The sequence below is a fragment of the Castellaniella sp. genome (assembly GCF_049651205.1).
GTDB lineage: Bacteria > Pseudomonadota > Gammaproteobacteria > Burkholderiales > Burkholderiaceae_B > Castellaniella.
This window is the reverse complement of record NZ_JBASBR010000013.1, coordinates 54,738-165,941: the sequence shown is the minus strand read 5'-3', so window position 1 is coordinate 165,941 and position 111,204 is coordinate 54,738. Positions and strand designations below refer to the sequence as shown.

117 protein-coding genes, 1 tRNA gene, 2 pseudogenes and 1 riboswitch (1 of these 121 cut by a window edge) are annotated in these 111,204 nt (G+C 59.1%); of the genes and pseudogenes, 64 read left to right on the top strand and 56 right to left on the bottom strand.

Annotated features, from left to right (window positions below):
* From WA928_RS10005 to WA928_RS09895, 23 genes and pseudogenes are all read left to right on the top strand, one after another.
* Positions 1-121 (top strand): annotated as a pseudogene (locus tag WA928_RS10005) (elongation factor Tu); the annotation flags it as partial.
* Between the two features lie 55 nt (positions 122-176).
* Entirely contained in the window at positions 177-488 is a 312-nt protein-coding gene (rpsJ, locus tag WA928_RS10000) for a 30S ribosomal protein S10 (protein ID WP_350382575.1), read from the top strand.
* A gap of 285 nt (positions 489-773) precedes the next feature.
* Positions 774-1,544, top strand: a complete 771-nt coding sequence (locus WA928_RS09995) for an aspartate/glutamate racemase family protein (protein WP_424302872.1) — start codon at positions 774-776, stop codon at positions 1,542-1,544.
* Complete coding sequence (gene hydA, locus WA928_RS09990) at positions 1,541-2,947, top strand: dihydropyrimidinase (protein WP_424302869.1); 1,407 nt, start codon at positions 1,541-1,543, stop codon at positions 2,945-2,947. Before WA928_RS09995 ends, hydA begins: the two co-directional genes overlap by 4 nt.
* A gap of 69 nt (positions 2,948-3,016) precedes the next feature.
* Positions 3,017-4,018, top strand: coding sequence for a TRAP transporter substrate-binding protein (locus WA928_RS09985; protein ID WP_424302866.1), 1,002 nt, complete (start codon positions 3,017-3,019; stop codon positions 4,016-4,018).
* Entirely contained in the window at positions 4,015-4,572 is a 558-nt protein-coding gene (locus WA928_RS09980) for a TRAP transporter small permease (protein WP_424302863.1), read from the top strand. Before WA928_RS09985 ends, WA928_RS09980 begins: the two co-directional genes overlap by 4 nt.
* On the top strand, positions 4,569-5,849 hold the full coding sequence (locus WA928_RS09975) for a TRAP transporter large permease (protein WP_424302860.1): 1,281 nt from the start codon (positions 4,569-4,571) through the stop codon (positions 5,847-5,849). The genes WA928_RS09980 and WA928_RS09975 overlap by 4 nt, the downstream gene beginning before the upstream one ends.
* Positions 5,850-5,876: 27 nt before the next feature.
* The gene (locus WA928_RS09970; protein ID WP_424302857.1) at positions 5,877-6,884 is read left to right on the top strand and encodes an NAD-dependent epimerase/dehydratase family protein; all 1,008 of its coding nucleotides are present in this window, start codon (positions 5,877-5,879) and stop codon (positions 6,882-6,884) included.
* Between the two features lie 267 nt (positions 6,885-7,151).
* Complete coding sequence (gene rplC / locus WA928_RS09965) at positions 7,152-7,841, top strand: 50S ribosomal protein L3 (protein ID WP_424302854.1); 690 nt, start codon at positions 7,152-7,154, stop codon at positions 7,839-7,841.
* Between the two features lie 2 nt (positions 7,842-7,843).
* On the top strand, positions 7,844-8,467 hold the full coding sequence (gene rplD / locus WA928_RS09960; protein ID WP_350382583.1) for a 50S ribosomal protein L4: 624 nt from the start codon (positions 7,844-7,846) through the stop codon (positions 8,465-8,467).
* The gene (rplW, locus tag WA928_RS09955) at positions 8,464-8,760 is read left to right on the top strand and encodes a 50S ribosomal protein L23 (RefSeq protein ID WP_350382584.1); all 297 of its coding nucleotides are present in this window, start codon (positions 8,464-8,466) and stop codon (positions 8,758-8,760) included. Before rplD ends, rplW begins: the two co-directional genes overlap by 4 nt.
* Complete coding sequence (gene rplB / locus WA928_RS09950) at positions 8,761-9,588, top strand: 50S ribosomal protein L2 (RefSeq protein WP_350382586.1); 828 nt, start codon at positions 8,761-8,763, stop codon at positions 9,586-9,588. It abuts the gene before it with no gap.
* A gap of 12 nt (positions 9,589-9,600) precedes the next feature.
* On the top strand, positions 9,601-9,876 hold the full coding sequence (gene rpsS / locus WA928_RS09945; RefSeq protein ID WP_066454635.1) for a 30S ribosomal protein S19: 276 nt from the start codon (positions 9,601-9,603) through the stop codon (positions 9,874-9,876).
* A 3-nt stretch (positions 9,877-9,879) separates the two neighbouring features.
* Positions 9,880-10,209, top strand: coding sequence for a 50S ribosomal protein L22 (rplV, locus tag WA928_RS09940; protein ID WP_350382588.1), 330 nt, complete (start codon positions 9,880-9,882; stop codon positions 10,207-10,209).
* A gap of 9 nt (positions 10,210-10,218) precedes the next feature.
* Entirely contained in the window at positions 10,219-11,001 is a 783-nt protein-coding gene (rpsC, locus tag WA928_RS09935; RefSeq protein WP_350382590.1) for a 30S ribosomal protein S3, read from the top strand.
* A gap of 3 nt (positions 11,002-11,004) precedes the next feature.
* A complete protein-coding gene (gene rplP / locus WA928_RS09930) occupies positions 11,005-11,421 on the top strand; it encodes a 50S ribosomal protein L16 (RefSeq protein WP_417275731.1) in 417 nt (138 codons plus the stop codon).
* An 11-nt stretch (positions 11,422-11,432) separates the two neighbouring features.
* Complete coding sequence (gene rpmC / locus WA928_RS09925) at positions 11,433-11,624, top strand: 50S ribosomal protein L29 (protein WP_066454649.1); 192 nt, start codon at positions 11,433-11,435, stop codon at positions 11,622-11,624.
* 1 nt (position 11,625) lies between these two features.
* Positions 11,626-11,907: a 30S ribosomal protein S17 gene (gene rpsQ, locus WA928_RS09920; protein WP_417275732.1), complete on the top strand. Its 282-nt coding sequence runs from the start codon at positions 11,626-11,628 to the stop codon at positions 11,905-11,907.
* A 154-nt stretch (positions 11,908-12,061) separates the two neighbouring features.
* On the top strand, positions 12,062-13,036 hold the full coding sequence (locus tag WA928_RS09915; protein WP_424302849.1) for a Bug family tripartite tricarboxylate transporter substrate binding protein: 975 nt from the start codon (positions 12,062-12,064) through the stop codon (positions 13,034-13,036).
* 45 nt (positions 13,037-13,081) lie between these two features.
* Positions 13,082-13,540, top strand: a complete 459-nt coding sequence (locus WA928_RS09910; protein WP_424302846.1) for a tripartite tricarboxylate transporter TctB family protein — start codon at positions 13,082-13,084, stop codon at positions 13,538-13,540.
* 11 nt (positions 13,541-13,551) lie between these two features.
* A complete protein-coding gene (locus WA928_RS09905) occupies positions 13,552-15,054 on the top strand; it encodes a tripartite tricarboxylate transporter permease (protein WP_417275735.1) in 1,503 nt (500 codons plus the stop codon).
* 49 nt (positions 15,055-15,103) lie between these two features.
* Positions 15,104-16,909, top strand: a complete 1,806-nt coding sequence (gene ggt, locus WA928_RS09900) for a gamma-glutamyltransferase (RefSeq protein WP_417275736.1) — start codon at positions 15,104-15,106, stop codon at positions 16,907-16,909.
* A 165-nt stretch (positions 16,910-17,074) separates the two neighbouring features.
* A complete protein-coding gene (locus tag WA928_RS09895) occupies positions 17,075-17,488 on the top strand; it encodes a ribonucleotide reductase subunit alpha (protein WP_417275737.1) in 414 nt (137 codons plus the stop codon).
* 12 nt (positions 17,489-17,500) lie between these two features.
* Here the strand turns inward: WA928_RS09895 and WA928_RS09890 are convergent, their stop codons facing one another.
* The 5 genes from WA928_RS09890 to WA928_RS09870 all read right to left on the bottom strand — a co-directional run bounded on the left by WA928_RS09890 (position 17,501) and on the right by WA928_RS09870 (position 22,742).
* The gene (locus WA928_RS09890; RefSeq protein ID WP_417275738.1) at positions 17,501-19,174 is read right to left on the bottom strand and encodes an AMP-binding protein; all 1,674 of its coding nucleotides are present in this window, start codon (positions 19,172-19,174) and stop codon (positions 17,501-17,503) included.
* A 29-nt stretch (positions 19,175-19,203) separates the two neighbouring features.
* On the bottom strand, positions 19,204-19,815 hold the full coding sequence (locus tag WA928_RS09885; RefSeq protein WP_417275739.1) for a chalcone isomerase family protein: 612 nt from the start codon (positions 19,813-19,815) through the stop codon (positions 19,204-19,206).
* On the bottom strand, positions 19,812-20,339 hold the full coding sequence (locus tag WA928_RS09880; RefSeq protein WP_350382603.1) for a DUF4442 domain-containing protein: 528 nt from the start codon (positions 20,337-20,339) through the stop codon (positions 19,812-19,814). Before WA928_RS09880 ends, WA928_RS09885 begins: the two co-directional genes overlap by 4 nt.
* A 72-nt stretch (positions 20,340-20,411) precedes the next feature.
* Positions 20,412-21,764 (bottom strand): OmpP1/FadL family transporter, encoded by a 1,353-nt coding sequence (locus tag WA928_RS09875; RefSeq protein ID WP_424302840.1) that lies wholly within the window; start codon positions 21,762-21,764, stop codon positions 20,412-20,414.
* A 192-nt stretch (positions 21,765-21,956) separates the two neighbouring features.
* Positions 21,957-22,742, bottom strand: a complete 786-nt coding sequence (locus tag WA928_RS09870; RefSeq protein WP_417275741.1) for a TetR/AcrR family transcriptional regulator — start codon at positions 22,740-22,742, stop codon at positions 21,957-21,959.
* 168 nt (positions 22,743-22,910) lie between these two features.
* Here WA928_RS09870 and WA928_RS09865 point away from each other — a divergent pair, with 168 nt between their 5' ends.
* From WA928_RS09865 to dsbD, 21 genes are all read left to right on the top strand, one after another.
* Positions 22,911-24,806, top strand: a complete 1,896-nt coding sequence (locus WA928_RS09865; RefSeq protein ID WP_424302836.1) for an EAL domain-containing protein — start codon at positions 22,911-22,913, stop codon at positions 24,804-24,806.
* Positions 24,807-25,123: 317 nt separating this feature from the next.
* Positions 25,124-25,492: a 50S ribosomal protein L14 gene (gene rplN, locus WA928_RS09860; RefSeq protein WP_350382609.1), complete on the top strand. Its 369-nt coding sequence runs from the start codon at positions 25,124-25,126 to the stop codon at positions 25,490-25,492.
* Between the two features lie 10 nt (positions 25,493-25,502).
* Positions 25,503-25,823, top strand: a complete 321-nt coding sequence (gene rplX, locus WA928_RS09855) for a 50S ribosomal protein L24 (RefSeq protein ID WP_424302833.1) — start codon at positions 25,503-25,505, stop codon at positions 25,821-25,823.
* Positions 25,824-25,835: 12 nt separating this feature from the next.
* Positions 25,836-26,375 (top strand): 50S ribosomal protein L5, encoded by a 540-nt coding sequence (gene rplE, locus WA928_RS09850; RefSeq protein WP_424302830.1) that lies wholly within the window; start codon positions 25,836-25,838, stop codon positions 26,373-26,375.
* A gap of 9 nt (positions 26,376-26,384) precedes the next feature.
* Positions 26,385-26,690, top strand: coding sequence for a 30S ribosomal protein S14 (gene rpsN, locus WA928_RS09845; RefSeq protein WP_350382614.1), 306 nt, complete (start codon positions 26,385-26,387; stop codon positions 26,688-26,690).
* Positions 26,691-26,701: 11 nt separating this feature from the next.
* Positions 26,702-27,097: a 30S ribosomal protein S8 gene (gene rpsH / locus WA928_RS09840; RefSeq protein ID WP_350382616.1), complete on the top strand. Its 396-nt coding sequence runs from the start codon at positions 26,702-26,704 to the stop codon at positions 27,095-27,097.
* 14 nt (positions 27,098-27,111) lie between these two features.
* On the top strand, positions 27,112-27,645 hold the full coding sequence (rplF, locus tag WA928_RS09835; RefSeq protein ID WP_350382618.1) for a 50S ribosomal protein L6: 534 nt from the start codon (positions 27,112-27,114) through the stop codon (positions 27,643-27,645).
* A gap of 21 nt (positions 27,646-27,666) precedes the next feature.
* Complete coding sequence (rplR, locus tag WA928_RS09830) at positions 27,667-28,032, top strand: 50S ribosomal protein L18 (RefSeq protein WP_417275742.1); 366 nt, start codon at positions 27,667-27,669, stop codon at positions 28,030-28,032.
* 9 nt (positions 28,033-28,041) lie between these two features.
* Positions 28,042-28,563: a 30S ribosomal protein S5 gene (gene rpsE, locus WA928_RS09825; protein WP_350382622.1), complete on the top strand. Its 522-nt coding sequence runs from the start codon at positions 28,042-28,044 to the stop codon at positions 28,561-28,563.
* A 3-nt stretch (positions 28,564-28,566) separates the two neighbouring features.
* Entirely contained in the window at positions 28,567-28,752 is a 186-nt protein-coding gene (gene rpmD, locus WA928_RS09820; protein ID WP_066454712.1) for a 50S ribosomal protein L30, read from the top strand.
* Between the two features lie 14 nt (positions 28,753-28,766).
* Complete coding sequence (gene rplO, locus WA928_RS09815) at positions 28,767-29,207, top strand: 50S ribosomal protein L15 (protein WP_350382623.1); 441 nt, start codon at positions 28,767-28,769, stop codon at positions 29,205-29,207.
* A gap of 9 nt (positions 29,208-29,216) precedes the next feature.
* Positions 29,217-30,539 (top strand): preprotein translocase subunit SecY, encoded by a 1,323-nt coding sequence (gene secY, locus WA928_RS09810; RefSeq protein WP_424302824.1) that lies wholly within the window; start codon positions 29,217-29,219, stop codon positions 30,537-30,539.
* Positions 30,540-30,545: 6 nt separating this feature from the next.
* Positions 30,546-30,764, top strand: a complete 219-nt coding sequence (infA, locus tag WA928_RS09805; RefSeq protein WP_298014710.1) for a translation initiation factor IF-1 — start codon at positions 30,546-30,548, stop codon at positions 30,762-30,764.
* A 28-nt stretch (positions 30,765-30,792) separates the two neighbouring features.
* A complete protein-coding gene (gene rpmJ / locus WA928_RS09800; protein ID WP_003805360.1) occupies positions 30,793-30,906 on the top strand; it encodes a 50S ribosomal protein L36 in 114 nt (37 codons plus the stop codon).
* Positions 30,907-30,939: 33 nt separating this feature from the next.
* Positions 30,940-31,305 carry a 30S ribosomal protein S13 gene (rpsM, locus tag WA928_RS09795; RefSeq protein ID WP_350382626.1) on the top strand — a complete coding sequence of 122 codons (366 nt, stop codon included), beginning with the start codon at positions 30,940-30,942 and terminating at the stop codon, positions 31,303-31,305.
* Positions 31,306-31,317: 12 nt separating this feature from the next.
* Positions 31,318-31,716, top strand: a complete 399-nt coding sequence (gene rpsK, locus WA928_RS09790; RefSeq protein ID WP_350382627.1) for a 30S ribosomal protein S11 — start codon at positions 31,318-31,320, stop codon at positions 31,714-31,716.
* A 10-nt stretch (positions 31,717-31,726) separates the two neighbouring features.
* On the top strand, positions 31,727-32,350 hold the full coding sequence (gene rpsD, locus WA928_RS09785) for a 30S ribosomal protein S4 (RefSeq protein ID WP_424302819.1): 624 nt from the start codon (positions 31,727-31,729) through the stop codon (positions 32,348-32,350).
* 181 nt (positions 32,351-32,531) lie between these two features.
* Positions 32,532-33,530: a DNA-directed RNA polymerase subunit alpha gene (locus WA928_RS09780; protein ID WP_350382630.1), complete on the top strand. Its 999-nt coding sequence runs from the start codon at positions 32,532-32,534 to the stop codon at positions 33,528-33,530.
* 137 nt (positions 33,531-33,667) lie between these two features.
* Complete coding sequence (gene rplQ / locus WA928_RS09775; protein WP_350382631.1) at positions 33,668-34,048, top strand: 50S ribosomal protein L17; 381 nt, start codon at positions 33,668-33,670, stop codon at positions 34,046-34,048.
* 112 nt (positions 34,049-34,160) lie between these two features.
* Positions 34,161-34,568 carry a divalent-cation tolerance protein CutA gene (cutA, locus tag WA928_RS09770; protein ID WP_417275744.1) on the top strand — a complete coding sequence of 136 codons (408 nt, stop codon included), beginning with the start codon at positions 34,161-34,163 and terminating at the stop codon, positions 34,566-34,568.
* A gap of 76 nt (positions 34,569-34,644) precedes the next feature.
* Positions 34,645-36,654, top strand: coding sequence for a protein-disulfide reductase DsbD (dsbD, locus tag WA928_RS09765; RefSeq protein WP_424302814.1), 2,010 nt, complete (start codon positions 34,645-34,647; stop codon positions 36,652-36,654).
* Between the two features lie 130 nt (positions 36,655-36,784).
* On the opposite strand, the pseudogene tatC reads toward dsbD, so the two are convergent.
* From tatC to WA928_RS09635, 26 genes and pseudogenes are all read right to left on the bottom strand, one after another.
* Positions 36,785-37,567 (bottom strand): annotated as a pseudogene (tatC, locus tag WA928_RS09760) (twin-arginine translocase subunit TatC); the annotation flags it as partial.
* Positions 37,560-37,928 carry a Sec-independent protein translocase protein TatB gene (tatB, locus tag WA928_RS09755; protein ID WP_417275746.1) on the bottom strand — a complete coding sequence of 123 codons (369 nt, stop codon included), beginning with the start codon at positions 37,926-37,928 and terminating at the stop codon, positions 37,560-37,562. The gene tatB and the pseudogene tatC, both read right to left, overlap by 8 nt.
* A 24-nt stretch (positions 37,929-37,952) precedes the next feature.
* Complete coding sequence (tatA, locus tag WA928_RS09750) at positions 37,953-38,186, bottom strand: Sec-independent protein translocase subunit TatA (RefSeq protein ID WP_350382635.1); 234 nt, start codon at positions 38,184-38,186, stop codon at positions 37,953-37,955.
* Between the two features lie 9 nt (positions 38,187-38,195).
* Complete coding sequence (locus WA928_RS09745) at positions 38,196-38,564, bottom strand: histidine triad nucleotide-binding protein (RefSeq protein ID WP_417275747.1); 369 nt, start codon at positions 38,562-38,564, stop codon at positions 38,196-38,198.
* 222 nt (positions 38,565-38,786) lie between these two features.
* Complete coding sequence (locus WA928_RS09740; RefSeq protein WP_350382638.1) at positions 38,787-39,143, bottom strand: phosphoribosyl-ATP diphosphatase; 357 nt, start codon at positions 39,141-39,143, stop codon at positions 38,787-38,789.
* A 3-nt stretch (positions 39,144-39,146) separates the two neighbouring features.
* Positions 39,147-39,587 (bottom strand): phosphoribosyl-AMP cyclohydrolase, encoded by a 441-nt coding sequence (gene hisI / locus WA928_RS09735; protein ID WP_424302809.1) that lies wholly within the window; start codon positions 39,585-39,587, stop codon positions 39,147-39,149.
* Positions 39,584-40,372 carry an imidazole glycerol phosphate synthase subunit HisF gene (gene hisF, locus WA928_RS09730; protein WP_424302806.1) on the bottom strand — a complete coding sequence of 263 codons (789 nt, stop codon included), beginning with the start codon at positions 40,370-40,372 and terminating at the stop codon, positions 39,584-39,586. Before hisF ends, hisI begins: the two co-directional genes overlap by 4 nt.
* The gene (gene hisA, locus WA928_RS09725) at positions 40,369-41,139 is read right to left on the bottom strand and encodes a 1-(5-phosphoribosyl)-5-[(5-phosphoribosylamino)methylideneamino]imidazole-4-carboxamide isomerase (protein ID WP_424302803.1); all 771 of its coding nucleotides are present in this window, start codon (positions 41,137-41,139) and stop codon (positions 40,369-40,371) included. Before hisA ends, hisF begins: the two co-directional genes overlap by 4 nt.
* A 46-nt stretch (positions 41,140-41,185) precedes the next feature.
* Entirely contained in the window at positions 41,186-41,839 is a 654-nt protein-coding gene (hisH, locus tag WA928_RS09720; RefSeq protein WP_424302800.1) for an imidazole glycerol phosphate synthase subunit HisH, read from the bottom strand.
* 57 nt (positions 41,840-41,896) lie between these two features.
* Entirely contained in the window at positions 41,897-42,484 is a 588-nt protein-coding gene (gene hisB, locus WA928_RS09715) for an imidazoleglycerol-phosphate dehydratase HisB (protein ID WP_350382647.1), read from the bottom strand.
* A 39-nt stretch (positions 42,485-42,523) separates the two neighbouring features.
* Complete coding sequence (hisD, locus tag WA928_RS09710) at positions 42,524-43,831, bottom strand: histidinol dehydrogenase (protein ID WP_424302796.1); 1,308 nt, start codon at positions 43,829-43,831, stop codon at positions 42,524-42,526.
* A gap of 107 nt (positions 43,832-43,938) precedes the next feature.
* Positions 43,939-44,604 (bottom strand): ATP phosphoribosyltransferase, encoded by a 666-nt coding sequence (gene hisG / locus WA928_RS09705; RefSeq protein WP_350382650.1) that lies wholly within the window; start codon positions 44,602-44,604, stop codon positions 43,939-43,941.
* 7 nt (positions 44,605-44,611) lie between these two features.
* On the bottom strand, positions 44,612-45,865 hold the full coding sequence (gene murA, locus WA928_RS09700; protein ID WP_424302792.1) for a UDP-N-acetylglucosamine 1-carboxyvinyltransferase: 1,254 nt from the start codon (positions 45,863-45,865) through the stop codon (positions 44,612-44,614).
* A complete protein-coding gene (locus tag WA928_RS09695) occupies positions 45,858-46,109 on the bottom strand; it encodes a BolA family protein (RefSeq protein ID WP_417275754.1) in 252 nt (83 codons plus the stop codon). The genes murA and WA928_RS09695 overlap by 8 nt, the downstream gene beginning before the upstream one ends.
* Before the next feature lie 4 nt (positions 46,110-46,113).
* Positions 46,114-46,905, bottom strand: a complete 792-nt coding sequence (locus WA928_RS09690; protein ID WP_424302788.1) for an ABC transporter permease — start codon at positions 46,903-46,905, stop codon at positions 46,114-46,116.
* On the bottom strand, positions 46,902-47,693 hold the full coding sequence (locus WA928_RS09685) for an ABC transporter ATP-binding protein (RefSeq protein WP_424302785.1): 792 nt from the start codon (positions 47,691-47,693) through the stop codon (positions 46,902-46,904). Before WA928_RS09685 ends, WA928_RS09690 begins: the two co-directional genes overlap by 4 nt.
* 358 nt (positions 47,694-48,051) lie before the next feature.
* On the bottom strand, positions 48,052-48,702 hold the full coding sequence (locus WA928_RS09680; RefSeq protein WP_424302782.1) for an MlaC/ttg2D family ABC transporter substrate-binding protein: 651 nt from the start codon (positions 48,700-48,702) through the stop codon (positions 48,052-48,054).
* Between the two features lie 93 nt (positions 48,703-48,795).
* Positions 48,796-49,638 carry an MlaA family lipoprotein gene (locus tag WA928_RS09675; protein ID WP_424302779.1) on the bottom strand — a complete coding sequence of 281 codons (843 nt, stop codon included), beginning with the start codon at positions 49,636-49,638 and terminating at the stop codon, positions 48,796-48,798.
* A 99-nt stretch (positions 49,639-49,737) separates the two neighbouring features.
* Positions 49,738-50,241 (bottom strand): outer membrane lipid asymmetry maintenance protein MlaD, encoded by a 504-nt coding sequence (mlaD, locus tag WA928_RS09670; RefSeq protein WP_424302776.1) that lies wholly within the window; start codon positions 50,239-50,241, stop codon positions 49,738-49,740.
* Positions 50,242-50,253: 12 nt separating this feature from the next.
* Positions 50,254-51,039 carry a lipid asymmetry maintenance ABC transporter permease subunit MlaE gene (gene mlaE, locus WA928_RS09665; RefSeq protein ID WP_417275760.1) on the bottom strand — a complete coding sequence of 262 codons (786 nt, stop codon included), beginning with the start codon at positions 51,037-51,039 and terminating at the stop codon, positions 50,254-50,256.
* A complete protein-coding gene (locus tag WA928_RS09660; RefSeq protein ID WP_424302773.1) occupies positions 51,036-51,857 on the bottom strand; it encodes an ABC transporter ATP-binding protein in 822 nt (273 codons plus the stop codon). Before WA928_RS09660 ends, mlaE begins: the two co-directional genes overlap by 4 nt.
* A 102-nt stretch (positions 51,858-51,959) precedes the next feature.
* Positions 51,960-53,423 (bottom strand): glutamate synthase subunit beta, encoded by a 1,464-nt coding sequence (locus WA928_RS09655; RefSeq protein WP_417275762.1) that lies wholly within the window; start codon positions 53,421-53,423, stop codon positions 51,960-51,962.
* A 14-nt stretch (positions 53,424-53,437) separates the two neighbouring features.
* Positions 53,438-58,135, bottom strand: coding sequence for a glutamate synthase-related protein (locus tag WA928_RS09650; protein ID WP_424302769.1), 4,698 nt, complete (start codon positions 58,133-58,135; stop codon positions 53,438-53,440).
* A 289-nt stretch (positions 58,136-58,424) separates the two neighbouring features.
* On the bottom strand, positions 58,425-59,210 hold the full coding sequence (locus WA928_RS09645) for an ABC transporter ATP-binding protein (protein ID WP_424302766.1): 786 nt from the start codon (positions 59,208-59,210) through the stop codon (positions 58,425-58,427).
* A 19-nt stretch (positions 59,211-59,229) separates the two neighbouring features.
* Complete coding sequence (locus tag WA928_RS09640) at positions 59,230-60,285, bottom strand: FecCD family ABC transporter permease (protein WP_424302763.1); 1,056 nt, start codon at positions 60,283-60,285, stop codon at positions 59,230-59,232.
* Complete coding sequence (locus tag WA928_RS09635; protein ID WP_424302760.1) at positions 60,282-61,049, bottom strand: hypothetical protein; 768 nt, start codon at positions 61,047-61,049, stop codon at positions 60,282-60,284. The genes WA928_RS09640 and WA928_RS09635 overlap by 4 nt, the downstream gene beginning before the upstream one ends.
* Before the next feature lie 298 nt (positions 61,050-61,347).
* Between WA928_RS09635 and WA928_RS09630 the strand changes: the two genes are divergently transcribed.
* The gene (locus tag WA928_RS09630) at positions 61,348-63,771 is read left to right on the top strand and encodes a 3-hydroxyacyl-CoA dehydrogenase/enoyl-CoA hydratase family protein (protein WP_424302757.1); all 2,424 of its coding nucleotides are present in this window, start codon (positions 61,348-61,350) and stop codon (positions 63,769-63,771) included.
* Between the two features lie 11 nt (positions 63,772-63,782).
* Entirely contained in the window at positions 63,783-64,979 is a 1,197-nt protein-coding gene (locus WA928_RS09625; RefSeq protein WP_424302754.1) for an acetyl-CoA C-acyltransferase, read from the top strand.
* 55 nt (positions 64,980-65,034) lie between these two features.
* On the opposite strand, the gene WA928_RS09620 is transcribed toward WA928_RS09625, so the two are convergent.
* From WA928_RS09620 to WA928_RS09600, 5 genes are all read right to left on the bottom strand, one after another.
* Entirely contained in the window at positions 65,035-65,889 is an 855-nt protein-coding gene (locus WA928_RS09620; protein WP_424302751.1) for an ABC transporter permease, read from the bottom strand.
* Positions 65,890-65,909: 20 nt separating this feature from the next.
* Positions 65,910-66,740, bottom strand: a complete 831-nt coding sequence (locus WA928_RS09615) for an ABC transporter ATP-binding protein (RefSeq protein ID WP_424302748.1) — start codon at positions 66,738-66,740, stop codon at positions 65,910-65,912.
* Positions 66,737-67,771 carry an ABC transporter substrate-binding protein gene (locus tag WA928_RS09610; RefSeq protein ID WP_424302745.1) on the bottom strand — a complete coding sequence of 345 codons (1,035 nt, stop codon included), beginning with the start codon at positions 67,769-67,771 and terminating at the stop codon, positions 66,737-66,739. The genes WA928_RS09615 and WA928_RS09610 overlap by 4 nt, the downstream gene beginning before the upstream one ends.
* A gap of 62 nt (positions 67,772-67,833) precedes the next feature.
* Positions 67,834-68,859 carry a Nif3-like dinuclear metal center hexameric protein gene (locus WA928_RS09605; protein WP_424302742.1) on the bottom strand — a complete coding sequence of 342 codons (1,026 nt, stop codon included), beginning with the start codon at positions 68,857-68,859 and terminating at the stop codon, positions 67,834-67,836.
* Between the two features lie 171 nt (positions 68,860-69,030).
* Positions 69,031-69,378, bottom strand: a complete 348-nt coding sequence (locus tag WA928_RS09600; protein WP_424302739.1) for a DUF2294 domain-containing protein — start codon at positions 69,376-69,378, stop codon at positions 69,031-69,033.
* A gap of 253 nt (positions 69,379-69,631) precedes the next feature.
* Between WA928_RS09600 and pgi the strand changes: the two genes are divergently transcribed.
* Entirely contained in the window at positions 69,632-71,215 is a 1,584-nt protein-coding gene (gene pgi / locus WA928_RS09595; RefSeq protein ID WP_424302736.1) for a glucose-6-phosphate isomerase, read from the top strand.
* On the opposite strand, the gene WA928_RS09590 is transcribed toward pgi, so the two are convergent.
* Complete coding sequence (locus tag WA928_RS09590) at positions 71,180-72,502, bottom strand: alanine/glycine:cation symporter family protein (protein WP_424302733.1); 1,323 nt, start codon at positions 72,500-72,502, stop codon at positions 71,180-71,182. The two genes, pgi and WA928_RS09590, sit on opposite strands and share 36 nt — an antisense overlap.
* Positions 72,503-72,830: 328 nt before the next feature.
* Here WA928_RS09590 and WA928_RS09585 point away from each other — a divergent pair, with 328 nt between their 5' ends.
* Together WA928_RS09585 and hemE are read left to right on the top strand one after the other, a co-directional pair.
* The gene (locus tag WA928_RS09585) at positions 72,831-73,676 is read left to right on the top strand and encodes a helix-turn-helix domain-containing protein (protein WP_424302730.1); all 846 of its coding nucleotides are present in this window, start codon (positions 72,831-72,833) and stop codon (positions 73,674-73,676) included.
* A 1-nt stretch (position 73,677) separates the two neighbouring features.
* Positions 73,678-74,745 (top strand): uroporphyrinogen decarboxylase, encoded by a 1,068-nt coding sequence (gene hemE, locus WA928_RS09580; RefSeq protein ID WP_350382687.1) that lies wholly within the window; start codon positions 73,678-73,680, stop codon positions 74,743-74,745.
* Positions 74,746-74,980: 235 nt separating this feature from the next.
* Here hemE and WA928_RS09575 read toward each other — a convergent pair whose 3' ends face one another.
* Entirely contained in the window at positions 74,981-75,160 is a 180-nt protein-coding gene (locus WA928_RS09575; protein WP_424302726.1) for a hypothetical protein, read from the bottom strand.
* Between WA928_RS09575 and WA928_RS09570 the strand changes: the two genes are divergently transcribed.
* The gene (locus tag WA928_RS09570; RefSeq protein WP_424302723.1) at positions 75,159-77,222 is read left to right on the top strand and encodes a primosomal protein N'; all 2,064 of its coding nucleotides are present in this window, start codon (positions 75,159-75,161) and stop codon (positions 77,220-77,222) included. The two genes, WA928_RS09575 and WA928_RS09570, sit on opposite strands and share 2 nt — an antisense overlap.
* Before the next feature lie 3 nt (positions 77,223-77,225).
* Positions 77,226-79,388, top strand: a complete 2,163-nt coding sequence (locus tag WA928_RS09565) for a UvrD-helicase domain-containing protein (protein ID WP_424302720.1) — start codon at positions 77,226-77,228, stop codon at positions 79,386-79,388.
* Between the two features lie 71 nt (positions 79,389-79,459).
* On the opposite strand, the gene WA928_RS09560 is transcribed toward WA928_RS09565, so the two are convergent.
* The 4 genes from WA928_RS09560 to WA928_RS09545 form a co-directional block, all read right to left on the bottom strand.
* Entirely contained in the window at positions 79,460-79,687 is a 228-nt protein-coding gene (locus WA928_RS09560) for a hypothetical protein (protein ID WP_424302718.1), read from the bottom strand.
* 139 nt (positions 79,688-79,826) lie between these two features.
* Positions 79,827-80,564 carry an enoyl-CoA hydratase/isomerase family protein gene (locus tag WA928_RS09555; protein WP_424302881.1) on the bottom strand — a complete coding sequence of 246 codons (738 nt, stop codon included), beginning with the start codon at positions 80,562-80,564 and terminating at the stop codon, positions 79,827-79,829.
* A complete protein-coding gene (locus WA928_RS09550; RefSeq protein WP_424302716.1) occupies positions 80,555-81,532 on the bottom strand; it encodes an NAD(P)H-dependent flavin oxidoreductase in 978 nt (325 codons plus the stop codon). The genes WA928_RS09555 and WA928_RS09550 overlap by 10 nt, the downstream gene beginning before the upstream one ends.
* Positions 81,533-81,684: 152 nt before the next feature.
* Positions 81,685-82,635, bottom strand: coding sequence for a c-type cytochrome (locus WA928_RS09545; protein WP_424302713.1), 951 nt, complete (start codon positions 82,633-82,635; stop codon positions 81,685-81,687).
* A gap of 200 nt (positions 82,636-82,835) precedes the next feature.
* Between WA928_RS09545 and WA928_RS09540 the strand changes: the two genes are divergently transcribed.
* Positions 82,836-82,910, top strand: a tRNA-Arg gene (locus WA928_RS09540).
* A 9-nt stretch (positions 82,911-82,919) separates the two neighbouring features.
* Here WA928_RS09540 and WA928_RS09535 read toward each other — a convergent pair.
* Both WA928_RS09535 and WA928_RS09530 read right to left on the bottom strand, forming a co-directional pair.
* Positions 82,920-84,263: a type II toxin-antitoxin system HipA family toxin gene (locus tag WA928_RS09535; RefSeq protein ID WP_424302710.1), complete on the bottom strand. Its 1,344-nt coding sequence runs from the start codon at positions 84,261-84,263 to the stop codon at positions 82,920-82,922.
* A 3-nt stretch (positions 84,264-84,266) separates the two neighbouring features.
* Positions 84,267-84,509, bottom strand: a complete 243-nt coding sequence (locus WA928_RS09530) for an XRE family transcriptional regulator (protein ID WP_424302707.1) — start codon at positions 84,507-84,509, stop codon at positions 84,267-84,269.
* Positions 84,510-85,044: 535 nt separating this feature from the next.
* Between WA928_RS09530 and WA928_RS09525 the strand changes: the two genes are divergently transcribed.
* Positions 85,045-86,058 carry a zinc-binding alcohol dehydrogenase family protein gene (locus tag WA928_RS09525; protein WP_424302704.1) on the top strand — a complete coding sequence of 338 codons (1,014 nt, stop codon included), beginning with the start codon at positions 85,045-85,047 and terminating at the stop codon, positions 86,056-86,058.
* A gap of 76 nt (positions 86,059-86,134) precedes the next feature.
* On the opposite strand, the gene gshA is transcribed toward WA928_RS09525, so the two are convergent.
* Complete coding sequence (gshA, locus tag WA928_RS09520) at positions 86,135-87,700, bottom strand: glutamate--cysteine ligase (protein WP_424302701.1); 1,566 nt, start codon at positions 87,698-87,700, stop codon at positions 86,135-86,137.
* Positions 87,701-87,797: 97 nt separating this feature from the next.
* Entirely contained in the window at positions 87,798-88,025 is a 228-nt protein-coding gene (locus WA928_RS09515) for a LuxR C-terminal-related transcriptional regulator (protein ID WP_417275782.1), read from the bottom strand.
* A gap of 300 nt (positions 88,026-88,325) precedes the next feature.
* A riboswitch (SAM riboswitch) is annotated at positions 88,326-88,404 on the top strand.
* On the opposite strand from WA928_RS09515, the gene metX reads away from it, so the two are divergent.
* The 4 genes from metX (at position 88,394) to WA928_RS09495 (ending at position 92,722) form a co-directional block, all read left to right on the top strand.
* Positions 88,394-89,644, top strand: a complete 1,251-nt coding sequence (metX, locus tag WA928_RS09510; protein WP_424302697.1) for a homoserine O-succinyltransferase MetX — start codon at positions 88,394-88,396, stop codon at positions 89,642-89,644. It overlaps the preceding riboswitch by 11 nt.
* Complete coding sequence (metW, locus tag WA928_RS09505; protein WP_417275784.1) at positions 89,641-90,303, top strand: methionine biosynthesis protein MetW; 663 nt, start codon at positions 89,641-89,643, stop codon at positions 90,301-90,303. The genes metX and metW overlap by 4 nt, the downstream gene beginning before the upstream one ends.
* On the top strand, positions 90,300-91,547 hold the full coding sequence (locus WA928_RS09500; protein ID WP_417275785.1) for a muropeptide transporter: 1,248 nt from the start codon (positions 90,300-90,302) through the stop codon (positions 91,545-91,547). The genes metW and WA928_RS09500 overlap by 4 nt, the downstream gene beginning before the upstream one ends.
* 164 nt (positions 91,548-91,711) lie before the next feature.
* Positions 91,712-92,722 (top strand): bile acid:sodium symporter family protein, encoded by a 1,011-nt coding sequence (locus tag WA928_RS09495; RefSeq protein WP_417275786.1) that lies wholly within the window; start codon positions 91,712-91,714, stop codon positions 92,720-92,722.
* A gap of 153 nt (positions 92,723-92,875) precedes the next feature.
* Here the strand turns inward: WA928_RS09495 and WA928_RS09490 are convergent, their stop codons facing one another.
* Both WA928_RS09490 and WA928_RS09485 read right to left on the bottom strand, forming a co-directional pair.
* Entirely contained in the window at positions 92,876-93,079 is a 204-nt protein-coding gene (locus tag WA928_RS09490) for a hypothetical protein (protein ID WP_417275787.1), read from the bottom strand.
* A gap of 77 nt (positions 93,080-93,156) precedes the next feature.
* Positions 93,157-93,954 carry an exodeoxyribonuclease III gene (locus tag WA928_RS09485; RefSeq protein ID WP_417275788.1) on the bottom strand — a complete coding sequence of 266 codons (798 nt, stop codon included), beginning with the start codon at positions 93,952-93,954 and terminating at the stop codon, positions 93,157-93,159.
* Between the two features lie 148 nt (positions 93,955-94,102).
* On the opposite strand from WA928_RS09485, the gene pyrE reads away from it, so the two are divergent.
* Positions 94,103-94,774 (top strand): orotate phosphoribosyltransferase, encoded by a 672-nt coding sequence (gene pyrE, locus WA928_RS09480; protein ID WP_417275789.1) that lies wholly within the window; start codon positions 94,103-94,105, stop codon positions 94,772-94,774.
* 60 nt (positions 94,775-94,834) lie between these two features.
* Here pyrE and WA928_RS09475 read toward each other — a convergent pair whose 3' ends face one another.
* The 4 genes from WA928_RS09475 to gatC form a co-directional block, all read right to left on the bottom strand.
* Entirely contained in the window at positions 94,835-96,163 is a 1,329-nt protein-coding gene (locus tag WA928_RS09475; protein WP_417275790.1) for an aspartate aminotransferase family protein, read from the bottom strand.
* Positions 96,164-96,502: 339 nt separating this feature from the next.
* Positions 96,503-97,960, bottom strand: a complete 1,458-nt coding sequence (gatB, locus tag WA928_RS09470; protein WP_417275791.1) for an Asp-tRNA(Asn)/Glu-tRNA(Gln) amidotransferase subunit GatB — start codon at positions 97,958-97,960, stop codon at positions 96,503-96,505.
* Positions 97,960-99,483 (bottom strand): Asp-tRNA(Asn)/Glu-tRNA(Gln) amidotransferase subunit GatA, encoded by a 1,524-nt coding sequence (gene gatA, locus WA928_RS09465; protein WP_350382724.1) that lies wholly within the window; start codon positions 99,481-99,483, stop codon positions 97,960-97,962. Before gatA ends, gatB begins: the two co-directional genes overlap by 1 nt.
* A gap of 3 nt (positions 99,484-99,486) precedes the next feature.
* Entirely contained in the window at positions 99,487-99,795 is a 309-nt protein-coding gene (gene gatC, locus WA928_RS09460; protein WP_350382725.1) for an Asp-tRNA(Asn)/Glu-tRNA(Gln) amidotransferase subunit GatC, read from the bottom strand.
* A gap of 251 nt (positions 99,796-100,046) precedes the next feature.
* Here gatC and WA928_RS09455 point away from each other — a divergent pair, with 251 nt between their 5' ends.
* From WA928_RS09455 to rodA, 5 genes are read left to right on the top strand one after another with little or no spacing between them, the layout of a single operon-like run.
* Positions 100,047-101,090, top strand: coding sequence for a rod shape-determining protein (locus WA928_RS09455; RefSeq protein WP_417275793.1), 1,044 nt, complete (start codon positions 100,047-100,049; stop codon positions 101,088-101,090).
* 27 nt (positions 101,091-101,117) lie between these two features.
* Complete coding sequence (gene mreC / locus WA928_RS09450) at positions 101,118-102,002, top strand: rod shape-determining protein MreC (protein ID WP_424302688.1); 885 nt, start codon at positions 101,118-101,120, stop codon at positions 102,000-102,002.
* A complete protein-coding gene (gene mreD, locus WA928_RS09445) occupies positions 101,983-102,549 on the top strand; it encodes a rod shape-determining protein MreD (protein WP_417275795.1) in 567 nt (188 codons plus the stop codon). Before mreC ends, mreD begins: the two co-directional genes overlap by 20 nt.
* 9 nt (positions 102,550-102,558) lie before the next feature.
* Positions 102,559-104,622, top strand: a complete 2,064-nt coding sequence (gene mrdA, locus WA928_RS09440; RefSeq protein ID WP_424302684.1) for a penicillin-binding protein 2 — start codon at positions 102,559-102,561, stop codon at positions 104,620-104,622.
* Positions 104,619-105,773 (top strand): rod shape-determining protein RodA, encoded by a 1,155-nt coding sequence (rodA, locus tag WA928_RS09435; protein ID WP_417275797.1) that lies wholly within the window; start codon positions 104,619-104,621, stop codon positions 105,771-105,773. Before mrdA ends, rodA begins: the two co-directional genes overlap by 4 nt.
* Before the next feature lie 33 nt (positions 105,774-105,806).
* On the opposite strand, the gene mutY is transcribed toward rodA, so the two are convergent.
* From mutY to WA928_RS09420, 3 genes are read right to left on the bottom strand one after another with little or no spacing between them, the layout of a single operon-like run.
* Positions 105,807-106,946 (bottom strand): A/G-specific adenine glycosylase, encoded by a 1,140-nt coding sequence (mutY, locus tag WA928_RS09430; RefSeq protein ID WP_424302680.1) that lies wholly within the window; start codon positions 106,944-106,946, stop codon positions 105,807-105,809.
* Positions 106,946-107,854, bottom strand: coding sequence for a cell division protein FtsX (locus WA928_RS09425; RefSeq protein WP_417275799.1), 909 nt, complete (start codon positions 107,852-107,854; stop codon positions 106,946-106,948). Before WA928_RS09425 ends, mutY begins: the two co-directional genes overlap by 1 nt.
* The gene (locus WA928_RS09420) at positions 107,851-108,522 is read right to left on the bottom strand and encodes a cell division ATP-binding protein FtsE (RefSeq protein ID WP_350382736.1); all 672 of its coding nucleotides are present in this window, start codon (positions 108,520-108,522) and stop codon (positions 107,851-107,853) included. Before WA928_RS09420 ends, WA928_RS09425 begins: the two co-directional genes overlap by 4 nt.
* Positions 108,523-108,721: 199 nt before the next feature.
* On the opposite strand from WA928_RS09420, the gene WA928_RS09415 reads away from it, so the two are divergent.
* A complete protein-coding gene (locus WA928_RS09415) occupies positions 108,722-109,351 on the top strand; it encodes an OmpA family protein (RefSeq protein ID WP_350382844.1) in 630 nt (209 codons plus the stop codon).
* A gap of 109 nt (positions 109,352-109,460) precedes the next feature.
* Here WA928_RS09415 and thiC read toward each other — a convergent pair whose 3' ends face one another.
* On the bottom strand, positions 109,461-111,204 hold the 3' portion of the coding sequence (gene thiC / locus WA928_RS09410) for a phosphomethylpyrimidine synthase ThiC (RefSeq protein ID WP_424302675.1). 170 nt of this gene lie beyond the right edge of the window; 1,744 of the gene's 1,914 nt are visible here — the last part of the coding sequence; its start codon lies beyond the right edge, outside the window — the gene reads right to left on this strand; the stop codon is at positions 109,461-109,463.

Genomic DNA, 111,204 nt, shown 5'->3' with positions numbered 1-111,204 from the left:
CAACGTCTCCATGAAGGTCAGCCTGATTGCGCCGATCGCCATGGAAGAAGGTCTGCGTTTTGCCATCCGCGAAGGTGGCCGTACCGTGGGCGCCGGCGTCGTTGCCAAAATCATCAAGTAATTGATGGTCTGGCGGGGGCTGTGCCCCCGCCTGGATTCGTTCTTTAGGGATACCCATGAAAAGCCAGAAAATCCGCATCCGCCTGAAGGCGTATGACTACAAGCTGATCGACCAATCGGCTGCCGAGATCGTCGAGACCGCCAAGCGCACCGGCGCTGTGGTTCGTGGCCCCGTGCCTTTGCCCACGCGGATTCGTCGCTACGACGTATTGCGTTCGCCGCACGTCAACAAAACCTCGCGCGACCAGTTCGAAATGCGCACACACCAACGTCTGATGGATATCGTTGATCCTACCGACAAGACCGTCGACGCATTGATGCGCCTCGATCTGCCGGCTGGTGTTGATGTCGAGATTGCGTTGCAGTAATACAAACGCGCTTGCTTGTGTAAGCGGTTCGTTTTGCGAAAAAGAGCTTCCTTCGGGAAGCTCTTTTTTTATTCTGCGTAGATGATCTGCCAGATCGGCCAAGCTGATATGAGCAGAGCTCAAGGTGCTGAGTTTCTTTAATGCGTACATATATGTACACAAATTTATAAACATCATTGTCCACTTAGGTGTTAATCCTGATGTTAAAAGAATCGTGGACACGGCTATTCTGTTCACGTGAACTGATAGGGCGGCATTTGCCTGATGCATCAACAAGGAACACCTGTGAAAATCCTCCTGCTCAATCCCAATATTTCCAATAGCGTCACGCAGCTTATCCAGCACGAAGCACAACGCGCAGCCTTGCCGGATACCGAGATCACCGCCGAGACGGTAGATATGGGGGTTGCTTACATAGAAACCCCGGCAGAATCCGTCGTGGCAGCCTATGCAAGCTTTGTACATCTCGCGCAATGCCATACCGCCTACGACGGCATCGTTATCGCCGCGTATGGTGATCCCGGTGTGGCTCAGGCCAAAGAGCTGTTTCCCATCCCCGTGGTGGGGCTGACAGAGTCAGCGCTGGCCAGCGCCTTTCTGCTTGGTGGGCGCTTCGGGATTGTCGGTATCTCCAAAAGAATCGGCTACTGGTATCAGCAGACCCTCGAAGCCCTGGGCATGTCGCATCGCTTCATTGGGTACCAGGGCTTGGGCCGTGCGTTCTCGGATGTGGGCGCCGTGCAAGACGAGGCCCGCGTCGCGTTGTTGCAGATGTGCCTTCAACAAGTGGATGCCGGGGCCGACACCATCATCCTGGCCGGTGCACCCCTTGCCGGCCTGGCACGACAGATCGAAAGTCAGGTGCCTGTCCCGCTGGTAGACGGCGTGGGCAGTGCCGTGCGTATGCTTGAAACCCTGGTTCGCAGCAATTACCAGCCGCGCCGTGCCGGCCCGCTGGCACCGCCGCCGGCCAAACCCAACCAGCACATAAGCCCGGCCCTGGCTGCCCTGTTCGCCGGCCAGCCCAATGCCAACGCAGGCGGGGCGCGTTCATGAGCCAGCATTTTGATCTGCTCGTCATCAACGCCAAAATCGTCACTGCATCCGACAAATTTCAGGCTGATATTGGTGTCATCGATGGCAAGATTGCCGCATTGGGAAAAAACCTCGGGACAGCCACGCAAATCGTTGATGCCAGCGGGCTGCTGGCCTTGCCAGGCGGCGTGGATGCCCATTGCCACCTTGATCAGCCACAGGATTTCGGATTACGCATGGCCGACGACTTCCTCAGTGGATCGCGATCTGCCGCTTGTGGTGGCACCACCACCATCATCCCCTTTGCCGCGCAGATCAAGGGGCAGTCCTTGCAAGCTGCCGTCACCGACTATCACCAGCGCGCACAAGACAAGTCCTGCATCGACTACGCGTTTCACATGATTGTGTCGGACCCCACCCCAGAGGTGCTGAAGACCGAACTCCCGCGCCTTATCCGGGAGGGCTATACCTCATTCAAGGTCTACATGACCTACGATGATCTCAAGCTCAATGATCGCCAGATTCTGGATGTGCTGGATGTCGCGCGCCAGGAAGGTGCGCTGGTGATGGTGCATGCCGAGAACTCCGACTGCATCGGCTGGCTTACCGACCGCCTGGTTTCCGAGGGCAAGACCACTCCTCAGTACCATGGGGTGTCCCGCCCGCAGGCCGTCGAGCGTGAGGCGACGCATCGGGCCATCACGTTTTCCGAGCTGGTCGATGTGCCGATCCTGATCGTGCATGTATCCGGGCGTGAAGCCATCGAACAGATCCGCTGGGCACATGGCAGGGGGCAGCGCATCTATGCCGAAACCTGCCCTCAGTATCTTTATCTCACCGAAGACGATCTCGGCCATGGCGACTACGACGGTGCCAAGTGCATCTGCAGCCCACCCCCCCGCGACCGTGCCAACCAGCAGGTGGTTTGGGATGGCCTGCAGCACAACGTCTTTGCCGTGTTCTCATCCGATCATGCACCCTTTGGTTACGACGATCCGCACGGCAAAAAGCTGCGGGGCGTCGAGCAAAAATTTCACCATATTCCCAACGGCATCCCGGGCCTCGAGACGCGGTTGCCCTTGCTGTTTTCAGGTGGCGTCAAGGAGGGGCGCATCAGCATTCATCAGTTTGTAGCGGTCACATCCACTCAACCTGCCAAGTTGTATGGGCTGTATCCCCGCAAGGGTTCGCTCATGGTGGGGTCTGATGCAGATATCGCGTTGTGGGATCCCGATCGGGAGGTCACCATCCACAACCAGATGCTGCATCACAACGTCGACTACACGCCCTACGAGGGCCAAACCGTCACAGGCTGGCCGGTCATGACCTTCTCACGCGGAAGGCTGGTAGCCAAAAATTTCGAATTCCTGGGCCAGGCCGGTACCGGGGAATTCATGTCATGCGGTAAACCAATGCTGCTGTAACTCATGCCACCAAAGGCGGGTTGCAGCACCCAGAGATCACTGCAAAGTGAACCACAGAGGAGACGGAACATGAACATGCGTATCACCCTTAAATCCACCTTGCTCGCCTGCGTTGTGGGCGGCGCCATCTCACTCAGCCAGGTTGCCATGGCTGCCCAAAACTTGCGGATTGCCAGCAATTTCCCCGCTGAGCATTCGGTTTCCAAAGCGATGGAGATCTTCAAGACCGAAGTCGAGAAAAACACAACGGACTCGCTGAAGATCAGCCTGTTTCCCAACATGATGCTCGGCGGTGCAACCGAGAACATCGATCAGACGCGCTCTGGCACGATCTTTGGCACGCTGCTGTCGGTGGCGTACATGTCCCGCATCGTCCCGGAGTTCGAGGCAGTCAGTCTGCCGTTTGTCTTCAATACGCACGAATCCGCCTGGAAGGTTGCCGATGGCAAGGTGGGGCAGATACTGAACGACAAAATGGCAGCCAAAGGCTTTAAAGGGTTGGGCTTTGGCGAGCTTGGCTTTCGTAACGTCACCAACAATGTACGGCCCATCGCAACGCTGGCCGACTTCAAAGACCTGAAAATCCGGCTGCAGCCCAACGAGGTGCATATCAATGCTTTCCGGGCGCTGGGCGCAAACCCGGTGGCCATGGATATCAGCGAGGTGTATTCCGCACTGCAGCAGGGTGTGCTGGACGGCCAGGAAAACCCGTATGACAGCATCGCCACCCGGCGTTTCAACGAGGTGCAAAAGTACATTTCCGATTCCCGTCACCTGTTCGATTTCATGGTCTTTGTGGTCAATAAGCAAGCCTTCGACAAGCTCAGCCCCGAAGACCAGAAAGTCGTTAGCGAGGCAGCAAAAAAAGCGATTCAGTGGCAACGCAATGCCTCGGCTACCGAGGCAGACAAATGGCGTGACACTTTGATCAAACGTGGCATGCAGTACACCGAAGTCTCCGACGAGGCCCGGGCCAAGATGCGCGAAGCAACCGCGTCCGTGGTGCAGACCGTCCGTAAAAACGTTGGCGACGAAATCGTTGATGCCATGTTTGCCGAGGCAGGCAAGTGAACCAGCCCCAAGAACCGGGTAGCGACCAGCCACAGGAAGACATTGCGCTTCCTGTGCGCTGGCCGGGCAGCCCGCTGCAGACGGTCGTCAGATACCTCGATCAGTTGTCTGTGGCGGGTATTGTCCTCACAATGGCTGGCATGACCATCATCGTCACTTTGCAAGTGGTCTGGCGGCATATTCTCAACTCATCGATTGACTCGGCCGACGAGCTCTCCAGATTGCTGTTTGTCTGGGCGATGTTCCTGGCGATTCCGCAAGGCATCAAGTATGGGGTTCACGTGGGCATCGATCTGCTGGTCAGCGCACTGAGCCCAAGTGTCAAAGAGATCCTGTTCCGGTTGATGTCGCTGGCAGCTGCCGTGCTGATGGCCGCGGTAGCCATCGCTGCCTGGGATGCCACCCTCGGGAAATGGCAGGCGCTTATGCCCACTTTGCCCATCAGTGCAGCGGTTTTCTATATCGCTGTCCTCGTCTGTGCCGTGCACAGTGTTCTGCACCTGATTCTCTTCACCTGGGGTGGCTCGAGAATCTGGGGAGGTCAATCGCTATGATTATCGTGGTCCTGATCCTGTTTGTGATCTTTGCCTTCCTGGGCATGCCACTGGCCTTTGCCCTGGGGTTTGCCTCTTTGGGGGCGCTGTTTTCGGCCGATTTTCCCATCACGATGCTGGCAGAACGCATGCTGTATTCGGTTAACAGCTTCCCGCTGATGGCCATCCCGCTGTTTATTCTGGCGGGCGAGTTCATGGTGAAGGCAGGCATGATGGAGCGCCTGGTCAGCTTTGCCAACAGTCTGGTTGGCCGCATGCATGGTGGCCTTGCCAATGTCACTATCGTGGCGGGCACGATTCTTGCGGCGGTCAGCGGTGCGGCCGTAGCCAGTGCCAGCGCCTTAGGCAGCGCCCTGGTGCCTTCTCTGCGCAAGTACTACCCGGATACATACTCCTGCGCGATCATCGCTTCGGCGTCCAACCTCGGCCCGGTTATTCCACCCTCCAATGCCATGATTGTGTACGCCTTGATGGCTGGCTCCACCGTATCGGTGGGGGGCATGTTCATCGCCGGCGTCGTCCCAGGCATCCTCTTATGTATCGGCTTTATCGCGATTGCCTCGTATTTGTCCTGGAAACGCAAGTATCCTCTCACCGGAGAAGCATTCGACGGACGCAGGGCCTGGACCGAGTTTCGCCGTGCCTATGCCATTCTGTTTATGCCCATCCTTGTGCTGGGCGGCATCATCGGGGGCTTGTTTACCGCCACCGAGGGCGCGGCTGTGGCAGTGGTGTACTCTGCCGCCATTGGCTTTTTGGCCACCCGCAAGCTCAAGTGGCGGGATTTGCCCGGGTGCATGTTTCGGGCCGCGGTCATCTCTGCCATGGTGGCGGCACTGATTGCCTTCGCGGCAACCGTTACCTTCCTGTTTGCCGTCAATCGGGTTCCGCAGGATATGGCGCTCTGGGTGCAGTCCATCACCGACAGCCCGATGGTGTTTTTGCTGCTTACCATGGTAATTCTCATCGTGGTCGGGATGTTCCTGGAGTCAAACGCAGCGTACATCATGCTGGTTCCTCTGTTTGCGCCTATCGCACAAGCATTTGGCATCGATCCCTTGTGGTTTGGCCTGCTGTTTGTGCTTAACCTGGTGATCGGCATGATGACGCCGCCGGTGGGTGTGCTTTATTTTGTGGTGTGTGGCATCACAAAAATGCCCATGGGCCCGGTGGTCAAAGAGTGCGTTCCCTTTGTTGCCTGGCAGTTTGCTGTTCTGATCCTGTGCATGGTGTTTCCGGCCATCGTCACGTGGTTGCCACGGCTTCTCGGGTACTGATCTCTCTGCCACTTTGGTTAAACATTGATGCCACACGCCCATGCCCAACAAGAAATCATGCCAACCATCCTGATTACCGGCGGCGCCGGTTTCATTGGCCTGAATATCACCGAGCACTTGCTAGGGCGCGGCATCGATGTGGTTTGCTACAGCTTGGCAGCACCACCCCAGCCCTTTATCCGTGCGGTAGAGGGCTTGCGGGGCCATCTGTCCATTGTGGAAGGTGATGTCTGTGACCCGGTTGCACTTAAAGTCGCCCTGCAACAATTCCAGGTGGGGGCACTGATCCACGGTGCGGCCATCACTGCGGACATCCACCGCGAGCGCACCGATCCGGCCCGGATCTTTGCAGTCAATCTGGGCGGCACACTCAATGTCCTGGAGATGGCAATCCAATGCGCGCTTGCTCAAGTGATTGTGCTGGGCTCGGGGGCGGTGTTTGGTGCGGCATCGCCAACAGATGAATTTCTGGATGAAACCCGGCATATACCCGTGCCGGACAGCCATTACGGGATCAGCAAGTATGCCGCCGAGCGGCTGTCGGTTCGCTATCGAAGTACGCGCCAGCTTTGTACAAGCGTTGTTCGGCTGGGCACATGCTTTGGTCGCTGGGAGTACGCCACTGGTGTGCGTGACACGCTCAGCATCCCCCTGGGGCTGACACAAATGGCAGAAACCGGCGGCCATGCCGTTTTGGGTCCGCAACTGCCGGTCGATTGGGTATACGCTGACGATGTCGCTATTGGCGTGGCGAAGATGCTGGCCACCACCCCAAAAGATCCGGTCTATCATTTGTCGGCAGGCCGACGCTGGGATGCCCTGGCCTGGTGCAAGCTGCTGGCACAGGCGTTTCCAGGTTTTACCTACGAGATCAGTGACGATCCAGAAAAGATCAATATTGGCCGCAGCGCACCCACGCCCCGGCCGCCGTTTGCCATTGGCCGGATGGAAGCCGAATTCGGCTTCCGGCCCGCGTTCACCGGTTCTGCCGCATTCGAGCACTACATCCGCTGGCGCGCGCGCTGTGCGATCTAATGCACGCCTTCGGTAATCTCTGATCAGAGCCCAGCAGGTTCCGGTTTCGGGCAGGCCATCTCCCTGATATTACAGTGTGTCTGTTTTGCACAGAGGCTCTTCCTTCGTGGTTTTGTTCGTGCTAGAATGCTTAGCTTCGCCATCCATCTATATGGGTGGCGTTCGTTGCATGCATTTTGTGCAGCGGCGCAGCTTAGCGGTTGCACTCAAGCCCCGGCCAATCGAAGTCGGGATTTACGCTTAAGGGTTCATACCCCGGAGAAAACAATGTCGAACACGACACCTACCCCCGCGGCCTGGCGCCTTGGGCTTGTGGGACGCAAGGTCGGCATGACCCGCATTTTTACCGAGGAAGGCGATTCCATCCCGGTAACTGTGCTGGACGTGTCCAACAATCGCGTTGCCCAAGTCAAGACGCCCGAAGTCGACGGCTATGCGGCGGTTCAGCTGGCCTATGGTGCCCGCCGTGCCTCTCGCATTACCAAGGCCCAGTCGGGTCACTTTGCAAAAGCCGGCATCGAAGCCGGCTCTGCGCTCAAAGAATTCCGTCTTGATCCTGCCCGTGCCGCCGAATTCACGGCTGGCGCAGTGGTTTCCGTCGAGTCCGTCTTCGAAGTCGGCCAACAAGTCGACGTCACCGGCACCTCCATCGGTAAGGGTTTTGCCGGCACCATCAAGCGCCACAACTTCGGTTCGCAGCGCGCCTCGCACGGTAACTCACGCTCGCACCGCGTGCCCGGCTCCATCGGTCAGGCACAAGATCCGGGCCGTGTCTTCCCGGGCAAGAAAATGGCTGGTCACCTGGGTGATGTCACCTGCACAGTCCAAAATCTGGACGTCGTGCGTGTCGACGTCGAACGCGGTCTGTTGCTGGTTCGGGGCGCTGTCCCGGGTCATAAAAACGCCGATATCGTCGTGCGTCCGGCCGTCAAGGCCGCGCCCAAAAAAGGAGCCTAATCATGGAACTCAAGCTCCTGAACGATCAGGGTCAATCCTCGGCCACCGTGGCCGGCGCCGATGACATCTTCGGTCGCGAATTCAACGAAGCGCTGGTGCACCAGATTGTCGTGGCCTACCAGGCCAACGCACGCATGGGTAACCGCGCCCAGAAAAACCGCGAGACGGTTAAGCACTCCACCAAGAAGCCCTGGCGTCAAAAAGGAACTGGTCGTGCCCGCTCCGGTATGACTTCCTCGCCGATCTGGCGTGGGGGTGGTCGTGCATTCCCCAACTCGCCCGAAGAGAACTTCAGCCATAAGGTCAACAAGAAAATGTACCGCGCCGGTTTGCGTGCCATTTTCTCCCAACTGGTCCGCGAAGACCGTCTGGCCGTGGTTGAATCCTTCTCTCTCGAGGCCCCCAAGACCAAGCTTGCTTCCAGCAAACTCAAGGATCTGGGGATCACCGAGTCCGTCCTGATCATCACTGATGCCATGGACGAAAACGTCTATCTCGCGACGCGCAACCTGCCCCATGTGGCAGTGATCGAAACGCGCTACGCCGATCCGCTGTCCCTGGTGCACTACAAGAAAGTGTTGGTCACCAAGGCTGCGATCGCCCAACTCGAGGAGTTGCTGGGATGAATGCCGAACGTCTGATGCAAATCATTCTGGCACCCGTGGTTACTGAAAAGTCCACGATGGTTGCCGAAAAAAACAACCAGGTCGCTTTCCGCGTCGTGGCTGATGCCACCAAGCCCGAAATCAAGGCTGCCGTCGAACTCCTGTTCAAGGTCGAAGTTGATTCCGTGCAGGTTGCCAACCGCAAGGGCAAAGAAAAGCGTTTCGGCCGTTTCATTGGTCGTCGTCGCAACGAGCGCAAGGCCTATGTGTCCCTTAAGGCAGGCCAGGAAATCGACTTTACGGAGGTGAACTAAATGCCGCTGATTAAAGTCAAACCGACATCCGCCGGCCGCCGGGGCATGGTCAAGGTTGTGCACCCCGAGCTGCACAAAGGCCCGGCCTATGCACCCCTGCTTGAATCCCAATCCCGCGGTTCCGGCCGTAACAACAATGGCCACATCACTGTGCGCCATCGGGGTGGTGGTCACAAGCAGCACTACCGCATGGTTGATTTCCGTCGCAACAAAGATGGCATCGTCGCCCGCGTCGAGCGCCTCGAATACGACCCCAACCGTACGGCTCACCTGGCACTGCTGTGCTACGCCGACGGCGAGCGTCGTTACATCATTGCGCCCCGTGGTCTGCAGGTTGGTGCAACGGTCGTATCCGGCAGCGATGCCCCGATCCGTTCGGGCAACACCTTGCCGATCCGTGCCATTCCTGTGGGTTCCACCATCCACTGCATCGAGATGCAGCCTGGCAAGGGTGCCCAGATCGCGCGTTCCGCAGGTGCTTCGGCTGTCCTGCTGGCCCGCGAAGGCGTGTACGCCCAGGTTCGTCTGCGCTCCGGTGAAGTTCGCCGCGTGCACATCGACTGCCGTGCCACCATTGGTGAAGTCGGCAACAGCGACCACAGCTTGCGACAAATCGGTAAAGCCGGTGCTGTCCGCTGGCGCGGTGTGCGTCCTACCGTTCGTGGCGTCGCCATGAACCCGGTGGATCACCCGCATGGTGGTGGTGAAGGCCGCACCGGCGAAGGCCGCGAACCCGTCAGCCCGTGGGGTACTCCCGCCAAGGGCTACCGGACCCGTCGTAACAAGCGCACAGACAATATGATTGTCTCGCGCCGCAAGCGCAAATAAGGGGCGAACACAATGTCACGTTCGATCAAGAAAGGCCCATTCGTCGATGCGCATCTGATCAAAAAGGTCGATGCCGCCGTCGGGGGCAAGGAAAAGAAGCCGATCAAGACCTGGTCGCGTCGTTCCACCATTTTGCCCGAGTTCATCGGGTTGACCATTGCCGTGCATAACGGTCGTCAGCATGTGCCCGTTTACATCAACGAGAACATGGTCGGCCATAAACTCGGCGAATTTGCCCTGACGCGTACCTTCAAGGGTCACGCGGCAGACAAAAAGGCCAAGAGGTAAGCCATGGAAACCACCGCAGTCATTCGCGGCGTCCATATTTCCGCCCAAAAGACCCGCCTGGTGGCGGATCTGATCCGCGGAAAGTCCGTGGCGCACGCCCTCAATATCCTGAATTTCAGCCCCAAGAAGGCCGCAGGCATCCTCAAGAAGGCGCTTGAATCGGCCATCGCCAATGCTGAGCACAACGACGGTGCCGACATCGACGAGCTGAAAATCACCACCATTTATGTCGACAAAGCTCAGTCGATGAAGCGTTTCTCTGCCCGTGCAAAGGGGCGTGGTAACCGCATCGAGAAACAGACCTGCCACATCGTGGTTAAGGTCGGGGCCTAAGGAGTCGCAATGGGACAGAAAATCCACCCAACCGGTTTCCGCCTGGCGGTCAACCACAACTGGACTTCCCGCTGGTACGCCAACGACAAGGTCTACGGCAGCATGCTGGCCGAAGATATCCGTGTCCGCGAGTACCTCAAGAAGAAACTTAAAAGCGCTTCTGTCGGTCGCGTCATCATCGAGCGTCCTGCCAAGAATGCCCGCATTACCATTTATTCGGCACGTCCGGGTGTGGTGATCGGCCGTCGCGGCGAAGACATCGAAACACTGAAGTCCGATCTGCAGCGCCTGATGGGCGTGCCTGTGCACGTCAACATCGAGGAAATCCGCAAGCCCGAAACCGATGCCCAGCTGGTTGCCGATTCTATCGCCCAACAGCTCGAAAAGCGCATCATGTTCCGCCGGGCCATGAAGCGTGCGATGCAAAACGCCATGCGTCTGGGTGCCCAGGGCATCAAGATCATGTCGTCGGGCCGCCTCAACGGCATCGAAATCGCCCGCACCGAATGGTACCGCGAAGGCCGTGTGCCCCTGCACACACTGCGCGCACACATCGACTACGGCACGTCCGAAGCCCAAACCACGTACGGCATCATTGGTATCAAGGTCTGGGTCTACAAGGGCGATATGCTGCCCAACGGCGACTTCCCCGTTGAAACCGCCGCCCCGCGCGACGAAGAGCGCCGGCCCCGCCGCGCACCGCGTAGCGACCGTCCTGGCCGCCCCGGTGGCCGTGGCCGTGGTCCGCGCCGTGACGCCGCTTCGGCAGCGCCCGCGTCTGAAGGAGAATAAACCATGCTGTCACCCTCTCGCAGGAAATACCGCAAAGAGCAAAAAGGCCGCAACACGGGCCTGGCGACGCGCGGTACCAATGTTTCTTTTGGCGAATACGGCCTTAAGTCCACCGATCGCGGCCGCCTGACAGCTCGCCAGATCGAGGCTGCTCGTCGTGCCATTAACCGTCACATCAAGCGCGGCGGTCGTATCTGGATCCGGATCTTCCCGGACAAGCCCATCTCGCAAAAGCCCGCCGAAGTCCGGATGGGTAAAGGCAAGGGCAATCCAGAGTACTGGGTCGCTGAAATTCAACCTGGCAAGGTGCTGTACGAAATGGAAGGCGTGTCCGAAGACGTGGCACGCGAAGCATTCCGTCTGGCCGCCGCCAAGCTGCCCCTGCGCACGACCTTCGTGTCGCGTCGTGTGGGCGCCTAAGGGGTATACATATGAAAGCCAGTGAACTGCGCGAAAAAGACGCCGCCGGGCTCCAGACCGAGCTCGAGAGCCTGCTGAAGGCACACTTCAACCTGCGCATGCAGCGTGCCACTCAGCAGCTTTCCAACACCAGCCAGCTGGGCAAAGTGCGTCGCGATATCGCGCGCATCCGCACCATCATGACTGAGAACGCAGGAAAGTAATATGACAACCGAAATCCAAAAAGACACCGTCAAGCGTCAACGCACGCTGGTCGGCAAGGTCGTCAGCAACAAAATGGACAAAACCGTTGTGGTCAGTGTCCAAACCCGCGTGAAGCACCCCGTACTGGGCAAATTCGTCAACCGCACTGCCAAATACAAGGCGCACGACGAGTCCAACCAATACAACGAGGGCGACACCGTGGAAATCGCCGAAGGCCGTCCCATCTCCAAGTCCAAATCCTGGAAGGTGGTTCGTCTGGTCGAAGCCGTGCGCGTCATCTGATCGCACGCTTTCGGGGGCCTGCAAGGCCCTGCGCCAGCCAGTAGTACCAACAAGCCCTGCGCAAGCGGGGCTTGTGCATTTCACGCTGCCTGCCGTGACCACATTCCGGTAACATAATGCCTGTTCAAAGATTCGGGAATCGATGATGAAAGCCTTGAGAATACTTAGTGCCTTTGCGCTGCTGGCGGCAAGCAGCCTGCTGGTTCTGCCGGTGCAGGCGGCCGACGCCTGGCCTGCCAAGACAATCCGTATCCTTGTGCCGTTTGGGCCAGGCTCTACACCCGATACCATGGCGCGCATGACGGCCGATTATATCGGGCCCAAACTGGGTGTGCCGGTGGTGGTCGAGAACAAGGCCGGGGCCGGTGGCAATATCGGTACCGCTGCCATGGCCAAGGCCGACCCCGATGGCTATACCTTTGGCATCACCATCTCCGGGCCGCTGGCTGCCAATACGGTGCTGTTCCCCAATCTGCCGTACAAGCCTGCCCAGGATCTCGATCTCCTGACCATTGCTGCCACGCAACCCAGTGTGCTGGTGGTGTCTCCCAGCCTCGGCGTCAATGATGTGGATGGCTTGCTGAAAGCGCTTCGCGCCAAACCAGGCGACTACAATTATGGGTCGATGGGCGTGGGCAGCATCTCGCATCTGGCGATGGCCGCGCTGGCGGCGGCCAGTGGCACCGATATCGTGCACGTGCCGTATGCCAGCTCCTCCAAGGTTGTCACCTCCATTTTGTCTGGCGAAACCCAGATGGGCATTTTGCCGGCCGCTGCCGTGATGGAGCAGGTAAAGGCGGGCAAGATCAAGGCACTGGCGGTTGCCACGGCCAAGCGTTCTACCATCCTGCCAGATCTGCCCACATTGGCCGAGAGTGGCGTGTCCGGCATCGAAGCCGACGCCTGGATGGGATTCGTGGCACCTCACGGTACGCCGCAGGCCATAGAAGATCGCTTCACTGCAGAAGTCGTGGCGATGCTTAAGGATCCCGCCATCGTCAAGAAACTGGCCAACTTGCACGAAGAGCCCGTTGCCAGCACCCCAGCCGAAATGAAAGCGGTGGTGCAGGGCGATCTGGACCGCTGGACCCCCGTGATCAAGGCCAACAACATTCGCTTCGACCAGTAATCTGATGGTATTGCCAGCCTCTCCCGTGGCCACCGGATACGTACCGTGCGCCTGAAGATCCGTCATCAGCCGGATTTCTGGGCAGGGGCCTTGTTTGTGTGTGTGGGGCTGGCGTTTGCGCTGGGGGCACAACACTACCCGATGGGCCGTGCAGCGCGCATGGGCCCCGCGTACTTCCCCACGCTGCTGGGGGTGTGCCTGGTGCTCATGGGGGTGTTGCTGGCCTGGCAGGCCTGTCGGCCTGATGCTACCAGCGCCAAGGTTACGTCACCCGATTGGCGGGTAGCAGCAGTAGTGTTGGGGGCTGTGTGTCTGTTTGCCCTTACGCTGCCCTGGCTTGGTGTACTGCCCGCTGTTTTTCTGCTGGCCTTTGTGGGCAGCATGGCCGCCCATGATTTCAGCTGGAAGGTGGCAGCTGGGGTCGGGCTGGGCATGATGCTGTTTGTTTGGCTGGTGTTCATCAAGGGCCTGGGGCTGGTGTTTCCCGCCGGCCTGCTGGGTTAGGGCTGATATCCATGGAGTGGCTCGATCACCTGGCGTTGGGGCTTTCTGTTGCCCTCAGCCTGCAGAATCTTACTTACTGTCTGTTGGGGTGTCTGCTGGGCACACTGATTGGCGTGCTGCCGGGCATTGGGCCGGTACCCACCATTGCGATGCTGCTGCCCATTACGTATGTATTGCCGCCAGAGGCTGGCCTGATCATGCTGGCCGGCATCTACTATGGTGCGCAGTATGGGGGCTCCACTACGGCCATCCTGGTGGCTTTACCAGGAGAAACCTCCTCGGTGGTCTCTGTGCTGGATGGCTATCAGATGGCCAAAGCAGGGCGGGCGGGTGCTGCCCTGGCCATCGCGGCGCTGGGTTCTTTTTTTGCCGGCTGTGTGGCTACGGTGCTGCTGGCGGCTTTTGCACCCTTGCTGGCACAGATCGCCTTCAAGTTTGGGCCCGCCGAATACTTCTCTCTGATGGTGCTGGGGCTGCTGGCGGCTGTGGTCATGGCGTCAGGGTCACTCCTTAAAGCCATTGGCATGACCCTCCTGGGCCTGACGCTGGGGATGATTGGCACCGATGTGAACTCCGGCATGCCGCGGTTTGATCTGGGCTTCCTCAAGTTGCAGGATGGCCTGGATTTCGCGGTGGTGGCCATGGGGATTTTCGGTCTGGCAGAGATTATCGGCAATCTTGAACAACGCGAGCGCCGGGTCAGCGTGATGGGCAAGGTGGGCTCGCTGTACCCTAACCGAAAAGAGTTCAAAGAGGCCTGGCCGGCCAGCGTGCGCGGCACGCTGCTGGGCTCGGTACTGGGCATTTTGCCTGGAGGCGGTGCGGTGCTGTCCTCGTTTGCCTCCTACACCCTCGAGAAAAAAATCTCGCACGAGCCACAACGCTTTGGCAAGGGACATCCCGCAGGCCTGGCCGGCCCAGAATCGGCCAACAATGCCGCCTCGCAAACTTCGTTTATCCCCCTGCTGACGCTCGGTATTCCCGGCAATGCGGTCACTGCCCTGATGCTGGGTGCCATGATCATCCATGATGTTCAGCCTGGCCCACGCGTGATGACTGCGCACCCCGAGGTGTTCTGGGGGCTGGTGGTCTCCATGTGGGTTGGCAACCTGATGCTGGTGATTCTTAATCTGCCGCTGATCGGGCTGTGGGTGAAGCTACTTAAACTGCCTTATCGCGTGCTGTTTCCGGCCATTTTGGTGTTTTGCTCGATTGGTGTCTATTCACTCGACAACAGCCTGTTTGATGTCTGGATGCTGGCGTTCTTTGGCGCAGCAGGGTATCTTTGGACACGGCTTGGTTGCGAATCCGCCCCCCTGCTGTTGGGGCTGGTGCTCGGAGAAATGATGGAAGAAAATTTCCGCCGGGCGCTGCTGCTTTCCCGCGGTGATTTCACAACCTTCATCACCCGGCCGGTGTCCCTGTCGTTATTGCTGGTGGCCGCAGGCCTGCTGGTTCTGATTGCCGTCCCGGTGATTCGCCGCAAACGCGACGAAGCTTTCGTCGAAGAGTAAGCCTCATCGCTCTTCTGGTCGCCCCTCCTGCTTGCCCGGAGCACTGCTGATGCGTTACTCACGTCGCTGGATTCCTTCCGTTTTCTTGTCTGTGTTGCTGGCTGGCTGTGTCACGCAGCCCAACCAGGCACCTTCTGTTCAGTTGGATGCCCATCCGGCGCCCCTCTCTACGGCACCGGTGACGCCCGCTGTCACCACAGCGGCGGCGGCAGCCTACGATTTCGACCGGGATATTTTTCATCCTGTGGTGGCGCGTCATGGCATGGTGGTGTCCGAACAGGCGCTGGCCAGCCAGGCAGGCCTGGCCATGCTGGCCGCAGGTGGAAATGCTGTGGATGCCGCAGTGGCCGTGGGCTTTGCCTTGGCGGTGGTCTTGCCCAATGCGGGTAATCTGGGTGGCGGCGGCTTCATGATGGTGCATACCGCCTCCGATGGCCGTGACATTGCGTTGGATTTTCGCGAGATGGCGCCCGGTCATGCCTCCCGGGACATGTATCTGGATGCGCAAGGCAAGGTGGTGGGCGGACGGTCGCTCTTTACGCATTTGGCCGTGGGTGTCCCCGGCAGTGTGGCCGGCCTTGCCCATGCACAGCAGCAATGGGGCCAGCTGCCGCTGGCACAGGTAATGGCACCCGCCATCCGCTTGGCCGATCGTGGCTTTGCAGTCAGCCAGACTCTGGCGGAAACCCTTGAGAAAAGCCGTAAAACCATGGGGCAATGGCCAGCTACCCGGGCGATTTTCTGGCAGGACGGCCAACCTCTAAAGGCAGGCAGCTGGCTGATGCAAAAGGATCTGGCGCAATCCCTGCGCCTGATTGCCGCGCAGGGCCCAAAAGCCTTTTATCAGGGCCCGATTGGCCAGAAAATCGTGGCTGAGATGGCGCGGCATGGCGGCCTGATTACCGCACAAGACCTCGCCCAGTATCGGGCCGTCGAGCGCACCCCGATTGCCGGCGAGTATCGCGGCTATCGGGTGCTGGCCATGCCGCCGCCCAGCTCCGGGGGCATCCACCTGGTGCAGATCCTCAACATGATGGAAAACTGGCCCATCCGCCAGTGGGGGTCGGGCAGTGCACAAACCATCCATCATATGGTCGAGGCCATGAAGCGAGCCTACGCCGATCGCTCTGAATACCTGGGTGATACCGATTTTGTGGATGTCCCTGTGTCGGGGCTGGTGTCCAAGGCCTACGCCCGCCAGCTGGTCAGCAAGATCAATGCAACGCATGCCACCCCATCCTCGCAGATCAAACCGGGAACCCCACAGCCTTACGAAAGTGATCAAACCACACATTATTCGGTGGTGGATGCGGCTGGCAACGCAGTGGCGGTTACCTATACCTTGAACACCCATTTTGGCAGCGGCATTGTGGCTGCCGGCACCGGGATTTTGCTAAACAACGAGATGGATGATTTCTCGGCCAAGCCAGGGGTGGCCAATGTGTATGGCCTGATTGGCGGTGAGGCCAATGCCATTGCACCGGGCAAACGCCCGCTGTCATCCATGACCCCAACCATTGTGCTCAAGGATGGCCGCCCCTGGCTGGTCACTGGCAGCCCGGGTGGCGCCCGCATCATCACCACTGTGCTCGAAACCGTGGTGGATGCCATCGATTTTGATATGAACCCCGCCGAAGCGGCAGCCACCCCGCGGTTCCATCACCAGTGGTGGCCAGACGAGCTGCGTATCGAGAAAGGTTTCAGCCCGGATACCCTGGCCCTGTTGCGCCAGTATGGGCACCATATCGTGCTTAAACCCACCATGGGCAAAACCGAAACCATCCAGGTGCAAGATGGGCTTCTGTACGGGGCCTCCGACCCCCGCAATCCGGATGGTGCTGCGATGGGCCGCTAAGCAGCGGTTCTGCGAAAACACCTGGTTTGGCCGGGTGCAAACGGGCTATGACGCGGCTGGCCGGTGTGCCTGCTACGTTGCTGCACCCGGCATGTCGTGTGGCCCAGACAGCCGGCCCCGGATCGGGTAGCATGGCAGCTACCCTCACTGTCTGGTTTCTTAGCGATGGATATCACCTGTTTCGACGACCTTCTTCAGGCTGCCCGCCAGCAGCCCGAGCCCCAGCGCCTGCTGTTTGTGTTTGCCACCAGTGCCGTACCAGACGACGCCACGCCGGCACAAAAAGCCAGCCACATGCGCGGCCAGGGCGGCGAGCTTACCCCCCTGTTGTGCGTCGATAAAACGCCTGATCAGCTCACCGATTTTGCCGCGCTGGCAGATGAGTCGCGTACCACGGGGCAGGCAGACTGGCAGGTGGTGTTTGTCGCGGCCATGGCCGATCAATCGGCCTACCTGCCGGATAACAAGGATGTGGATCTCGCGTTTCAGCGGATGACGCAAATGATCAAGTATGGTTCAGTAAGCTCGTTGCTGGCCTTTGATCGCGCGGGCGATCCGCTGGTGTTTGGCGCTGCCTGACGGCCGGCTGCCTTATTTTTTGCTGGCTTCGTTACGCAGTTCTTTGCGCAAAATCTTGCCCACGTTGCTGCGCGGGAGATCTTCGCGAAACTCTACAAACTTGGGCACCTTGTAGCCTGTCAGCAGTTTGCGGCAATGGGCGATGACGTCTGCTTCAGTAAGCGACGGATCCTTGCGAATGACATACAGCTTGACGACTTCGCCTGAGGCCCCGTTAGGCACCCCAACCGCGGCAGCCTCGAGGATGCCGGGGTGTTCGATCGCGGCAGCCTCAACTTCATTGGGATACACGTTAAACCCGGACACCAGGATCATGTCTTTTTTGCGATCCAGCAAAAAGACATAGCCTTTATCGTCCATGTAACCGATATCGCCGGTAAGCAGCCAGCCATCTGCGTCGAATACCTTGGCGGTTTCTTCCGGGCGGTTCCAGTATCCCGATGTTACCTGGGGGCCCTTTACGCAGATTTCGCCGGATTCACCAATCGCCATGTCACGATTGTCGGTACGCACGGCCACCAGTGTAGAGGATACGGGCAGGCCGATTGAGCCATTGAAATCCACCTTGTCCAGTGGGTTGATGGTGACCGCCGGTGAGGTCTCGGTCAGGCCGTAAGCCTGTGCAATCGGTTTGCCGGTGAGTTTCAGCCAGCGCTGGGCGATTGCCTCTTGTACCGCCATGCCCCCACCCAGCGTCAGGTTTAGATGGCTGAAATCCAGCCTGGCAAACTGCGGGTTGTTCAGCAGGGCATTAAATAGCGTATTGACGCCGGTAAGCGCCGTAAATTTGACGGTGCCGAGCTCTTTGATAAAGCCTGGGATATCGCGTGGGTTGACGATCAAGAGGTTGCTGGCACCCAGCTTCATGAAGGTCAGGCAATTGGCTGTCAGGGCGAAGATATGATAGAGCGGCAAGGCTGTCACGATGCATTCGCGCTCGCCCTGGCAAAAAGGTTTTACCCAGCTATGGGCCTGGCACACGTTGGCCACCAGGTTGCCGTGGCTAAGCATGGCGCCTTTGGCTACGCCTGTGGTGCCCCCCGTATATTGCAGGGCGGCCAGGTCTTTGGCTGTCAGGGTGGGGCGCTGGAGGTTTGCGCGCGCACCGGCCGCCAGGGCATCACGCAGACGCACCGTGTTGGCGATTGTCCAGGCGGGTACCAGCTTCTTGACATAGCGCACCACGAGGTCGGTAATCAAGGCCTTGGGAAACCCCAGCATCTCGCCCAGTGACGTTACCACCACCCGTTGCACGTCTGTGCCTGGCATGGCTTCTTGCAGTGTGTGTGCAAAGTTTTCGGCTACCACCACCGTGGTGGCACCAGAGTCAGTCAGCTGGTGGTGAAGCTCGTGGGGGGTGTACAGTGGGTTGGTGTTGACCACCACGGCGCCGGCCATCAGGGTGCCAAACAGGCACACGGGATACTGCAAAAGATTGGGCATCATCAGGGCTACACGGTCGCCCTGTCCAACTCCTTGCGACTGCAGCCATGCCGCAAACGCCTGGGCTTTCTGGTGCGTTTGCGCATAGCTGAGAGACACCCCCATGCTGATGTAGGCCGTGTTGTTGCCATACTTCCGGCAGCTTTCCTCAAACATGTCCACCAGCGAAGCGTAGGCCTCGGCCTGGTCGGTGATGTCGGCCGGCACGCCTTCAGGATAGTGTTTCAGCCAGATGGGTTCCATGGTGGTGTTCCTTATTGCAATCGCGAAAATCAGTTGGCGGTGGATGTTTTGCCCAGCAGGGCCTGTTTCAGGGATTCCTGGGCAGGGACGTCGCCCAGCCACACCTTAAGCAATGCCGCAGAGAACCGGGGGTCGCCGACCTCACCCAGTGCCTTGCCCTTGAATGATACCGAGACCTTACCCTGCTGGAAATAAATGTCCACCCGATCGCCCGATGCGCCCTCGCCACCGGTCTTCATAAAAGCTTCAAAATGATTGATCGTGTCTTTCATGGCAGCCAGGTCGGCTTCACTGTTATTGGCCTTGAGGCCATCGTTTAGCGCGTCGGTGAGGGCCTTGCTGTTGATGTCGCGCAGCAGGGTCAGGCGCAGCAGTTGCGTATCGGCACTGTTCACGATGGCGGTGGCGTCCTGGCTGGCCTGAGGGCGATACAGGGCTGCCACATACACATGAAACACAAAACGCTGGCGCAGGCCGGCGCCATTTAGCACCAGCGATTGGCCGGCAACTGTTTCCTGGGTGGGCACCTCGACGTTGGAAATAGTCAGGGCCTGCACTGCCGGCGCGGCACACAGGCCCGCCAATGCCAGCAGCCCGCCGGCCAAGGCCACACGGGCCTGTGAAATCAAGCACTTCTTCATACAGAGTCTCCTGCTGCGCGTGCACGCAACTTGTGATGTTTGTACCAGGCCTTATCGGCCAGGTAGACCGTTCTTTGCACTTCGGTATGGACAGTCCCGTCAGGCCCTTTAAGCTCAACCGGATAGGTCCGTTCGGTTTCATGATCGCGCGCCAGTGTGTCGCGAATATCCTGCAGCTCGGCTTCAGACAGATCAAAATCTGCCATGACGGCGGTGAAGGCAGGCCGGCGGTAGCGGATTGTGGCCGCTTTATCCCACACAATGACATCCGGCCCCAATCGGGCCATCAGCATGCCGGCGTGCACACCGTCGGTTACCGCAAACAGCGAGCCTCCATAAATGGAGCCCACCAGATTGCGCGTGCGCCGGGTAAGCGCCAGGCGCACACGGATGTGCAGCAGATCCGGAGACACTGCTATCACCCGGCCACCCGTGGCGCGAAATGCCGGGTGCAGGTTAAAGCCGGTGCGCATCACCCGCGCCCGCCACCGGGGTGACAGGCGCGATAACTGCGAAAGTTTCATGTCAGTGCCCCGCCAAGATGCCAGAGTGACGGGGGTGCAACAGACGGGACACTGGGTTCACGCAGGCTCCGCTTAGAAACGGTGGGAGAACTGCACGCCGATCAGATCGGCACTGCTCTTGTAATCACCCTTCAGCGTGCCCGCATCAGTAGAAGAGGTGTTGTTGACGGAAGTGCTCTTCACGAAGAGGTGGGCGTAACCGATATCCACGCTGGTGGCCTTGCTGAAGTTGTACTTTGCACCCAGCGAGACCCAATAGCGGTCGTTGTCAGGCAGAGATGAAGGGCGATAGGTGTCGCTTTGCACGGGAGACTGATCCCAGGCCACACCACCCTTGAACGTCCAGCTGTCGCTGTAGCGGTAATGCGCACCCAAGGCCACCCGCCAGGAGTCTTCAAAGCGAAGATCCAGTGTGGAATCAGGCAAGCCCGCGCTTTTGATCTTCAGCTCGGGGATGCTGCTCCAGCCGGTCCACGACACGTCACCCAGCAAGGTCCAGCGGTCGTTCAGATTGTGCACGACGCTGAAGATGGCAGTATCAGGCAGCTCGACAGAGGTCTCGGCGTTGTGAGCGCCGATGATGCCCGTTTGTGTGAGGGCACCGGCTGCCGTTGGGTTGAGAGTCCGGTTGCTTAATGTCGTTGTGCCGTCTGCATCGATCTTGACCTTGGAGCGGTAGGACAGGCCAAAGCGGGTGGCTGGCGTCGCTTGCCACAGGATGCCGGCGTTCCAGCCCCAGGCATCGCCCTTGGCTTTGACGCGAGCTTCCATATCACCTGTGCCGAGGAGTCCCATCGTCGGATGGATAGCGGCGGCATACTGCGCCTTGCGATAGTCCGCATCCAGTTGCATCCAGTTTAGGCCCAGCCCGAACGACAGGGTATCGGTGGCCTTGAAGGCGATGGATGGGTTGATATTGATGCTTTCAATCGAGAATTTCTCGGAGTGGTAACGACCTGCCCAGCCCTTTTCATAATCCGTCATCAGACCAAACGGTGCACCCACGCCCAGGCCCACCCACCACTGAGGGGTCAGCTCCCAGGTAAAGTAGGCATTGGGGGCCACGCCCCACTTGCCGGCGTTGCCGCCATCGCCGCCTGTTCCGGTCGCAAAGCCGCCCAATGGGCCTAGCGGTTTGCCACCTGCGGTTGTCGGCCCTGTACTGCCGCCATCCGAGAACTCAAAATTTGGCTTGATGGCCACGGCGCCGGCGCTGACGTTCATGCCGGGCAATAGCGTCATGGCGGCGGGGTTGTAGTACACCGTGCTGGCGTCTTCGCCCAATGCGGCAGAGCCCGCATAGGCCGCGCCCAGGCCACTGCCGTTTTGTTCGAGCAGCTGAAAACCGGCCGCATGGGCGGCGCCAACGCTGCCCAGGCCGATGATCAGGGCGGATAAGGTCTTGATCGAGTGATGCAACTTCATGATGTCTTCTCCATGAGTGGATAGATGGGCATTGGCCCGGCAAAATTTTGGGCGTGCAGATCCCCATGCGGTGCAGGCCTGCATCGCAGAAGTCACACGTTTAGGCGTGCAAAACCCCCCGCCGTGCCAGCGGCACAGCGTGAAAAATGGGTTTTAGAGGGGAACCGGCGTTAGTCCGGCATCAGATCGGGATCAGCCATTTCCTGGTTTCATGGAATCCCCCTGAAGCGGTGAAGAGGCATGTCGGCCGGACGCCGGGTGGGCGGTAGGGTCGGGCGAAGAAAAGTCTTGACCGGCCTTTTGGCCGGACGTGGCAGATTGCGTGCCGGCCAGTGGCGCGCGCAGCCCTCCCAACAGAAACGACATCAGGCGTTCCAGCAGGGCGTCGGCGTCCTGAAGATTTATATCCTGGCCATGCAGGTTCATCACTTGGCTGGAGCTGTCTGCACCCATGATTGCGTAGGCAGTGGCTCCCAGCATAAAGTGAAAGCGCCAGACAATCTCGGCTTCGGGTACTGCGGGTAGGGCTTTTAGCAAGGCGCGGGTAAACCGGTGTGCCACCACCGTGCGCTCAGCCTCGAACAGTGCGTTGATGGCGCCATTGGGATCAGACACATTGCAGCTTTGCAACGGCATAAACGCCCTGCGCTCTGCTCCTGCGCTGCAGGCATGGCGCACCAAGGGCCCAAAATAGGCCTCGACGATGGCTGAGGGTTTAAGTGGTTGCCCGGCAGACTGGGCTTCGAGCCCGTCAAGAATTTGCAGACGCTCGGTGTTCAGGGCGTCGAGGCGACGTTGAAAAACAGCTTCAATCAGGGCATCTTTGGAGCCAAAGTGGTAATTAACGGCAGACAGGTTTACGTCTGCGGCTTTTGTGATTTGCCGCATGGACGTTTTGTCATGCCCTTGTTTGGCAAACAGATGTTCTGCCGCATCCAGGATGGCGTCACGAGTGAGGGATGATCGAGTAATGGTCATGTGTAGTTCAAACGTTTGTTTTAAAACTATACACAAGCTGCCCTGAAACGGTATCCGTGTTACCCCTTAGATCCCATAATTCCCCAGAGCGTGCTGTGTGATTCTTGGGATTTCGCAGCGCAAAGGATACACTTTCGAGATTCTTTGGACAGAGTGATAGGATCCATCATGGCCTCAGTGCGACAATTACTGGTGATTTCTTCGCTGGTGATCGCCTGTATATTGATCAGTATGTTGGCTGTGGGGGCGCGCCTGATGGATCGTCAACTAGATGCACAGCTGCAGACAGATGGCGAAAACGCGGTCGCCACCCTGGCGCTTCTTATTAGTGCACAGCCTAACGCTCCGGCGCGTGCGCGTGTGCTGGATGCTGCGTTTCAGCAGGGGCGCTTCTCCCAGATGGCCTTACAAACGCCCGGGGGCTCTTTCGAGTTTCAGGCGCGGCGGCCAGACACGGCCCTGGCAGAGGCGCCTCGATGGTTCAGCGCCATGGCAGGCATTCAGCCTCACGAGGCTTCTCGCCAGGTGCCCGAGGTGGGCAAGCTTTCGCTGGTACTGGATAGCCGCCCGGCCCAGGATGCCATGTGGGCGCATATGATGCAGTGGCTGTGGCTGGCCTTGGGGATTGCGGCGTTTTGGGCACTGTTTTTGGCGGCGTTGCTGTCGCGGCTACGTCGCGCGTTTGCTGATAAGCTGCTTGCAGAAACCCCTGAAATCAAGATCAAGGATACCGAGCCCGCCGAAGACGCCGAGCTCCTGGATGACGTTCGTGAACGCGTCTCGCCGTCCATGGACGAGCAGATGGCCCGTATCGAGCAGCTGGAGATCGAGCTCAATCGTGACCCCGTCACCGGGCTGGCCAATCGCGCGTTTTTCCTTAATGAGCTCAAGCGGGTGCTGCGTGACGATTCCCGCCAGGGGGCGGTCAGTGGCTATATCTTGCTGGTACGCCAGCGCGATATGGCCCGCCTGCAAAACCAGAGCGATCGCCAGGAGATCGATGATTGGCTGCGTCTGTTGGGCTCGCGCCTGGTTGAGGTTCTGGCAGAGTACCCCAAGGCGCGTGCCTTGCCCGCCCGTCTTAATGGGGCGGATTTTGTGATTCTGTTTCCGGTGGGCGGTGGTCCAGAGGTTATGCGGCCAGTGCAGCGCCTGCATGTGCTGTTTGAAACCCTACGCGTCAAACTTGATAGTCAAAACCTGTCGCGATGGGCATTTGCCCTGACGGATTACACCGTACAGTGCACACCCAAAGAGGTCCTCACTCGTCTGGACCTGGCCCTGATGTGCGCGGAAAGTGCTGGCCACACCGAGGTCGAATTTCTGTCGCATGCCGACCACCAAGCCGGTGAACTGCGGATGGGGGAAGCTTCCTGGCGCACCCTGATTTCTCAGGCACTGGATAACGACCGCTTGTCGCTGGATGTTCGCCGGATCCAGTACCAGGGCGACGATATCACCGAGCGTCACGAGGCCTCGTTGCGGCTTCAGGAGGATGATCCGGCGCAGCCCAGTATGTCGGGTTATTTGTTTATGCCTGCCGCGGCCCGTCTCGGCCTGTCCTCGGATTGCGATATGCGGGCGCTGGCCCTGGCGCTCAGTTGGCTGGGCGAACATCCAGGATTGCTGGTCATCCGTATGTCGATCTCCTCAGTTCTGGATACCCAGTATCTGGATGAGATGCGTCAGGTGTGTGCGTTTGCCGATCCTGCGCTCCTTGCGCGTTTGGTCATCGAGCTTGATGCCTACGGATTAAGCCGTCACCTCAAGGACTTCAAGGCGTTTAGTGAAGGCATCACCGAAATGGGCATCCAGATCGGCTTGCGCGGGTTGGATCAGGAGCCCGATGCCCTACGTAAAATCCATGAAGCCAACTTCAGCTATGTAAAACTGGGGGGTAGTTTTGTGCACGAACTTCTGTCCAGCCCGGGCGGCGTGCAAATGATGGTGGCAGTAACCGAAACCGCCATTGGCATGGGCATGCGAGTATATATCGACGACGCCGAAGACGAGGCTACCCGACAAATGGTGATGGAGTATGGCGCCCTGGTGCGGGAGACCTGAGGGTTTTTTGCGACGGTGCAGGTGTTTCACTTGCATATGCCTTTGTATTTTGTCTATAATTGCTGTCTTGGCGTATCTGCCGGATGCATTTTGTTTTGGGCTTACCCAACCACTTTGGGGCAAAAGCACATTACAGATGGTAATCGGCAGGGCCAAGTTGGTAGTCTCGTTTATGCGCAAGATCATCTTGCACAAACAAGAATTTCAACCCAGAGCCCGTGCGCAGCTAGCTGTGCCGGCTTGACGGGACCAAAACTGGCTGCGTTGTCTTGGGCAAGTGCTCTGGGTAACGTTGTTAAGTTGGAACAGGAAAAATCATGATCCAAATGCAGACCACGCTGAACGTGGCCGACAACACAGGTGCGCGTTCCGTCATGTGCATCAAGGTGTTGGGCGGCTCGAAGCGCCGTTATGCCGCCATCGGCGACATCATCAAGGTGTCCGTCAAAGAAGCGGCACCTCGCGGGCGCGTCAAAAAAGGCGAAATCTACAACGCTGTGGTGGTGCGTACCGCCAAGGGCGTTCGCCGCAAAGATGGCTCGCTGATCCGCTTCGGCGGTAATGCGGCCGTATTGCTCAATGCCAAACTCGAGCCCATCGGCACGCGTATCTTCGGACCGGTCACGCGCGAGCTGCGTACCGAGAAGTTCATGAAGATCGTGTCCCTGGCGCCCGAAGTGCTGTAAGGAGCCGATCATGCAAAACATTCGTAAAGGCGACGAAGTCGTCGTGCTCGCAGGCCGCGATCGCAGCCGCCGTGGCACCGTTGTGGCCCGTGTCGACGACGACCATGTGTTGGTTGAAGGCGTCAACGTTGTCAAGAAGCATGCCAAGGGTAACCCCATGGCTGGCACACCTGGCGGCATCGTCGACAAGACCCTACCCGTCCATATCTCCAATGTAGCTATCTACAACCCTGAAACCGGCAAAGCTGATCGCATCGGCGTGAAAGTTGTCGATGGTGCCAAGGTTCGTATTTTCCGTTCCAACGGCGCTGTCGTTGGCGCGAAGGCATAAGGGGCGTATTAAATGGCTCGTTTACAAGACTTTTATCGCAATCAGGTCGCTGCCGACCTTAAAGCGAAATTCGAATACAAGTCGATGATGGAAGTGCCGCGCATCACCAAGATCACGCTCAATATGGGTGTGTCCGAGGCTGTTGCCGACAAAAAAATTATCGAAAATGCCGTGGGCGACATGACCAAAATCGCTGGTCAAAAGCCTGTAGTCACCAAAACCCGCAAAGCAATTGCCGGGTTCAAGATCCGCGAAGACTATCCCATCGGCTGCATGGTTACCCTGCGCGGCCAACGGATGTACGAGTTCCTGGATCGCCTGGTTTCGGTGGCTCTGCCGCGTGTCCGCGACTTCCGTGGTGTGTCCGGCCGTGCATTCGATGGCCGCGGCAACTACAACATTGGTGTTAAAGAGCAGATCATCTTCCCGGAAATCGAGTACGACAAAATCGATGCCGTGCGCGGGATGAACATCAGCATCACCACCACCGCCAAAACTGACGAGGAAGCCAAGGCGCTGTTAAGCGCATTCAGCTTCCCCTTCCGCAACTAAGGGGCTGACGTGGCAAAACTTTCCCTCATCAATCGCGATATCAAACGCGCCAAGCTGGCAGAGAAATTTGCAGCAAAGCGCTCCGCACTGAAAGCTGTCATCGCTGATCAGTCTAAATCCGACGAAGAACGCTATCAGGCTCGCCTGGCTCTGCAACAACTGCCCCGCAATGCCAGCCCTACCCGCCAGCGCAACCGCTGCGTGGTCACGGGTCGTCCTCGCGGTGTGTTCAGCAAGTTTGGGCTGACGCGCCACAAACTGCGTGAAATGGCCATGCGCGGCGAAGTGCCGGGCATGACCAAGGCCAGCTGGTAGGAGAACCACACATGAGCATGAGCGATCCCATCGCCGATATGCTGACCCGCGTGCGTAACGCGCAAATGGTCAACAAGACATCGGTTTCCATGCCCTCCTCGAAGCTAAAGGCTGCTATCGCAGCTGTGCTGAAAGACGAAGGCTACATCGAAGATTTCCGCGTGGCCGGCGAGCAAGCCAAGCCCCAGTTGGAAATCACGCTTAAATATTATGCCGGCCGTCCGGTCATCGAGCGCATCGACCGCGTCTCGCGTCCTGGCCTGCGTATCTACAAGAGCAGCGTCACCATTCCTCAGGTCATGAACGGCCTGGGTGTGGCAATCGTTTCTACCCCCCGTGGCGTCATGACAGACCGCAAGGCCCGTGCCACCGGTGTGGGCGGCGAAGTGCTCTGCTACGTGGCATAAGGGGATATCACACTATGTCACGTATCGCCAAATATCCCGTTGCGTTGCCCAAGGGCGTCGAAGCTACCATCAGTGCCGGTCAGATCTCCGTCAAGGGGCCGCTGGGCACGCTGGTTCAGTCGCTGGATGGTAACGTCCGCATCTCCCAAGAAGACGGTCAGCTGTCGTTTGCTGTTGCCAACGACTCCCGTCAGGCCAAGGCCATGTCCGGCACCGTGCGTGCGCTGGTCAACAATATGGTCACTGGCGTCAGTGCTGGTTTCGAGCGTCGCCTCAATCTGGTGGGTGTGGGTTTCCGCGCCCAGCTCCAAGGCAACGCACTGAAACTGCAACTGGGTTTCTCCCACGACATCCTGCATGAGATCCCCGAAGGGATCAAAATCGAGTGCCCCACCCAGACCGAAGTCGTGGTCAAGGGCGCCAACAAGCAGGTCGTCGGTCAGGTTGCCGCCGAAATCCGTGCCTACCGCGAACCCGAACCCTATAAGGGCAAGGGCGTACGGTACTCGGACGAGCGCGTCATCCTGAAGGAAACCAAGAAAAAATAAGCACGCAGGCAAGGACGAATCATGGACAAGAAACTCTCCCGTTTGCGTCGTGCTGCGGCAACCCGCCGCAAGATTCACGAGCTGCGCGTACACCGTTTGTCGGTGCACCGCACGAATCTGCACATCTACGCCAACATCATTTCGCCGGAAGGCGACCGGGTGCTCGTTAGCGCCTCGACGCTTGAGCCCGAAGTCCGCAAGGAACTCGCCAGCCAACAGGCTACTGGGGGCAATACCGCCGCCGCCAGCCTGATCGGCAAGCGTGTGGCTGAGAAGGCCAAGGCTGCCGGCATCGAACTCGTCGCCTTCGACCGTTCGGGCTTCCGTTACCATGGCCGCGTCAAGGCGCTGGCCGAAGCCGCGCGTGAAGCCGGCTTGAAGTTCTAAGGGAATCACATGGCTAAAGCACAAGGCAAGCACGCCAACGATCAAGAACGCGACGATGGCATGCGCGAAAAGATGATTGCGGTCAACCGCGTCAGCAAAGTCGTCAAGGGTGGTCGCACCATGAGCTTCGCAGCACTGACCGTGGTTGGTGACGGCGATGGCCGTATCGGCATGGGCAAGGGCAAGGCCCGCGAAGTGCCCGTGGCGGTGCAAAAGGCAATGGAACAGGCCCGTCGCGGCCTGGTCAAGGTTGCTCTCAAAAATGGTACGTTGCATCACACGGTTGTTGGCAAGCACGGGGCATCTACTGTCCTGATCTCGCCGGCTGCAGAGGGTACCGGCGTTATCGCTGGCGGCCCGATGCGTGCGATCTTCGAGGTGATGGGTGTGCGTAACGTCGTGGCCAAAAGCCTCGGCTCAAGCAACCCCTACAACATGGTGCGCGCCACACTAAATGGCCTGCGCGCCTGCTCCACCCCGTCGGAAATCGCTGCCAAGCGCGGTAAAACCGTCGAAGAAATTCTGGGGTAAGTCATGGCACAAAAGCAAATCAAAGTCACGCTCGTGCGCTCTGTGATCGGCACCCACAAGTCCCACCGCGCCACCGTGCGCGGCCTGGGTCTGGGCAAGGTTAACAGCAGCCGCGTCCTGATCGACACTCCCGAGGTGCGTGGGATGATCCGCAAGGTGGATTATCTGGTCACGGTCTCGGAAGCCTGAACAAAGGAATTCAGATGTCCATTACTCAACTGAATACGATTGCACCGGCCGAAGGCGCCAAACGGGCCCGCCGTCGCGTGGGCCGCGGCATCGGTTCTGGCCTGGGCAAGACGGCCGGTCGCGGCCACAAAGGTCAGCGCTCCCGTGCCGGTGGTTTCCACAAGGTCGGTTTCGAAGGCGGTCAAATGCCGTTGCAACGTCGCTTGCCCAAGCGCGGCTTTACGCCCCTGGGTCGCCACCTGCGTGCCGAGATCCGTCTGTCTGATCTCCAGGCGCTGCCCATCGATGAAGTCGATGTTCAGATCCTGAAAGCTGCTGGCCTGGTGGGCGAACTCGTCCGCTATGTCAAGGTGATCAAGTCTGGCGAGCTCAGCCGCAAGGTTTCGCTCAAGGGCATCAACGCGACGGCCGGCGCTCGTGCTGCGATCGAAGCCGCCGGCGGTACGCTGGCGTAAGGGGCAGCAGTGGCGAAAGCTCAGGCACACAAGTCTAGTGCGGGATACGGCGATCTCAAACGTCGCATCCTGTTCCTTGTACTGGCGATGATCGTCTATCGCATGGGGACTCACATCCCTGTGCCGGGCATCAATCCTGATTCGCTGGCGGATCTGTTTCAACAAAACCAGGGCGGTATTCTGGGCTTGTTCAACATGTTCTCCGGTGGCGCCCTCGAACGCTTCTCGGTGCTTGCACTGGGGATCATGCCGTACATCTCGGCAGCGATTATCATGCAGCTGCTGGCTGTTGTGGTGCCAACGCTCGAGGCCATCAAAAAAGAAGGCCAGTCCGGGCAGCGCAAGATTACACAGTACACGCGGTATGGCACAGTATTTCTGGCCCTGTTTCAGGCCATCGGCATCTCGGTCGCCCTCGAATCTCAGCCTGGGCTGGTGATTGATCCCGGCCTGATGTTCCGCTTCGTCACCATCGTCACGCTGGTTACGGGTGCGATGTTCCTGATGTGGTTGGGCGAGCAAATCACCGAACGGGGTTTGGGCAACGGCATCTCGCTGCTGATCTTCGCCGGTATCGTGGCAGGTTTGCCGGGTGCGTTGGGCGGTATGCTGGATCTGGTTCGTACCGACTCCATGTCAGTGCTGTCAGCCATATTCATTCTGGCTCTGGTGGTTGCAGTCACGTATTTCGTGGTCTATGTAGAGCGCGGTCAACGCCGCATTACGGTCAACTACGCCAAGCGCCAGGTGGGCAACAAGCTGTATGGTGGGCAGTCGTCCCATCTGCCGCTCAAGCTCAATATGTCCGGGGTGATTCCGCCGATCTTCGCATCGTCCATCATTCTGTTGCCGGCAACCATTACCAGCTGGTTTTCCAGCAACCCGAATATGCGTTGGCTGGGAGATCTCGCTGCGGCGCTATCGCCTCGTCAACCCTTGTATGTCACGCTGTATTCTGGTCTGATCATTTTCTTCTGCTTTTTCTATACGGCCTTGGTGTTCAACAGCCGCGAAACGGCCGACAACCTGAAGAAAAGTGGTGCCTTTGTGCCCGGGATCCGTCCCGGCGAGCAAACCGCCCGCTTTATCGACAAGATCCTGATGCGCTTGACGCTGTCGGGGGCCATCTATGTCACTTTAGTTTGTTTGCTGCCCGAACTCATGCAGATGCGCTGGAACGTGCCGTTTTATTTCGGTGGCACTTCATTGCTGATTATTGTCGTTGTTGCCATGGATTTCATGGCCCAGGCTCAGGCCTACGTCATGTCTCAACAGTATGATTCGCTGCTCCGGAAGGCCAACTTCAAGGGCTCGGGTCTTCCAATGCGCTAATTGATCATGTCCAAGGACGACGTTATTCAGATGCAAGGGGAGGTTGTCGAGAACCTTCCCAACGCAACGTTTCGTGTCAAGCTGGAAAACGGCCACATGGTGTTAGGCCATATTTCGGGCAAGATGCGTATGCACTATATCCGGATCCTTCCGGGCGATAAAGTCACAGTGGAGCTCACGCCCTATGACTTATCGCGCGCCAGGATAGTTTTCCGCTCCAAATAGGCGGCCGGTCAAAAACCAGGAGAATCCCATGAAGGTAATGGCATCGGTAAAGCGGATCTGCCGCAACTGTAAAATCATTAAACGTCACGGCGTGGTGCGTGTCATCTGCACCGACCCGCGTCACAAGCAACGCCAAGGCTAAGGCCGGGCACCACGGATTTCACGAGGAACAGTCATGGCCCGTATTGCTGGCATTAATATTCCGCCGCATCAACACGCCGAGATCGGCTTGACCGCAATTTTTGGTATCGGACGCACACGTGCCCGCAAAATTTGCGAAGCCACCGGTATCGAATATTCCAAAAAGATCAAAGATCTGACCGATGCTGAACTTGAGAAAGTTCGCGAGCAGGTTCACTCCTTCACCGTTGAAGGGGATCTGCGTCGCGAGGTTCAGCTGTCGATCAAGCGCCTGATCGACCTTGGTACGTATCGTGGCATGCGCCACAAGCGCGGTCTGCCGGTTCGCGGTCAGCGTACCCGCACCAACGCACGCACCCGTAAGGGCCCGCGTCGCGCCGCTGCGTCCCTGAAGAAATAACAAGGAACCAATATGGCCAAAGCACAAGCCGGCGGCACTCGTGTCCGCAAGAAAGTCAAAAAGAACGTCGCTGACGGGATTGCACACGTCCACGCGTCGTTCAACAACACCATCATCACCATCACCGATCGTCAGGGCAATGCCCTGTCGTGGGCGACATCGGGTGGCGCAGGGTTCAAGGGTTCACGTAAATCCACTCCTTTTGCCGCTCAGGTTGCTGCCGAGTCCGCTGGCCGCGTGGCCCAGGAATACGGCATCAAGACGCTCGAAGTCCGCATCAAGGGCCCCGGTCCGGGCCGCGAGTCTTCTGTGCGTGCCCTGAATGCCTTGGGGATCCGCATCTCCAGCATTTCCGATATCACGCCGGTGCCGCATAACGGCTGCCGTCCGCCCAAGCGTCGTCGTATCTAAGGGGAACATCTTGGCTCGTTATACTGGACCCAAATGCAAGCTCTCGCGTCGCGAGGGTACCGATCTGTTCCTGAAAAGCGCCCGCCGCTCGCTGGATTCCAAGTGCAAACTTGAATCCAAGCCCGGTCAGCATGGCCGCACTTCAGGTTCCCGCACCTCCGATTTCGGTCTGCAGCTGCGTGAGAAACAGAAACTCAAGCGTATGTACGGTGTGCTCGAAAAGCAATTCCGCCGCTACTTCGAAGAAGCCGAGCGCCGTCATGGCAACACCGGCGAAACCCTGATCCAGCTGCTCGAATCGCGTCTGGATAACGTGGTGTATCGCATGGGCTTTGGCTCTACCCGCGCCGAAGCGCGTCAGCTGGTCAACCACCGTGCCATCGAGCTCAATGGCCACACTGCTGATATCGCTTCGATGTTGGTCAAGGCCGGCGACGTCGTGTCGATTCGCGAAAAGGCAAAAAGCCAAAATCGCATCAAAGAAGCCTTCGACCTCGCCAGCGGCAACGGTTTGCCTCAGTGGGTTGAGGTAGATTCCGGCAAGTTGTCCGGCATCTACAAGCAGGCGCCTGATCGCGTTGACGTCGCACACGACATCAACGAATCGATGGTCGTCGAGCTCTACTCACGTTGATAGCTTCTGGGTGGCCATACGCCACCCCGCAGAGCCCGGGCATCGTCCGGGTACTGCGCACCCAGCCCACTTCAGGTATTTACCTGGTGTGGGCTGTGGTCTTGTTCCGGCGGTGTTGCCGGGGTGTTTTTCCGTCAGCCTTATCGGTGTAACGAACCGAGGGTATTGAAAAGGAACCTCTATGTCTTCGCAAGCATTTCTGAAACCTCGCACTATTACGGTCGAGTCCCTGGGCGCGAATCACGCCAAAGTCATCATGGAGCCATTCGAGCGCGGCTATGGCCACACGCTGGGCAATGCACTGCGTCGCATTTTGCTGTCCTCCATGACAGGCTATGCGCCCACCGAAGTTCAGATCAGTGGCGTGGTGCACGAGTATTCCACCGTCACCGGTGTCCGTGAGGACGTGGTTGATATTCTGCTCAACCTCAAGGGTGTAGTGTTCAAGCTGCACAATCGCGAAGAAGTCACCCTTCAGCTCAACAAGCAAGGCCCGGGCGAAGTCCGCGCCAGCGACATCGATTTGCCGCACGACGTCGAAATCGTCAACCCCGACCACCTGATTGCCACGCTGACCGATACCGGCCGGCTGGAAATGCAAATCAAGGTTGAGCAAGGCCGTGGTTATGTGCCCGGCAACGTGCGGGCATTGGTGGATGATCGTTCGGCCACCATTGGCCAGATTGTTCTGGATGCCTCTTACAGCCCCGTGAGCCGTGTCAGCTACGCCGTTGAAAATGCGCGCGTTGAGCAGCGCACCGACCTCGACAAGCTGGTGCTGGATGTGCTGACCAACGGTGTCATCAGCCCCGAAGAAGCTGTTCGCCAGTCTGCCCGCATCCTTATGGATCAGGTGTCTGTGTTTGTGTCCCTGGCCGATAAAGATGCTGGCCAGCTCACCACCAGCATGCCGATGGCCGGCCAGTCTGCGCCGATCGATCCCGTGCTGCTGCGCCCGGTTGATGATCTCGAGCTCACCGTACGCTCGGCCAACTGCCTGAAAGCCGAAAATATCTACTACATCGGCGACCTCATCCAGCGCACCGAAAACGAGCTGCTCAAGACGCCGAACCTGGGTCGCAAGTCGCTCAACGAGATCAAGGAAGTGCTGGCTGCACGTGGCCTTACCTTGGGTATGAAGCTCGAAAACTGGCCACCCGTCGGCCTCGAGCGCCCCTAAATCATTTTGGCCCGGCGCATAGTTTGCGCCGTGCTAAAATTTCGCGCCTGCCAGCACCGCTGGCAGATGCTTAACCACCCACCCGGGCCGCGCGTTCAGCGATAGAAGATCCGGGTCTTAGATTCAAGGAAATCAAAATGCGCCATCGTTCTGGCCTCCGTAAACTCAATCGCACCAGCAGCCACCGTCTGGCCATGTTCCGCAACATGGCTGTGTCGCTGCTTACCCACGAAGCCATCAAGACCACGCTGCCCAAGGCCAAAGAATTGCGCCGCGTCGTCGAGCCCCTGATCACTCTGGGCAAGAACCCCACGCTGGCCAACCGCCGCCTGGCATTTGCCCGCTTGCGTGATCGCGACGCTGTGACCAAGCTGTTCAACGACATTGGCCCCCGCTTTGCTGCGCGCAATGGTGGCTACACCCGTGTCCTGAAGATGGGCTTCCGTCAGGGCGACAACGCCCCCATGGCCTACATGGAGCTTGTCGACCGCCCCGAGGCAGAAGCGGCCGCCGAATAATCGCCGCAGCTGCCAGCCAGTCGGCACGCTCAAACAGGCAGGGCCCGAAGCGATACAGCTTCGGGCCCTGTTTTTATGTAGAATCAATAGGTTTTTATCCTCAGGGGATGTGATGCCAACGCCCGACGATTTTGCCCCTGGGCTGCCCTCTGCCACACGGGTCTGGCAGGGCCTTGTACAGCAGACAGGTACGCCAGAAGACGTGGTGGTGGTGTGTACGACAGTGCCTGATCTCATGCTGGCCAAGCGCATTGCTCATGTACTGGTCGAAGAATCGCTGGTGGCTTGTGCGCAGGTGGGGGCTGTCGTTACGTCGATGTATCTGTGGCAGGGCAAACTTGAGGGCGGCGAGGAAATCCCCTTGAGCTTGAAAACCACTGCAGCCGTGCTGCCGGCCCTGTATCAGCGCCTATGCACCCTACATCCGTATGACGTCCCCGAGTTTCTGGTGTTGGGGGTGCCTGCAGGAAGTGCCGCTTATCTGAGCTGGGTGCAAGAAGCCGTGCATCGGCCTGCATAGTGTCGGGATTCGATTCACCCCTGTTTTGCCGGCGCCGCTGCCCTGGCAGGCAGTATTGTCATGCCGAGAAGGTTAGATGAAGAAATTATTGGTTCTGTGGCTTTTTGCCTTAAGTTGCCTGGGTATTTCCGGCGCATCTCTGGCTGCAGAGGATTTTCTGGATCCCGAGCTTGCGTTTATCAGCACGGTGGCGCAGCCCGATCCCCTGACACTCGACATCCATTACCAAATAGCGCCGCACTATTACATGTACCAAGAGCGCTTCGAGGTACAGATTGAGGATGCGCAAGGTCAGCTGCTGCTGTATCGACGTTCTACCCTCACTCCACCAGAGATGGAAACGCGCCGGCCGATCTGGCCCGGGACGTTGCGGTTGCCCCATGGCCAAGTCAAATATGATCCCACCTTCGAGCGGAACATGGAGGTGTATCACCAGCAGGTGACGCTGCGGGCACCGCTGCAGGCAGGTGCGAGTGGGCCGCTGACGGTCACTGTGACGGGGCAGGGTTGTGCCGATGCGGGGCTTTGCTATCCGCCGATGACGCAAACCTTTCAGTTGCTGGCTAATGCTCAGGGCTATGCGGCACAGGGCACTCAGGTGCGCAGCCAAGTACCTGCGCCTCAGGATGAGGTCTCTCCTGCTGCACAAACCGGTCAAAGCGCTGCGGGGGGCACGCAGGGCACTATTACCAGCGGTGTTAATACTGCCGCCAGCAACCAGCCGGCATCCGGCGGCAGCGTGCTGGATCTGGGTGATACCGGTATGGCGGCTTGGCTGCAGCATGCCCCTCTGTGGCAGATCCTTGGCCTGAGCTTTCTCTTGGGGATTCTCCTGTCGTTCACGCCCTGCGTGCTGCCCATGGTGCCTATTTTGCTGGCGATCATTGCCGGATCCGCCCCAGGCACCACGAGTCGTGCCCGTGGCCTGGGCCTGGCGGCTGTCTATGTCCTGGGCATGTCACTTATCTACACGGCATTGGGGATCGCCGCCGGGTTGTTGGGCGCGGGGATGGCTGCATGGCTGCAATCGCCCTGGGTTCTGGGCACGTTTGCGGTGTTGCTGGCGCTGTTTGCGCTGGCCATGCTGGATGTCTTTACGTTGCAGGTGCCAGTGGGCCTGCAGTCACGCCTCCAAAACTGGCAACAGAGGCTGCCAGGTGGCCAGGTGGGTGGCGTATTCCTGATGGGGATGTTGTCAGCTCTTATCGTTGGCCCTTGCATTGCTGCGCCGCTGGCAGGGGTGTTGCTGTTTATCTCCCAGACCGGCGATATGGTGGTGGGCGGTAGTGCCCTGTTTGCCATGGCCTGGGGAGAAGGTCTGCTGCTTCTGGTGGTGGGTTTTGGTGCGGGGGCATTGCTGCCGCGGGCGGGCGCTTGGATGAATCCCCTGAAAGCGGGCTTTGGGATCTTGCTGCTGGCCACTGCCTGGTGGATGGCGCAACCGCTGTTACCGGGTGTCGTGCTGGTGGTGGGCTGGGTGGTATTGGCATTTTGGGCAGCGATGTTGCTGTGGGGGGTATCCGCATCCTCTGATGTCGAAGCCACCAATGCACCCTTGCGCTTGCTGGTACGTGCCCTTGCCTTGCTGATAGGGCTGTGGGGCCTTGCGCAGGGCGTGGGGTTGCTGGCGGGTGGCCAGGATATGCTGCGCCCCCTAGAGCCGTTTACTGGCCGTACAGCAGCTATGGCCGGTGGTACCGTGCCTGCCAGCCCGCAAGCTATCCGTGCACGATTCGCCCCGGTAAACTCTGTGGCCCAACTGGATGCAATCCTGGCCACGACGCACCAGCCAGTGATGCTGGATTTTTACGCCGACTGGTGTGTCTCTTGCCTGGAAATGGAGAAATTTACCTTCAGCAACCAGCAGGTGTCATCACGGATGGATCAAATGCTGCTGCTGCAGGCAGATGTTACCCGGATGACCCCGGAAGACCGTGCCTTGCTGGCGCGATTCAATCTGTTTGGGCCGCCGGGCATCTTGTTTTTTGACCGCCGTGGCATGTTATTGCCTGAGGCGCGCGTGGTGGGCTTTAAAAAGGCTGAGGCCTTTTTGGCGGTTCAGGACGAGGTGCTTGCCTCGCCCTGATTGCCAAGGTCCTGGTAGAGGCCTGGGCTTAGACTTTATTGTCGGGGGTCTGGTCGTCTGGCGAGCCTTTCAGGTCAGACACTTCGTCGTCAGATGAGTTTTCGTCGACAGAGGGCTCGGGTGTGTCGGCGTGCCGGGTGACTGCATCGGCGTCGTCGGCGGGGTCTGAGGCTGTCTTGCTTCTCTCGATGGCCGCACCGGCCAGGATACCGATCTCGTAGAGCAGGCACAGTGGGGTGGCCAGCAGCAGCTGGCTAAGGATGTCCGGCGGCGTGACCACAGCGGCCAGCACAAAGGCGCCCACCACCACGTAGCCGCGGATCTCGCGCAGCTTTTTGACGGTAACCATACCGGTTTTAACCAGCAACACCACTGCCACCGGCACCTCGAAGGTGACCCCAAAGGCCATGAACATCGTCAGTACAAAATTGACGTAGGCCTCAATGTCAGGTGCTGGGGTGATCGATTGTGGTGCAAAGTGTGCGATAAAGCTGAAGACCGTGTGAAACACGACAAAATAGCAAAACGCCATACCCAGCAAAAATAGAAAGGTGCTGGAAATGATCAGTGGCAGCGCCAGGCGTTGCTCGTGCCGGTATAGGCCCGGCGCCACAAAGGCCCACGCCTGGTACAGCACGTATGGTAGCGCCAGCACAAAGGCGGCCAGCAGGGCCACTTTGATGGGTACCATAAACGGTGTGATCACGCCCGTGGCGATCATTCGGGTGCCTTGTGGCAGGGATGCCAACATGGGTTGGGCGAGAAAGTCGTAAAGGACTGAGGGGCCGGGATAAAGAAACAGCACCACAAAAATAGCCAGTACAACCATCACGGCACGCAACAGGCGGTTGCGCAACTCCATCAGGTGCGAGATAAAGGTGTCCTGCGAGGACGCGTCGTTGGCGTCAGTCATCTTTTTTCTTTACGTCCAGCGCCTTGCGCGCCTCATCAAGGGAGTCTTCTAGCGCCGCGGCAGGCTCTTTGACTGCGGATTTGATGTCGTCTACTGAAACTGCGGATTTGATGTCGTCCACCGAGGCTGTCATCGAAGATTTCACGGATCGGGCCGCGTCTTCCATCTGGTTTTTGATGTCGCCGATCTCTTTGAGATCCATTTCTTTCTGGATGTCGGATTTGACCTCATTGACGTAGCGCTGTGCGCGGCCAAGCAGATGCCCGAGCGTGCGGGCAACCTTGGGCAGACGTTCCGGACCGATGACAATCAGCGCAATTACGCCGATAAGCATCAGTTCGCTGAAACTGACATCAAACATGTTGTTTCCGGTTAGAACTCAGGATCAGGCGTCGGTTTTCTCGCGGGCCTGAACGTCGACGGTATTGGCGTCCTGAACTTGCTGGGTAACGGCGGGTTTTTCGGGGGTGTCTTCGGATTGGGCTTCTTTCATACCCTTTTTAAAGCCTTTGACAGCGCCACCGAGATCTTCGCCCATATTACGGAGCTTTTTGGTACCAAAAATGAGGGCAACAATGACCAGAACGATCAACCAGTGCCAGATGCTGAAACTTCCCATGAGGACTCCTTAGGCCGCGGGGGCCGCTCGTTTTGACCAAGGGCGTGCGCCGCCCATGATATGAAAGTGCAGGTGGTCGACTTCCTGACCACCCTCGATACCGGTGTTGGCAACCAGGCGGAAGCCACCCTCCGGTAGTGGATTGCAACCGTTTTCGGCAGCCAGCTGCGGTACCAATTGCACCATGCGGGCCAGCCAACCGCTATCGTCGCTGCCGACCTCGGCCAGCGATGCGATGTGGTGTTTGGGAATCAGCAGCAGATGAACCGGTGCTGCCGGATTGATATCGTGGAAGGCAAGGAATTGGTCGTCTTCGTAGACCACACGAGCCGGGATCTCGTGGCGGGCAATTTTACAGAACAGGCAATCGTGACTCATGGGGCTGTACGCGGATGGGGTCGGACATCGACCTCTCAGTCTCGTATGTTGCCACAATTTTCCTGGCATTGTGCTGATCGATACCGATGAATGGCTATGGTCGAGGGTATCTACTAGGGGATGGCTGGAGATTATGCCTGAAATGGCCGCCTGGCAGGATCGGCCCCTGGCCAGATGCACCGGGGTTGGCCAGGCCCTGATGAGGCGAGGAGCGGACGGTGCTTACTGGTGTGGCCGGGAGGCTTTTTCTTCGAGACCGGACAGACCCTCGCGCCGGGCGAGTTCTGCCAGCACGTCTTCGGGGCGCAGGTTGAAATGCGTCAGTACCACCAGGCAGTGAAACCAGAGGTCGGCGGTTTCGGCCACGATTCGATCGGGCGCGCCGTCTTTGGCTGCCATGACAAGCTCGGTGGCTTCTTCACCAATCTTTTTGAGGAATGCGTCCGGGCCTCGTGCCAGCAGCTTGGCCGTATACGAGGTGTCGGGGTTGCCTCCTTGGTCTGGCCGGCGTGAGTGCAGGGTATCGGCAAGCCGGGAGAGCAGGTTGGCGGTGGATGAAGAGGAATCTGAAGAATTCATGGCTCAGCCGTGCGGGGTTTTATAGATGGTGGAGGGGTCTTTGAGCACGGGATCCTGCGTGACCCACTGGGGCTCGCCTGTGCGAGTGTCAAGACTGCGGAAAAAGCACCGCGCACGCCCGGTGTGGCAGGCAATGCCACCTATCTGGGTAACCTTCAAGAGCAGTACATCGCCGTCGCAATCCAGCCGGATATCGTGGACCTGCTGAATATGGCCGGATTCTTCGCCTTTATGCCAGAGCTTTTGCCGCGAGCGAGAAAAGTAAACAGCCTGTTGGGTGCGCACGGTTTCCTGGAGGGCTTCGGCGTTCATCCAGGCCACCATCAGCACCTGGCCACTTTCGGCATCCTGGGCAATGGCCGGAATCAGGCCGTTGTTGTCAAACCGTACTTGTGCCAGCCAGGCGGCAGGCTGGGCAGGAGGACTTGTTTGAGTGGTGTTCATGGGCGGCGTACCTGGATACCCTGCTGAGCGAGGTAATCCTTGGCTTCAGCCAGCGTGTGCTGACCAAAGTGGAAGATGCTGGCGGCCAACACGGCGCTGGCGTGGCCTTGCAATACGCCATCGGCGAGATGCTGCAGATTGCCCACCCCGCCCGAGGCAATGACGGGAATCGGCACTGCGTCGGAGACGGCGCGGGTGAGTTCGAGATCAAAGCCTGATTTTGTACCGTCGCGATCCATGCTGGTAAGCAAGAGCTCTCCGGCGCCGGAATCGGCCATTTGTTTGGCCCATTGCACGGCGTCGATCCCGGTGCCTTGGCGCCCGCCATGGGTGAAGATTTCCCAGCGGGCGGGCTCATCGGCCGCCGAAACCCGGCGGGCATCCATGGCCACCACGATGCACTGTGAACCATGGTGACGGGAGGCCTCGGCAACCAGGGCCGGCCGGCTGACGGCTGCGCTATTGATGGAGACCTTGTCGGCACCGGCATCCAGCAGCCTTTGGATGTCGACTACCTGCCGTACGCCACCGCCGACGGTGAGGGGGATGAATACCTGACGGGCAACGGCTTCGATGATGGGCAAAATAAGGCCGCGGTTATCGGAGGTTGCGGTGATATCCAGGAAGGTGAGTTCGTCGGCGCCCTGCTCGTCGTAGCGGCGGGCGATTTCGACGGGGTCTCCGGCATCGGTGAGATTGACGAAGTTGACCCCCTTGACTACCCGTCCGGCATTGACATCGAGGCAGGGGATGATGCGGCAGCATAGGCCCGATGAGGCCGTCATGCCGCAGGCCCGGTGGCGTCGTCTTCGGGGTTGCAGAGCGTATCGGCCAGCGTTTGGGCGGCAGCGAAATCAAGGGTGCCTTCGTAGAGGCTGCGGCCCAGGATGGCCCCATCCACACCTTGACTGGTCACGTCGCACAGTGCACGGATATCGTCGAGAGAAGCGACCCCGCCAGAGGCGATGACCGGTACCCGGACGTGTTGCGCCAGACGTACGGTGGCTTCGATGTTGACGCCGCTGAGCATGCCGTCGCGGCCGATGTCGGTGTAAATGATGGATTCGCAGCCGTAGTCTTCGAATTTCTGGGCAAGATCAACCACGTCGTGGCGCGTGAGCTTTGACCAGCCATCGGTGGCTACTTTGCCGTCGCGGGCGTCCAGGCCCACAATGATGTGCCCCGGAAAAGCCGAGCAGGCGTCGCTAAGAAAACCTGGATCTTTAACGGCTGCCGTACCGATGATCACGTAGGAAATCCCGTGGTCGAGATAGTATTCGACCGTGTCCAGATCGCGGATACCGCCGCCGATCTGGATGGGGATGTCCTCATCGACCGCATCGATGATGGCTTCGATGGCCTCGCGGTTACGCGGTTTGCCCGCCACTGCGCCGTTGAGGTCGACCAGGTGCAGACGGCGGGCACCGAGTTCGGCCCACTGGACTGCCATGGCGGCAGGGTCTTCAGAGAAAACGGTGGCATCAGCCAGGTCACCTTGGCGCAGGCGCACACAGCGTCCGTCTTTGAGATCGATGGCAGGGATCAGGAGCATGGTTGTCGTGTCAGTGCAGAAAAATTGGATGCGGGTATCGCGTATTTTAAGGCTGCCAGCCTGTGAAATTGCGGTAGAGCTGTAAACCGGGTGCTGCGCTCTTTTCTGGGTGAAACTGTACGGCAAAAATATTGTTGGCTGCAATGGCACAGCAAAAGGCATGGCCATACAGACTGGTGGCCGCAGTCAGCGAGTTATTTTGTGGCTGGGCGTAATAGCTGTGTACAAAGTAAAACGGCGTGTCTTGCTCGATGCCCTGCCACAAGGGGTGGGCCCGGGTCTGGTGAACCGGGTTCCATCCCATGTGGGGCACCTTGAGCCGGCCATGTGCGTCGCTGGCATCCGAGGGGTGATCAAATGCTGGGCCCTCGAAGCGGCGGACGTTGCCCGCAAACAGGCCCAGGCCCGGCGTGTTGCCTTCGTCGCTGTGCTCAAACAGCATTTGCTCGCCCACACATACGCCCAGCAGCGGCTTTTCGCGGGCTGCCTGGACGACAGCGTCGCGCAGGCCCGAGGTCTCGAGAGTATGCATGCAGTCGGGCATAGCGCCCTGGCCGGGAAACACGATGCGGTCGGCCGACTGGATATCGCTGGGTTGCCGGGCGATAAAGACGTCGTCTTCGGGCGCGGCTGCCTGAAGTGCGCGGGCAACCGAATGAAAATTACCCATGCCGTAGTCGATAATGGCGATGCGAGTCACGATGGAGAAATCCTGAGGAAGTGCCTGGGGAACACGACAAAAGATGAAATATCGGGCTTACAGAGCCCCTTTTGTGGACGGGATGGCATTGCCGGCACGAGGGTCGACCTCGGTGGCGATGCGCAGTGCCCGGCCAAAGGCCTTGAAGATGGTTTCACACTGATGGTGGGCGTTTTCACCGCGCAGGTTGTCGATGTGCACGGTAGCCTGGGCGTGATTGACAAACCCCTGGAAGAACTCGCGTGCGAGATCGACATCGAAGCTGCCGATGCGGGCACGCACATATTGCACGTGATAAGACAGGCCCGGGCGCCCGGAGAGGTCGATGACCACCCGGGAGAGCGCTTCGTCCAGGGGTACGTAGGCGTGCCCATAGCGGCGCAGCCCCGCCTTGTTGCCAACAGCGGCTGCAAAGGCCTGCCCCAGGGTAATGCCAACGTCTTCAACACTGTGATGGTCATCAATCTGGGTGTCGCCGTCGCAGTGGATATCGAGATCGAACAGCCCGTGGCGGGCGATCTGGTCGAGCATGTGGTCTAGAAAAGGCACACCGGTATTGAGGGTGCGAGACCCAGTGCCGTCCAGATTGATGGACACCCGGATGCGGGTTTCCTGAGTATTGCGTTCGATGGTGGCGGTGCGCATGGAGAAATGATGTCCTGTGCTGGGGTGGGCCCGGCAGCCTTATGCCGGAGGGTTGAGGCGCAAAGTGGCGCTGGCTGCGTGGGCGTGCAAACCCTCGCCCGTTGCCAGGGTGGCTGCGATGCGGCCCAGGGTTTGCGCCCCTTGTGCGGATACCTGAATAAGGCTGCTGCGCTTCTGGAAATCATACACGCCCAGCGGCGAAGAAAAGCGGGCGGTGCGGGCCGTGGGCAATACATGATTGGGCCCGGCGCAGTAATCGCCCAAAGATTCTGAGCTGTAGGCACCCAGGAAAATTGCCCCGGCATGACGGATCTGCGGCAGCAGGGCCTGCGGGTCTGCGGTGGAGATTTCGAGGTGCTCGGGCGCGATCCGGTTGACCAGCGTGCAGGCCTCTTGAAGGCTGGCTGTATGAATCAGGGCGCCACGATTGGCCAGGCTGGTGCGCAGGATGTCGGCACGAGGCTGGGTGGGCAGCAGGCGCTCGATGGCAGCTTCGACGGCATCCAGATAATCGGCGTCGGGGCATAGCAAGATGGCCTGCGCGAGTTCGTCGTGCTCTGCCTGGGAGAAGAGGTCGATGGCGAGCCACTCGGCCGGGGTGCTGCCGTCGGCCAGGATCAGGATCTCGGAGGGGCCGGCGATCATGTCGATGCCCACGACGCCGAAGACACGGCGCTTGGCGGCTGCCACATAGGCGTTGCCTGGCCCAACGATTTTATCCACGGGCGCCAGCGAGGCAGTGCCATAAGCCAGTGCGGCGACGGCTTGCGCGCCGCCCATGGCGAAAACACGATCGACACCCGCCACGGCGGCCGCAGCCAGAACAATGGGGTTGCGCGTGCCGCCGGGGGTGGGGGTGACCATGATGAGTTCGGGTACGCCTGCCACCTTGGCGGGGATGGCGTTCATCAGCACCGAGGACGGATAGGCGGCCTTGCCTCCGGGCACGTAAAGCCCGACGCGATCCAATGGGGTGATCTGCTGGCCCAGCATCGTGCCGTCGGGTTCGGTGTATGTCCAGGTTTCGGCGCGTTGGTGGTTGTGGTAATCGCGTACCCGCTGCGCGGCGGCCTCAAGGGCCTCGCGTTGGTCGGTGGGCAAGTTGTTCAGGGCTGCCAGCCATTGTGTGCGGGGGATTTCGAGCTCTGCCAGCGTATTGGCGTTGACGTGGTCGAAGCGCCGGGTGTAATCAAGCACCGCCGCGTCGCCACGACTTTGCACGTCTTTCAGGATATCGCGCACCGTGGTTTCGATGGAGTCATCCTGCGAGGCATCGTATGCCAGCAAAGTGGTAAGCGCCGTGTCGAAATCGGTAGCACGGGTGTCCAGACGGTTGATGAGAGACATGACAGCAACAGGGGTGTAAAGGCTTATCTTACCGAATTTGCTGCGGGCTGGGGCGCAAGGCCTTGGTTTGGCACGGCAAAGTCGATGCCGGGTTGCTGTGTGCCGGCTTACGCCATCTGTGTAGAGGCCTGGGCAAATGCATCCAGGAAGGGCTGCAGCCGTGCTCCCTGCATTTTGAGAGCCGCCTGATTGACGATCAATCGCGAGGAAATCTGGCGGATTTCTTCGACTTCGACCAGATGGTTGGCGCGCAGTGTGCCGCCTGAGGAGACAAGGTCGACGATCGCGTCGGCCAGGCCCACCAGCGGCGCGAGCTCCATTGAGCCATACAGTTTGATGATGTCGACGTGCACACCTTTGGTGGCGAAGTGTTCGCGTGCGGCGCGCACATATTTGGTGGCGATGCGCAGACGTGAGCCCTGACGTACGGCTGCCTGGTAGTCGAAGCCCTCAGGCGCAGCTACACACAGCCGGCAGCGGGCAATGTTGAGATCGGTGGGCTGGTACAGGCCGCCCGGGTGCTGGGCCATGTGCTCGTACAGCACATCCTTGCCTGCAATGCCGAAGTCGGCCGCGCCGTACTGAACATAGGTGGGGACATCCGAAGCGCGCACGATGATGATGCGCAGGTTGGCGGAGTCGGTGGGCAGGATCAGTTTGCGGGAGGTTTCGGGGTTTTCGGGCACGCCCACGCCGGCAGCGGCCAGCAGCGGCAAGGTTTCTTCGAAGATGCGGCCTTTGGATAAAGCCAGCGTAAGGGGTGCAAGTGCCATGGGATGCCTATTGAATACGTTGAATGTTGGCGCCCAGCGCCTGAAGCTTGTGCTCCATGTGTTCGTAGCCGCGATCCAGGTGATAGATGCGCTCGACGGTGGTTTCACCTTGTGCAGCCAGCCCTGCGATGACCAGACTGGCTGATGCGCGGAGGTCTGTTGCCATGACGGTTGCACCCAGCAGTTTGGCTTGTCCCTGCACAATGGCGGTGTGGCCATCGATTTCGATGTCCGCGCCCATACGGCAAAGCTCCTGTACGTGCATGAAGCGGTTTTCGAAGATGTTTTCGGTGATGACTGCGGTGCCTTCGGACAAGGTGTTGAGGGCCATCAGCTGCGCTTGCATGTCGGTGGGAAACCCAGGGTACTCGCTGGTGCGAAAGCCTGTGGCACGGGGGCGGCCAGACATGCGGGCACGGATCCAGTTGTCTCCGAGAGTGATTTCCAGGCCTGTGTCGCGCAGTTTGTCGAGTACTGCGCCGAGCGTGTCGGGCGCCACGCCGCGCAAGGTGATGTCACCCCCGGTGGCAGCCACGGCACACAGAAAAGTGCCGGCTTCGATGCGGTCGGGCACGATCTGGTGTTGTGCGCCGTGCAGGCGATCAACACCCTCGATGATGATGCGGTCGGTGCCGTGCCCTTCGATGTGGGCGCCCATGGCGATCAGTACCCGAGCCAGATCCACGACTTCGGGTTCGCAGGCGGCGTTTTCAAGCACGGTTCTGCCTTCGGCCAGGGTGGCTGCCATCAGCAGGTTTTCTGTGCCGGTGACGGTAACCATATCGGTAAGGATGTTGGCGCCTTTCAGGCGTGAGGCTTGCGCAACGACAAAGCCGTGATCGATGTGGATACTGGCGCCCATGGCCGCCAGACCCTTGATGTGCTGGTCTACGGGCCGCTGGCCGATGGCGCAACCGCCAGGCAAACTGACGCGTGCCTGGCCAAAACGGGCCAGCAGGGGGCCCAGCACCAGGATCGAGGCACGCATCGTCTTGACGAGCTCGTAGGGGGCTTCCTGGCTGTGGATATGGGCGGCGTCGAGTGACACTTGCTCTGGCCCGGGGCGTGTGGTGGTGACACCCATGCGCTCGAGCAGCATCAGGGTGGTGCCGATGTCACGCAGGGCGGGAACATTGCCCAGCAAAAGGGGCTCGTCGGTGAGCAGCGATGCGCACAAAATAGGCAGCGCCGCATTTTTGGCCCCGGAAATGGTGACTTCGCCCTGCAGGGCCCGACCGCCCTGGATCAGCAGTTTATCCATTGGCTTTGCTGTCGTTGTATTCGGCTGGTGTCAGGTTGCGCATCGAGAGAGCGTGGATTTCAGCACGCATGCGATCGCCCAGTGCCTGATAAACGGTGCGGTGGCGCGCCAGGGTATTTTGGCCTTCGAAGGCTTTGCTGACGATCAGGGCTTCAAAGTGGGCGCCATCACCATAGACTTCGAGATGTTCGCAGTCGAGGTGTTCGGCAATGTATTGGCGGACGATATCGGGGGTCGGCTGCATGAGGTTAGCTCCGTAGTTTGTAGCCGCGGGCCAGCAGGCGCAGGGCAAACAGGCTGAGGGCAAGGGCGACGGCCAGAACAACCGCCAGCCCGTGCCACGGGGATACGTCGGAAACACTGAAAAACCCGTAGCGGAATCCGTCGATCATGTAGAACACGGGATTCCATCGGGAGACGGCCTGCCAGAATGGCGGCAGGCTGTGGATGGAGTAGAAAACCCCGGACAAAAAGGTGGCGGGGACGATCAGGAAATTTTGAAAGGCGGCGAGCTGATCGAATTTCTCGGACCACAGGCCTGCAACCAGGCCCAGTGTGCCCAGAATCCAGCACGACAGCACGGCGAAAACCAGCAGCCAGGCAGGTGAACTGACAGGTAACGGGATGAAGAACAGGGCCACCAGCCAAATACAGGCGCCGACACACAGGCCGCGGACCACGGCTGCCACCAGGTACGCCATGAAGATCTGGCGGTACGAGAATGGCGGCAACAGCACAAAGATAAGGTTGCCTGTGATGCGGCTTTGGATGAGGGATGAGGATGGATTGGCAAAGCTGTTTTGCAGCATGCTCATCATCATCAGACCGGGGATCAGGAACGCGGTGTATGACAGGCTGCCGTACACCTGGACGCGGTCTTCAAGGACGTGAGAGAAAATCAGCAGGTAAAGCAGCGCAGTAACAACCGGTGCGGCGATGGTTTGTGTACCGACTTTCCAGAAGCGCATGAGCTCTTTGTGCAGCAGCGTCGGGAATCCGGAACCCATTACCGGACGTGTCTGGGCAACGGGTCGGATCATAGCTCGGCCTCCAGCAGGGAGTCGTCGTGCATGATGTGCACGAAGGCGTCTTCGAGGTCGGTGCCACCGAAGCGGGCCATGAGGGCCTGGGTGGTGTCGAGGGCAACAATGTGGCCCGCTTTAAGCATGGCAACGCGCCCGCACAGCGCTTCGGCTTCTTCGAGGTAGTGGGTAGTCAGCAAAATGGTGTGGCCGGCCTGGTTGAGGCGGGTGATGAAGTCCCAGAGGGTGCGGCGGAGATCGACGTCGACGCCGGCGGTGGGCTCGTCAAGAATGATGACGGGAGGGCGGTGAACCAGCGCCTGGGCAACCAGCACGCGACGTTTCATTCCCCCTGAAAGGGCACGCATATTGGTGTCGGCTTTGTCCAACAAACCAAGGTTGTCGAGGATTTCGTCGATCCAGTTGTCGTTGTTGCGCAGGCCAAAGTAGCCGGATTGCAAGCGTAGGGTTTCACGGATGGTGAAAAAGGGATCGTAGACGATTTCCTGGGGGACAACGCCCAGGGATTGGCGTGCCTTGCGGAAGTCCTGGACGACGTCGTAGCCGCAGACGCTTGCAGTGCCCTGGGTGGCGTGGGCGAGGCCGGCCAGAATGGAAATTAACGTGGTTTTACCGGCGCCGTTGGGGCCCAGCAGGCCAAAGAATTCACCGTGGTCGACACTGAGGTTGACGTCAGTGAGCGCTTGAAAGCCAGGTGACGCAGGGCGCCCAGATAAGCGATCACGCAAGGATCGCGGCGGCGGGGCGTAGGTTTTGGAGATATTTTGAAGATCTAGTGCGGGCATGGTGGATGCTTGGGCCGAGAAGGGCGCAATTCGCCATTATAGGCTGTGTGAGGGGTCAAGAAGGCTTGGTTGCCTGGGTGATGTGTGGGCCCGCGAAATCGGCTCGCTGCGCGATCCTCGGACAGCGCGGGCCGACACCCCCCGCTTCCCTTCGGAAGCCGCCGGCGCCTGCCAATGGGCACGTGCAGCCCGCCACTGCCTCACCCCGCTGGGTGTGTGGGCGATATGCTGCGGTGGTGAAGGGCGGCCGTTCGTTGGCTGATCAGCTGGCTGACTACGGATGGGGCGATTGCTGATCGGGTACCAAAACGATTGTCGAGTGACCGCTTTGGTTTGCCCGGGGTCGATTTATCTGGATTTATTGCGCGCTTTTGGCGTTAAGCGCCTTGATCAGCCCGTCGATGCCGTTGCGGCCGATTTCCTGGGAGAACTGATTGCGATAGTTTTGGATCAGCCAGATACCTTCGACGTTGAGGTCGTAGACTTTCCAGCCGGCGTCGGTTTGTTCAAGGCGATAATCCACGCCGATGGGGCTGCTGTTGGGTTGCGAAACCGAGGTGCGTACGACTGCGTCGTCTGCGTTGGGGTCACCTCGAAACGGCGCAACATCGATGGTGGTGTCGGGGGTAACGCGCGTAAAGGCGCCGCTGTAGGTGCGGATGAGGGTGCCGGTAAAGGCTTTGACCAGCGCCTCTTTTTGAGCATCGGATGCCTGACGCCAGTGGCGGCCGGCTGCCAGGCGGGTGGTTTTGTTCATGTCGACATAGGGCAGGGCATACTGGCGCACCAGTGCGGTGATCTCGCCGACGTCGCCACCGAGTGCCTTGGGGTTGGCCTTGACGGCCTCAAGCATGTTGTTGGCCACGGCGCCCAGAAATACATTGGGGGCGGCTTTTGGATCAACCGTGTGTTGGGCCTGGGCGGCTGGCGTGATGCACAAGGCCAGGGTGCAGGCCAGCAGGCAAGACTGAAAGAAAAGACGAAATTTATTCAAAAACAATGACTGCATAGTGCGTGCTCCTGGGGTCGCCGGTGTGTTGGCTGTCTGGTTGGTTTGACGGATGGCCTGCCCGAGGAAGGGCGGCCATCCCGCACCAGACCCTTAGTTGCTGGGGGCTGCTTCTGGGTCGTCGTAGACCGGCAGGTTATCAGAGGGATGAGCAGCCGGCTGGCCGGCGCCGTCCAGGGTGTCCTGGGTGCTGGCGTGCTGACTGTTCTCTCTGCTATCCAGCATAGCCTTACGACGTTGCAAATAGGCATCGCGGATGAAACTGTATTTATCCAGGGCGATCTGATCGACCAGGCGGCCGGCTTCAAGCAGGTTGGCTCGGGTGTCGACGATGTATAGCCCGAGAATTGAGTTGCGCACCGGGATATTGTCGATGGCGAATACGGCTGCGGTGGGAGTAACCGGCGCGGCTAATGTTACCGCGGTGCCCACGCCGTCACGTACGGTGCTGGCGCCAAAGAAAGGCAGCACAAAATAGGGCCCTTGGCCAAAACCCCACACGCCCAGTGTCATGCCGAAGTCGTTGGGGATCTTGCGGGCGCCGTGCATGCTGGCGACATCGATACAGCCGCCAAGGCCAACGGTAGAGTTAAACAAGATGCGGCCGAAAGTGTCGACAAAATCGCGGCCACGGCCCTGCAGCAGGCTGTTGATGCCAGACCAGACGTCACCCAGGTTGCTGAACACATTATGCACACAGGTGCGCACGGGCCGGGGAGTGATGGTTTCGTAGCCAGTGGCAATGGGCTTCAGGACAGCGCGGTCGACCGCATCATTGAAGCTGTACATGCTGCGGTTGTAGGATTCCCAGGGATCGTTGGGTGACGGGTTGGGAACCTGTGCGCAGCCAGCCACCAGGGCCGCTGTGGTGACAGCGAGTATGGGTCGTATCCAGCGGGCATGCCGGGCGCGGGTAGAGGTGGCAGTGAGTTTCATGGTAAGCGGCGAGCCGGGTCGTGAGGCCTGAGACAAAATATGATGCGCATTGTAACCTCCGTACCCATTTGTGCGGTGTGGCTGCGGATGTGTGGCGGATCAGTGCGCTACGCTGCCTGATGCGGATCCTGGTGCAGCGGCTGAGCCTTCTTTTTCGGCTGAGTTGTACAGGAATTTGCTGATGAGATCCTCGAGGACGACAGCAGACTGTGTGAACTTGATGATGCCGCCATCAGCCAAGGTTTTGTCTTCGCCCCCTGGGGTCACGCCGATGTATTGCTCGCCCAGCAGGCCCGAGGTAAGGATGGACACGGAGGAGTCGGTGGGGAACGTGTATTGCTGTTCGAGATCAAGCTGGACGCTGGCCTGGAAGCGTTGGTTGTCAAAGCCGATGGACGCTACCCGGCCCACCACAACCCCGCTGCTTTTTACAGGCGCCCGTACTTTCAGGCTGCCGACGTTGTCGAAGTAAGCCTGCACCCGGTAGGTGGGCGCAAAAGAAAATGAGCTCATGTTGCCGGCACGCAGGGCCAGAAACACCAACGCGATCAGGCCCAACAAAATAAACAGGCCGACCCAGAAATCAGTTTTTTCTCGTGTCATGAAAAGGTTTCCTTAGTGCGCGAACATCAGTGCGGTGAGCAGAAAATCGAGGCCCAGTACCGCCAGCGCGCCATTGACTACCGTGCGGGTGGTGGCCCGCGAGACGCCTTCGGGGGTAGGTTTGGATGTCCAGCCCTGATGCAGGGCGATGAGCGTCACCACCACCCCAAACACCAGGCTTTTGATGACCCCATTGAGTACATCGTCGACCACATCGACGCCGCCTTGCATTTGTGACCAAAAGGCGCCGGGGTCGATGCCGATAAGGACGACACCCACAAACCAGCCTCCCAGCACACCAACCATCGAAAAGAAAGCGGCCAGAATCGGCATGGCGATGACGCCACCCCAGAATCGGGGCACTAGGACGCGGCGGATAGGGTCGACAGCCATGACTTCCATGGCGGCGATTTGTTCTCCGGCTTTCATCAGGCCGATTTCTGCAGTCAGCGAGGTACCTGCCCGGCCTGCAAACAGCAGTGCGGTGACTACTGGCCCGAGCTCTCGGGTGAGCGAGAGTGCAACCAGCAGCCCCAAGGCTTCTTCGGATCCGTAGCGGTTGAGTGTGTAATAGCCTTGCAGGCCCAGTACAAAGCCGACAAAAAGGCCAGATACACCAATGATCAGCAAGGAGTGGTTGCCGATGAAATGAACTTGCTGGGAGGTAAGGCGCGGCCGGCGCCACAGGATGCTGCTGCGTGCAAGGATGGCTGTGAACAGGCGCGCAAACCCGCCCAGGCTGATCAGCAGATTAACGAAGGCGCGCCCCAGTGTGGCGATGCGTTGAAATGGCTTCATGCGGCGCCTCTGCGGGCAGCGAACCAGCGTTCGAAGGCTGGTGTGAGCGGATAGTGAAAGCCGATTGGGCCGTCTGGGCGCCCCTGCAGGAACTGCTGGAGGTATTCGTCCTGAGCAGCGGACAGCTGGGCAGGGCTGCCGTGGGCCATCAGCTTGCCCTGGCCGATGAGGTATACCTGATCGACGATGGCAAAGGACTCGGCCACATCATGCGTGATGAGGATGGACGCGCAGCCCAGTTGGTCTGTCATGTTGCGGATAAGCTGCGCCGTAATGCCCAGTGAAATGGGGTCGAGGCCGGCGAAGGGCTCATCGTAGAGGATGAGCTCGGGCTCGAGGACAATGGCACGGGCCAGTGCCACGCGGCGCGCCATGCCGCCTGAGATTTCGGAGATACGAAGGTGTGCTGCATGGCGCAGGCCAACTGCCTGCAACTTGTCGAGTACGCGCTCGAGGATTTGCTGCTCTGATATACAGGTGTGTTCGCGTAGCGGAAACGCCACGTTTTCGAAGACGTCGAGGTCTGTGAACAGGGCACCGCCTTGAAACAGCACCCCCATGCGCTGGCGGGTTTCGCGCAGGGCTTCGCCGTGCAGGGTGGCGATATCGTGCCCGAAAACGGTGATGCTGCCCGCCTGGGCGGGCAACTGCCCGGTGACGGCGCGCAACAAGGTGGTTTTTCCTGAGCCTGAACCGCCCATCATGGCCACAACCTGGCCCGGCAGGACTTCGAGATCGATGTCGCGCAGCACGGTGAAGTCGCCATAGCCCAGCGATACGCCGGTAAAGGTGACAAGAGGTTTGGGGAGGTTAGACATGAAGTGAGCGGGCTCCGTTCTATGCAGGAGATTGTACCTGCTGCCCATCTGGCTGCGGGGTTTGCCTGCAGCCAGATACCTGCTCAGGGGGCGATGAGTGCGTCAGCGTGGCAGCTGGGATGTACCCATCAGATACTCGTCTACAGACCGTGCGCATTGTCGGCCTTCACGGATCGCCCAGACCACCAGCGATTGGCCGCGTCGCATGTCGCCGGCCGCAAATACCTTGGGCCGTGAGCTACAGTAGTCGTCCGTGGTGGCACGGATATTGCCTCGTGGATCGCGCTCGACACCGAAGGCATCCAGCACCGTGCGCATTGGTGAGACAAAACCCATCGCCAGCAGCACGAGATCAGCCTGAATTTCAAATTGCGAGTCTTTGACTTCGCGCATTTTCATCTGCCCGGTGGCCTTGTCCTTGAACCATTCCAGGCGTGTGGCCACCAGCTTTTCCACCTTGCCGCCCTTGCCTTCGAACGCCTGGGTGCCGACAGCCCAATCGCGTTGGCAGCCTTCTTCATGCGAGGACGACGTGCGTAACTTGATGGGCCAATAGGGCCATACCAGCAGTTTGTCTTCCTCTTCGGGAGGGCGGAACATCAGCTCAAACTGTGTCACCGAGGCAGCCCCCTGACGATTGCTGGTGCCTACGCAGTCCGAGCCGGTGTCACCGCCGCCGATGACGATCACATGCTTGCCTTTGGCGTTGATTGGCTTGGCGATCCGGTCTCCGTGGTTGACCTTGTTTTGCTGGCGCAGAAAGTCCATGGCAAAGTGCACGCCCCGCAGATCGCGTCCGGGCACGGGCAGGTCGCGAGGCTGTTCGCAGCCGCCAGACAGGACCACGGCATCGTGCTGGGCCAGCAGATCGTCCGGAGAGATGACATTCAGGCCGTCTTCTGCATGTTCGGGCAGCCCGATGTAGGTGGACGGGAAAAACTCGACCCCTTCGGCCTCCATCTGTGCCAGACGCCGGTCGATATGGATTTTCTCGAGTTTGAAGTCGGGGATGCCATAGCGCAGCAAGCCGCCGATGCGATTGTTTTTCTCAAATACCGACACGGTGTGGCCCGCACGCGCCAGTTGTTGTGCACAGGCCAACCCTGCGGGGCCGGAACCTACGACGGCTACCCGTTTGCCTGTTTTTCGCGCGGGTGGCTGGGGGACAACCCATCCTTCTTGCCAGCCGCGCTCGATGATGGTGTGTTCGATGGATTTGATGCCGACTGCGGTGTCGTTCAGGTTAAGCGTGCAGGCGGCCTCGCAGGGGGCGGGGCAGATGCGGCCGGTGAACTCCGGAAAGTTGTTGGTGGACAGCAGCGTGTCCAGCGCGCGCTTCCAGTCCTGCTTGTACACCAGGTCGTTCCAGTCGGGGATGATGTTGTTGACTGGACAGGCGTGGGTACAAAAAGGTACGCCGCAATCCATGCATCGGGCACCCTGTACGCGCGCTTCCTCGTCGGTAAGCGGTGAGACAAACTCCTTCCAGTGGTGCAGTCTGGACTCGGGGGCCTCGTAGGCAGGCTTGACCCGGGCAAATTCCATGAAACCAGTGATTTTTCCCATGATGCAATATTCCTTCAGGCGGCCAGATCGCGGGCCTGTGACGCTTGCCACAGTTCGCCCAGTGCGCGGCGGTATTCGGTGGGGGTGGCTTTGACAAACGCAAGGCGTGCCTGGCCCCAGTCATCCAGTATTTCGCGTGCGCGGAAACTGCCGGTTTGGCGGAAATGGTTTTCCACCAGCCGGTGCACGATAGTTTCGTCGGTTTCATGTTCACTTTCACGCGTCTGGTGATGCCAATACTGGACATCGCCGGCCTGTTTCTGGGCCTCATGTGTGGGCATGGGCTCCAACAGCACCATATCGGTATTGCACCGCTTGGCCAGAAGATGCTCAGGATCCCAGACATAGGCAACACCGCCCGACATCCCCGCGGCAAAGTTGCGCCCCGTTTCACCCAGCACCACCACGGTGCCGCCCGTCATGTATTCGCAGCCATGGTCGCCGGTGCCTTCCACCACTGCGACTGCACCTGAGTTGCGCACGGCAAAGCGTTCGCCTGCCACGCCGTTGAAGTACGCTTCGCCACCGGTGGCACCGTACAGCACCGTGTTGCCGGCAATGATATGGTCTGGCCCGAAGCCGCGGAAATCGTTGGGTGAGCGCACAATCAGGCGCCCGCCGGAGAGCCCCTTGCCCACGTAGTCGTTGGCTTCACCCACCAGATCCAGTGTGATGCCGTGGGCCAGAAATGCGCCAAAGCTTTGGCCGGCTGCACCGTTGCACTGGATGTGGATGGTGTCGTCGGGCAGACCCTCGTGGCCGTAGCGGCGTGCCACTTCACCGGACAGCATGGCGCCGATTGTACGGTTGCGGTTGCGTACCGGTGTGATGAATGACACTTTTTCGCCACGATCCAGAGCAGCCTTGCTGCGCTCGATCAGTTGGTGATCGAGCGCGTGGGTCAGCCCGTGGTCTTGTGTGTCGGTGTGATGCACGGGGTCGTCAGATTCGACCTGATGGAAAATCCGGCTGAAATCCAGCCCATGGGCTTTCCAGTGGCTGATGCCTTTGCGCATATCCAGCAGATCCACCCGGCCGATTAGCTCGTCAAATGTGCGGATCCCCAGTTGCGCCATGATTTCGCGAACTTCTTCAGCCACAAAGAAGAAGTAATTCACGACGTACTCAGGCTTGCCATTAAATTTTTTGCGCAAGGTGGGATCTTGCGTGGCCACGCCCGTGGGGCAGGTGTTTAGATGGCATTTGCGCATCATCACGCAGCCTTCAACAATCAGCGGAGCCGTGGCAAAGCCGCACTCGTCGGCACCCAGCATGGCTGCGATCGCCACGTCGCGGCCAGTTTTCATCTGTCCGTCGGCCTGTACGCGGATACGGCTGCGCAAACGGTTCATTACCAGGGTTTGCTGTGTCTCGGCCAGCCCCAGCTCCCAGGGGATGCCCACGTGCTTGATGGATGACACGGGCGAAGCACCGGTACCGCCATCGTGGCCGGCAATCACCACGTGATCAGCCTTGGCCTTGGCTACGCCTGTGGCCACCGTGCCGACGCCCACTTCAGCCACCAGCTTCACCGAGATCGAGGCTTCCTGATTGACGTTTTTGAGGTCGTGGATAAGTTGCGCCAGATCTTCGATCGAATAAATATCATGGTGTGGCGGAGGCGAGATCAGGCCTACGCCAGGCACTGAGTAGCGCAGTTGTGCAATGTAGTCCGACACCTTGTGGCCGGGCAGTTGGCCTCCCTCACCCGGTTTGGCCCCTTGGGCCATCTTGATCTGGATCTGGTCGGCACTGCACAGGTATTCGGCGGTGACACCGAAGCGGCCCGAGGCCACCTGTTTGATGCGCGAGCGCAGGGAGTCGCCGGCTGCCAGGGGGATGTCGGCCACGATGCGGTCTTTGCCCAGTACCGATGCGATCGAGTCACCCTTGCGAACCGTGGGTTTGCCGGCGCGCATTTCGGCGCGATAGCGCAAAGCATCTTCGCCGCCTTCGCCGGTATTGGACTTGCCGCCAATACGGTTCATGGCCACTGCCAGCGTGGTGTGTGCTTCGGTGGAGATTGACCCCAAGGACATGGCGCCTGTGGCAAACCGTTTGACGATCTCCTTGGCGGGCTCCACCTCGGACAGCGGGATGGCGCGGGCGGGATCCACCCGAAATTCAAACAGGCCGCGCAGCGTCATGTGCCGGCGGGATTGATCGTTGATAAGCTGTGCGTACTCTTTGAAGGTGGAGTAGTTGTTGGCGCGCGTGGCATGTTGCAGCTTGGCAATCGAATCGGGTGTCCAGAGGTGCTGCTCGCCACGGATCCGAAACGCGTAGTCGCCGCCTTCATCCAGCCGGTCGGTAAGGACAGGATCGGTGCTGAAAGCCGCCTGGTGAGCGCGCATGGCCTCTTCGGCCACCTGGAAAATATCAATGCCTTCGATATTGCTGGGTGTGCCGCTGAAGTATTTCTTCACCAGGCTGTTGTGCAGTCCGACCGCCTCGAAAATCTGCGCGCCGGTGTACGACATATAGGTTGAGATGCCCATCTTGGACATCACTTTTTTCAGCCCCTTGCCGATTGCCTTGATGTAGTTTTGAGTGGCGTGCGGGATTGTTGCTTCCATGCCCGCCAGGGTTTCCAGGGCCAGCCAAGGGTGGATGGCTTCTGCACCATAGCCGGCCAGCAGTGCAAAGTGATGGGTCTCACGCGCCGAGCCGGTTTCCACGATCAGGCCAGTCTTGGTGCGCAGCCCCGAGCGGATCAGATGCTGGTGGATGGCTGAGGTGGCCAGCAAGGCCGGGATCGCTACACGATCGGCATCTACCAGACGGTCGCTGAGGAGCAGGATGTTGTTGCCACTGCGCACGGCATCCGCCGCGGTGGCACACAAGGAGGCCAGACAGGCTTCGATCCCTTCACGGCCCCAGACCACGGGATAAGTGATGTCCAGCTCGCAGCAGCGGAACTTATCGTTGGTCTGGCGACTGATGTGACGCAGTTGCGCCATTGCGGCCTGATCCAGTATGGGCTGGTTGATTTCCAGTCGCAGGGGCGGGTTGACGTTGTTAATATCCAGCAGATTGGGCTTGGGCCCGATGAAGGACACCAATGACATCACCAGTTGTTCGCGGATAGGGTCAATCGGTGGGTTGGTCACCTGGGCAAACATCTGCCGAAAATAGTTGTAAAACGGTTTCGGACGGTCGGAGAGCACGGTCAGGGGGGCGTCGTTGCCCATCGAGCCAATTGCTTCCTGGCCGGTGGCGGCCATGGGTTCGAGGATGAATTTGAAGTCTTCCTGCGTCCATCCAAAGGCTTGCTGGCGATCCAACAAGCTGGCGATGGGGGCGGGTGTGTCGTCGTCTTTTACGACAGGCAGGTCGTCCAGCTTCATGCGTAGCCGCTCGATCCACTGCGGGTAGGGATGCGCGTTGGCCAGCTGGGATTTGATCTCTTCGTCTTCGATGATGCGGCCTTGCTGCAGGTCGATCAACAGCATCTTGCCCGGCTGCAGGCGCCATTTTTTGATAATGCGGTGCTCGGGGATTTGCAGCGTGCCGGCCTCGGAGGCCAGCACCACTATATTGTCGTCGGTGATCAAGTAGCGTGCAGGGCGCAGGCCATTGCGGTCGAGCGTGGCGCCAATCTGGCGGCCATCAGTAAACGCCACGGCGGCCGGCCCGTCCCAGGGCTCCATCATGGCCGCATGGTATTCATAGAATGCGCGCCGGGATTCATCCATATCGGCGTGCTGCTCCCAGGCCTCGGGAATCATGATCATCATGGCGTGCGCCAGCGAGTAGCCGGACATCACGAGCAGCTCAAGGCAGTTATCAAACGTCGCCGTGTCGGATTGCCCTTCGTAGACAATCGGATAAAGCTTGGCGAGATCGTCGCCCAGCACTGCCGAGGACATCACGCCCTCGCGGGCGCGCAGCCAGTTGAAGTTACCCTTTACGGTATTGATTTCGCCATTGTGGGCAATCATCCGGTAAGGGTGCGCCAGCGGCCAGGCCGGGAAGGTGTTGGTCGAAAAACGCTGGTGCACCAGCGCCAGGGCTGATACGGCACGCGTATCGGCCAGGTCTCGGTAGTACACCCCCACCTGGCTGGCCAGCAACAGGCCCTTGTACACCACGGTGCGTACCGAAATGGACGGTACAAAGTATTCCTGCCCGTGTGCCAGTTGCATGCGCTGGATGGCGTGACTGGCGGTCTTGCGGATGACATACAGTTTGCGTTCCAGGGCGTCGGGCACCATGATGTCCGGCCCGCGGCCAATAAACAGCTGCCGGATCACGGGCTCACAGGCACGCACGGTGGGCGACATTTGCATGTCGTGGTCGATGGGGACATCGCGCCAGCCCAGTACGACCTGACCTTCATCGCGCACGGCCCGCTCCAACTCGCGCTCGCATGCCAGGCGGGAGGCCGTTTCTTTGGGCAAAAACACCATGGCCACGCCGTAGTCGTCGGGAGGCGGCAGACATACGCCCAGACTGGCCATTTCGTCGCGGTAGAGCTGATCGGGGATCTGGATCAGGATGCCGGCCCCGTCGCCCATCAGTTCGTCTGCACCCACGGCACCCCGGTGATTCAGGTTTTCCAGAATCTTCAGCGCCTGCTGAATGATGGTGTGGCTTTTGGTGCCTTCAATGTGGGCCACAAAGCCCACGCCACAGGCGTCGTGCTCGTATTCGGGGTGGTAGAGGCCCTGGGCGGCAGGCAGGCCGGGAGGGCAATAGGCAGGGTGTGTCATGGCAGGGCTCTTCAGGCAAAATCGCAGAGTCCACCGTCGCCGGTGGAATAAGAAAATTACGCTGTGGAGCCCTGATTCACAACAGCTTTTTATATGATGTGTCCCCTATTATTTTGTTCAGCAGAAAGTTAGCATTGAATTGGGGACGTATCAATAAATTTGAAAGGATTAAGTATAGACGTAAAAAACACTATTCTGTTCATGGTCAGTTTTGGCCAAAATCCAAAAAATATTGTGCTGTGTACGGTTTGCCACATCACCCCTGCAGGCGTGGATTACGCCAAGCTGATTATCCCTGTGCCGGCTGAAGCAATCCGTCGATCAGCACATGGGGCAGGCCTCGCGAGCAGGTTTCAACCCGCGCGTCCACCTGATAGACATCAGCCAGGGTTTTGGGGGTGATAACGGTCTTTGGTGAGCCTTGGCCCACCAGCGTGCCCGCCTGGATCAGCAGGGCGTCGTCACAGCGCTGAAGTGCGATGTTCAGATCGTGCAGCACGATCAGGGTAGTGAGCCCTTGAGTGAGGGTCTCCTGGCGCAGGAGATCCATTACATGGCACTGGTAATTCAAGTCCAAGGCAGACAAGGGTTCATCCAGAAGCAGCAGGCGTGGCGTGCGGATCAGGGCCTGTGCCAGGCCCACAAGTTGCTTTTGGCCGCCCGATAGCTCGTCCAGATAGCGCATCGCCAGGTGTTCTATACCCAGCCGTTCGAGCATCTGCAAAATATGCTGTGGGCTGACCTGCGGCGCCTGGGGGGCCAGATCAGATGCCCGGGCCGCCACCATGACAGACTCAAAGACTCTCAGGTGCAGGGCCGGTGGCAGGGATTGCGGCAGGTACACCACTTGATGGGCGCGCTGCTCAAACGATAGCTTTGTGAGATTGAGATTGTTGAGCAACACTTGGCCATTGCAGGCAAGAAGACCCGCAACGGCCTTTAGCAGCGTGGATTTGCCACTGCCGTTGGGGCCCAGCACGGCCACCAGCCGGCCCGGGGCCAATGGCCCGGCGTTTAGCGGCTGGATGGCCGTCTGCCGGCCGTATGCCACCGAGAGATCCTGAATCTCCAACATGGTTAGCGCTTGCCTGGGTTCATTTCACTTCTCTGCGTAAAACAACTGACAGGAAAAACGGTACCCCGATCAGCGAGGTCACGATCCCGACGGGCACGAGAACCCCTGGAACCATATTTTTTGAGGCAATCGAGGCCAGCGACAAGATGACACCACCCACCAAAGCACTGCCAGGCAGATAAAAGCGGTGATCTTCGCCAAACAGGCGCCGGGCGATATGCGGGGCAATAAGACCCACAAAACCAATGGTGCCCACAAACGAAACGGCCAGGGCCGCCAGGATGCTGATGCGCACCAGCGCCTTGAGCCGCAAGCGCGGTACGTTGATGCCAAAGCTGGCTGCGCGGTCTTCGCCCAGGCGCAAGGCGGTCAGTTTCCAAGTATCGCGCAGCGACCAGGGCAACAGCAGCCCGATCACCAGCAGCAAGATCCATAGTCGGGGCCAGGATGCCCGTGTGAGGCTGCCCATCGTCCAGAACACTAGATCTTGCAGGGCCTGGGCGCTGGCGATGAACTGCACGAGAGACACCGCCGCATTAAAAGAAAACACCAATGCGATGCCAAACAGAATCAGGCTGGAGGTGCCCATGCCACCCCAACGGGCGACCAGATCAAGCACTAGCGCCGACAGCAGGGCGAAGACGAAGGCGTTGACTGCAACTGTCCAGGCTTGCGGCACTCCGGGCAGGGATATGCCCAGCACAATCACCAGTGATGCGCCAAAGGCCGCCGCAGAGGAGATGCCCAGGGTAAACGGGCTGGCCAGGGGGTTGTTCAAGATGGTCTGCATCTCGCCACCCGCCAGCCCCAGCGCCAGCCCTACCGCCACGGCCATCAGTGCGGAAGGTAGGCGGATATCCCAGACAATGACGCGAAGTGTGGGGTTGGCCTGCGCAGGCTGAAGCAAGGCCTGGCGGAGATCTTCCCAGCCCAGGCCAGAGGGGCCAAGCGTGAAATCCGCCAGTATGGAAATCAGGATGATGAACCCAAGCAAGGACACTAGCAGCCAGCGACGGCGCAGCAGTTGCTGATATTGCCGCATGGTGTCGGGAAGGGGGCCTGGTGCGGCGTTCATGGGCTGACCACTTTTCTGGGCCGCCCTCTTGGGGCCGGGCTGACGCGTCGCGAGGCCAGTCGACCCAGGTGGCTTAGAAAGATTTTCTCGCCCAGTGCCCATTGTCCATGCAGGGCGGCTTCGATCTGGCTATTTTGTGCGGCCGGTAGGCCGGCCGTCAGGCGCTTGCGCCAGGCGGCCTGGCGGGCGAATGGCGTGTCGCCCTCTTGCCAGTAGTCCGGATGGTCCAGCAGGCAACCCGTGAAGGCGCTTGCTTGGCCTGCGTGCTCTGCGGCGGATGACCATGGCCATTGCGTGGCGCTGGCCACCAGGCCGGTTTGCGCAGCCAGCGATTCAACCCACAGCATCGCGGGTAGTACCCAGCGGCCCGGCTCAAGCAAGGCGTTGTGATAGCGCCCGGCATATACCCGGGTGCGCAGCAGCCCGGAACCCATTCTTCGTCCCAGGGCCTGCATCAGGCGCGAGAGCGAACGGGGATCTCCGGGAGTGGCGAGCAGGGTGATGCGGTCGGGCAACACCGCCCAGGCATGGATGGCCACGGCTGGCAGGCTGCTGCCGGCAGTAGCGGATGTGATGAGTGGCGCAGGCCCGGGTGGCAGGCGCGTGGCGTGGGAGAAGGTCTGTGCTTCCGCTGCCAGCCAGGTGGCAATCGTATTAAGGGCCGCTTCTGGCGTGGGCGCATCGGCAGTCGCCAGTGCCCGGGCAAACCGGGCTTCCAGCAGTTGCGGAATCCGTGGAGCATACAGACGGGGTAGGCGAGCCATGAGTGGGCGGTGCAGCCATTGCTGGCCGAAATAGCCTAGGAAGGCTTAGATTGTATAGAACTCGACATCCGAGGTTACGTTGGATGTGCTGCGAGCATGCTCTATGCATGCCAGAATGGTGGATAGCTTTGGCTGCAGAGTTCCATCAGAAAGCAATTCAAACGATCGTTTGAATTTTTACTATAAATCAGCGACAATCGAAGAATCGGCTTTCGGATAGAGCTCCCAGCGGTCAGGGGCTGACCTGCCAAGGAGCCGCCCATCCGAACCTTCCATCACCGAGAGAGGACACCTTATCATGCAAACCAGTCAGTCCGCCCCCCTGTTTATCCGCCGTGTAGCGGTGTGTGGCGCAGGGGTTATGGGCGCCCAAATCGCGGCCCACTGTGTCAATGCCGGCGTGCCGGTGGTTCTGTTTGACCTGGCCAAAGATGACGGCCAGGGTGGCAAAAATGCGATTGTGCAGCGTGCGATTGCCCAGCTTAAAAAACTGAATCCAGCCCCTCTGGGTGTTTCCAAACTGGCCGAGCTGATCACGCCGGCTAACTACGACGAAGATCTCGCCTTGCTGGCTGATTGCGATATTGTCATCGAGGCCATTGCCGAGCGCCTGGACTGGAAACGCGACCTCTATCACAAGCTGGCGCCTGCGCTAAACCCGCATGCCATCGTTGCCAGCAATACGTCGGGCCTGTCGATCACGTCTTTGTCCGAAGCCCTGCCCGAAACCCTCCGGCACCGGTTTTGCGGTGTGCACTTTTTCAATCCGCCGCGCTATATGGCGCTGGTTGAACTGATCCCCACAGGGGCTACCGAGCCGGCACTGCTGGATCACCTTGAAACCTTCCTGGTGTCGCAGTTGGGCAAAGGGGTGGTGCGGGCAAAAGACACGCCCAACTTCATTGGCAATCGCATTGGCGTGTTTGGGATCCTGTCTGTGTTCCATCACACCGCTGCCTTTGATCTCCCCTACGAGCTGGTCGACGACCTGACAGGCACCCGCCTGGGTCGCGCAAAATCAGGCACCTATCGTACGGCTGATGTCGTGGGGCTGGATACACTGGCACACGTCATCGACACGATGAAAGATCAGTTGCCTGACGACCCCTTCCATGCGCATTTCACGATCCCCCCTGTGTTGGCGGGTCTGATTGAAAAAGGTGCGCTGGGCCAGAAAGCCAAGGCGGGCTTTTTCAAGAAAGAAGGCAAGCAGATCCTGCGCATGGATCCCAAGGCCGGTCAGTATGTGCCTTCTGGCGAGAAAGCCGATGACGAGGTCAAGGAAATCCTGAAAGAGCGAGATCCCGCCAAGCGGCTGCAGGCGCTGCATGACTCCGATCATCCCCAGGCCCAGTTTGTGTGGGCCGTCCTGAGGGACACCTTCCATTACAGCGCTGTCCATCTGGGCGAGATCGCCGATAGCGCACGCGAGTTGGATCAGGCCATGAAATGGGGCTTCGGGCACAGCTTTGGGCCTTTCGAAATTTGGCAGGCAGCTGGTTGGCAACGCGTGGCAGGCTGGATCAACGAGGATATCGCCGCAGGCAAAACCTTGTCGTCCGCGCCGTTGCCCCAGTGGGCCACACAGGGCACGGTGTGGGAAACCCAGGCTGTGCATACACCAGAGGGCTCGTACAGCCCGGCGCGCAACGTCTACGTACCGCGCAGCACCTTGCCGGTGTATCAGCGCCAGATCGGGGCACCCCGGCTGGTGGGCGAAGGCCCGGCGCTGGTGCCTCAGGTTGTCTACGAAAACGACGCCATCTTGTGCTGGACCTTGCCACAGCCGCATCCGCAAAATGTGCTGATCGCATCCTTCAAGACCAAAATGCATACGCTTAGCCCCGATGTGGTGCGCGGTGTGACGCATGCGGTTGATCTGGCAGAGCAGGGCTACAAAGCACTGGTCATCGGCCAACTCGAAGACCCTTTCTCGGCAGGGGCTGATCTGAAAGCCATGCTGCCGGCTTTCATGACCGGTGGTGTCAAGGCGGTTGAGCCCATCCAAAAAGAAATGCAGGATATGGTGCTGCGGGTGCGCTATGCCCAGGTGCCGGTGGTGGCAGCCGTGGCCGGCCTGGCACTGGGCGGTGGCTGCGAGCTCTCCGTGCATTGTGCCCGTCGTGTGGCGCACCTCGAAACCTACATTGGTCTGGTTGAGGTAGGTATCGGCCTGGTGCCGGGTGCGGGTGGCATGACGTACAGTGCGCGCCGTGCAGCCGAGATCCAGGCCCAGTCGGCCCCGGATGCGCCTTTGCTGGCTTATGTCAAAAACTTTGTGCTGTCCGTGGCCACGGCCCGTGTGTCCAAATCGGCACTCGAAGCGCGTGAGATCGGCTACCTGCGGGATTCCGATCCTATCGTGATGAACCGCCACGAGCTGCTGTATGTGGCGGTGCGCGAGGCAGCCAACCTGGCCGAGCAAGGGTATCGTCCACCGCTGCCCGCCCGCTTTGCGGTCGCCGGCCGGGATGCCATCGCAACCTTGCGTGCACAACTGGTGAACATGCAGGTGGGTGGTTATATCAGCGATTACGATTTTCACATTGGCCTGGAGGTGGCGACAGCCATCTGCGGTGGTGATGTCGATCCCAACAGCCTGGTGGATGAGGCCTGGATGCTCAAGCTTGAGCGCAAGGCCTTCCTGAGCCTACTGGCCAACCCCAAGACACAAGAGCGTATTGCCGGCCTGCTGCAAACCGGCAAGCCTGTCCGCAATTAAGGAGACTTTCGATGACTGCCCTGCAACAAGCTTATATCGTCGCTGCGACGCGCACGCCCATCGGCAAGGCCCCGCGCGGTATGTATTCCCATACGCGCCCGGACGACCTCCTGGCCAGAACCATCCAGGGCGTGCTGGCCCAGGCACCGAACCTTGATCCGGCCGCAATCGAGGACGCGATCGTGGGTTGCGCGATTCCCGAAGGCCCCCAGGGCCTGAACGTTGGCCGTGTGGGCGTGCTGCTGGCTGGGCTGCCTCAGTCTGTGGCGGGTGTAACGGTAAACCGCTTTTGCGCCTCCGGCCTTACAGCAGTGGCCATGGCGGCAGACCGCATCCGCGTGGGTGAGGCCGATGTGATGCTGGCCTGCGGGACAGAATCCATGAGCCTGGTGCCCACCATGGGGATCAGCACCTCTTTTAGCCCGGATGTGTATCTGAATGATGAAAACATCGGCATTGCGTATGGCATGGGTGCGACAGCCGAGCAAGTAGCCGAGCGCTGGGATATCTCGCGGGCGGACCAGGATGCCTTTGCCTTGCGCTCTCATCAGCGTGCCCTGGCCGCACAAAAAGCAGGCGAGTTCACCGATGAGATGCTGCCAGTGGAGATTGTGCGCCGGATACCGGATCTGGCAAGCGGCGAGGTGCGTGAAACCCGCCATACCGTCACACTGGATGAAGGCCCGCGGGCAGACACCAGCCTTGAAGCGCTTGCCCGTCTGCGCCCTGTGTTTGCTGCCAAGGGCAGTGTCACGGCAGGCAACAGTTCGCAAACTTCGGATGGTGCCGGTGCACTGTTGGTGGTGTCCGAGCGGGCGCTAAAAGAACACAATCTCACGCCTCTGGCGCGCTTTGTGTCTTTTGCCGTGCGCGGTGTGCCGCCTGACATCATGGGGATCGGCCCCAAAGAAGCGATTCCGGCCGTGCTCAGAAAAGCGGGTCTGCGTCTGGACCAGATGGGGTGGATCGAGCTCAATGAAGCGTTTGCGGCACAGTCGCTGGCGGTCATTCGTGATTTGGGGCTTAACGAGGATGTGGTCAATCCCATGGGGGGCGCCATCGCCTTGGGCCATCCCCTGGGGGCTACCGGAGCGATCCGCTCTGCCACCACGATCCATGCCATGCGCAGGCACAACCTGCAGTACGGCATGGTGACGATGTGCGTCGGTACCGGGATGGGCGCAGCTGGCATCTACGAGCGCTGCTGATCGGCCATTGCCCGGGCAATGGCCGATCAGCAGGGCCGGTTTTCAGCCACGGTGACTAAGAGTACTTGGTCACCGTGGCTTTTTCGAGGCGGGAAATCGCCAGATACATCAGGCCCGATAGCAGCGCCAGCACAACGATGGCAGCCATCACAATATTAAGTTTGAATATTTGGCTGCCATTGATGATCAGGAACCCCAGCCCCTGGCTGGCAGACTGGAATTCACCCACGATGACACCCACCAGGGCAAGGCCGATGTTCATTTTGAGGGCGGCCAGCATGGTTGGGACACTGCCTGGCAACACCACCATGGTCAAGACCTGCCTGCGTGTTGCACCCAGGGTGATCGCCAGCTTGATCTTGTTGGAGTCAATGCCACGAAAGCCCTCGTAGACCACCATGATGGTGATGAAGATCGAGATGGCGACGGCCATGCCGTAGATGGAGTAATCCGGGCCCAGCCAGATGTAGAAAATAGGCACCAGGGCGATCTTGGGCATGGCATTGGCAATCACCATGAAAGGATCAATGACCTTGTATAGCGTGGTGGACCACCACAGCATGGCGGCAATGGCGACACCCACAACCATGCTGAACGTGAAACCCACGAGGGTTGCCCGAAATGTGGCCCATGTATGAGCCAGGAGATCGCCGTTTTCAAATAGGTCCACCAAGGTGGGCCAGACGGCGCTCGGGTAGCTGGTCAGCAGCGGGTTCATGAGGTGTGTGCGGGCCAGGATTTCCCATAGTGCAAGCACCGCCAGCAGCAGAATGAACCTGGCAGTCAGCACAAAGCGGCGCCGACTGGTTTCGCGGCGCAGATAGGCGGCGTAGGCCGGGCTGGGGGTGGCGGAGGGGGCTTGCGCGTGCCCAGGTGAGGATAGGCTCATTTCAGTGGTTCGAGTATTCATTTGATCTGCTCCCGCGCGACTTAGCCTTCGACGTGAACGTCAAGCTCGTCCCAAAGGGTGTTGAAATACGAAGTGAATTCAGGAAGTGCGCGTACTTCAAAAGGCGTTGGCCGACCCTTTACGCTTGGGAATCGGATCGTGTGCTCCGATTTGATGCGTCCCGGGCGGCGGGACAGCACAACAACCCTGTCTGTCATGGAAATCGCTTCACCAATATCGTGCGTGACCAGCACCACCGTCTTGCCTTCAGCACGCAAGACTTCCACAACCTCATCGGCGATGGCAAGCCTGGTTTGCGAATCCAGGGCGGAGAACGGTTCATCCAGCAACACCACATCCGGGTTTGTGGTGAGCGTGCGGGCCAGGGCAACACGCTGTCGCATGCCGCCGGACAACGCCTTGGGGTATTGATCCAAAAAGCGGCCCAGACCGCACTTTTCCAGGAAATGGACGGCCCGATCCCGTGCCACACGGATGTCACGCCCCTGAATCTGAGCGCCCAGCAGGGCGTTATCCAGGATCGTGCGCCATTCGAACAGATAGTCTTGCTGCAGCATGTAGCCAATTTTGGGTGAGGGCGTGGTAACTGGCTGGTCTCCCACGTGCACTGTGCCTTCGGAAGGGGGCAAAAGCCCGGCGATGATGGACAGCAGCGTGCTTTTTCCACAGCCCGATTGGCCAATCAGGCTGACGAATTCACCCGGCTCGATGGTCAGCGAGACATCCGACAGGGCCAGTATCTCTGCCTTTGGTGTGAAATAGCGCAGTGAGACATGACTGATCCTGATCCGGTTTTCCGCATGGACCGGACGTTCCAGCGTACAGGTATCTGAGGCTTCTGTTGCGATCATGGCATTACCTTTTTGGCAAAACTGACATCAACCAGTTGTGCATAGGGTACCCGCTGTTCGGGCTTGAGCAAGCCGCGGTCGATCAGCATGTCCTGGAGCTTTTCCATGGCGGGCTGTTCGATCAGCGGATTTTTCTTCCAGAGATGCAAGGGGCGATAGCGGTTGATCGCCTTGACCAGCTCTGCCTGGCTTACACCGGGAAAATACGACTCTATATGCTTGGCAAGATCTTCTGCGGTGGCCGTCTCGACGTATTTCTGTGCCCGATAAATTGCTTTGGTCCAGGCGTCCAGCACCTCCGGGTGCTCCTTGATGTAGGTATCCGTTGTGGTGAAGGCCGTGAAGTCTACCGGCCCGACTTCATGGCCAATTGAGGCCACCACTTCGCCCTTGCCCGCCTTTTCCATGTTGCTGGCCTCAGGTTCAAGAAAAATGGCGTAGTCGGTTCTGTCTGCCATCCATGCGCCGGCGCGCGCAGCGGGCCCGATATTGCTGACAATCTTGACGTCCTTGTCGGGATCCAGGCCATGCTGCTTGAGCGCTGTTTCAAGGAACACGTCGGGGTTTGATCCCTGACCAAACGACATGACAGACTTGCCTTTCATGTCGTTCCAGTTAAAAGGCTTTGTGGGGTTTTTGCCCAACAGCAGAAACCCATCAGTTGCGGTGAGGCCGGCAAACAGGCGGGCTTTTACCGGGGATTCGCTGTTGTTGACGTAGACCGATGCTTCCGGGCCAATCAACACCACATCGGCACCGCCTGACAGCAATGCAGCCATGCCCTTGTCGGTTCCCTGAGAGGTCTTGAGGGAGACATCCAGCCCTTCGTCTGTGAAATACCCCTGGTTCAGGGCCACATACATCGGCATATAGAGAATGGAGCGCACCACTTCCTGGTAGCGGACCTTGGTGGGTGATGCAGCGTTGACGGGCATGGCCGATAGCGCCACGCCGCCTGCGATGGCGAGCGACAAGGCGGTATGGAGAGGCCGGTGCAGCGCGAAGCTTCGTATCGATTTGAAGAGGTTCATCGTTTTGTCTCCTGTCGTTTTGATTCATTTATATCAACGGGCAGTGCGGCATTTACACAGAATCATCCTGCGTAGGTCAATGCATTTTTCCCAAGAAGATGCGCTTCCGAGAACCGCCTGGCGTACTCCTGCATTCTTGGGTTTCCGAATACGTCGATTGGAGTGGAGGTGACACGTTCCCTGAAAATTTGCACGTCAACCCCCTCCAGCAGGCGCTGTAGGGCACGTGCAAGCGGCATGCCGTTTTCCATGATCTCCAGTACATGACTGTTGCCAACCATCAATTGAAGTCCCAGGTCTTTGGCGGCCTCGACCAAGGCGTGCCCTTCGTAGACCCGGCTGATGGAGGCCAGTACGGTATTGATGTCCGGGTCTTCCTTGAGGGCCGCACGTAGATGGTCTGGGGTAAAGCCGGTGTGTGGGAATATATGCACCAGTTTGTGGATCGGGCTGTCCGCATCGCCCAGCAGGACACGCCCGCGGGTGACCAGGCTGCCCTCCTGGATGTTGTTGGAACCTTTAAGCCGCCTTTCGGCTTCCAGCATGTCCATCTCCACCTCCAGCCCCATAAAGCTGTCCAGTCGTGTCAGGATATCGCGCATGCTGCGCACCTCCTCCAGCGGCGTGCCTACATACATGACGTTGCCGTGCAGTCCGCCATACGCGATGCTGCTCTTTAGGATGGAGTGGCCGTGTAGATGGGCGATTCCGGGGTGTAGGCCGTGAAAAGCCTCATGGCATTCCAGCACTGCAATCCCATATAGATCCAGATAATCCCTGAGAGTCACGCCGCCGCAGCTGGCGGCATCCGCCACAGGATGGTGCGCCACAATGGCGTCAACGCCGGTGGCACCTGCCAGTTCGACGCTTTGCTCGGTAAGCGTCATGCAGACCGCGATTTTTTTGATTTCCTTTGTTGGGTCGCCATGGATGAGACTGGGGATTTCCAGCACGCTCTTGCCGTAGATACCGGATGATTTCAGTATGACGAATTCGTAGCTGCCGTCCCTGGCCGCCTCAACAGAAGGAGCCATACGTCCGTCCGTAATGATGTTCAGGGAATCCAAGAGGTCGGCAACTGTCTTCATTTTGAAAATCCAATAAAAAAGCCGGCACCAAGCGCTGGAATTGTCTTCCAGTGTTCGGTGCCGGCGATATCGTGCGCTTTCCGATGCCTGCACATTTTGTGCAGGGAACCTGAAAGACCTTCAACCAGCCAGCATGGGCTGCGTAGGGTATTGCATCACAGCATCAAGTGCTTAATGCAAATACGTCTGTACTTCTTTTTTCAGTAAGACAAGCGTTGATGAGAGCTCGTCGTCCCGATCGTAATCTTTAAAGATGGAACTGACTTCAAATTGATAATTTTTAGTCAGAATCTCCTTGAATTGGCTTTTGAACAAACGAACAAGATAGTAGTCGGCGATATCGGCTACCAATGCTGACTGCTCACTCACGATCTGTAGCGGTACAACTCTTTTGTGGACGGCCAACATGAAGATTTTCTCGTCCACGATGTCGATTTTCAGGGTGACAACCCCGGTGGCAAACAGGCGCGAATTGATGGCGTTGTAGTCGCGTGTCAATGCCTGCTTTAGTTCACCCAAGGTTTTGCACTTTTCCTGAGCCATGAAGCTACCTGTTGACATTCATTCATTGGCACTTAATTTAAGTATACAGTATATCGTTTGAATGTTTACCCCCAGGGAAACCCTAGAATCAGAGCCGCTGTTCAGGGGTAGATAGCTTGTTTGTACTTCAACAAGTTCAGCGTGTGAGGTGGTGTTTACCCATAGATTTTTACATCGAGGGGCAGAATCTCAAGTGTGCATCCCCAGGGGCACACTTTATACTTGCGCCATGTCCCAATATTCTCTTCGTGACGACCCCGCGACGACCCGTTCCCTGGTCGATATGCCCGAGTGGAAACGCTTTGCCGTAGCCGCGCAAACGTGCCCATCGCAAGCGGATGGTCTGGACCTTCTTGAGGCCCCCGGCCTCACCCTGGATGCCAGCGGGCAGCGGCATTCGCCCGAGCTGAATGCGGCGGGTGAAGCCTTGTTGCGCGCCCGTGGCTTTGAGGAGCAGCGCCGGCGGCTGTTGGCTGGAGAGATTGTTAATGCGACTGAAAACCGTGCGGCCTGGCATACGGTACTGCGCGCGCCTGCCGCTCCACCGGAGGTATTGGCCGAGCGCGAGCGCATGGATGCCTGGGTGCGCAAGGCCGATGCCGAGCGCCGTTGGCGGCATATCGTACATATTGGTATTGGCGGCTCGGACTGGGGGGTTCGGCTGGCTGTGTCCGCCTTTGGCTATGCCGGCACCTGGCGTGATGTCCGCTTTGTGGCCAATATCGACGGCCATGCCATTGAGGGCGGCTTGGCGGGCCTCGATCCGCGAGATACGCTGATTGTGCTGGTGTCCAAGTCGTTTACCACCTCCGAAACACTGGAAAACGGTGCACGTGCCCGAGAGTGGTTGCTGGCTGCGGGCCTGGATCCTGCCAATCATATTGTGGCGGTCACGGCACAGGCGCAGCGTGCGCGCAGCTGGGGGGTGGCAGACAGGCATATTTTTAAGCTCTGGGATTGGGTGGGTGGCCGCTTTTCGATCTGGTCAGCGGTCAGCCTCACCACTGCCCTGGCAGTGGGGGCCGACGTGCTGGCAGGCCTACGCATGGGGGCTGCCGCAATGGACGGCCATTTCACGCAGGCGCCCTACGCGTTCAACGTGCCGGTACGCATGGCGTTGGCCGGTGTGGTCAATCGCAGCGTGCTGGGTCAGGGCTCGCTTAACATTGCGCCCTATGACTCGCGTCTGGCCAACCTGGTGCCTTATGTGCAGCAGCTGGATATGGAATCGCTGGGCAAGTCGGTAGACCTGGCCGGGCGCCCGGTGGGTGTGCCCACAGGGCCCGCGGTTTGGGGGATGCCGGGCACAGACGCGCAGCACACATTTTTTCAGTGGATGCATCAGGGTAGCGACGGCGCGCCGGTCGACTTCATTCTGTGTGCGCATGCCGATCATCATTGGTCGGCCCACCACCGGCAGTTGCTGGCCAATTGCCTGGCTCAGCGTGAGGCACTGATGCGCGGCAAAAGCCTGGCTCAGGCGCGGGCCGAATGCTTATCCGAGGGGCTGAGCGAAGAGGATGCCGATCGCCTGGCACCCCATCGGGTCCATCCAGGCGGGCGGCCCAATCACCTGATTGCCTTGCCGCGCCTGTCACCGTACTCGTTGGGTGCCTTGCTGGCGCTGTACGAGCATCGAGTGTTTACCCAGGGCGTCATCTGGGGCATTGATCCCTTTGACCAGTGGGGCGTTGAGTACGGCAAGGTGCTGGCGCGCGGGATCGTGCAGGCCCTGGCGCCAACAAGTGACGAAGCCAGCGTCGCAGGGCATGATGCCTCAACGTGTCACTGGATCCGGCAGTTGCGTGGCTGATTGGCGGGATTTGAAGTAATCACGCGTCAGTTTCACGATCACTGGGCTAAGCAGGATGAGTGATGCCAGGTTGGGTAGCGCCATCAGGCCGTTAAGGGTGTCGGCTAGCAACCAGGCGAAATCCAGCTGGGTGATGGCGCCAAAGGGGATGGCGACAACCCAGATCAGGCGAAACGGCAGGGTGGTTTTGGCACCCAGCAGAAACTCCCAGCATTTCTCGCCGTAGTAGCTCCAGCCCAAAATCGTTGTGAAGGCAAAGATCACCAGAGCGATAGTGAGGATAATGCCGCCGAAGCCGGGCATGGAAACCTCGAATGCACTGGCTGACAATGCGGCGCCGCTTTCTCCGCTGGACCAGACACCAGAGCAGACAATCGCCAGACCCGTGATGCTGCAGATGATGATGGTGTCGATGAATGTACCCATCATGCCAATCAGGCCAGACTCCACTGCATTATTGGTGGTACCCGCTGCCTGCGCAATCCCGGCAGAGCCCAGGCCGGCCTCGTTGGAGAAGATACCGCGGGCCACCCCGAAGCGGATGGCTGCCATGACGGCTGCACCGGCGAAACCGCCTGTTGCGGCAATGGGTGAAAACGCGTGCGAGAAGATCAAGTCCAGCGCTTCAGGGATGCGCTCGGCGTTGATCACGAGAACAACCAGACCTGCCAGCACGTAAGCCACGCACATAAAGGGTACCAGCGAAGCGGCCACAGCGCCGATACGCTTGATTCCGCCCAGAATCACCAGACCGATCAGCACCATGGTGACTACCCCGGTGATCCAGGTGGGTACGGCAAAGGTGGCTTCAAGTGCCAGCGCCATGCTGTTGACCTGCACCATATTGCCGATGCCAAAGCCTGCGAAGCCGCCAAATATGGCGAAGGCGACACCCAGCCAGAGCCACTTGCGACCCAGGCCATTTTTGATGGCATACATAGGGCCACCGGAGTGCTCGCCGCGTTCGTCTTTCTCACGGAAGTGCACGGCCACCACGACTTCGGCGTATTTGGTCGCCATCCCTACCAGTGCGGTGCACCACATCCAGAACAATGCGCCGGGGCCGCCCATGGCAATGGCTGTCGCTACGCCGGCGATGTTACCCGTGCCCACGGTGGCTGCAAGGCAAGTCATCAGGGCTTCGAAGGGGCTGATCTCACCGGTGGAGGCATCGCCGCGGTGACGACCGCGCCAGATCATGGCAAAACCGGTGCCAATACGGCGCAACGGCATGAACCGCAGCAAGACCATCAGAAAGAAGCCCGTGCCCAGGATCAACACCAGCATGGGGGGGCCCCAGACTAAGCCATTGATTTGGTTGACAATAGAATTCAGGGTGTCCAAATGCGTCTCCCGCTGTATAAGTAGAATGCCGGCAATGCTATCACTGTCATTTAGGTAGAAAACACTAAAAAACCTTATAAACCTAGCAATAAGCACCAAAACGGGTTCAATTTACCTATTACCTAGGGTTATCACTAGCGTAGTTTTGCGACTATTCGCTTCCAGAAGATCTGTCTATTCTGCTCTTTCCGGGGGTGCTCCCCTGCTTGACACAGGTGTCAGTGGCCGCATTCCTGGCCTGGTCGACACCTGCCCACACAGGAGACCTGTCATGCGAGAAAGATTGGATTGCGCACTGCTTGCTTCCGGGCAAGAGCCCTGGGTCTCTGCGCTGGCAGGGGTTCACCTCAACGGGCGGCTGCAGGTGCACGCCCTGCCCAAAGAGCATCTGGCCGTGGATACCCTGCTGGATGATCCGGCCCTGATGCGTGGGCGCTACGATGCCGGGGTGCTGTACGCCGACGAGGCCTCGTTGCCGATGTGGCGTACCGCCCTGGCTGCCCGGGCCGGCCGTCTGCCTGCGGTGTTGCTGGTGTATGCCGTTGGTCTTAAAGCCCAGGCGGTACACGATCTCATCGGCCTGGGAGTGTCCGATTTCATCCGCCCGCCATTTTGCCCCGAAGAGCTCCGTGCGCGATTAGAAAGCGTATTGTGCCGTCTGGCTCCTGCTCACGTGGCAGAGCCCAATCCCCTATATGGCAGTGCCACAGGCAAGATGGCACTGGCTTGTCAAAGCCCCACCGAGGCTGATCTCTGCGAGTCGATTCTCGAGCGTTCCGGCGAAGAACTCGAAGCCTATGCTGTGGCGCTGGCAATGCAGCGGGCTACTTCCCGAGAGTCCTTTCGCGAAGCCAAAGGCCAGGTGGTTGCCCGGTTTGAGAAAGCCTATATCTGTGCGGCGCTTGGGCGCCACGGCGGCAATATTACGCTGGCCGCCCGCATGGCACAAAAGCACCGGCGGGCTTTTTGGGCACTGATGCGCAAGCACGGCATCGACCCCACACCCTATCGTGCCGAGTTCGAAGACATCACACGCAGTGGGGCGGGTAAAATCCAAGGTCATCCGCTTGTTGAACCTTATTCGCGTGGTGTACGCGATCGCCCACAGGATATCTGACGTGACCCCTTTGAAAAACGATACGTTTTTACGCGCGCTGCTGCGCCAGCCTGTTCCTTACACGCCAATCTGGATGATGCGTCAGGCAGGCCGCTATCTTCCCGAGTACAACCAAACGCGCGCCAGGGCAGGGTCGTTTCTGGGTTTGGCGCAAAATCCTGAATACGCCTGCGAAGTCTCCCTGCAGCCCTTGCGCCGCTTTGATCTGGATGCTGCAATCCTGTTTTCCGATATTCTCACGGTGCCCGACGCCATGGGCCTGGGCCTGCAGTTTGTGGCCGGAGAAGGCCCGCACTTCGAGCGCCCGCTGCGCGACGAGCAGGCCATTACAGCCCTGCAGGTGCCCGACATGGGCCGCCTGCAATACGTCTTCGACGCGGTGTCGCTGGTGCGTCGCGAGCTCGACGGCAGCGTGCCCCTGATCGGCTTTTCCGGCAGCCCCTGGACACTGGCCTGCTATATGGTTGAGGGTCAGGGCAGCACCGATTACCGCCAGATCAAGACGTTGCTGTATCAACGTCCCGATCTCCTGCACCATATTCTCGATATCAACGCGCAGTCGGTGCAGGCATATCTCAACGCACAGATCCGTGCAGGTGCGCAGGCCGTCATGGTCTTTGACAGCTGGGGTGGGGTATTGGCCGACGGCATGTTCCAGCAGTTCTCGCTGCGCTACACCCAGCAAGTGCTGGACGGCCTGATTCGAGAACACGAGGGGCAGCGTATTCCTGCCATTGTCTTTACCAAGGGGGGCGGTCAGTGGGTGCGGGATATTGCTGCCTCGGGCTGCGATGCCGTGGGCCTCGACTGGACAGCCCGGCTGTCCGCTGCGCGCCTGGCTGTCAATGATCAAGTAGCCCTGCAAGGTAACCTCGATCCCATGGCGCTGTTTGGTGGCGATGCAGCCATCCGCACCGAAGTCCGTCGTGTGTTGGCTGATTTTGGCCAGGTGGGCAAAGGTGGCCATGTCTTTAATCTGGGCCACGGGATTTCCCAGTTTACGTCGCCCGATGCTGTGGTATCGCTGGTCGACGAAGTGCATTCGGCCAGCAGGGCCTATCATGCCTGACATCCTTCGCTGCCTCACCTGATCCCCTGGCGGCAGCGGACAGTTTTCCGATAGCAAGGCCCTGATCTGCTTACCCACGTATCAGGCCTTGCCTCTAAGCACTTGATTTTGCTGCCCCTGTTCAAGGGCTTGACTTTTGTGCTTATGCACAATTTTCAGATGCTCAGGGAAAACACCCAAGATTCTTGAACAAATCTTGGATTAATTCTTAACCTGTTGATTAATAAACAATTATCTAAAAGTACTGTTGTTTTGACAGGTCTTGACGTTCTTTTGGAACTGGTGTTGGCACCTTTATTTTCTCTTTCTCCACAAAGTTATCCACAGGCTTGGCCGTGGATGCTGTCTGGTCGGTGAGTCCCTTGGCCGCCTCGATAGCGCCCCATGCGGCTGTTGCCAAAGAGGATAAAACCATGACAGTGGCCTCATCGGTGTACCTTGCCGTTGCCCTGGATGTCCCTCTGCCCGGCCTGTTTGATTATCGGCATGAGGTGCCTGTGGCAGCCGGCACGCGGGTGCTGGTTACGTTTGGCCGGCGCAAAATGGTGGGGATTGTCTGGGAGACACGCGAACACCCCCAGGTGGCAGAAGATCGTGTCCGTGCCATCGAGGCCGTGCTGGATGATTTGCCTCCCTTGCCGGAAGACTGGCGGCAGTTGGCTGCGTTTGCTGCCCGGTATTACCACCGCCCCTTGGGCGAAGTGATGCTGCCGGCCTTGCCGCCGCCGCTGCGCAGGCCGGCGGCTTATACCGGTGCGCGTTCTGCCGGTGGGCCCGTCAGCCGCGCAGACCGCCGGCCTGGGCTTTCGCGTGCACCGGTGGATCCCGCCGAGGCCCCGATGGTGGTGCCCTCTCTCACGGTGCAGCAACAACAGGCCCTGGACACCCTGGATGGGCTGCTTGACCGTGGGCAAGGGGTTGCCTTGCTGCACGGTGTCACCGGTAGTGGCAAAACCGAGCTCTATCTGCGTTTGGCCAAGCGCGTCCTCGACGCTGGCCGCCAGGTCATGATCCTGGTGCCAGAGATCAACCTCACCCCCCAGTTCGAGCACATCGTGCGACAACGGCTTTGCCAGCAGCCCCAGGAGCTGGCGGTATTGCACAGCCGCTTGTCCGATGGCGAGCGTCTGCGTGCATGGTTGCGCGTGCTAAGGGGCGAAGCCACCCTGTTGCTGGGTACCCGGCTTGCCTTGATGACACCAATGCCCCGTTTGGGCCTGATTGTGGTGGACGAAGAGCACGATGCTTCGTACAAGCAGCAAGATGGCCTGCGATACTCGGCACGTGACCTCGCCATCTGGCGTGGGCACGACCAGAAAATCCCCGTGGTGTTGGGGTCTGCCACACCCTCGCTGGAAACCTGGCGGCGTGCCCAGGCACACGATTACCTGCTGGTCAGCCTGCCTGACCGCGTGCAGGCCCAGGCCTTGCCAGAAATTGTGCTGGTCGATACGCGTCGGGCACAACTCGAGCAGGGGTTTACGCCACAGCTGCTGCAGGCCCTGGAGGCCCGCCTCGAGCGCGGCGAGCAAAGCCTGGTATTCCTTAATCGCCGGGGTTATGCGCCCGTATTGCGGTGTTTGTCGTGTGGCTGGGTAAGCCAGTGCACGCGCTGCACAGCGCACACGGTGCTGCATCGGGTGTCGGGCGGCCGGGCCTTGCTGCAATGCCACCATTGTGGCGAAGCTCATCCGGTGCCTCGTGCCTGCCCCGACTGCGGCGACCAAGACCTGCAGCCGATGGGGCGGGGCACTCAAAGGGTCGAAGAATTCCTGGCCGAGCGTTTTCCTGCAGCGCGCATTATCCGTATCGACGCGGATGCAACCCGGCGCAAGGGCAGTGCGCAAGCGCTGTTTGCGCAGGTTCATGCCGGGCAAGCCGATATTTTGGTGGGCACCCAGATGGTGGCCAAGGGCCACGACTTTGCCGGCCTGGGTTTGGTGGGCGTGCTTAACGCCGACGCCATGCTGTTTGCCCAGGATTTCCGGGCCCCCGAGCGCCTGTTTGCACAATTGATGCAGGTGGCCGGCCGGGCTGGGCGCCGGGCTGGTGGGGCGCAGGTACTGGTGCAAACCGACTACCCCGAGCAAACCGTTTATCAAGCCTTGTGTCGCCATGATTACAACGGCTTTGCCACCGCAATGCTGGCAGAGCGTGAAGACCTCGGCCTGCCGCCCTTTTCCTGTCAGGCACTCATTACCGCGCAGGCCACCCAGCTGGCGGACGCTCTGGCGTTTTTACGTGCAGTCCGTGCTTGGGCGCAACCCCTCACCGAGGGCACTGGCGTGCAACTGTATGATGCAGTGCCTCTGCGCGTGGTGCGTGTGGCCCGCATCGAAAGAGCGCAATTGCTGATCGAGTCGCCGCGTCGAGGTGCCTTGCATGGTGTGTTGCAGGCACTCTTGCCGCAACTGGATGCCCTGGCACAGGGCTGGCCCGTGCGCTGGGCCGTCGAGATCGACCCACAGGAAATCTGACCCATGGACCTCAATGCCCGTCAGCAAGAAGCCGTGCACTATCTGGATGGCCCCTGTCTGGTGCTGGCCGGCGCGGGCAGCGGCAAGACGCGGGTCATCACCCGCAAGATGGCTTATTTGCTTCAGGAATGTGGCTATCAGGGCCGCCATATTGTGGCGCTTACCTTTACCAACAAGGCCGCGCGCGAAATGAGCGAGCGTGTCCGGACGCTCGCCAACCCTCGTCTGCTGCGAGGTCTGACAGTCGGGACATTTCACTCGCTGGGTTTGAAGTTTCTGCGCGAGGAATATGCCGCGCTGGGGCTGAAACGCGGGTTCTCCATCCTGGATGCCACGGATGCGCTGGGAATTATCCAGGAGCTCCTGGCCAGTACCGATCGCGCGCGTCTGCGTGCAGTGCAGCAAACCATTTCTCTCTGGAAAAACGCACAGCTGGGCCCCGATGCGGCCGCCAAACAGGCCCAGACGGCGGATGATGCCGAGGCCGTGCGTATCTACAGAAGCTATGAAGCCACCCTGCGCGCATATCAGTCGCTGGATTTTGACGACCTGATCCGCCTGCCTGCCCACTTGCTGCAAACAGATGAGGCCGTCAGGCAGCGCTGGCAATCGCGTGTGCAGTATTTGCTGGTAGACGAATACCAGGACACCAATACCTGCCAGTATCAGTTGGTGCGCCTGTTGTGCGGTGATCGGGCCCAATTTACAGCGGTGGGAGACGACGATCAGGCGATTTACGCCTGGCGCGGTGCAACCGTCGAAAACCTCGCTCAGCTCGAGCGCGACTATCCCCGCCTCAAGGTCGTCAAGCTCGAGCAAAACTATCGCTCTGTGCAGCGCATCCTGCAGGCTGCCAACCAGGTCATCAGCCATAATCCAAAAACCTTCGATAAAACCCTGTGGTCGGATCTGGGCGTGGGAGATGCCATCGGCGTGACCGCCATGGACACAGATCTTGTCGAGGCAGAATCCATTGCCATGCGGTTATCCGCGGCGCGCTTCGAGCGCCAGGCCCAATGGAAAGACTTTGCCGTGCTGTACCGTGGCAACCATCAGGCCCGGGTATTCGAGCAGGCGCTGCGCACTTTGCGGATCCCGTATACCGTGTCTGGCGGGCAAAGCTTTTTCGATAAGGCTGAAATCCGTGACGTGCTGGCGTGGTTGCGGTTGATTGCCAATGATGACGAAGATCCCGCGTTCATTCGGGCTGCCACCACGCCCAAGCGCGGTATTGGCCAAAACACCCTTCAGGCCTTGGGGGCCGAGGCGGCGCGGCGGGGTGTTTCCCTGTTTGCAGTCGCTGCCGAGGTAACTGAGGCGCTTCTGCCCACTGCGCGGCAACGCGAGGCCGTGCAATCCTTTGTCCGTCTGATCCAGTATTTTCAGGCGCGTGCGGCGCGCCGGGGTGGGGCGGTGCCGGTGATGCCGGGGGCATCCACGCAAGCAGATCTGGCGTTTGAGCCCGATCCAGCTCCCGCAGGGGGTTCGCTGGCAGAGGGCTTGATCCGCGAACCAGACGGCCAGGCAGCAGCTGCCGGCGTAGATGGCTTGATCACCGACAATGCCGGCCGGGTGCTGGAAGACCTGCTGGCCGCCATGGGCTACGAACGCCATCTGTATGACATCCTGGATGAGCGTCAGGCGCTGGCCCGCTGGACCAACGTCCTCGAACTCCTGTCCTGGCTCAAGCGCAAGGCCGATGAGGATGAACTTACGCTGCTCGAGCTCGTGCAGCACGTGGCGCTGGTAACCATGCTGGAGCGTTCAGACAACGAAGAGCCCGACGCTGTCAAACTCTCCACCCTGCATGCGTCCAAGGGGCTGGAGTTTCCCCATGTCTATTTGATCGGGGTGGAAGAAGGCCTGCTGCCCCACCGAGGGGGTGACGACGAAGGCGATGTCAGCGAAGCGGCCATGGCTGCCCGGTTACGCCGCATCCAGGAAGAGCGGCGCCTGATGTATGTGGGCATTACGCGTGCGCAACGCACCCTGCAGCTCAGTTGGTGCCGCAAACGACGTCGCGGCCGTGAGGATACCGTGTGTGAACCCTCCCGGTTTATCGCCGAGATGGGCCTGGAGGCCCAGATGGCAGGATTGCCTGCAGAGACGGGCCTGGATCCGGACCGCGCACTGGATCGCCTCAAGAACTTACTGAAGCGCCCATAAAAACAGCCGCTTTCTTAAGCGGCTGTGGGTACTGCCTTCGCGGAAGATCTGTCCGTCAAACGGATACTTTTTTACCAGGGTGCGCGGTTATACAGCATGTTGCGGGCGCGCGCTTCGGCATGGGCGTTAATCGCCACCACCACTCCCCGGCCAAATGCTTTGGTGCCGCGGACCAGCAGACGACCAACTTTGCGCACGCCCTTTTGCAAGGACAGCGGCTTTGACTCGTCCAGGCTTGCGTGCAGATAAGCGCGCTCTAGAGAATCAGACAACAGGTTTGGGGTGTAGGTATGGCTCATAACTGACTCCTGCTTCAGAAGCTTCAGATTTCGATAGAGTCAGTATAGGGTAAACCCTAAATAAAAGCTAGGGGTAAACCCTAATCTTCTGTTTGATGAGGCCTTTTGTGAGATCTGTGGTGAAAAAACAAAGCATGCCTTATCCCTTGCGGGTAAAGAATTGTTGAAATGCCGCTTGGGCCTCTGGGGATTTCAGCCGCTCGAAAAACACCGCTGCCTCGGCATCCAGTACCTGGTGCACGGCCGGCCTGTCATTGGCTTTCAGCAGCCGCTTGCTGGCGCGTAGTGCCGCCGAAGGTTGTGCGGCCAGGCCTTTGGCGCAAGCCCGTGCTGTCGCCAAGGGGTCGTCTTCGATGCTGTGGATCAGGTGCCCTTCCAGGGCTTGCGCGGCGTCAAATGGCTGAGCATGCAGCAGCCATTGGGCGGCAAGCCTTGGGCCCGCCAAGCGTGGCAGCAGATAGCTGGAAGCACCTTCCGGGCAGAGCCCAAGCGACACAAATGGCAGCCTGAAGACGGCGGTTTGATCGGCATACACAAAATCGCAGTGTGCCAGCAGCGTAACCCCGACACCCACCGCCTGCCCTTGCACAGACGCAATCACGGGCACGTCGATGTCGGCCAGTGTGTGCAAAAAGGCGATGGAGCCCACATCGCGGCTATTTTGCGGCATCTGAAACTCGGATAAATCGTTACCGGCAGTAAAGTGGCCGCCGGCACCGTGCAGGATCACCGCCGTGCACTCGGGGTTGGCGTTGGCTGCCTTTAGTGCCTGGTCGATCTCCCGGTACATTGCGTCGGTGAGCGCATTGCGGCGCTCGGGACGGTCAATCAGGATTTCCAGGATCGGGCCGTTTTGCTGGGTGCGGATCATGCGCAGGTCTCCCGGGAGAAATGGTCTTGCAACGTACGCGCTGCCCGGTCGTACTCTTGGCGCAATTGAGCGACGATCTCGGCGGTGGGCAAGATGCTGTTGATATTGCCTACCCCTTGGCCCGCGCCCCAGATATCCCGCCAGGCCTTTTTGTTGTCGCTGCCAAAGTGAGTGTCCTGGGCGGCGGGGAGATTGTCTGGATCCAGGCCAATCTGATGCACGCAAGGCTTGAGGTAGTTGCCGGGGATGCCGGTAAAGTAGGGGGTATAGACGATGTCGGCGGCTGCAGTGTCGACGATCATCTGTTTATATTCCTGCTGGGCATGCGCCTCTGTGCTGGCGATGAATCGGGTGCCCATGTAGGCAAAATCTGCGCCCATGGCGCGTGCGGCCAGAACATCCTGGCCACGGCTGATTGCACCAGACAGACAGATTGGCCCGTCAAAGATCTGCCGGATCTCTCCTAGCAGCGCAAAAGGTGACAAGGTGCCTGCATGGCCCCCCGAGCCGGCGCACACCAGGATCAGGCCATCCACGCCCGCGTCAATGGCCTTGCGGGCATGGCGAAGCGTGGTGACATCATGAAAAACCTTGCCGCCCCACTGGTGTACGGCGTCTACCACCTGATTGGGTGCCCGCAAGCTGGTGATGATGAGAGGCACCTGATGACGGGCGCATGTTTCCAGATCCGCCTGAAGACGATCATTGGACTGATGAATGATATGGTTGATGGCGTAGGGTGGTACTGGACGATTGGGGTGGGCTTCGCGCAGTGCGGCCAGCCCGTCTTCGATCTCGGTGAGCCATGTATCCAGTGTCTCTTGCGGGCGGGCGTTCAGAGCGGGCATCGAGCCGATAATCCCGCTGGCGCACTGGGCGATCACAAGCTGCGGGTTGGAGATGATGAACATGGGTGCGGCCATCACCGGCAAGGTCATGGTTTGGTGCAGGGATGTCACAAGAGGGTGAGGCATGGATGAGTCTCCGACGGGCTAAGCCACCTATTCTAATTCAAACGATCGTTTGAATCATTCGGGTAATCCCGATACTAGCAAACAATAAAAAACCCTCGCGCCAATGTGCCGCGAGGGTTTTGCTGCAGGACGGCCAGATGGCCATCGCGTGCTTACTTGGCTGCGTCAACCATATATTGGATGGCTGCCTTGAGCTCTTCATCGGTGGCTTGTGAGCCACCACGCGGAGGCATGGCACCGACACCCGAGATGGCCTTTTTAAGCATGGTATCCAGCCCGGTTTTGACAAACGGCGCCCAGGATTCTTTGTCGCCAAATTTTGGGGCACCTGCGACACCCACAGAGTGGCAGGTGATGCAGACAGATTTGTAGAGCTTCTCGCCGACGGTATTGCCGGCAGAGGCATCAGCGGTTTTGGCGGCTGGCTGGCTATCCGCTTTGGCGTCGGTCTTGGCAGCAGCGGCTTCTTCGGGCTTGGCTTCAGCCTTTGTGTCGGCTGCAGCAGGCGCTTTGGTAGCAGCTGCAGCAACCGAAGGTGCAGCCGTGCTGGCAGCGGCTGTGGGTTTGGCGTCAGCCTTATCGCTCGCGGGCTCTTTGGGCTCGGGGAAATCGGCACCGGAGTGGTTGGTCATGTAGGCTACGGCGCGCGCCACTTCGAAGTCGTCAAGCGAGGAGTTACCGCCTTTGGGAGGCATGCCGCCAATCCCGTGGATCGCATTTTTGACGAGGTCGTCAAACCCTTGCTTGATGAACGGCGCCCAGGAGTCTTTGTCGCCAAATTTTGGCGCCCCGGCAACGCCGGTGCTGTGACAGGCTGAACAGGTGGACTTGAAGACTTCTTCGCCGGTTTTGAAAACCTTGGGTGCGTTGGCGTCTACCAGTTTGAACCCCGCCACCGGCTGAATGCGCTTGGCGATGGATTCTTCGGTTTGGGTGTCAGAACCGTAACCAGTACGGATGCTGGAGCCAACGAGGTTGACCAGCAGGATGATCACCGAAATCGGGATCAGAAAAGCCAACACGACAGTGATCAGCAGTTGCTTTGGTGTTTTGATGGCACTTTCGTGACCATGCCCGTGTTCGGCGTGTTCTGGGAGACTCATGATGGGTTCCTGGGATAATGGAATGCGGCCATTGGCCCGGCGCCGGCAATAGTTTGCCGACAGTCTTGTATTACAGGCCTCAACCATCGATTATAACGACAGGCCTGCAACACTGCAGGGATAGGATAAACCCGCTACAATATGCAGCCGCGTATCGCAATGGTACGCGGCTGTTTTTGGCCCTTGTGTGGGCCATTCGTGCGCCTGTAGTTCAATGGATAGAATAGGAGTTTCCGAAGCTTCTGATACAGGTTCGATTCCTGTCGGGCGCGCCAGTGTTGTAATTAATTTTTTGGCATTCGGCTCAGCCGTTTTGCACTATCCTCCATCCCTGTTCTGATCGATTCGAAAACCTGCCCGGGAAATCCATCGGGTATGTCGTTTTGTACCTGAGCAAGCACCCCTGGCAGGCGATCCAGCGCGTCGGTAATGAGATCTTCCATGTTGGCGCCCCAGCCGCATAAGTGCGCCGTATGATTGAAGTGACGGCGCTGGATGTCTTGCCAACGGTAATGTGCATGCTTGCCTCTTGTTGCCATTGCCAGCTTCAAGCGGTGGTGATCCAGTTTATTGGGCCCGGTGCCAGTAACCGGCCAGGCAGAGAGCACATCGTAAAGAGGTGTCAGCTGATAGCGCCCGCCAGGCAGCAGGAAAATGGAAAAATTCTTGGCGTGGCCATCTGTGGCGGCCATTAACCAAAAGAGTAGTTGTGCCATCAGCAAGGTACGCAAATCTTGCCTTCTGGATTCGGATTGCTGCAGGAGGCGGGCAATCTCCACCCAACCTGGGCCACCATCGGCCTCGTATTTGGCGCCGGGCGGTGTTCCCGTGGCCTGGCAAAAATCTTCCTGCGGTAGTCGTAGCCAGTATCCACGGTCAGACAAGCGGCGATCAAAGCGCTCCACAATCAGCGTCTTCTGGTCTTCAAAGTGAGCCATCGAGCAGTGTGCCCTTGGCAAGCCAAAGTGCTTGAGAATACGGGTGCAGAGCCATTCGTTCTCCACGGATGTGCTCATGTCGGCTTGGCGTCCTCCAACCAGCCCTAGTGGTAACTTAAAAATATGCGTGGTGGGTGTAGAACCGATCGGTTTGCACCACAGGCCGTCGCGCAGCGTCAGCGCAGTTTTCTCTTGGGCGCCTGCAATTGAAATCCGGAAGTCCTGATCCAGTGCATCATGCTGCCCCAGTGCCGCGGGCAGGGAGGATGTCGCACGAAGAACATTCGCAATCTCGTGGTCACTCAGTGGCTGGGCTTGGTTGAGGTTGGGTTCCTGCGGAACCTCATCGTTCGGCAAAAGCTGGATGGCGCCCACGCAGTCGCGCCCTATGGCCGCCAGAAGGTTGAAAGCGTCTGTATTCAGGGTCCGGAAGCGGGTGGATAGGCGATGTCGGATGGCATCACTGTCAGGCAGCAGATTGTCAAAATAACTGTGTACGGCGGCGCCGCACAGTGGCTGATTGCCGATAGTGAAGGGCAGTGACAAGGATAGGGCACGGCCTTGTGGTGAGGCGACCCAGTCAGGGTCGTACTGCACCTCGTCCTCGCCTTTGCGGGAGATCCGCCAGTACCCGACCCGTATGCCATTGGCCCACAGTGCCAGGCTTTGCGTAGAGGATGACCTGGCCATGCTTTACCACTCGTTATCGCGGGATGCGTCTTTGGGTTGTTCCTGGATGACAAGCTCGAGCCCCAGGATACCGGATAGCGCAAGCAGTCGGTCGATCGTTAATTGCGCGGGCCGGCCCTCAAGCTCGGAGAACCGGTTCTGGCTGATTCCCAGGCTGGTTGCGACCTGGATCTGGGTCAGGCCCAGCGCCTTGCGCCGCGAGGTGAGTATGATGCCTAGCTGAGTGCTGGTTGAAAGCTTGGACATGATTGTTTATCGCCATAACCGATACTTGTATGGTATCGATCTTACCGATATTGTGCAAGTATCGATATTTTCGATATTGCAGCTGGCAGTGCTGCACGGGTGTCGTGATACAGGTTCGATTCCTGTCGGACGCGCCATATATGTATGAGTCTGGACACTGGGTGGAGCAGATCCTGCATGCAACCATACTCCGGATTAGCTGTCAGCCGATAATGCAGTGCAACGTTTCCTCAGAAACGCTTATTGCGTTGATCGAGGGTGTGAGCGGTGGGTGCAGATCAGACGCAAGGGTGCAGGCTCACGATGTGCGTGCGAAAACAATTCCATCAGTCTTCCGGCTATTTCCCGCGTCTGCTGTGTGGACAAAATCTGAACGCCATCAAGCCGGATCATTTTCGTCGATTTCCAGAAAGTATTTTGGCTTTCCTGTGGTTTATCTATGAATTCTGGAAAATTATCATGAAATCCTTGCCTCTCCAAAGTCGAGTTCCCTCCGGCTGAGAGCCAGATTTCAACCATTGAAGGAGTTGTTCCATTGAAAGCCATCGGATTTCATCAAAACCGTCCCATCAACCATCCTCAGGCGTTGCAGGATATCGACCTGCCAACGCCTGAGCTGCGTGACCATGATCTGCTGGTCGAAGTCAAAGCCGTCTCTGTCAATCCGGTTGATACGAAAGTGCGGCGGGGTGGAGACGTCCCGCCTGAGGGCGTGCGCATCCTGGGCTGGGACGCCTCTGGCATTGTCCGTGCAACCGGCCTGCTCGCAACGCGTTTCAAACCTGGCGACCATGTCTGGTATGCGGGGGACATCACGCGGCCGGGCAGCAACAGTGAACTACAGGCCGTGGATGAACGCATTGTCGGGCCGATGCCGACATCGCTGGATTTCGCGCAGGCCGCCTCATTGCCGCTGACGGCCATTACCGCCTGGGAGCTGCTGTTCGACCGGTTACGTATCCATGCCGCCGATCCCGTCGATAACAATGTCTTGCTGGTTGTCGGTGCGGCAGGGGGGGTCGGCTCTGTCCTGACCCAACTGGCGAGGGTATTGACGGGCGCGACCATCATCGGCACGGCGTCCCGGACGGAGTCCCGCGACTGGGTGCTGGCGCATGGTGCTCATCATGTCATCAACCACCGCGAACCCTGGGCGCCCCAATTGGCCGCGCTTGGGTTCGAGCATGTCACTCATGTGGTGGGGTTGAATGAAAGCGCAACGTATGTGCCGCAAATCGCGGCTGTGCTGCGTCCCGAGGGGAAATTTGCCCTGATTGATGATCCAACAAATCTGGATATCCAGCCCTTCAAAGGAAAATCCATTTCGATTCACTGGGAGCTCATGTTCACGCGCGCCATGTTCACCACCGACACCATTGGCCGGCAACATGCCTTGTTGCGCCGCGTGGCAGAACTGGTTGATCGGGGGGATCTCAAGCACACCTTGACCCAGCGTATCGACGGCATCAATGCAGCGAGTCTGATCCGGGCGCATACGCTGGTCGAGGCGGGCAACATGATCGGAAAAGTTGTGGTTGCCAAGCCCTGAACTGCTGCCCCATCGCCCGGACAGACCAATACCCGCGCCAGACATTGACGCAGGTGTTGCTCTTTGATTTTTAAGCTTAGGCAGCCAACAGCGCGGCGTGAAACCGCACGACATAGTTTTCGAAGCTTTCTGCAGGTGCCGCTTCGAGTTCTGCCTGCTCGGCCAAAGAGTCTTGTGCTGCTTTATCGTATTGGGCCAGGGTTTGGGCAGACAGCCCTCTGGCCTGCAAAGCGGCCCAGTGTGCCTGGCTTTGCGCCAGTGTCCATTGATGAAACTCTTGGCCGCTGTCTTGCAAGGCCGTCAGCAGGCGGGCAGAAGGGGTGAGAGAGACATCTTTGACTTTCGCCAATTGCGCCTGTATCGATGCCTGATGTGCTGTACGGGTGGTTTGTTCGTCCAGCAATGCTGCGTAGGGTGCGATGCGAGCCAGGGTTTCGGCTGCCCAGTCGGACAAGGCAATGCTTTGGCCCTCTCGGCTGAGTTGCAGGCCGGGCCGCCGGCCTTCGCGGGCCACCGTTGCAAAATTGCCCTGGCTTTCCTGGCAAGTACCGGGGGCGGGAAACATCGGGCTGTCTTCCAGTGCACAGAACAGCAGAAAGGCGTCCAGAAACCGGCAGGTGTCTTCGGCGATTCCGGCTGGCTCCCAGGGGTCAATATCCATACAGCGCACTTCGATGTACTGGATGCCCCGCTGGTGCAGGATCGTATTGGGGCGTTCGCAGCGCCCCGCCGTTTGCTTGGGTCGAATGGTGGCGTAGTACTCGTTTTCGATCTGCAGGATATTGGTATTGAGCTGGATGCGCTGGCCGTCGCGGTGCGTGCCGATGGCTTCGTAGGCGGGCCAGGGCGTGGTGACAGCCGTGTGGATGCGTGCGGTAAAAGTATCCAGATCGTTGTAGCAAAGATGCAGTTCTGACTGGCTGGGGTTTTTGTAGCCTAGATCGCTCATGCGCAGGCTGGTGGCCCAGGGAAGGCAATAGGTATCCGGGCTGAGTTTGGAGAGATGGGACTCGAGCCCGGTGCGCTGTAAAAAGCTGCGCGACATGGCTGGTGATGCGCCAAACAGGTACATCAGCAACCACGAATGACGCATGAAGTTGCGGATCAGGCCCATATAGCCGGTGTTGCGGCGTGCCTGGGCTGTGTCGCCCGTAGTGAGGAAGTCCCAGGCGGCTTCGGGCAACGAAAAGTTGTAGTGCACGCCCGCAATACATTGCATTACCTTGCCATACCGCCAGGCAAGGCCTTGCCGGTATACATGCTTGAGCATGCCGGTGTTGGATGTGCCATACCATGCCACCGGGATGTCTGCTTCTGCCGGCAGATGACAGGGCATGGATTGATTCCAGATGGCCTCGTTAGGGTTGCGCAAGGCCACAAACGTATGGATGTCTCTGAGTTGCCCGACCAACTCTTCGGTTGAAGGCAAGGGACTGGTAACCAGCTCGAGCAAGGATTCTGAGTAATCGGTAGTGATGTGGGGGTGGGTAAGTGCGGCGCCCAGTGCCACCGGATGGGGCGTTTTCGCCAGAGTCCCTTCGCCGTCAACCCGCAGGCCTTCTTTCTCGATGCCGCGGCGAATGCCAAGCAACAGCTCGGGGTGCGCAGACAAAAGGCTGCGTCGTTGGGAGGCCTGGGTCATGATAAAGGGTACCGAGTTAGTCTGAATAAGCTAATTTTAGACTGTCTTGTGGGCCGGCGATAACACCGGCCCGGGTGCCAAATCGATACTGGCGGATTCAGTCCAGGCGATCATACGAGAACAGTTTTCGGCGTAGCCCCAACGCAATGGCGGCCTGGCGCGAGCGCACCCCGAGCTTGCCACAGACATTGGTGAGGTGGAAGTTTGCCGTGCGTGCGGAAATGCCAAGAATGCTGCCCATTTCCTGGCTGGTTTTTCCGTGTGACGCCCAATACAGGCACTGCCTCTCTCGCTCAGACAACTTGGGTAACGACGACTTTCTCATGGTCTCTCCGTTATATGGCGCAATCCGCGCTCTGTTTGTTTAAACGTGAGAAAATGTATCATGTCATTGCAAATATTCAACGTCTTCTTTTGTCGTTTTTGTCGCGTTTTTCTGCGCTAGATCAAATGGACGCCAAATAAATTTTCGAGGCGCCCGAGATGGCTGACATGCCGCCTGTCGGAAAGCGTTGGCCGGGACGCAATAGGCTGCCCTGATACCCAAAAATGAACCCTTTTTCAGGGGGTGCGATATTGCGATGGGACGGGGCTTAAGCACGGGCGTGCGTGGTGCTAGAATAAAACCTGTCTTGGCGCCGATTTGCCTGATCCGCTTGCGGGCGCCCCATAAATCCAGCTAAAGAGGTCCCGATGACCATCATTGCCCTTTCCGCTGATTCCGTAGGCACGGCGTCCGCACCCCAACCCGGCCAGCCTCCTGTGCCCACAGGCAGCGTCGGTTATGTGTCTCCCCAATTTCTAACCTTCAACGAGCCCCTCATACTGGCCAGTGGCCAAGTGCTGCCCTCGTATACCTTGGCGGTAGAAACCTACGGGCAGCTCAATGCGCAACGCAGCAATGCGGTACTGGTATGCCATGCGCTTAATGCCTCGCATCATGTGGCCGGGATCGACGCCGCGCCGCCTCACCAGACGGGGTGGTGGGATAACATGGTGGGCCCCGGCAAGGCGGTGGACACCAACCGGTTTTTTGTCATTGGCGTCAATAATCTGGGTTCGTGCTTTGGTTCCACAGGCCCTACCACCATCAATCCAGCCACCGGCCAGGCTTGGGGCGCATCGTTTCCGCTGCTGACTGTCGAAGACTGGGTGCATGCGCAGGTACGGGTGGCCGATTACTTCGGGATTGAGCGCTTTGCAGCCGTGATGGGCGGATCCCTGGGTGGGATGCAGGCCTTAAGCTGGGCCATTACCTGCCCGGATCGTGTGGGAGACTGCGTGGTGGTGGCCAGTACGGCCGGCCTTACCGCACAGAACATTGCCTTCAACGAGGTGGCGCGTCGCGCCATCCTGACGGATCCCGATTTCAGGCAGGGCGACTACGCGGCTCAGGGGGTGGTGCCGCTAAATGGCCTGTCTGTGGCGCGGATGGTGGGGCATATCACTTACCAGTCTGACGAAGTCATGGCCTCGAAGTTTGGCCGATCCCAGCGGGCGCCGGGGCCAGATGGCGATTATCGCTATAACTACGATGTCGAGTTCGAGGTCGAATCCTATCTGCGGCATCAGGGCGAGAAATTCTCGCGATATTTTGATGCCAATACCTATTTGCTGCTTACCCGGGCCCTGGATTATTTTGATCCGGCACGGGCTTATGGAGGCGATCTCGCCAAGGCATTGGCGCCTGCGCAGGCGCGTTTTTTGCTGGTATCGTTTACCACCGATTGGCGTTTCGCCCCAGAGCACTCCCGCGAGATGGTGCGGGCCTTGCTCAAAAACCAACGTGAAGTCACCTACGCCGAGATCGACGCACCGCATGGTCATGATGCCTTTTTGCTCGGAGACGTGCGTTATCACGCGATTGTCCAGGGCTACTATGACCAAATCGCACAGCGCCTGGGTTTGGGCGAAAGATGTGAAACCACCGGGGTTTTGGCATGAAATCAGCTGTGGTTCAGGCAGACCCACACAACAATCGGCCTGCAGCCGTTTCTCAAAGCGGTGCACCGCGCATCGATCTGCTGCGCATTGCCTCCTGGATCGCGCCTGGCAGCCGGGTGCTGGATCTGGGTTGTGCCGACGGGCATCTGCTTGAGTATCTGCAAAATACCCGGCAGGTAAAGGGCGCCGGGGTTGAAATCGACGATTTGCAAGTAATTGCAGCGGTACGGCGCGGGGTGCGGGTGATCCAGCAAAACCTCGAAGAAGGCCTGGCGCTGTTTGACGATCAGCAGTTTGATACGGTGGTGTTGTCGCAAACACTGCAGTCGATGCATCACACAGAACACATCCTGCACGAAATGGCCCGAGTGGCCCGCTATGGCATTGTGTCGTTTCCCAATTTTGGATACTGGCCGCACGGCTGGTCGATTCTGCGCGGGCGCATGCCGGTCAACGACCAGATGCCATACCAGTGGTACAACACACCCAATATCCATTTGTGCACGTTGCGCGACTTCCAGCAGCTGGCTGCACAACTGGGCTTGCGTATTACGGATTTGGCCGCCTTCCGGGGAGAGGCGGAGATCCACTGGCTGCGCAGCTGGCGCAGCACACTGGCCGTTTATCGGTTTGAGTCGCCCATGGGCAGGCAGGGATGACGAAAGGCTGGCGTGTATATGGCCAGCGGCGGGTCGCACCCTTGCTGGTTCTGGGGTTTGCCAGTGGCTTGCCCCTGGCGCTGACGTCGGGCACCCTGCAGGCCTGGGCCACGGTAGAGCAGGTGTCCCTGCAAAGTATTGGTTTCCTTACGCTTGCCGGTACAGCCTACACCTTGAAATTTCTTTGGGCGCCACTGGTGGATCGCTATGCGCCACCCTGGCTGGGGCGGCGGCGTGGCTGGGTGTTTCTTACGCAGTGGTTGCTGGCTGCATCGATTGCTGCCATGGGTTTTTTTACCCCCGGGTCGCAACTGGAAGTTCTGGCGTTGCTGGCGGTATGGGTGGCGTTTTTATCTGCCACCCAGGATATCGCTTTTGATGCCTACAGCACGGATGTTCTGCGCACGGACGAGCGTGCGGCTGGCGCAGCATTGAAAGTAATGGGGTATCGGCTGGCGATGGTGGTGTCCGGTGGCCTGGCCCTGATCATGGCTGATCAGTGGCTGGGGTGGGGACGCACCTATATGGTGATGGGTGTGCTGATGGCCATCTCCTCACTGGCAACCCTCTGGGCGCCCGAGCCCGAGCGTGTCACCCAGGCGCCCAGAAGCCTGCAACTGGCGGTGGTGGAACCCTTGCGCGAGTTTTTCGGGCGCTCGGGGGCCTGGACGATACTGTTGCTGATTGTGCTGTACAAGTTGGGGGATGCCTTTGCCGGCGCGTTATCCACAACCTTCCTGATTCGCGGTGCCGGTTTTGATGTCACCGAAGTGGGAATGGTGAACAAAGTCTTTGGGCTGGTGGCCACCATCATCGGTGCACTGGCGGGGGGCGGCCTGATGACGCGCCTGGGGCTTTATCGGGCGCTGATGCTGTTTGGTGCCTTGCAGGCAGTGTCCAACTTTGGCTATTGGGTGTTGGCGGTCACGCCGCCGCATCTGTATTCGATGGCTGCGGTGGTGGCCATTGAAAACCTGTGTGGTGGGCTGGGTACCGCTGCGTTTGTGGCCTTGTTGATGGCTCTGTGTCAGCAGCAGTTTTCGGCTACCCAGTTTGCGTTGTTGTCAGCGCTGTCTGCGGTGGGGCGCATTTATCTGGCCGGGCCGCTTACACCGGTACTGGTCAAGCATTTGGGCTGGCCCGGGTTTTTTGTTATCACTATCGCTATTGCCTTGCCCGGCCTGGCTTTGTTGTGGCGCATGCGCGGCCTGATCATGCGCCTTGACGAGCAACAGCCCGCTTAGGGGTGTAATACCAATTGCGTCGGCGATATGGCTGCAAAAGGATGGGCATTGCTGTTCAGCACTGATGATGTCGGTTTTGTCGATAGATAGAAGTTTCAGATTTATTTAAGCTGTGCCGTTTCCCTTTTTTTAGATGATGCGCGTTTAGCCGTGCAGCCTGAATCATGCTCTCAAAATTACGTCTGCTCTTTGATCGCTTCACCCTGATATTGATCGCTGTCGTGACAGCAGCCACGCTGTTGCCGGCGCGTGGTCAAGGCGCGGTATTCTTTGAAACACTCACTGCTGCTGCGATTGCCTTGTTGTTTTTCTTGCATGGGGCCAAGCTGTCGCGTCAGGCGATCATCGCAGGTGCCATGCATTGGCGGCTGCATGGTGTGATCTTCATATGGACGTTTGTAATCTTCCCGCTACTGGGCTGGGGTTTACGGCCGATGTTGGTGCCTCTGCTGGGCGAGCCTCTGTATGTAGGGGTGCTGTACCTGTGTGTTTTGCCGGGTACCGTGCAATCCGCGATTGCCTTCACCTCGATTGCGCGCGGCAACGTGCCTGCAGCCGTGTGCGCTGCCTCGGCATCCAGCATTGTGGGGATCGCGATGACGCCGCTGCTATTGCAGCTGCTGCTTAATACCGATACCTCGGCGCTGGACAGCCATTCGCTGTTGCAATCTATTTTGCGCATCGGTCAGCAGATTTTTCTGCCATTTGTCGCCGGGCATCTGATGCGACCAGTCATCGGCCGTTGGATGGATCGCCATCGCCCACTGATCACCGGCGTGGATCAAAGCTCGATCTTGCTGGTGGTATATACCGCTTTCAGCGAGTCGGTGGTGGCTGGGCTTTGGCAGCAGGTGGATACTGCTTCGTTGGTGTGGCTCACCGTTTGCTGTTCGGTGTTGCTTGCCCTGGTGCTGGTGCTTAATACCTGGTCTACCCGCAAACTGGGGTTTAACCGGGCAGATGAAATCACCATCGTCTTTTGTGGTTCTAAAAAAAGTATGGCGACGGGTGTGCCGATGGCCGGGGTGCTGTTTAGTGCCAGCGCCATTGGCCCTGTGCTGCTGCCGTTGATGATTTTTCACCAGATCCAGCTGATGGTGTGCGCTGTGCTGGCACAAAACTATCAACGCAAGGACGATCTCTCACGGCAAAAGACGCGCCGGGCTGTGGCCTGAGTGTGCAGGTTCTCGGATATCTGTATCGCAGTATCCCGGATGCCCGAATCATAGTGCTTTAGCCACCCGTATCCCACCAATAAAAAAGCACCATTCAGGTGGCACCCCGTTTTAACCGGGCGCTACCTGAATGGTGCTTTTTGCTGTGACTGTTTAAGCGGTGGTGTGCAGCAAGGTGCCAACAGCACCGGTATTAGCCAATTGCGGTACGCTGGGTACCGAGTTGACCAGGCTGAGGATGGTGTTGGACTGCCCGTCCAGCACTTTACGCAGCAGCACGTTTTGTTTTTCTTGCATCATCGACCAATTTTGCAGGCCAGAGGCAGCAGCCACTGCGCTTTCGACGGAATCTGACATGGGTGATTTCCAGGTTAGAGGTGCTTAGTATGCGAATTCAGTTTGATTGTACAGACTTTGATGCAACTTTTGTATGTTTATGTGTCTGAGCAGCGATATTCAATGGTCAGTGGTGCGTGATCGCTGAAGCGCTGGTCTTTATAAACATCGGCCTGCATGGCGCGAGCTGCCAGCCCTGGCGTGGCGATCTGGTAATCGATACGCCATCCCACGTTTTTTGCCCAGGCCTGACCACGATTGCTCCACCAGGTGTAGGCCTCGCCCTCGGCCTGTGGATACAACCCGCGGTAAACATCCACCCAGCCGTGTTGATCCAGTAATTGGGTCATCCAGGCACGCTCTTCGGGTAAAAAGCCGCTGTTTTTAAGGTTGCCTTTCCAGTTTTTGAGATCGATCTCGTGGTGTGCAATGTTCCAGTCGCCACACACCAGAAACTCGCGGCCGGTGTCGCGGTGCTCTTGCATCAGGGCGTCCAGCCACTGCAGGTAGTGATCCAGAAACCGGTATTTGGCGGTTTGACGCTCGTCGCCGCTGGAGCCCGAGGGCAGGTAGGCACTGACCACTGTCAGGCCTGGCCAGTCGGCACGCAGGATACGGCCTTCCGCGTCAAACTCGGGGTTGTCCATCCCGATTGTGACGTGGTCTGGGGCCTGGCGGGCATAAAGCCCTACGCCGCTATACCCCTTTTTTTCTGCGTGATGAAAGTATCCCTGGTAGCCCTCGGGGTGGCGCAGTTCGTCGACCAGATCGGCATCCTGGATTTTGATCTCTTGCAGGCAGACGATGTCGGGTTGCCGGGTTTGCAGCCAATCGGCTAGGCCTTTGCGAAAGGCTGAGCGGATGCCATTGGCGTTCAGTGTGGTGATACGTTGCACGGGGGATCCTTCAGGCAAAACAACCAAAAAACGGCCCGCCCTTTGTGGGGGATGGCAGGTCAAGGGTTAATCATAGGCGTAAATAACGGGCGAGTCATAGACGCAAATAACCGATAATGTGGGTTTTGCGGATGTTGAGATCACCACCATGTCAGGTTTTGATGCCCAGGCGTTTGTGCGCTTTTCCCTGGATCACGGGGTTCTCCGGTTTGGAGAATTCAAGACCAAATCGGGCCGGCTAAGCCCTTACTTTTTTAATGCGGGTCTGTTTGATTCCGGAGCCAGCGTCGGGCGCCTTGGGCAGTTCTATGCCCACGCATTGTTGGCCTCGGGGCTGTCTTTCGACATGTTGTTTGGGCCAGCCTACAAGGGTATTCCGCTGGCAACCACCGCCGCCATTGCTCTGGCTGCTCAGCCGGCCATGGCAGAGCGCCCAGTGCCCTTTGCCTATAACCGTAAAGAGGCCAAAGACCACGGTGAAGGCGGGGTGCTGGTGGGGGCCCCATTGCAGGGCAAGGTGGTCATCATCGACGACGTCATTACGGCGGGTACGTCGGTCAGAGAATCCGTCTCTTTGATTCGTGCCGCGGGGGCTCAGCCGGCTGCTGTACTGATTGCACTGGATCGCATGGAGCGCGCCGGGGCCGATGATGCCCTGTCCGTGCATTCGGCCTTGCAGGACGTTGAACAGCAATACGGGATCCCGGTGGTGCGGATTGCTTCGCTGACAGACGTCATGGCGCTGCTTGAGGGCGATGCCAGCTTGTCGGCGCACCGGGAGGCGGTTGCGGCGTACCGCAACCGCTACGGTGTGCGTTAGGCAAAGCGCTCGGCAATAAAATAACGCCCGGCCAAACACCAAAGGCTGGGCAGGCTTGCGTCAAGCTACGGGCAGTACTTGGCGCACCGTTTTGTCCAGGCGCTCGACAACCTCGTCGATATCGGCACTGGTGCAAATAAACGGGGGAGCCAACAAAATATGGTCGCCCCGGATTCCGTCTATCGTGCCGCCCATCGGGTAGGTCATGAGCCCGTTTTCAAGCGCCTTGCGCTTCATGCGCGCGTGCGTTTTAAGGGTTGGGTCCAGGGGGTCTTTGCTGCTGCGGTCTTGTACCAGCTCTACCGCCACAAACAGGCCACGGCCGCGCACATCCCCTACATTGGGGTGGCTGGCAAAAACCTCGCGCAGCCGCGCCCTGAGCTGCTCGCCGCGCTCGCGCACATTGGCCAGCAGCCTATCGCGGTCGATGATGCGCTGCACAGCCAGGGCTGCCGCGCATGCTGTTGCGTGGGCCATGTAGGTATGGCCATGCTGGAAATACCCCGTGCCATTGACGATGGTGTCATAAATGCGCTGGCTGGCCAGCATGGCACCGATGGGCTGATAGCCGCCGCCCAGCCCTTTGGCAATGGCGAGAATATCGGGGGCAATGCCGTCTTCTTCGTAGGCAAACCGGTACCCGGTACGGCCCATGCCCGACATCACCTCATCCAGAATCAATAGTACGCCGTAGCGGTCGCATACCTCGCGGATCCGTTGAAAATAAGTACGTACGGGCGGCAAGGCCCCGGCGGTAGAGCCCACCACGGTTTCTGCTACAAACGCTGCCACGCGGCCAGGCCCGATTTCCTGGATTTTTTGTTCCAGTTCGTCAGCCAGACGGCCGGCGTACTGTTCTTCGGTCTCGTCGGCCCGCTGGTCGCGGTAGGCATAGCAGGGCGACACGTGATGCGCCGGTGTCAGCAAGGGCAGGAAGGGTTCGCGCCGTGCTGCATTGCCGCCAATGGCCAAGGCTCCTAGCGTGTTGCCGTGATAGCTTTGACGCCTGGCGATGAAGCAGCTGCGTTGTGGCTCGCCGCGCTCCAGAAAGTACTGGCGTGCCAGCTTCAGCGAGGCTTCGATGGCTTCTGATCCGCCGGAAAGAAAGTAGACCTTTGAGAGATCCCCGGGTGCGTTTGCCACGAGAAAATCGGCCAAGTCTTCGCAAGGCTGGTTGGTGAAAAAAGAGGAATGGGCATATTCCAGCTGATCCAGCTGCGTCTTGATGGCCGCGATCACATCGGGGTGTCCGTGCCCCAGGCAGGACACTGCCGCACCCCCTGATGCATCGATATACGTGCGCCCCTGTGCGTCAAGCAGAGTGATCCCTTGCCCACGAACGGCGCAGTTCAGCGCGGTTGCCGGGTTCCGATGAAAAACATGTGTCATGGTATGCAATAAACGTTGAAAGGACGCTGCTGTTTGCTGATCGGATGTGGGCTCAACAGATCATTTTTATCCACTGAAGAAACATATGTTTCTTTTATAAGGATACATAAAACGATTGCGTCATACCAGGAATTTTGGATCGCTCTTATGTCTTGCTCCGTGAGTGTTGTTTCTGACACGCACGCCTCTGCAGCGCTGCCTGGGGTGAGTGGCGCGCGTAAATCCGTGCAACAACAACGGTGTTGTGCTGCACGGGATTGGTTTGTGGCTGCTTGTGCGGTTTGCCCGCAAGGATGGGGCACGGGATGGCAGGCGCCAGCCGCGTGCAAATGACGTAATTCAGGCGTCCAGCTTTTGCTTTAACAGCGTATTGACCTGTTGCGGGTTGGCCTTGCCACGGGCGGCTTTCATGATCTGGCCCACCAGTGAATTAAAGGCTTTTTGCTTGCCTGCCCGATATTCTTCGACAATGGCCGGATGTGCAGCCAGTACCTCGTCGATCATGGCTTCGATGGCGCCGGTGTCGCTGATCTGGCGCAGCCCCTTGGCTTCGATGATGGCATCTGGATTGCCTGCGGACTCGCCCGCCCACATGGCGGCAAAGACGTCACGTGCAATCTTGTTGGAGATCGTGCCATCCACGATGCGGTTGATCAGGGCGGCCAGCTGTGCCGGGCCCACGGGCGACTGTCCAACGGACAGGGAATCGCGGTTCAAGGCGGCGGAGAGTTCGCCCAGGATCCAGTTGGCGGCCTGTTTGGCCTGGTCTGCCGGCAAGGCCTGGCAGGTGGCTTCGAAGTAATCTGCCACGTCACGGTGCAGCGTCAGTTGTGCGGCATCGTAGGGGCTTAGGCCCAGTGCGGATTCAAAGCGGGCCCGCTTGGCGGCGGGAAGCTCTGGCAGCCCTTGGCGCACCCGCTCGATCCAGTCGGCAGACACAATCAGGGGGGGAAGATCCGGGTCGGGGAAATACCGGTAATCGTCGGAGTCTTCTTTGGTGCGCATGCTGCGCGTTTCGTCGTGGTCGGCATCGTACAGGCGGGTTTCCTGCACCACCTTGCCGCCGTCTTCGATCAGTTCGATCTGGCGCCGGATCTCGTACTGGATGGCGCGCTCGAGGAAGCGAAACGAGTTGAGGTTTTTAATTTCGCAGCGGGTGCCAAAGGCGGCCTGGCCGCGCGGGCGTACCGAGACGTTGGCGTCGCAGCGGAACGAGCCCTCTTGCATATTGCCGTCGCAGATCCCCAGCCACACCACCAGGCCATGCAGAGTGCGGGCGTAGGCCACGGCTTCGGCGGCGGATCGCATTTCGGGTTCGGTGACGATTTCCAGTAGGGGAGTGCCGGCTCGATTGAGGTCGATCCCGCTGGAGGACTCGCCGTGCGGGCCGGTGAAGTGCTCGTGCAAGGATTTGCCGGCGTCTTCTTCGAGGTGGGCGCGCGTGAGATTGATGGTGTGTTCGGTTTCGTCCACAAAAAAGGACAATTGCCCGCCCACCACAATAGGCAGCTCGAACTGGCTGATCTGATAGTTTTTGGGCAGATCAGGATAAAAATAATTTTTGCGCGCAAACACAGAACGCGGTGCCACGGTGGCGCCAACGGCCAGCCCAAACTGGATGGCACGCTCGACTGCGCCGCGGTTCATGGCGGGCAAAGAGCCTGGCAGGGCCATATCCACGGCGTTGGCCTGAGTGTTGGGCGCCGCTCCAAAGCGGGTGCTGCTGCGCGAGAAAATTTTAGACTGTGTAGACAGCTGGGCGTGGGTTTCCAGCCCGATGACGACTTCCCAATCCATTATGTGTTTTCCGGTGTGCGTTGGTGCCAGTCGGTGGCTTGCTGGTAGCGGTCGGCAATGGCCAGCAGGCGGCCTTCATCGAAGTAGTGGCCGACAATTTGCAGCCCGATGGGCAATTGCTGGGTGTCGCCCCCAAAACCGCATGGGATGGACATGCCGGGCAAGCCTGCCAGACTGACACCCAGCGTGTAGATATCGCTGAGCCAGTCGGCGATGGGATCCTGGCGGTTGTCACCGATCCGGCGGGCTACGCTGGGGGTAACCGGGCCCATGATGACGTCACAGTCGTGGGTGAGGGCACGGTTGAAATCGTCGGCAATCATGCGTCGTACCCGTTGCGCCTGCAGATAATAGGCGTCGTAGTATCCGTGGGATAACACGTATGTACCCACCAGGATGCGACGCCGGACTTCCTCGCCAAAGCCTTCGGACCTTGAGCGCCGTGTCATGTCGGCCAGATCGGTGTACTGCGCGGCCCGGTGGCCATAGCGCACGCCGTCGTAGCGTGACAGATTGCTGGAGGCTTCGGCCGGAGCAATCACATAGTAGGCCGGTATTGCCAGACGGGTGAGCGGCAAGGAGATATCCACCCGCTGTGCACCCAGGGCCTGGAAGGCCTGCAAGGCGGCTTCGATGGCTGCCCCGACATCCGCGGCCAGCCCCTGGTTAAAGAATTCTTTGGGCACCCCGATGCGCAAGCCCTTGAGTGGCTGTGCGCCGGCTGCCTGAAAACGGCTTTGGGCAGCCTGATAGCTGGCTTGAATGCGCCCCTGAGTGTTGGGTGCCCCATTGCAGGTTTCCAGGCTGGTGGAATCCTGGGGATCGAAGCCGCTCATGGTGTCCAGCAGGGGGACAAGATCCTGGGCATTGCGTGCCAGAGGGCCGGCTTGGTCGAGGCTGGAAGCGTAGGCAATGATGCCGTAGCGGGATACCGTGCCATAGGTGGGCTTGATGCCGCTGACACCGCAATAGGCCGCTGGCTGGCGCACCGAGCCACCGGTGTCGGTGCCTGTGGCACCCAGCACCAGGCCGGCTGCCACGGCGGCTGCCGAGCCGCCGGAAGAACCGCCGGGTACGCGGGTGGGATCCCAGGGGTTCTGTACGGCGCCAAAGGCAGAGTTTTCGTTGCCCGAGCCCATGGCGAACTCGTCGCAGCTGAGCTTGCCCAGGGACACGGTGCCAGCCTGGCGCAGTTGCCCCACGACGGTTGCATCAAAGGGACTGATGTAATCCTGGAGCATGCGGCTGGATGCGGTTGTGCGCCAGCCTTGCGTGGCAAACAGATCTTTGTGGGCAATGGGGATGCCGGTAAGCGGCCCGGCTGTGTTTGCTGCCAGTGATTGATCAGCCGCCTGGGCCTGCTGCAGCGTGAGATCTTGGTCGATGTGCAGGAACAGGGCGTTGTCGGGGTAGGCCTGGGCTGCCTGCAATGCATCGGTGGCCAGCTCGGTGGCGCTGATTTTTTTTGCCTGCAGGGCGTCGCGCAGCGACTGGATGCTGTGAAATTGGGAAAGCAAGCTCATGGCTTATTCGATCACGGTGGGCACGAGAAACAGGCCCTCGTGGGCCGCTGGTGCGTTTTTTAGGCAGGCATCGCGTTGGTCGGCCGATTGGGCCGGGTCTGCGATGTCGTCGCGCAGACGCAAGGCGATGGTTTGGTGTGCTTCCAGGGGGTGCGCCATGGGCTGAACCCCCTGCGTGTCCACCGCCTGCAACTCCTGGATCAGCCCAAGGATGCGGTCGAGCTCCTGAACGAGGCGGTCGGGGTCATGAGAATCCAGCTGCAAGCCCGAAAGCCGGGCCAGCCGTGCGATATCCTGTTGGGTGAGTGCCATGTTGTCTTGCCACAGAGGCTGCCGTCTGGGGCAGCCGAATGAATGTATGTGGATGTGTCCGAAAAGCGGCAAAGAGGGAGTTTTGCAAAACATTCCTCTTGATTCCGGGCATGTCCCTAGAGGATTATAAGTTATCATTACCGATTCCATGTGACTTGACCAACCAGCACTGCTGTGCTCAGCAAGATTTGCCGGCGTGATCCAGTTTTGTGCGGGATCAATTCCCTTCTCTCTTTTCCATTAGTGCGCCCATGTTCGGATTCCTACGCAGCTACTTCTCCAGCGATATGGCGATTGACCTCGGTACGGCCAATACGCTTATTTATGTCCGCAGCAAGGGCATTGTCCTCGACGAGCCCTCAGTGGTGGCCATTCGTCATGATGGCGGTCCCAATGGCAAAAAAATTATCCAGGCAGTTGGCCACGAGGCCAAGCAGATGCTGGGACGTGTGCCGGGCAACATCGAGGCCATCCGTCCCATGAAAGACGGTGTGATCGCCGATTTCACCGTCACCGAGCAAATGCTCAAACAGTTCATCCGCATGGTGCATCCGCGCAGCATGCTGGCGCCTAGCCCGCGCATCATCGTTTGCGTGCCCTGCGGGTCTACCCAAGTAGAGCGCCGAGCCATCCGCGAATCCGCGCTCGGTGCAGGTGCCAGCCAGGTCTATCTCATCGAAGAACCCATGGCCGCGGCCATCGGGGCGGGTCTGGCGGTCTCTGATGCCAGCGGTTCGATGGTGGTGGACATTGGCGGTGGCACCACCGAAGTCGCCGTGATTTCTCTGGGTGGCATGGTTTACAAGGGATCGGTTCGCGTGGGCGGCGATAAATTCGACGAGGCCATCATCAATTACATCCGGCGCAATTACGGCATGCTAATTGGCGAGCCCACCGCCGAACTTATCAAAAAAGAAATCGGCTCGGCATTTCCGGGTTCTGAAATCCGCGAGATTGAGGTCAAGGGACGCAATCTGTCCGAAGGCGTGCCTCGCGGCTTCTCGGTATCATCCAACGAAATCCTCGAGTCGCTCACCGACCCGCTCAACCAGATAGTCTCGGCCGTCAAAACTGCGCTCGAGCAAACGCCGCCCGAGCTTGGCGCTGATATCACCGACAAGGGCATTGCCCTTACCGGCGGTGGTGCGCTCCTGCACGATCTTGATCGCTTGCTGCAAGAAGAAACCGGCCTGCCCGTGGTCGTGGCCGAAGACCCCCTCACTTGCGTGGTTCGCGGCTGCGGCGAGGCACTTGAACACCTCGAGCGCCTGGGCGGAGTCTTTATTTACGACTGACCGGACGGCATCCGATGACCATTCGCCATGCGTGATCCTGGGACACTCAGGCTTTTCAAACGAGGGCCGAGCATCGAAGTACGTCTGGTGCTTTTGCTGGCGATCTGTCTGGGCCTTATTGTCTCCGATGCACACTGGCCGGTATTGGGCCCGGTACGCCAGGCTATTTCGGTGGCTATCTACCCGTTTCAGCGGCTGGTGATGGCGCCACGCGAAGCGATCGACTACGTCGACAGTTGGTCGCATGCCGCCACGCTGGCTCGCGAAGAACAAGATGCCTTGCGCCGTCAGCAGATCGAAATGGCGCAACTTGTCACGCATTCTGCGCAGCTGACCACTGAAAACGAGCAATTGCGCCGCCTGCTGGGGGTTTCCGAATCCATCTCCCAAAAGTCCGTGGCGGTCGAAGTCTTCTATGAACCTCCCAACGCATTCAGCCATCGCTTGGTGTTTAACAAGGGTTCAAACGCCGGTATTGCGCCAGGTATGCCGGTTATCGACGAAGGTGGCGTGGTTGGGCAGATCGTTCGTGTGACACCGTTCACGTCCGAAGCAGCCTTGCTGATCGATGACCAGGTTTCGATTCCTGTGCAGGTGCTGCGCAACGGGCTGCGTCTGATTGCCTTTGGTAGTGACGAAATCGGCAAGCTCGAAGTGCGCTACCTGACAGCCAATGTGGACGTGCAGATGGGCGATACCCTTGTCACCAGCGGAATCGGCGGTCTGTTTCCCGCCGGTTTGTCCGTGGGACGCGTGGTTAAGGTCGATCGCGACCCGGGCACGGGGTTTTCCATGGCTGTAGCAGAACCACTGTCTCATCCCGAACGCTATCGTCACTTTCTGGTGCTGAAGGTCGACGTCTCCGGGATCCCTCAACCGCAGGAGTTCGAGAATGCCGCCGGATCGCATTGATCGTCGGATGTCAGGTTCGTCCCTGGCGTCCTTGCAGCCCGTAGATGCCGCGCCGTTTCATCGGCCGTCTTCGGTCTTGCTGATCTGGGGCTCTTTGATACTGGTTTGGTTGGCCTCTTTGTTGCCCTGGCGCCTGTGGCATCCGGTGCCCGATGTGCTGCTGCTGGTGCTGGTGTTCTGGTGTCTGCATGAACCGCGCCGGGTGGGGCTGTTTACAGCCTTTTTCCTGGGGCTGCTGATGGACGTGCATGATTCGGGCCTGTTGGGTCTGCATGCGCTCAATTATGTGTTGTGCGCCTACGGCGTCATACGCCTGCATGGCCGCCTGCGACATTTCACCGTCTGGGAGCACACCCTGCACATTGTCCCGATTCTAGTAGGAGCTGCCCTGGCGTCGCGGCTGTTGGGCGCCTGGCTGAATGGCGAATGGGTAGGCTGGGATTGGTTGTGGGCAGCCCTGATCACCGGTGTCTTGTTGCCCCTGGCAGACGTACTGTTGTTGTTGCCGCAGCGTCGACTGGATGGCGATGACGCCCGCTCGGCTTGATTTGCGTCTATGTTTGAATTCCACAAAACCAGCCAGCATCAACGCCAGACCGTGTTGCTGCGTGCCTGGGTGGCGGGGCTGTTTGGCCTGATCTGCCTGCTGTTGTTGGTGGGCCGCCTGTGGTATTTGCAAGTGGTGCGCTACGACAACCTGGCCGCGCGTGCCGATCAAAACCGCATCACCATTGTGCCAATTCCACCCCGGCGTGGGCAGATCACCGATCGGTATGGCGAGGTCATGGCGCACAATCTGCGCGACTACACCCTGCTGGTGACGCGCGCACAGGTAAAAGGCAGTGTGGATGATTTGCTCGCTCGCCTGCGTCCGCTGGTGTACATCAGTGAAGGCGATCAGCGAAAATTTTTGCGGCTGTACGAGCAAAGCGGGCGCTATGCGCCCGTGTTGCTGCGCAATAACCTCAGTGATCTCGAAGCCTCATGGTTTGCGGTGCATGCCTTCGAGTTCCCCGGTGTAAGCCTGCAGGCCCGCTGGGTGCGCGATTATCCTTTGCACGAATCCGCCGCGCATGTGCTGGGTTTTGTCGGCCGTATCTCTGAGGCCGACGAACAGCATCTCGAGGAAACCGGCCAAGAGGGCAATTATCGCGGCACCCTGGTGATGGGCAAAAAGGGGATCGAAAAAACATGGGAAAAAGCCCTTCATGGGCGCACAGGGGTTGAAGAGCTGGAAGTGACCGCCACCGGACGGCCCGTCCGGGAGCTCAGCCGCACGGATCCGATTCCGGGATCCAACCTGGAACTGTCCATTGATACGGGATTGCAAAAACTGGCAGAAGCGCAGTTTGATGGCCGGCGAGGTGCGTTGGTGGCGATCCAGCCTCACACGGGTGAGGTGCTGGCGTTTGTATCTTCACCATCATTTGATCCCAATTTATTTGTGGATGGTATTGATGTTGAAAACTGGCGCAAGCTCAATGAGTCTCCCGACCATCCCCTGATCAACCGGCCGTTATACGGCACCTATCCGATTGGTTCCACCTATAAGCCCTTTGTAGCGCTGGCCGCCCTGCAGATGGGGATTCGCGGGCCCAACCAACTGGTTCCTGACCCAGGGTATTTCGAGTTGGCCGGCCAAAAGTTTCGCAATGCTGGTGGGGCTGCCTATGGCCCCACCAATATGCATCGCGCCCTGGTGGTGTCCTCGGATACCTATTTTTTCTCGCTGGGCGCAGAGATGGACGTGGATGCCTTGCACGATTTCAGCAAGCAGTTTGGTTTTGGACAGATCACCGGGATCGATCTGGATGGTGAGCGCCGTGGCGTACTGCCCTCCAGGGCCTGGAAGCGCCAGGCTTATAAAAAGCAGTCCCAGCAGCACTGGTATCAGGGCGAGACGGTGTCTGTCACGGTGGGGCAGGGATACAACGCGTTTACCTTGTTGCAGTTGGCCCAGGCCACGTCGGTGCTGGCCAATGACGGCGTCTACATGAAGCCTCATCTGGTGCGACGTATTATCAATCCCTTGACCGGGCAGTTTACTTACCCGGTGCCTGCCCCCCAGTACACCATTTCGCTTAAGCCAGAAAATCTGAAGGTGGTGCGCGATGCCATGGTGGATGTGGTGCGCAAAGGGACAGCCCGGCGTGCCTTTAGCGGGGCCACGTATCAAGCGGCCGGCAAGACAGGCACAGCGCAGGTGTACAGCTTGCGGGGCGCTAAATACAAGGCACAATCGGTAGACGAGCGCTTGCGCGACCACGCCTTGTTCATGGCGTATGCCCCTGTCGAAGATCCGCAGATTGCCGTTGCCCTGATTGTGGAAAATGGCGGTTGGGGGGCTTCGGTAGCAGCGCCCATTGCCCGCACCGTGTTTGACTACTGGCTTGACCCGGGCCGGGTCAGCGAGCGTCAGCAGCAGCTGGAAAAAGAGCATGCTTCACGCAAGGCGATGAATGCAATCATCGAGCAAGCGCCTGATGCTCCGCCGGGCGGGCAAGCGGCCAGCTTGCCCGATGTGGCCCCAGGCCCCGAGGACACTGAACCCCCCGAGCCTGCACCCTTGCCGGATGCCGATACACCGCCCGAAGATGGTGCACAGGAGGACACGCCATGAACCTCATCATTCAGGCCATCCGACGGCTTTTCTCGGTGCTCGATTGGCCCTTGCTGATTTTGCTGGTGGTGATGGCTATGGTTGGCATGGCCACCATGCACTCCGCTGTGGGTAACACCGACTGGCGGTTTGCCGATCAGTTGCGCAATTTTCTGATCGCTTTTGTGGCCATGTGGGCCGTTGCCCTGGTGCGGCCCACCACCATCATGCGCACAGCCCCTTATTTTTATATTTTGGGTGTTTTGCTGCTGGTGGCCGTGATGCTGTTTGGGGTTACCAGCAAAGGGGCCACGCGTTGGCTGGATCTTGGATTTGGCCGGATTCAGCCCTCCGAGATGCTGAAAATAGCGGTTCCACTGATGCTGGCCTGGTATTTTCAGCGGCAGTCTGCCAATCGCTTCAGGATCCTGGATTTTCTTGTGGCCACCGTGCTGTTGCTGGTGCCGGCGGCATTGATCATCGATCAGCCAGATTTAGGCACCGCCCTGCTGGTGCTGGTATCGGGATTTTGCGTGATTTATTTTGCAGGCTTTTCGTTCAGGATACTGATCCCGGTGGTGCTGGTGCTTGTGTTGGCCTTGGGCACCCTGGTGGTTTACGAAGACCAGATCTGTCAGCCGGGCGTTGATTGGGTGATGTTGCACGAATACCAAAAAAGCCGGGTGTGTGTGCTGCTGAATCCGGGTTCCGACCCTCTGGGCAAGGGGTTTCATACGATTCAGTCGATGATCGCGGTGGGCTCTGGCGGTGTGTATGGCAAAGGCTATATGCAAGGGACGCAAACCCACCTGGATTTTATCCCTGAGCGCACCACCGACTTTATCTTTGCCGTATTTTCTGAAGAATTTGGCTTTTATGGCAGCGTGATGCTGCTGGTGCTGTACGGTTTGATGGTGTTGCGCGGGCTTACCATCACGGTGCGGGCACCTTCCCAATTTGGCCGCTTGCTGGCGGGTGCCATGTCGATGATGATGTTCGTGTATGTGTTCGTCAATATCGGGATGGTTACCGGGGTGTTGCCTGTGGTGGGTGTACCGCTGCCATTCATGAGCTACGGCGGCACGGCACTCATGACGCTGGGTATCGCTTGCGGTTTGCTGATGAGTATCGGGGCCCACCAACTGCCCCCATCCGATCGACGCGTCAGATAGGGCAGGGTTATCTGCCGGCAGGCGCATTGCCGATCAGTCTGTGTTGGGGTACAGGCCCAGTAGTAATCGAGAGACGGGTGCGGGCATCCCCAGGCCAGAAAGCCCTGCCAGGGGTACCCAGGCAGGGGTGCCGGCTTCTGGTGGAATCAAAACTGGGTTTTTTGGTTGTCTGACGGGCGGTGTCGCGCAGATTTCAGGCCAGTTGGCCGCTGCTTTGGTTCGTTGCAGGGGCCCGCGCACTGGCAGCCAAAGCGGCCGGATATGCAAACGGAAATGCGTAAATACGTGTTCAAAGGCAGCCAGATTTTGTCTGTCTGTGGCTGACACCCCCAAGTGTGAAAGCAGGGTGTCTATCTCGCTTGGGTGCTCACACACAGGTAGTGCCCAAAGGCTGCCCCACACGCCTCCGGCGGGTCGGCGTTGCAGCCAGAGATGATTTTCGCACTCGATCACGGGCATCCAGCATTCATAGTGCGGGGCTTCGCGCCGGCTTCGTGGCTGCGGCAGTGCGTTTTGCAAACCTAGCTTACGGGCCGCACAGCCCTCTTGCAGTGGGCAACGGGTGCAGGCAGGCTGGTGGCGGGTGCATACGGTGGCGCCCAGATCCATTTGCCCTTGTGTGTAGGCCCGCATGTCCAGAGACTCAGGCGCCTGATCCAGCCACACCTGGGCATGTGCCCACAGTGTGCGCGTCATGGCAGCCGAGGCAGGGTCGCCCTCCAGGGCCAGGTAGCGGATCAACACCCGCCGGACATTGCCATCCAGGATGGGCTGCCGTTGCCCGTCAGCAAATGCTGCGATGGCCGCGGCCGTTGATCGGCCGATGCCCGGCAGGGTTTCCAGTGTTTGTGCGTCCTTGGGAAACCGCCCTTGGTGGTGGTCGCGCACTTGCTGGGCGCAGCGGTGCAGATGGCGGGCGCGTGCGTAGTAGCCCAGGCCTGCCCAGGCGTGCATCACTGCGTCAGCCGGGGCATTGGCCAAAGCCAGCACGTCCGGAAACAACTCCAAAAACCGCTGGTAGTAAGGAATGACGGTGCCGGCCTGGGTTTGCTGCAACATGATTTCCGACAGCCAGATCCGGTAGGGATCGTGTGTGTCCTGCCATGGCAGCGTATGACGGCCCTCCTGGATCTGCCAGCTAGCGATCCGTGAGGCAGGATCTATGGCTGCCATCAAAACTGCGTGTGACGGGTAACAGACAGGCGCGCAGCCACCGCCCCCAGCAAGATGATCAATGCGCCGGATAGCAGCAAATCAGGCCAGGCCGGCAGGTGCATCGCCCAGTGGATTCCGTAGCTTTGCGCAAACTGCCCCAGCAACGTGTTCAGGGGAGTGAGTGACAGCCAGGCCAGTAACAGTGCCAGCAGGCTGGCTGCCAGCCCTGTCAGGGCGCCCAGGTATAAGAATGGGCGGCGTACGAAGGATTCGGTGGCCCCCACCAGCCGGGCTACAGCAATCTCGTCGCGTTGTGTCAGTGCCTGCAGGCGCACGGTGTTGAATACCGTGGCCAGCACCACCACAATCACGCCGATACCCAGCAGCCCCAGCCCCACTTTGATGAAAGACAGTAGTGACTCGAGGCGTCGCACCCATTCGCTATCCAGTTGTACGTGATCAACCTCTGGCCATTGGCGCCAGCTGTCGGCCAGCGCCTGTGCCTGCTGGGCCGGGGTGTCGCTGTCTTTGAGGGTGACGATCAGTGCGTCCGGCAAGGGGTTGCTGCCTAGCGCATCCAGTGCCTGGGCCCATGCCGGGTCTGATCTCAGTTGTGCCATGGCCTGGTCGCGAGGCAGTAGCCGGGTCTTGGCGATTTGTTCGCCCGACTGCTTCTGGATCCGTGTAAGCAATTCTTCTTGTTGGTTTGTGCTGGTGTCTGCCGCCAAAAACAAGGTGATCTCGGGCGCAACAGCAAGCTGTCGGGCCAGCGGCTGGCTGGATTGGAGTATCGATGCGCCCAAAATGGGTACGCTGAGCATCAGCGCGATCACCACGATATTGGCCAGTGATGACAAGGGATGCTGACGCAGCCGACGCAAGGCCACACGCAGTGCATATTGATGGTGACGCAACCAGCGGGTCATGCCTGTACTCCCGGGATATCGGCAAAATGGCCGGCGTCGATGTGCAGGGTGCGTTGGGCGTAGCGTGCCATCAGTTGGGTATCGTGCGAGGCAATCAGGGTGGTGACCCCCACTTGGTTGAAATCCCGAAAGACATCCATGATGTGCCTGGCACTGTCGTGATCCAGGTTGGCGGTGGGTTCGTCTGCAATCAGGATGGCCGGCCGTCCGACGATGGCGCGCGCGATGGCCAGGCGCTGTTGCTCGCCACCCGAGAGCTCGATTGGTAACATTTTTTCTTTGCCCCTGAGCCCCACTTTTTCGAGGGCGGCCCGTGCCCGCTTGGCCGCGCTGGCAGGCTCCAGCCCCTGCACTGCCATGGGCAGCAGCACGTTGTCGATGGCACTGCGGTCAAATAGCAAATGGGCGTCCTGGAGGATTAGCCCAACCGTGCGACGCAGGTAGGGCAGGCGGCGTGGGGACAGCCGATCAATGCGGTGCTTGTTGACGGTGACCGCACCGCGACTGGCAGGCTCGAGGCCGCCAACCAGTTTGAGCAAGGTGGATTTGCCTGCGCCCGATGGCCCGGAAACAAAGATGAATTCACCGGGCTGGATATGGAAATTGACGTCGGCCAGGATGTTGCGGCCGCGGCCATACGATTTGAATACGTGCTGGAACTCAATCATGCAATGTGCTTTGTGGCCTTTGGTGCGGTTGCTGTGTTCTGGCTGATTGTATTCGGTCTGCCCCAGGCGGTAGGCCTTTTATAACTGGTAAAAAGAGCGGTTGAAACAACGACTTACATTTAATTCCAGGTGTCCTGTTACGCTGAATAGGTTGATACTCATTCAGGAGGGTTCCATGCTTTTATCCAAACGATACGTCATGCGGGCAAGCGTAATCGGCAGCCTGGCCTTGCTGACAGCTTGCGCCAATGTCACACCTCAGGGCCAAAATACGGCTGTGGGTGCCGGCGCCGGTGCTGCTCTTGGGGCAGGCCTGGGAGCCTTGATAGGCGATAGCAGCCAGGCGGCCATGATTGGTGCCGGGATTGGTTCTGTGGTGGGCGGTGTCGTCGGCTACAACTGGAAAGGCATCAAGCAGGATGTCGAAAAGTCCGGCGCATCCAATCTGGGGGTAGCAGTTATCGAGATGCCTGATGGCACGCTCAAGGTCAATATTCCCAGCAACGTATCCTTTGATACTGGCAAGGCTCAGCTCAAACCGGCACTGCTGCCTGTGCTCGATAGCGTGGCACGTGCACTGACGCAACACCCCGAGCTGCGTGCCAAGTCGATCGGTTACACCGACTCTACCGGTAGCGATTCCATCAATATGCCGCTGTCGCAGCGTCGTGCAGCGGCCGTCACGCAGTATCTGTCGGGTCAGGGGGTGGCGGCAGGCCGCCTGATGGCCGAGGGACGTGGCGCTGCCAACCCGATTGGTGACAATGGCACCGCCGAAGGGCGGGCCCTTAACCGGCGTGTTGAGCTCTTTCTGTATGCAGTGAAATAAGCCGCAAGCTGCTTATCAGCCCGCACAGGCCCGGCAATGCCGGGCCTGTGCGGGCTTTTTCGTGCGGGCAGGGTGCCGGTTGTCGGATGGCCGGGCACCGTGCTGGGCACTACACCTTCTGGTAGATCTGTGCACCACTGGCGATAAACTCCGCCGATTTTGCCGCCATGCCCTGAGCCAGTGCCGTCGTTTCGTCCAGGCCGTTGTCGCGGGCGTAGTCGCGCACATCTTGCGAGATCTTCATGCTGCAGAACTTAGGCCCGCACATCGAGCAAAAGTGAGCCACTTTCATAGAGTCCTTGGGCAGGGTTTCGTCGTGAAACGCGCGCGCCGTGTCGGGATCCAGCCCCAAATTGAACTGGTCTTCCCAACGAAACTCGAAGCGCGCCTTGGATAGTGCGTTATCCCGGATCGCCGCGCCCGGGTGTCCCTTGGCCAGATCGGCGGCATGGGCAGCAATCTTGTACGTGATGATGCCGTCCTTGACGTCTTTCTTGTTGGGTAAGCCCAGGTGCTCTTTTGGTGTCACGTAGCACAGCATGGCCGTGCCATACCAGCCGATAATTGCAGCACCAATGCCGGATGTGATGTGGTCGTATCCGGGGGCAATGTCGGTAGTCAGGGGGCCCAGGGTATAAAAGGGTGCTTCGTGGCAGTGCTTGAGTTGCAAGTCCATGTTCTCGCGGATGAGATGCATAGGCACGTGGCCCGGCCCTTCGATCATCACCTGAACCTCATGCTTCCAGGCCACCTGGGTCAGTTCGCCCAGGGTGCGCAGCTCTGCAAATTGTGCCTCGTCATTGGCGTCGTACCCCGATCCCGGCCGCAGGCCATCACCCAGCGAGAAGCTGACGTCGTACGCCTTCATGATGTTGCAGATGTCTTCGAAGTGCTCATACAGAAAGCTTTCGCGATGATGGGCCAGACACCATTTGGCCATGATCGAGCCCCCACGGGAGACAATCCCTGTCATGCGGCTGGCTGTCATGGGGACAAATGGCAGACGCACCCCGGCGTGGATGGTGAAGTAATCCACACCTTGCTCGGCCTGCTCGATCAAGGTGTCCCTGAAAATCTCCCAGTTCAGTTCTTCAGCCACGCCCCCCACTTTTTCCAGTGCCTGATAAATCGGCACTGTGCCAATTGGTACGGGTGAGTTGCGGATAATCCATTCGCGGGTTTCGTGGATATGTTTGCCAGTGGACAGATCCATCACCGTGTCGCCACCCCACCGGATTGCCCAGGTCATTTTCTCCACTTCTTCGTAGATGTCCGAGCGGATGGCCGAGTTGCCTATGTTGGCGTTTACCTTCACCAGAAAATTACGCCCGATGGCCATGGGCTCAATTTCAGGATGGTTGATGTTGGCCGGGATGATCGCCCGCCCGCGAGCTACTTCCTGGCGTACAAACTCGGGGGTGATGGTCTCCGGGATGCTGGCCCCAAAGGATTGGCCGGCATGTTGCCGTGTCAGACGCTCGGCCAGGCGTGCACCGTCCGGGCCTGTTTGATGCAGAGCCTCGACGTATTGCTCGCGGCGCAGGTTTTCGCGGATGGCCACGTACTCCATCTCGGGAGTGATGATACCTCGGCATGCGTAATGCATCTGCGTCACGTTGCAGCCTGCATGGGCACGACGCGGAGCACGTGTGCGTGTAAAACGCAGGCTGTCTGCCTCGGGATCTGCCTGCCGGGCACGCCCGAACTGGCTGCTTGGCCCCGGCAGGGTCTCTGTGTCTTCGCGCTCCAGAATCCATGGCAACCTGGGGGCACTCAGCCCCTTGCGGATGTCGATGGTTGCGGATGGGTCAGTGTACGGGCCACTCGTGTCATATACAGTCAGTGGTGGATTG

Coding starts and splice junctions, on each gene's coding strand:
- WA928_RS09455 (WP_417275793.1), top strand. CDS start 100,047: ATGTTCGGATTCCTACGCAGCTACTTCTCCAGCGATATGGCGATTGAC.
- WA928_RS09685 (WP_424302785.1), bottom strand. CDS start 47,693: ATGCCCGCACTAGATCTTCAAAATATCTCCAAAACCTACGCCCCGCCG.
- WA928_RS09575 (WP_424302726.1), bottom strand. CDS start 75,160: ATGGTTTTATCCTCTTTGGCAACAGCCGCATGGGGCGCTATCGAGGCG.
- WA928_RS09675 (WP_424302779.1), bottom strand. CDS start 49,638: ATGAAACTCACTGCCACCTCTACCCGCGCCCGGCATGCCCGCTGGATA.
- WA928_RS09895 (WP_417275737.1), top strand. CDS start 17,075: ATGGATATCACCTGTTTCGACGACCTTCTTCAGGCTGCCCGCCAGCAG.
- rpmC (WP_066454649.1), top strand. CDS start 11,433: ATGAAAGCCAGTGAACTGCGCGAAAAAGACGCCGCCGGGCTCCAGACC.
- rplV (WP_350382588.1), top strand. CDS start 9,880: ATGGAAACCACCGCAGTCATTCGCGGCGTCCATATTTCCGCCCAAAAG.
- WA928_RS09870 (WP_417275741.1), bottom strand. CDS start 22,742: ATGACCATTACTCGATCATCCCTCACTCGTGACGCCATCCTGGATGCG.
- WA928_RS09635 (WP_424302760.1), bottom strand. CDS start 61,049: ATGGCTCGCCTACCCCGTCTGTATGCTCCACGGATTCCGCAACTGCTG.
- rplR (WP_417275742.1), top strand. CDS start 27,667: ATGGACAAGAAACTCTCCCGTTTGCGTCGTGCTGCGGCAACCCGCCGC.
- WA928_RS09645 (WP_424302766.1), bottom strand. CDS start 59,210: ATGTTGGAGATTCAGGATCTCTCGGTGGCATACGGCCGGCAGACGGCC.
- rpmJ (WP_003805360.1), top strand. CDS start 30,793: ATGAAGGTAATGGCATCGGTAAAGCGGATCTGCCGCAACTGTAAAATC.
- dsbD (WP_424302814.1), top strand. CDS start 34,645: ATGAAGAAATTATTGGTTCTGTGGCTTTTTGCCTTAAGTTGCCTGGGT.
- ggt (WP_417275736.1), top strand. CDS start 15,104: ATGCGTTACTCACGTCGCTGGATTCCTTCCGTTTTCTTGTCTGTGTTG.
- WA928_RS09680 (WP_424302782.1), bottom strand. CDS start 48,702: ATGCAGTCATTGTTTTTGAATAAATTTCGTCTTTTCTTTCAGTCTTGC.
- gatA (WP_350382724.1), bottom strand. CDS start 99,483: ATGAGCTTGCTTTCCCAATTTCACAGCATCCAGTCGCTGCGCGACGCC.
- rplB (WP_350382586.1), top strand. CDS start 8,761: ATGCCGCTGATTAAAGTCAAACCGACATCCGCCGGCCGCCGGGGCATG.
- WA928_RS09970 (WP_424302857.1), top strand. CDS start 5,877: ATGCCACACGCCCATGCCCAACAAGAAATCATGCCAACCATCCTGATT.
- rpsM (WP_350382626.1), top strand. CDS start 30,940: ATGGCCCGTATTGCTGGCATTAATATTCCGCCGCATCAACACGCCGAG.
- pgi (WP_424302736.1), top strand. CDS start 69,632: ATGTCCCAATATTCTCTTCGTGACGACCCCGCGACGACCCGTTCCCTG.
- mrdA (WP_424302684.1), top strand. CDS start 102,559: ATGTTTGAATTCCACAAAACCAGCCAGCATCAACGCCAGACCGTGTTG.
- tatB (WP_417275746.1), bottom strand. CDS start 37,928: ATGTTTGATGTCAGTTTCAGCGAACTGATGCTTATCGGCGTAATTGCG.
- rplD (WP_350382583.1), top strand. CDS start 7,844: ATGGAACTCAAGCTCCTGAACGATCAGGGTCAATCCTCGGCCACCGTG.
- WA928_RS09550 (WP_424302716.1), bottom strand. CDS start 81,532: ATGCCTCACCCTCTTGTGACATCCCTGCACCAAACCATGACCTTGCCG.
- WA928_RS09415 (WP_350382844.1), top strand. CDS start 108,722: ATGCGGGCAAGCGTAATCGGCAGCCTGGCCTTGCTGACAGCTTGCGCC.
- mlaE (WP_417275760.1), bottom strand. CDS start 51,039: ATGAAGCCATTTCAACGCATCGCCACACTGGGGCGCGCCTTCGTTAAT.
- WA928_RS09905 (WP_417275735.1), top strand. CDS start 13,552: ATGGAGTGGCTCGATCACCTGGCGTTGGGGCTTTCTGTTGCCCTCAGC.
- mutY (WP_424302680.1), bottom strand. CDS start 106,946: ATGGCAGCCATAGATCCTGCCTCACGGATCGCTAGCTGGCAGATCCAG.
- WA928_RS09655 (WP_417275762.1), bottom strand. CDS start 53,423: ATGGGAAAAATCACTGGTTTCATGGAATTTGCCCGGGTCAAGCCTGCC.
- WA928_RS09475 (WP_417275790.1), bottom strand. CDS start 96,163: ATGACACATGTTTTTCATCGGAACCCGGCAACCGCGCTGAACTGCGCC.
- WA928_RS09985 (WP_424302866.1), top strand. CDS start 3,017: ATGAACATGCGTATCACCCTTAAATCCACCTTGCTCGCCTGCGTTGTG.
- rpsQ (WP_417275732.1), top strand. CDS start 11,626: ATGACAACCGAAATCCAAAAAGACACCGTCAAGCGTCAACGCACGCTG.
- WA928_RS09620 (WP_424302751.1), bottom strand. CDS start 65,889: ATGAATACTCGAACCACTGAAATGAGCCTATCCTCACCTGGGCACGCG.
- WA928_RS09660 (WP_424302773.1), bottom strand. CDS start 51,857: ATGTCTAACCTCCCCAAACCTCTTGTCACCTTTACCGGCGTATCGCTG.
- rplP (WP_417275731.1), top strand. CDS start 11,005: ATGCTGTCACCCTCTCGCAGGAAATACCGCAAAGAGCAAAAAGGCCGC.
- WA928_RS09585 (WP_424302730.1), top strand. CDS start 72,831: ATGCGAGAAAGATTGGATTGCGCACTGCTTGCTTCCGGGCAAGAGCCC.
- rplF (WP_350382618.1), top strand. CDS start 27,112: ATGTCACGTATCGCCAAATATCCCGTTGCGTTGCCCAAGGGCGTCGAA.
- WA928_RS09650 (WP_424302769.1), bottom strand. CDS start 58,135: ATGACACACCCTGCCTATTGCCCTCCCGGCCTGCCTGCCGCCCAGGGC.
- murA (WP_424302792.1), bottom strand. CDS start 45,865: ATGGATAAACTGCTGATCCAGGGCGGTCGGGCCCTGCAGGGCGAAGTC.
- rplX (WP_424302833.1), top strand. CDS start 25,503: ATGCAAAACATTCGTAAAGGCGACGAAGTCGTCGTGCTCGCAGGCCGC.
- WA928_RS09625 (WP_424302754.1), top strand. CDS start 63,783: ATGACTGCCCTGCAACAAGCTTATATCGTCGCTGCGACGCGCACGCCC.
- rpsC (WP_350382590.1), top strand. CDS start 10,219: ATGGGACAGAAAATCCACCCAACCGGTTTCCGCCTGGCGGTCAACCAC.
- rplO (WP_350382623.1), top strand. CDS start 28,767: ATGTCCATTACTCAACTGAATACGATTGCACCGGCCGAAGGCGCCAAA.
- hisG (WP_350382650.1), bottom strand. CDS start 44,604: ATGGCACTTGCACCCCTTACGCTGGCTTTATCCAAAGGCCGCATCTTC.
- WA928_RS09570 (WP_424302723.1), top strand. CDS start 75,159: ATGACAGTGGCCTCATCGGTGTACCTTGCCGTTGCCCTGGATGTCCCT.
- gatB (WP_417275791.1), bottom strand. CDS start 97,960: ATGGATTGGGAAGTCGTCATCGGGCTGGAAACCCACGCCCAGCTGTCT.
- infA (WP_298014710.1), top strand. CDS start 30,546: ATGTCCAAGGACGACGTTATTCAGATGCAAGGGGAGGTTGTCGAGAAC.
- WA928_RS09880 (WP_350382603.1), bottom strand. CDS start 20,339: ATGAAACTTTCGCAGTTATCGCGCCTGTCACCCCGGTGGCGGGCGCGG.
- cutA (WP_417275744.1), top strand. CDS start 34,161: ATGCCAACGCCCGACGATTTTGCCCCTGGGCTGCCCTCTGCCACACGG.
- pyrE (WP_417275789.1), top strand. CDS start 94,103: ATGTCAGGTTTTGATGCCCAGGCGTTTGTGCGCTTTTCCCTGGATCAC.
- WA928_RS09560 (WP_424302718.1), bottom strand. CDS start 79,687: ATGAGCCATACCTACACCCCAAACCTGTTGTCTGATTCTCTAGAGCGC.
- WA928_RS09530 (WP_424302707.1), bottom strand. CDS start 84,509: ATGTCCAAGCTTTCAACCAGCACTCAGCTAGGCATCATACTCACCTCG.
- WA928_RS09690 (WP_424302788.1), bottom strand. CDS start 46,905: ATGATCCGACCCGTTGCCCAGACACGTCCGGTAATGGGTTCCGGATTC.
- rpsJ (WP_350382575.1), top strand. CDS start 177: ATGAAAAGCCAGAAAATCCGCATCCGCCTGAAGGCGTATGACTACAAG.
- gshA (WP_424302701.1), bottom strand. CDS start 87,700: ATGACCCAGGCCTCCCAACGACGCAGCCTTTTGTCTGCGCACCCCGAG.
- WA928_RS09630 (WP_424302757.1), top strand. CDS start 61,348: ATGCAAACCAGTCAGTCCGCCCCCCTGTTTATCCGCCGTGTAGCGGTG.
- rpsK (WP_350382627.1), top strand. CDS start 31,318: ATGGCCAAAGCACAAGCCGGCGGCACTCGTGTCCGCAAGAAAGTCAAA.
- gatC (WP_350382725.1), bottom strand. CDS start 99,795: ATGGCACTCACCCAACAGGATATCGCACGGCTGGCCCGGCTTTCGGGC.
- hisB (WP_350382647.1), bottom strand. CDS start 42,484: ATGCGCACCGCCACCATCGAACGCAATACTCAGGAAACCCGCATCCGG.
- WA928_RS09610 (WP_424302745.1), bottom strand. CDS start 67,771: ATGAACCTCTTCAAATCGATACGAAGCTTCGCGCTGCACCGGCCTCTC.
- WA928_RS09695 (WP_417275754.1), bottom strand. CDS start 46,109: ATGCAGCCGACCCCCGATATCGTCCGCCAATACATTGCCGAACACCTC.
- rplW (WP_350382584.1), top strand. CDS start 8,464: ATGAATGCCGAACGTCTGATGCAAATCATTCTGGCACCCGTGGTTACT.
- WA928_RS09615 (WP_424302748.1), bottom strand. CDS start 66,740: ATGATCGCAACAGAAGCCTCAGATACCTGTACGCTGGAACGTCCGGTC.
- WA928_RS09425 (WP_417275799.1), bottom strand. CDS start 107,854: ATGACCCGCTGGTTGCGTCACCATCAATATGCACTGCGTGTGGCCTTG.
- WA928_RS09545 (WP_424302713.1), bottom strand. CDS start 82,635: ATGAGTCTCCCAGAACACGCCGAACACGGGCATGGTCACGAAAGTGCC.
- rpsH (WP_350382616.1), top strand. CDS start 26,702: ATGAGCATGAGCGATCCCATCGCCGATATGCTGACCCGCGTGCGTAAC.
- WA928_RS09605 (WP_424302742.1), bottom strand. CDS start 68,859: ATGAAGACAGTTGCCGACCTCTTGGATTCCCTGAACATCATTACGGAC.
- WA928_RS09740 (WP_350382638.1), bottom strand. CDS start 39,143: ATGAATTCTTCAGATTCCTCTTCATCCACCGCCAACCTGCTCTCCCGG.
- WA928_RS09875 (WP_424302840.1), bottom strand. CDS start 21,764: ATGAAGTTGCATCACTCGATCAAGACCTTATCCGCCCTGATCATCGGC.
- WA928_RS09780 (WP_350382630.1), top strand. CDS start 32,532: ATGTCTTCGCAAGCATTTCTGAAACCTCGCACTATTACGGTCGAGTCC.
- mreC (WP_424302688.1), top strand. CDS start 101,118: ATGCGTGATCCTGGGACACTCAGGCTTTTCAAACGAGGGCCGAGCATC.
- WA928_RS09490 (WP_417275787.1), bottom strand. CDS start 93,079: ATGTCAGATTCCGTCGAAAGCGCAGTGGCTGCTGCCTCTGGCCTGCAA.
- WA928_RS09535 (WP_424302710.1), bottom strand. CDS start 84,263: ATGGCCAGGTCATCCTCTACGCAAAGCCTGGCACTGTGGGCCAATGGC.
- WA928_RS09640 (WP_424302763.1), bottom strand. CDS start 60,285: ATGAACGCCGCACCAGGCCCCCTTCCCGACACCATGCGGCAATATCAG.
- hisF (WP_424302806.1), bottom strand. CDS start 40,372: ATGACGGCCTCATCGGGCCTATGCTGCCGCATCATCCCCTGCCTCGAT.
- rplQ (WP_350382631.1), top strand. CDS start 33,668: ATGCGCCATCGTTCTGGCCTCCGTAAACTCAATCGCACCAGCAGCCAC.
- hisD (WP_424302796.1), bottom strand. CDS start 43,831: ATGTCTCTCATCAACCGTCTGGACACCCGTGCTACCGATTTCGACACG.
- WA928_RS09500 (WP_417275785.1), top strand. CDS start 90,300: ATGACGAAAGGCTGGCGTGTATATGGCCAGCGGCGGGTCGCACCCTTG.
- metX (WP_424302697.1), top strand. CDS start 88,394: ATGACCATCATTGCCCTTTCCGCTGATTCCGTAGGCACGGCGTCCGCA.
- WA928_RS09515 (WP_417275782.1), bottom strand. CDS start 88,025: ATGAGAAAGTCGTCGTTACCCAAGTTGTCTGAGCGAGAGAGGCAGTGC.
- hisA (WP_424302803.1), bottom strand. CDS start 41,139: ATGCTCCTGATCCCTGCCATCGATCTCAAAGACGGACGCTGTGTGCGC.
- WA928_RS09420 (WP_350382736.1), bottom strand. CDS start 108,522: ATGATTGAGTTCCAGCACGTATTCAAATCGTATGGCCGCGGCCGCAAC.
- rpsS (WP_066454635.1), top strand. CDS start 9,601: ATGTCACGTTCGATCAAGAAAGGCCCATTCGTCGATGCGCATCTGATC.
- mreD (WP_417275795.1), top strand. CDS start 101,983: ATGCCGCCGGATCGCATTGATCGTCGGATGTCAGGTTCGTCCCTGGCG.
- WA928_RS09590 (WP_424302733.1), bottom strand. CDS start 72,502: ATGCTGGTGTTGATCCTGGGCACGGGCTTCTTTCTGATGGTCTTGCTG.
- WA928_RS09495 (WP_417275786.1), top strand. CDS start 91,712: ATGCTCTCAAAATTACGTCTGCTCTTTGATCGCTTCACCCTGATATTG.
- WA928_RS09885 (WP_417275739.1), bottom strand. CDS start 19,815: ATGAAGAAGTGCTTGATTTCACAGGCCCGTGTGGCCTTGGCCGGCGGG.
- rpmD (WP_066454712.1), top strand. CDS start 28,567: ATGGCACAAAAGCAAATCAAAGTCACGCTCGTGCGCTCTGTGATCGGC.
- hisI (WP_424302809.1), bottom strand. CDS start 39,587: ATGAACACCACTCAAACAAGTCCTCCTGCCCAGCCTGCCGCCTGGCTG.
- rodA (WP_417275797.1), top strand. CDS start 104,619: ATGAACCTCATCATTCAGGCCATCCGACGGCTTTTCTCGGTGCTCGAT.
- rplN (WP_350382609.1), top strand. CDS start 25,124: ATGATCCAAATGCAGACCACGCTGAACGTGGCCGACAACACAGGTGCG.
- WA928_RS09565 (WP_424302720.1), top strand. CDS start 77,226: ATGGACCTCAATGCCCGTCAGCAAGAAGCCGTGCACTATCTGGATGGC.
- rpsE (WP_350382622.1), top strand. CDS start 28,042: ATGGCTAAAGCACAAGGCAAGCACGCCAACGATCAAGAACGCGACGAT.
- metW (WP_417275784.1), top strand. CDS start 89,641: ATGAAATCAGCTGTGGTTCAGGCAGACCCACACAACAATCGGCCTGCA.
- WA928_RS09745 (WP_417275747.1), bottom strand. CDS start 38,564: ATGAGTCACGATTGCCTGTTCTGTAAAATTGCCCGCCACGAGATCCCG.
- mlaD (WP_424302776.1), bottom strand. CDS start 50,241: ATGACACGAGAAAAAACTGATTTCTGGGTCGGCCTGTTTATTTTGTTG.
- WA928_RS09975 (WP_424302860.1), top strand. CDS start 4,569: ATGATTATCGTGGTCCTGATCCTGTTTGTGATCTTTGCCTTCCTGGGC.
- rplC (WP_424302854.1), top strand. CDS start 7,152: ATGTCGAACACGACACCTACCCCCGCGGCCTGGCGCCTTGGGCTTGTG.
- WA928_RS09890 (WP_417275738.1), bottom strand. CDS start 19,174: ATGGAACCCATCTGGCTGAAACACTATCCTGAAGGCGTGCCGGCCGAC.
- WA928_RS09865 (WP_424302836.1), top strand. CDS start 22,911: ATGGCCTCAGTGCGACAATTACTGGTGATTTCTTCGCTGGTGATCGCC.
- hydA (WP_424302869.1), top strand. CDS start 1,541: ATGAGCCAGCATTTTGATCTGCTCGTCATCAACGCCAAAATCGTCACT.
- tatA (WP_350382635.1), bottom strand. CDS start 38,186: ATGGGAAGTTTCAGCATCTGGCACTGGTTGATCGTTCTGGTCATTGTT.
- rplE (WP_424302830.1), top strand. CDS start 25,836: ATGGCTCGTTTACAAGACTTTTATCGCAATCAGGTCGCTGCCGACCTT.